Source organism: Carnobacterium divergens (genome assembly GCF_900258435.1).
Taxonomy (GTDB): Bacteria; Bacillota; Bacilli; order Lactobacillales; family Carnobacteriaceae; genus Carnobacterium; species Carnobacterium divergens_A.
In genome coordinates, this window is the sequence record NZ_LT992558.1 from 2,032,510 (window position 1) to 2,147,852 (window position 115,343).

The window sequence follows — 115,343 nt, forward strand, 5'->3', positions numbered from 1 at the left end:
TAATGGTTGTACCACCTAAATCAATTCCGATTAGTTTTTTAGACATTGTTTTATTCCTCCAAGTTGTTAGTTATCCAAACCAATGATTTTTTGTTTTTCTTCTTCCATACGATGCTCTTTTCGTAAAACCAAAGCCGCTGGTATATAGACGTCATCATCAATTAAACCTGAATCTTTTAAACTTTTTAGTTCAATTGACATCATCTCAATATCCCACAATCGCTCCCCTACATAAACATAGATGCCAAATCTTTTTAGTAGTAACTGTACATCATATAAGATTCGCATAACTTTACTTCACGTCCTTCACATTATAACCCGATTTGCATTTTTTTGAAACCGATTGCGATAAAGAAAGCAATCGCAATCAGATAAGCTACTCCTGCTAAAATCCGCTTCACTGTCAAGTCACTTGATGCTTTTGGTACAGAAATCGCTGTTGCAATTAAAAATCCCCCAATTAAGCCACCAATATGGCCTGAATTATCCACTGAGGTAGACATAAATCCTGTTACTAAGTTTAAACCGATAAAGATTCCAAAAGTTTTAGCCATTTCTTGCATTTGAACATTGTGTCTAAAAGTTTCTGCTAGCATCAATGCTGTTCCAAATAAACCGAACAACGCCGTACTAGCACCTGCTGAAATTGCATCATTAAAAGCAAAACTTGCTACATTTCCCGCAATTCCACTTAATAGATAAATCAAAGCAAATCGTAAATGACCAAAAACACCTTCCAATTGTATCCCTAAGTAATATAACGTTACAGAATTTACGATAATGTGAAGCGCTCCAATATGAACAAACATTGGTGTGACTAAACGCCACCATTGCCCCATCGCAATAAACGTATTTTCTTTTGCTCCATACTTGATAAGAGTCACACTATTTTCACTGCCTCCATCCATTGTCATTAATAGGAAAATAATCAGTTGAATGGCTAAAAAGCTATACGTTACAATCGGTTTTTTTAATAGTTCATTTAATGGGATCTTTTTTTGATTCGTCAATGCGCCACCTCGTTTTTCTTATGGTTCTGTTCTTTATTATAGCGAATCTAATTTGTTTTTTCCATCGTTTATTCAGTAAACAATTTTTTGACTGGAATGTCGTAACTATCTGGAGTCCAATCATTTCTTATTTGAGGTTGTAGTACAAGCGAAACAGTGTCGCCTTGGTAATCGGCAAGATAGCGATCATAGAAACCCGCTCCAAAACCAATACGATAACCTGCTATTGAAAATGCAACACCGGGAACAATCAATAAATCTATCTGATTTTTATCCACACTGGGTACTGTTGACGTTGGTTCAAGAATCCCAAAAGAAGTTGTTTCTAAACTAGTTTCTGCTTCGTACAAACAAAAATCCATTTTACCTTGTAATCCAGTTCGCGGAATCACGATTTTTTTTCCAAGAGTTTGGCATTTTTCAATAATTGGTTGCGTATCAATTTCAATCTTTTGTGACAATGTTATCCCTATCGTTTTTGCCTTTAAAAAGTAATCTGATTGAAATAATTGGCTTAGAAGACGCTCTTCATTTTGTTTTTTTGTCTCTGGGTCCAATGCCTTTAGTTCAGCTAAAATTATTTTTCGTAATTCGTTTTTATTCATAAAGACGCCTCCTCTTTATCTCATTTAATGACTTTTAAATACAAAAAAAACAACAGGATTCCTGTTGTTATTTTGTTTCACGATGTAATGTCGCACGACGTTCGCGCGGACAATATTTTTTGAATTCAACACGGTCTGGATTGTTACGTTTGTTTTTCTTTGTGTGGTAGTTACGTTCTCTACACTCAGTACATTCCAATGTGATGTTTACACGCATGACTTTCCCTCCAAGCATTAAACCATAATTTAGAAGATACTCAATTGGGTACCTTCGGACTTGAATATCATATCATTTTTTTTAACAACTTACTAGCTTTTTTTACACTTTGTTAAGGATTTTTACTTTACGCCCTTTTTTTTTAAGCCTTTTTAATTCTTTTTTGAATAAGTCAATTATCAAATTTTATATTAAATTTCTTTTACAACACACTATTAATCTGCTAAATATGGTACACTATGCACTGAGGTTTAATGAAAGAGGTGATTAAAAAATGGATGTATGGATGATCGTTATTATCCTGTTGATTATTTCCGTTGCTCTAATTGTATGGTCTTTCTACAAAAAGGACAATGGCGAAAAAGTAAAAGAAGAATTCGAAGAACTTTCTTTACAATTAATGCAAGATATCTATCATTTGAAAAATCGCGTTGCGATTCTTGAAAATGAGTTAAACATTACAACAGAAGAAACATTAACATCAATGAAAATTCACGATGTATTAAAAAATCATGTCGTTACCTTGTATACTCAAGGCGTTTCACTTGAAAACATCGCATCGCAAACTCAATTACCTGTTGCAACAGTGCAAGTTGTTGTTGATGAGTATGTTGAGCACAAATAAGTAAGGGAGAGTCACGAATGAATAGACCTGCATTACGCTATTTAGCACTAGGATTTTTGCTTTCAGCTCTAGTTCTTTCAGGTTATCGTCTCTTTTTTTATGAACCCGCAACGTCTACAAATAAGACGGAGCAAACTGCTAAAAGCAAAGACGAGAACCTAAGCAAGAGTGAAAAATCTTATAAAAAGAAATACGAAGAACTTTTAACTAAAATTGAACTTGAAAAAGTCACAGATAAAACAGACTCAAGCTCAACAACTGATAGTTCTGCTGCTGACAGCTCTGCTAAAAAAGAAGAGCCTGCAAAAGATACTGACAAAAAAGAGGAAGTTAAAAAATACACATTAGTCATTGGCCAAGGTGACCCAACTAGTACTGCAGTTGATCAACTAGCAGCAAATGGCATCATTAAAGACGCAAATGAATTCACGTCATTCTTAACGTCAAATGATTATGAAATGTATATTCGAGATGGATCTTACGAAGTAAACAGTGGCATGTCTTTAGAAGAAATTGCTAAAATCATCACCCACCGTGACTAGGATAGATCAAAAAACAGCTTCATTCTAATATCAATTAGAATGAAGCTGTTTTTTGTCGTTATCTAAACATCGTTTTGGCAGCTTTTGCCACTACTTTAGGATTTCGATTATGAGGTGTCACTGGGCAAATTTCTTTAGTGATATCAAAGAGTGTATAAACAGCCGTTTTAGCTGCTCGAACAGAATATTCTTCTGTAAAGACCATATCTTTTGGTATTTCTACGAATTGACTGATCATTGCGAAATTGGTGCTTCCTGTTGGAACTACTTTTGGACGGTCACTCATTTTTCTTGGTTGGAATTGAGCATCAATATATGGCATGTAACATGGAATAACGTTTACAATGTCTTCTTTGATTTTTTCCCAATCGTCTTGCCATTTGAACTGGCATATTAATTCATAAAGAATTTCTTCTCCGGTACATTCACGCATTGTTTTTTTGACATAATCCCCCACTCGATCTGGGTACAATCCATAGCCCCAGAAAATCGTTGTGGTTAAATCTTGCTTCTTAAAGTGCGGTTGTGCTGCAACCACAATGCTCATTAGCCAGTTTGAATCTTTAAACGTCATTAACGCTCCACTTCCTGGAATATTTCCTGAAAATTCCTCAAAACGTTTCAACAAAGTGTTGCCTTTACAAGTCACTGTAAAACTTTCCCAATTGGTTTCTTCTTCATGATCGAAAAAAGGTGCTGGGTTGCCTAAATTCGGTTTTTTTTGTGCAATTTTATACCACAGTTCACCAGATATCGGGCGTTTCTCAACTTTTGGAGCTGGCGTGTGATAGTCTCCTTCTGTCGTGCTATCCGTCATACAAGCATTTGTCATCATGACTTTATCTTCTGGTTTTAATTCAATCACTTCTCCATCTGTCAAATGAATAGCAGTTGCAGTGATGTCGCTGCCTTCTACAAAATCAATATCGGTGACTGTCTTATCAAGAATAAAATCTACTTCATGTTTTTCTAAGAAACTTTTTAACGGTAAAATTAGACTTTCGTATTGATTGTACGCCGTTCTAGTAACACCTTCTAATGTATCGATGCGACTAAATTCTAACATCATGCGATTCATATAACGGCGTAATTCAAATAGGCTGCTCCATTTTTGAAATGCGAAAGTAGTTTGCCACATATACCAGAAATTGGTTTCAAAGAAATGAGGTGCAAACCAATCTTGAATGGATAAATCATCTAATTCTTCTTCTGGTGTTGCTAATAATTTAGACATTGCTGCACGATCTTTGTTATTAAATCCCATTTTATGTGCATCTACAATTTCAGCATTTTTATCAATTAGTCTTGCTTGTGCATGGGTTGGATGTAAGTGATCAAAATTCAGTATTTCTTCTGTTACACTCATATGGGGCATTTCAAGGGAAGGGATGCTTCTAAATAAATCCCAAAAATTTTCATAGGTTTCTTCGTTTAACATTCTCCCACCACGACAAATGAACCCTTTTTCATTGTTTCCCGCACCATCGTTGCTTCCGCCTAAAATCTTCATCCCTTCAATAATGTGGATGTTTTTCCCTTCGAAGTTCGCATCTCGAATCAAAAAAGCTGCACTTGCTAAACTCCCGATTCCTCCACCTATCAAATATACTTGTTGGTCGCCATAATAACGTGCTTCAATTTCTTCATCAATCCCTTTGTTTTTTTCTAATTTTAGCTGATTTAACTTTTTTACTCCGTACATACTTCCAATAGCGGTTGCTCCTGCTGCTAACAATCCCAGTTGTTTCTTATTCATCACACATTCCTCCTATTGACTTTCATACGGTTAGTATAGTCCAATAGAAAACGCTTCACCTTAAACAAAAAAAACAATCTGTCGTATTTATGGACAAAATACACAGATTGTCTAAATCTTAATTTTCAATTTCACAATAAAGTTGGTAGGCTAATTTTTCAGTATCTTTTGCCAACCGGGCAAAACTGGCCGCTAGTTCTTTTGCATCTTCTTTAAATCCTGCGGCAATCCACGCAATTAACATCCCACCACATCCGTAGGAAAAGAACGTCGCATAGAAAAGTCGGTCTGTTTGACTCACACGTTGTTCATTGTCCAAACGATTAAATAATTCTAAAAAAAGATCACAGGTAATGGTTGAAAATTGATTCGCTAATAAAGCAGATTCATCTTGCACGGTATTGCGATAGAAGGCTGCATTGGTTTGCATTTCTTGAAGCATCTTTAGCACGTGATCATGCCAATTTTCTAAGGTCACATCGTCTTTCAAATAATGAATCGCTGTTTGTTGATATGTCCAATTCAATAAATCAAATTTATCTGAAAAATGATAATAAAAAGTTTGGCGATTTAAGCCACAAAGTTTTGTAATATCCGAAATAGTAATTTTTTCAAAACGCTTATAACGGCATAATTCTATTAGGGATTTAGATAAAACTTGTTTTGTCATAACCGATTCCGTCATGGTTGAACGCTCCCTTTGATGATTTAATTGTCTGTATCATAGCATGTTTAAAATGGATTAGGAAATAATGTAAATAAACAGCCAACTGATTTTGATCATAAAATCAGTTGGCTGTTAGTTGCTTACTTGTCTTTTCCTTCAAAATAAGCGTCGAATACTTCTCGAGCTGTATTTATATTGACTTTTGAATTTGTATTGTAAGGTAGGTAAGGTACGACAACAGCAATCGCAATTTCTGGATCATCTGATGGTGCGTAGCCAACTAATGTTAAGTTGAAGACTGAGGCTCCTTTTGAGGCTTCCAGTGGACCATCATAAAAGGCTTCTGCTGTTCCTGTTTTAGCAGAGATGCTATATGGTGCGCTAGCTAATAATTTACCTGTTCCGTTTAAATTACCACCGTGCACTACATTATACATTCCCGTTTGAACGCGTTTCATTTCTTCGGTTCCTACATTTACAGTGTTTAATATTTTGGGTTGAATTTCTGTTTGAATAGCACCGATATTGCCGTTCTCATCTGTCCCACGTATTTCTTTTACTACATGTGGTGCAATACGGCTTCCGCCATTTGCAATCGTTGAAATGTATTGGTTTAGTTGAAGAGGTGTATAGGTGTCAAATTGCCCAAAAGCGAAATCGAGTGCAAGCCCAGGATTGCTTGTTGGACCAGGATAACCAAGTGCCTCTCCTGGCAAATCAATTCCTGTGGGAACGCCTAAACCAAATTGTGCGTAATACCCTCTTAGTTTAGTAAAGACTTTGTCTTTGTCAATGTCTAATGTTCCTTCAGGAGTGTAATTATTTTGACCTCCCATTCGCATGGCTAGTTGCATCATGTATGAGTTTGATGATACTTCTAGAGCCGTCTCATCATTCATTGAAATAGCTCCGCCACGGTTAAACCATGAACTTTTAGCAGGTGTATTTTTAAATTTCAATGGGCGATCGACCATTACATTGTTATCAAGTGAAATCACTTTATCCATGTAACCAGCTAGTACAGTCGCACCTTTTACAGAAGACCCCATTGTATACTGTGTATTCATAGCACCTAAAGCATCGTCTTCGATTTCATTTGTTTCATAGTTATACTTTTGACCCGTCATGCCTAGCAATTCTCCAGTTTTTGGATTGGTTGCCACCACATACATCCGATCCACGAGTCCACTTCGAATAGACGCTAATTGATTTTTAGTAATCTCTTCCAATTTCTTTTGGAAATCAATGTCGATAGTTAAAACTAAATTATCCCCTTTGGCCCCTTCGTATTTCGTTGCTGTATCGATGATATCGCCACTATTGTTGGTTTTTGTTTCAGATTTCGATTTTGAACCACTTAATACTTCTTCGTATTGTTTTTCTAAATAACTATTCCCAACACGGTCATTTCGTGCATAGCCTTTTGCAAGCATCGCACTGGCTTGGTCGCTTGGCAACCCGATTTTTTCAGTTGTCACGCTTCCCAAAACACTTCGCAACATATCTCCTTGAGGATAAATGCGGTCCCAATCCGTTGACGTATCAACGCCTGGTAAGTTCATTAAGTTTTCACTGATTTCAGCGATTTCTTCATCGGTTACGTCTTTACTTTTGATGTAGGTCGTTGTCAATGCGTACGCACCATTCATTTTTTTGAAAATAGCCGCTACTTGACGTTCTGCTTCATCAAATTGAATTTCTTCTGGTGTGATTTTTGATAGTTGAACATCATACAACTCGCCACCCTTTAATTGCGCTTCTTTTTTGGATAAACGATCGTTTAATTTTTTCTCATTTGTTGCTGCAAAATAATCTTTTAAATCACGTTCTTTTAGTTCAGAGGTGTCCATGGTAATGTAATTGGCAAGATTTTTAGCAATTTTAGCCATATCTGCACCGCTCACTTGCGCGCCTCTTGTATAGGTGATTGCTTGTAGGGGTTTATTTCCTACTAATTGACGATTTTGACTGTCGTAAATCATTCCACGAGGAACCGTTCCTGTTGCTGTTGTTGTTTCAGTTCGTTTTACTTGCGTTTCAAACTCTTCTCCACGTACTATTTGTAAATAGCCTAGTCTTAATATTAATGAGGCAAATAATAAAAACACGACAAAAAATAACAAATTTAGTCGGAAAGGAATGTGGGATTTATTTTTTTTCTTTTTATTGATCTTTTTCTTTTGATTAATAATCACTTGTACACCTTCCTGTTGTAAGATTACACTTCTATTATTGTAACAAACTTGAACAAGTTTAACCAATTAATAAGTAAATTTTTAATTAATTTCCTACTATATATATGCTATTCTATTACAAGAACCCTTTTTTAGTAATAGAAACCATCGATTCTTTATAAAAAATTAGAAATTGTTACTGGAGTGATTTGCGAATGACTGTCTTTTTAAAAAAATTTTTACACACTAATTGGTCCCTTATTTTAGCAGGCGGCGTTCCTTGTTTAATTTTATTTTTAATTTATTTAGCGCAAGGCGTTTTCCCATTTGGAGATAGTTCTTTATTGACGGTTGATTTAGGTCAACAATATGTTGATTTTTATACCTATTATCGCAATACATTGTTAGGAGATCCAACAAGTTTCTTTTATTCTTTTTCAAAAGCGATTGGAGGCGATATGCTTGGTCTCTGGGCTTATTATTTAACAAGTCCGTTTAATTTAATCCTGTTGCTATTCCCCGCTCGTTTGATTACGTTAGGGATTACCGTCCTTACTTTAACTAAAATCAGTTTAGCTGGACTTAGTTTTGGGATTTTGTTAAAGAAAGCTTTTAATGGAAAGGGATTTTATCTTGCAACTTTTTCAACTTCTTATGCCTTGATGGGCTATACGATTGTCAACCAATTAAACATTATGTGGTTAGATGGATTAATTTTCTTGCCGCTGGTTATTTTAGGTATTGAAAAATTGGTTTTTGAAAAGCGCGGACTTTTTTATACAGTATTTTTAGCTCTCCTGTTAATTGCTAATTATTATATTGCTTATATGATTTGCTTGTTCAGTATTTTGTATTTTATCTTCCGTTTAACGGCTATCCAATTTCCATCAAAAACGACGGTGAAAGAGAAAGTGATTTTTTTAAGTAAACAATTGGCTCGATTTAGTTGGCATTCTTTATTAGGAGGCGGATTAGCTAGTATCCTACTTGTACCAACATTTCATGCTTTGTTAGATAGCAAGGCCAGTTATAGTGACTTTTCTTTTGAATGGAAATTTGCTTTTCCAATTCAAGAAATGATTTCAAAATTATACATTGGTGCCTTTAATTTTGACCAAATGCCTGATGGGTATCCCAATTTATTTATTGGTAGTTTGGCCTTGATTTGTTTTATTTCCTTTCTGTTTAGTCGTGCCTTTCCGATTCGAGAGCGTTTGATGGCTTTCTTAATTGTTCTTTTTTTAGTCGTTTCAATGGACTTAAAAGCTTTTAATATCGTTTGGCATGGTTTTCAATATCCAATTTGGTATCCCTATCGTTTTTCTTTTGTATTATGTTTTTTTATGATTTTAAATGGGTATCGCGCCTTTATCAAATTAGAACGTCTTTCAATTCCCGGTATGTTACTCGTTGTAGTCAGCACAACCGCGGCTGCTTTTTATATGCTTAAGCATCCTTTTGATTTTGTTTATCATGAACAGATTATTTTAACGTCTTTATTTATTGCCATCGTGACGTTCTTATTGATTGTAAAACCTAAGTATACTCTTTGGCTACCGTTTCTTTTATTTTTAGTAAGTGCAGTCGAAATGGGCATCAATGCGCAATTGGATTTATCTAGATTGAGTTATGTTTCCAATAGTGAATTTTTAGAATATCGAAGGGAGTTTGCTCCTGTTATCGATCATATTAAAGAAAAAGATGACGGATTCTACCGAGTTGAAAAAACGTTTTTACGTTCTAAAAATGATAGCTTTCAATTTGATTATCCAAGTGTCACTCACTTTAGTTCGACCTTTGAAAAGGAAGTACCTACATTATTTGGTCATTTAGGATTTCCAGTTGGAAATGGCTTTATTGCCTATTCTAATGCTACCTTAGCAACAGATGCTCTATTTGGAATCAAATACTATGTAGCAGAAAACAATGGGTTATATGAAAAAAGTCAGGATGATTTAGTTGATCCAGCCACGGGGCAAACACCCCTTGCTAAAAATAAATTAACTGAGTTAACACAAAAAAATAATCCGACAAACTTAACACAATTGCAATTGACTATCATGGCCACGAAACCCGATTTAAGAAGCTACACCAAATTAACGAATACAGACAGAATGACCACCTTTAAAAATCAAAATGCCCTATCTATCGCCTATGGTGTCGATAAAGATATTTTAAAAGTGAAAGAACTGACGAATCAGCCAGTTCAGTTACAAGAAACTATTTTAAAGGCACTCAGTCCAAATGAAAAAAAACGTTATTTCACACCCATTGCGTTTAATAGTACCGTTTATCAAAACATTACGCCTAACAATCAGTATCCAAATCCTACGTTCTTTAAACAAATTGCCAATAATAAAGCGTCGGTTGATTTCCAGTTCACCCCTCAAACCAATGATGCGTATTACCTAACTTTAGGGCCCAGTGTTAAAGAAGAAGATGCTGCTTTTTATCTAAATGGAAAAAAATTATCACAATATAAAACCTATCGCGATACATTGATATTAAATATTGCGAATCAACAAAAAGGGCAAACTATCACAATTACAGTTGAACTAAAAAAAGAAAGTCTCTGGTTAGAGCAGTTCCAATTGTATCATTTTGATACAAACGCCTTTGACAAGGTTGTAACGAATTTAAAGCAAAATGAATTAAACATTGAAAAATTTGGCAACACTTATTTTAAAGGGACAGCCACCATTACAGATGAAAATAAGATTTTAATGACGACTATCCCTTACAGCAAAGGCTGGCGTATTTCAATTGATGGAAAAAAAGTTCCGACAACAAAAGTTCTAAACAGTTTACTTGCAGCTCCTATTGCAAAAGGAACTCACAACATAGAAATTTCTTATCAAACACCTTATTTTAAAATTGGTTTGTTTATTTCTTTCATCTCACTTATTCTACTTGTGTTAACAAATTGGCTCTTTCATAGAGGAAAGCGCCATAAGCATTTTTAATTTTAAAGGAGCCTTTTATGAAAATACAAAAAATAGAATCACCCCGCTTTCCAATTGATCTAAAAGAAGAAACATTTGAATGGATTGAAGATGAGGCTTTTTATGAAAATTGCCTCTTTAAAAATTGTACTTTGACAGGCAGAGATCTTGAAAAGGTCTGTTTTCAATCTGTTCAGTTTGTGAATGTGACCTTTAGTGACTGCCATTTTCATCAACTTGAATTGCTAGATGTGACCTTTAGCAAGTGCAATTTAAGCAATACTGAAATGATTGGGGGCATTTTACATCGGTGTTCTTTTCTTGATTCTAAAATTGTCGGCGTTAATTTTGCTGAGTCTTCTATTTTAGATACCACTTTTAAAGAATGCCAGGCAAATTACAGTTCTTTTAGTTATGCCTCTTTAAAACGAGTCTCGTTTACTGAGATGCCTTTGATTGAAAGTGATTTTTTTAATATTAAATGGTTGCACTTAACGTTTAATGCTTGTGATTTAACAGGAGTGAATTTGATGCAGACGAATTTAAAAGGATTAAACTTAAGCACCTCTTCTTTTGAAAAAATCAACCTTTCTATTGAATTGCTTCGAGGTTGTAGGATTAATCCAGAGCAATCGATTGTTATCGCTGGCGCTTTAGGGTGTATAGTAGAATAACAAAAAAAGACCCTTTGCTTTTAAAAAAGCAAAGGGTCTTTTTTTGTTATTATTTAGCTGCTGCGTAACGTTTTGCAACTTCATCCCAGTTTACAATGTTCCAGAATGCTTTAATATATTCAGGACGAACATTTTTGTAGTTTAGGTAGTAAGCATGTTCCCATACATCTAATCCTAAAATGGGTGTTTTGCCTTCTGATAATGGTGAGTCTTGATTTGGAGTTGAGATGATTGATAATTTTCCGCCATCTAATACTAACCAAGCCCAGCCAGAACCAAAACGAGTTGTTGCTGCTGCTGCGAATTCTTCTTTGAATTTATCAAAGCTACCAAAAGTAGCATCAATTGCTTCTTTAACTTCGCCAGTTGGAACACCACCAGCGTTTGGAGCCAAGATTTCCCAGAAGAAAGTATGGTTTACATGTCCACCACCATTGTTTCTTACGGCTGTGCGAATATCTTCAGGAATTGCATCTAAATTGCTCACTAATTCTTCTACAGTTTTGCTTCCTAATTCAGGATGTTTTTCAATCGCTGCATTTAAATTTGTTACGTAGGTATTGTGATGCTTGTCATGATGTAAGTGCATTGTTTCTTCATCGATATAAGGCGTTAATGCATCGTATGCATATGGTAATTCAGGTAATTGATAAGTCATGTTGTAGGTCCCCCAATAAATTTATTTTTGTATGTAATCCTTTTGACGACTACATTTCTACTCTACCACCTCTCGATTCAAATTTCAAAGTATCTGCTTACAAAAAATTTCTTTTTTTAATTTATGAACACTTTATGAACGTTCACTGGCTATTGAGTTTCTTTAGTGAAACGTTTAAAATAGAGAGGATGATTTGTTTTAGTTTCGTTGATACTTTTCATACAAAATAAAAAAAGGAGTGATTCCAATTCAAGTTATAACATTATTTATTGCTTCTTTAACCAAACCTGAGAAATTAAGTGAGGCGGTATCGTTAAAAAAAAGCAAAGTCTTTTTGTATTTAGTATTTCTTGCTTTAATCACAGCTATCCCATCCATTATTCAAGGAGTTAACGTCTTGAATGATTTTCAAAAAGTTTCGACTAAAATTCCTGAGTTTAAAATTGAAGAAGGTGTTTTAAAAACTAAGGACACTGAAAAAAGCTTTATTTATCAAACCAATTCGTTAATTTTTACTTTTGATCCAAATGGTGAACAAAGTGAAAAAGATGTGGATCAACATGCGATTGGTTCGGTTTCTAGTTTTGCTTTGTTAAAAGACCGATTCTATTTTAAGAGTGCCGTCAATTCTTACACTTTTAAGTACAGCGAATTAGCAGGCTTAAAAAACAGTGATTATGGCGATTTAATGGGTGTTTTTTCAATGCTACACGGTTTTATTATTGGGTTTACAATCTTTATGCTCCTTGTAGCTGCGATTATAGAAACGTTGATTAATACTTTACTGTATACGATTTTTGCGAATCTGCTTTGTTTATTAGCTAGAAGAACGATGACTTTTGCTGCCAATTGGTCGATTGCTTTGTTTGCTTCGACTCTCCCAACTCTCTTTTTTGCTTTCTTAAATAGCTTTGGGTTGTATCCACCGTTTCAAACGCAAATCGGATTGATTGTAACCTTGTTCTTTTATTACTATGCAATTAAGTCCATTCCAAAAAACAGTTAAAAAAAACTCCTTATCTTAATTGATAGGGAGTTTTTTTAACTATTATTTTTTCTTGTTCGCTTTTTTAATTGCTCTAGCTTGACTACGACGTTCCACACGACGTTTTTTCTCATTGCTTTCTTTAATAACCCGGCCGATTTTCTTTTTGTAGCCTGGTTTTACTTTTTTCTTCGATTTTTTCACAATTCCTTTTAATGACGGATCCAACACATCTTTTGATGTTTTTTCACGAGTTGTCCGACGGTTACGATCGTAAGTATCGATAATTTCACCATTTTTAATCGTTTTAGGTGAAAATTCAACACCAATTTTTTCAATATCCGCTACAAGAGCTTCATCACTTGGAGCGTATAAAGTAATTGCAGTCCCATTCATCCCATTACGACCTGTTCTTCCAACGCGGTGAATAAAGAAATCTAAATCGCGGGGGATTTCAGCATTAATAACATGTGAAACGCCTTCGATATCAATACCACGAGCAGCTAAATCGGTTGCAACTACAAATTGGTAATCAAGATTTTGAACTTGTTTCATAACGCGTTTTCTTTCACGAGGTTGAATGTCTCCATGAATTTTAGCAACTTTTAACCCTCTTGATTTTAAACCATCTGCTAACTCATCTACTTTTTGCTTCGTATTTGCAAAAACAATGGCTAGATAAGGTGTTCCTGTTGTTAATAGTTGATAAACAACATCTACACGGTCTCTTCCCTTTGTTGAAATCAACCAGTTGTCAATAGTTGGTGAAATAATTGATTTCGGTTGAATATGTTCGTAATGAGGATTTTCCATGTATTTTTTTAAGAAAGGTTTTAAGTTTTGTGGGATTGTTGCTGAAAAAACAAGCATTTGTAGGTTGTTTGGCAAGCGTCCTGCAATTTGATCGACATCTTCTAAGAATCCCATATCTAATGTCATATCTGCTTCATCAATAACTAAAACTGGCGCTGTATGAATCAATAAAGCATTTTCGTTTACCATATCTAAGATACGGCCTGGTGTACCAATCACAATATGTGGTTGTGTACCATTTAGTTTTGTCATTTGACGTTTTTTGTCCGTTCCACCTACGAAACTTTGAACAATAATTTTTTCTGGTGCATGTTTTGCAAGTTGCAATGCTGCTTGATAAATTTGTTCAGCTAACTCACGACTTGGTGTGGTAATAACTACTTGGACTTCTGCTTTTAAAGGATCAATTTTATTGAATAATGGAAGTAAAAAAGTATGGGTTTTTCCTGTTCCAGTTTGAGATTGTCCGATAACACTTTCGCCTTTCATGATGGCAGGGATCAATTTTTCTTGAACTTCAGTTGCTTCCTTGAAGCCAATCTCGTTGATTGCGTCTATTAAAAATGGTTGTAAACCAAATTTTTCAAAAGTATGTTCCATTTTTTCGCCTCTTTTCTCTTGGTGCTGTTTTGCATCCTTAATATTATAACATAAAAAAAGCCATTACGCTGACAAAATATTTCATTAACATCTGTTTTCTATTGTTTTTAGGTTTCTTTGTGTTCTGACATTTCCAAGGAAACTTCAATTTTTTTTCAGAAAGGATTGCGTCCCTCAAGATAAAACAGTACAATAAAAACAATAATAAAGTTATAATGAGGATTAGCTTATATAATTAAGCGGCATTTGAAAGCGAGGTACTCTCTATGAATCAAGAAAAAACAGCCCTTTTCACCATTTTCGGCGGAACAGGTGACTTAGCAAAACGAAAACTTTATCCATCTCTTTACCGTTTATATAAAAAAGGTTTTTTAAAAGAACATTTTGCAGTTATTGGAACGGCTAGACGTGAATGGACAAATGAATACTACCGTGAGATTGTAATGGAGACGATTAAAGATTTAGCTGATTCATCAGAAGAGGCGACAAAATTTGCAAGTCATTTTTACTATCAAGCTCATAACGTGACCGATACAGAACATTATTCGGAATTAAAAGAACTATCCACAAAGCTGAATGAAAAATATCAGCTTGAAAATAATCGCATTTACTATCTAGCGATGTCACCAAACTTCTTTGGGACCATTACCGAACATTTAAAAGCTGAAAAATTAATTACAGACGATGGATTCAATCGTTTGATTATCGAAAAACCATTTGGCCATGACTATGAAAGTGCGGCCGTCTTAAATGACCAAATTCGTGCCTCTTTCCATGAAAATCAAATTTATCGTATTGATCATTATCTAGGAAAAGAAATGATTCAAAACATTTCAGCGGTTCGTTTTGCAAATACTATTTTTGAATCGATGTGGAATAATCGCTATATCGACAATATTCAAATTACTTTGAGTGAATCGATTGGCGTTGAAGAACGTGGCGGCTACTATGAAACAAGTGGTGCGCTTCGTGATATGGTTCAAAACCATATTTTACAAGTGGTCTCTCTGCTAGCAATGGAGCCCCCAATTGAATTAAAAGACGAAGAAATTCGTGAAGAAAAAATCAAAGCACTGCGTTCTGTTCGCATCTTCAAACCAGAAGAAGTTCGTCATTATTTTGTTCGTGGTCAATATGGTGCAAGCACTGTTCATGACGAAAAATCACTTGGTTACCGTGAAGAACAAAATGTAGATCCCGCTTCACAAACAGAAACTTTTGTAGCAGGTAAAGTCATGATTGATAACTTTAGATGGGCTGGCGTTCCCTTCTACATTCGTACAGGTAAAAAATTGCGTGAAAAAGGAACTCAAATCAACATTCAATTTAAAGGGATGCCATTAAATCTTTTCAGCGAAGACCATTCAACTCCACAAGAACCAAATGTGTTGACGATTTACATTCAACCAACGGAAGGTTTTTCACTGCAATTAAATTCAAAAAAAATCGGTCAAGGGTTAGAAACGGAATTATTGAATTTAAAACATAAAAATTCGGCTGAAACTTCAGCAAATAGTCCAGAAGCTTATGAAAAATTAATTCTTGATTGTTTAAATGGAGACTCTACCAACTTCACTCATTGGGATGAAGTCGCTCAATCATGGAAATTTGTGGACGTTATTCGTCAAGCATGGGACAAAGAAACTCCTGAATTTCCAAATTATCCAAGTGGTTCAATGGGACCTGTTTGTAGCGATCAATTACTTGAAAAAGATGGTTTCAAATGGTTTTGGAATCCTACTGGTGAGTAATCACGTAATCGACAAAAAAAGTTCTTTCAAATTTGAAAGAACTTTTTTTGTTGAATTTTATTGATGCCACTCAATGGCTAATGCTTCAAATTCAGTAAGAATTTCTGCAATTTCTCCACGATCTTTTGCATTTGCACCACTCGCTAATGGATGCCCGCCGCCATGATGGCGTTTTGCTACTTCATTGATTGCTGGGCCTTTCGAGCGCAAGCGACAACGGAAGTAACCTTCTTCTTGTTCAACAAAAATCCCCCACATCAAAATGCCTTCGACACTTCCTGGCAACGAGACAATGGCTGCTGTTTCAGAATCAGCCACGCCAAATTCTTTTAAAATCTCATTTGTTAAAAGAACATTTCCAACGCCATTTTCGTCAACTTTAATGTTCTGTAAGACATAACCGGATAAATGGGCCACTGCTTTACTCATTGTATTTAGCTGATTATTTAATGCTGTGGCTGAAAATGAATAGTCCATTAATTCAGCAGCAATTTTTAAGGTATGAGAGGTTGTCGCTGGATATAGGAAACGCCCTGTGTCTCCGACTATTCCTGCGTATAATAGACGAGCTGCTTCATCTGTCATTGTTAACTCTGATTGACAAGCATGATAAAAATCAACAATAATTTCACTGCAGCTACTCGCTTCTGTGTTCACGTAGACAAGATCACCGTAGGGCTCATCATTTGGGTGGTGGTCTATTTTAATCAGCATATCGCCTTTTGAATAGTTTTCACCACTAATACGTGGACTATTTGCTGTATCCGTTACGATAACTAGTGCGTCTTTATAATCAGCAGCTTCTACTTGATCCATTTCAGATAAGAAAGCTAAGCCTTCAACCGATCCACCTGCTTTTAAAAGACGTTTTTCAGGAAACGATGCTTTTAATAGTTCATATAGTCCACCTTGTGAACCTAACGCGTCTGGGTCTGGTCTTTGATGGCGATGGATAATAATGGTTTGATGTTCTTTGATAGCTGTTAGTATTTCAGTGAAAATGGCTTCATTCATTCAATTTGCTCCTTTTCATTCGTTTAGTTAGGTACGCTCCATCAATTGACAAATCACAATGGCTTTGGCAACAAGAGTGTTTTCAATAAATACTTCAATGTCTAGCTTAGACGAGCGTCGTCCAATTTCTAGGACTCGCGGCCGAATCTCTAATTCGCTTTCTAATTGAATCATTTTAAAATAATGTAAATTCATTTGCTCAATGACTGCATTGCGCTTTTGATACGCTAAAAGTGTTCGCTGAGAAGCGCTAGCAACCAATTCGCTTAGTACACCAAATGAGATGGTTCCAACACTGTTGGTCATTTGAGGCGTCACTTTAAACTTGAATGCTGGAATAGCTGAATGCCAATCATCTGGATTTTCACTTGTCAATTCCAGTTGTTCTGCAATTTGATCGGCAATCGTATCTCCCACTTGAGGTTGACGTTGTGCTAGTTGCATTGCTTTCATCACATCTTGCCTAGAAATAATTCCAATCAAGGTTAAATCATCTTTCACAACAGGCATAACCTCTAGCCCATCCCAAATCATTAAATGCCCCACACTTGCCACACTCATATGCGTTTTAACATAAGAGGGGTCCTTTGTCATCACTCGTTCAATACTTAGGTTATCTGGCTTTCCAACTACATCTTTAGCTGTTACAATCCCGATTAAGCGCATTTTTTTATTCACAATTGGAAAACGGGAATGTCGACTTTCATCATTTAACTTGCGGTAATCCGCTACTGTATCTTCACTATTTAAATAGATGGTTTTTTCTACATTTGTAAAAATATCGCCAACGAGCATAATGTCTTTTTTAATCAGCTGATCCGTCATTGCTCGGTTGATTAACGTTGCAACCGTAAAGGAGTCATAGGTGGTTCGAATAACAGGCAATTTGGCCTGATTCGCTAATTCCACAATCTCCTCAGTTGTGTCAAATCCACCGGTAATTAAAACTGCTGCACCGTTTTCTAAAGCGAGGCGTTGAGCCCCAATTCGATTTCCGACAATCATTAGTGAACCTGGCGTAATGTAACGTAGCATGGCGTCTTCCTTCATCGCTCCGATGACAAATTTATTTAAGACTTTATCGAGTCCATCAATTCCGCCTAAAATGTCTCCTTCGATAATCTTCACGATTTCACCATAGGTTAATTTTTCAAAATGTTCTTTCATTTTGCGTTCAATTCGAATAGTTCCCACGCGTTGAATGGTCGAAACTAATCCTATATTTTCTGCTTCTTTAATGGCACGATAAGCAGTTCCTTCACTTACTTGTAAATTTTTAGCAATCAAACGTACTGAGATTCGCTCTCCAACTGGTAACGTTTCAATATACGTTAAGATCTGGTCATGTTTTGTTGTCATCTGCTATCCTCCGACTTTTTCAACTTATAATTCGATTATTTCTCCGACCTTTAATGCCATCCCTACGTCTTTAGGTAAGGCCTCAACAAAAGCGATTGGATCTTGTTCAATCAAAGGAAATGTATTGTAATGAATTGGCACAACTTTATTAGCGTTTAGCCATTTACTAGCGATTACGGCTTCTTCTGGTCCCATAGTGTAATTGTCGCCAATTGGTAAGAAAGCTACATCAATTTTGTTGAATTCTCCGATTAATTTCATATCTGAAAATAAAGCCGTATCTCCTGCATGATAAACAGTGTGACCTCCGTCACTCAAAACAATGCCGGCTGCTAAGCCAAATGTAACAGGTTGGCCTTGCACTTCGTACATTGAACCATGTATTGCGGGAGTCATTTTGATTAAACCGAAATCAAATTGATGTTTCCCACCCATCTGCATGCCGTGGGTTTGAAGACCTTGACTCGCAAAAAAGCCAGCTAATTCAGCATTTGCAACAATTAATGCTCCTGTTCGTTTGGCGATCTCGGCAGTATCTCCGATATGATCTGCATGAGCGTGGGTGACAATAATCACATCAGCTTCAATCGTGGTTGCATCCAAATCACTTAAGGGATTTCCTGTAATATAGGGATCTATTAAAATTTGCTTATCTGTATCTGTTAAAATTTTAACACAAGACTGTCCATGCCATGATATCTTCATTTCAATCGCTCCTTCTATGTTATAATCAAACACAAAAACTGTATTAGTATTCTTCTATTGTACAACTTATTCATCTAATTTGCACCTAGCATCCAATAAAAAAGTTCAAAAACTCTGTTTAGCAGAATTCTTGAACTTATTTTTCTTTTTCCCATAGTGGCAATACAATATTTTCAAAGGTTAACGGATCAAGATTGGTTACAGTAATTCCTAATAATCGAATTTCTTTCCCTATCAACCCAACGTCTTCCCATAAATTTGAAGCATGAAAATAAATTTCTTCGCCATCTTTGACATAGCTAGGCAAACTAATACGTTTAGTCATTGTTTCATAATCAGATGTACGCACTTTTAATACAACGACTTTTCCATGCTTTTGAACCTTTAGCAAAGAAGTGTCAACTTTTCCCGCTAAAAAACGTAGTTCTGCTAATACTTCCTCGTCTGTCGTTAACGGTTGCCCATACGTATGCTCTCGACCTACTGACTTACGCACTCGAGTGCTTTCAACTGGATTGTTATCAATTCCTCTTACTTTTCGATACAAAGAATAGCCCATCTTACCAAAGCGTTGGATCAAATCCATCTCGCTTTTTTCAACTAAATCTTGTCCCGTAAAAACGCCCCAATCATGCATTTTTTCAGCGGTTTTCTTTCCTACGCCATAAAATTTTCCAATGGGTAATTCTTTTAAAAAGACCAATGCTTTTTCTGGCGGAATCACTGTGATGCCGGCAGGTTTTTTATAGTCAGATGCTAGTTTTGCAATAAATTTATTGTAAGATACACCAGCGGAACAAGTTAAATGCAATTCTTCCCAAATTTCTTTTTGAATCATTTTTGCAATAACCGTAGCACTCGTAATTCCTTTTTTATTTTCTGTTACATCTAAATAAGCTTCGTCTAAGGCTAAGGGTTCAATGATATCTGTATAGTGCTTAAAGACTTCTCGAATTTGAGCAGAAATTTCTTGATAAAGTTCGTGCCTACCTGGAATAAAAATGGCTTGTGGGCAAAGTTCATAAGCTTTTTGAGCGCTCATAGCTGAATGGATGCCGTATTTTCTTGCTTCGTAATTAGCTGTCGTAACGACGCCTCTTCCCCCATTATCTTTTGGATGCCTAGCAATCACTAATGGTTTTCCTTTTAATTCAGGATTTTCACGTTCTTCTACAGAGGCATAGAAAGCATCCATATCCACATGAATAATTTTTCTTGACGTGTCTCTCACCGGTTCTGCAAATTGTAAAACGCCATGTTCCATCTTTCTACACCTCCATCTTTCCTTTCTATTATACACGAACACAAGTTCTTTCGCTAGAACAAACAAAAAAAGTTTACTTTCTGTCAAGAAAGTAAACTTAAAAAAAATTATTTAATAGATTCCATTTTTAATCGATAGGCTAATTCTTTTTTTTGACGATTTCGTTGTCTAACGGCTTGAATCAAGCCTTTTTTAGGTGAGAAGATAAAGACTAATAAGAAAGTTATCCCAATAATAACCGCAATCATCCCTGCAATTGAAACATCCAAGAACATCGCTAATTGGAATCCAACGATACTGTCTATCACACCCACAATGCCACTAATCCATAACATTTTCTTTAATTCATTTGTCAACAGATACGCGGTAACAGGTGGTCCCACAATAAAAGCTACTACTAAAATTGATCCAACTGCCTCAAAGGCTCCAACTGCAGTGACTGAAACCAGTGTCATCAACGCATAGTGTAAAATGACTGGCGAAAATCCTAATGCAGCGGCTAAAACCGCATCAAAAGTGGCTAATTTTAATTCTTTATAAAATAACAAGATAAAAATTAAGTTGATGATTAAAATAATCCCCATTGAGTAGATTCCTTGTGCTCCTATATCCACTCCAAAAATAACCATTCGCTCAAATGGCGCAAATGCCAATTCACCAAGCAATACTGAATCTGTATCTAAATGAACAGAACCTGCATAACGGGAAATCAAGATAATCGCAATACTAAACAGTAAAGGAAATACCACGCCAATTGAAGCATCTTTTGCTAATAGCTTTGTTTGATGAAGCAATTCTGTTAACCAAACCGTAAAAACGCCCATCAAAGCAGCACCCACAATTAAAAATGGTGATGCCAAATTTTCAGTTGCAAAAAACGCCACCACGATTCCTAATAAAATAGTATGAGTAATCGCATCAGCCATCATTGTCATTCCTCTTAAAACTAAAAAGACACCCAGTAAGGAACAAGCAAGTGAAACAATAATCGCAATCAATTGAATTTCTAATTCTGGATGCAACCTAATCGCCTCCTTGATTTAAGCGGATAATCAATGCTTTTTTTTGACGCCTACGCTGTTTTAATTTCCACATCATCCCACGATTTGGTGCTATCACTAAACTAATCAGCACAATCACGCTAATCACAACAACAATTGTTGGTCCTGTTGGAATTTGCTTACCTAAGGAACTAATAACCGTTCCTAAAACACCAGAAACACTGCCAAAAACCGCTGCTAAACTCACCATCACTGCTAAGCGGTTCGTCCATTGTCTCGCGGCAACAGCAGGTCCGATTAATAACGAACTCATTAAAATAACTCCAACTGTTTGCAACCCAATAATAATCGTTACGACCGTCATCGCCGATAATAAAATACTAATACCATGAACGGGGACACCAATACTCTTAGCAAAGACTTCATCAAAAGCAATTAATTTAAATTCTTTCCAGAATAAGAACATTAATACTAACATAACCATTCCGATTCCTAACATCCATTTGACATCACCTACTAATAAGGTAGAAGACTGACCAAAAATAAAACTTTTTAATCCTGCTTGATTGGCATCTGGCGTTTTTTGAATATAGGTTAGAAAAACCATGCCTAAACCAAAAAATACAGAAGTAATCAACGCTAATGCGCTATCAAATTTTATTTTTGAATACTTAACAATGCTCATAATCAGCCATGTTGCAACTAATCCTGAGATTAAAGCCCCTATCAACAAAACTTCTGTCTGTTTAATATTCGTAATCATAAAGGCTAAACATATCCCTGGTAGCGCCGCATGACTGACAGCATCCCCCAACAAGCTCTGCTTTCGAAGCACAGCAAAACTACCAATAACGCCACTTAGCAATCCCAACAAGGCAGAGCCAAGTGCAACAACTTGAAACGTATAATCTGAAAAAAGAGTCCAAAATGTCATCTAATTCCTCACCTCTTTTGGCAACCTTTCAGCAGTTTGATAGGTTTTTGCGATATTTTCTGCTGTAAAGGTACTTTCTACTGATCCCGTTGCGACTAAAGCTTGATTGACCAGTACAACGTTATCAAAGTATTCTGGTACGGTTTGTAAATCATGATGCACCACAACAATCGTCTTGCCTTCATCTTTTAATTCTTTCAGTAACCCAATAATGATTTTCTCAGTTTGGGCATCTACTCCTTGAAACGGTTCATCCATCAAATAAATTTCCGCTTCTTGTACAAGCGCGCGTGCTAAGAAAACACGCTGACGTTGACCTCCAGATAGCTGACTAATTTGACGAGTTGAAAATTCAGACATTCCTACTTTTTCTAGCATTTTTTTAGCTAAGTCAAAATCCGCTTTTTTAGGACGTTTAAACCACCCGAGATGTCCATAACGCCCCATTACAACGACATCTATTACCGTTGCTGGAAAATCCCAATCGACACTTCCATTTTGTGGGACATAGGCAACCAAGTTTTTACTTGATTGATAACTTTGCTGCATTTGGTTTCTAAATTGAAAAGTTACTTCACCCGCAACCGGTTTAATTAAATTGATAACGGCTTTAATTAAGGTGGTTTTTCCAGCTCCGTTTGGACCGATAATCGCTGTTAATTGTCCTTTTGGTATTGCTAAACTGACATTCCACAGAACTGGTTTTTCATCATAAGCAACTGTTAATCGTTGAATCGAAATTGCTTGTTTAGTTTGTTCCATTAGTTTCACCCGCTTACTTTTTTATTTTAATGCATTCACAATTGTATCTGTATTTGCTTTTAATGTTTTGATATAAGTGGCTGTATCGTGTTTTTCATCTCCTAAAGAATCTGAATACAACTCGCCACCAATTTTTACGTCAAAGCCTTTTGCTTTTGTCGCCGCTTGTAACGCTTCAATTGTTTTAGTCGGAACCGATGATTCAACAAAGATTGCTTTGATTTGGTTTTTTACAATAAAATCAGCTAATTTGCGCATATCTCCAGTACCTGCTTCTGCTTGTGTACTAATTCCTTGTAAGCCTACTACTTCAAAATCATAACGTTGACCAAAATAACGAAAAGCATCATGGGCTGTCACTAAGATTCGTTTTTCTTTTGGCAACTCTTGCACCTTATCCATCATATACTGGTCCAATTCAACCAATTCTGCCAGGTAACGATCTAAATTTGTTTGATAAGTCGCTTGATGTTTTGAATCTGCTTTAATTAATCCTTTAGCAACTTCTTTGGCGCCTTGTTGCCACATGGAGACGTCAAACCAAATATGGGGATCTGGTTGACTAGAATTATCTTCTGATTTGAGTAATTTAGTTGTATCAAGACCGTTTTCAATTTTAATAACATTTTTACCACGTTTATCTAGCGCTTCAAAAACGTCTCCCATCTTTCCTTCTAAATGCAAACCATTGTACACCACAACATCTGCTGTCTGCATTTTAGTAACATCTTTTGCACTTGCTTGATAGAGATGCGGATCAATTCCTGGTCCCATCAATCCGTTCACTTGAACTTTATCTCCGCCGATATTTTCAACTAAATCGGTTAACATTGTGGTTGTTGCGACGACTTGTAGCTTATTTGGATCTTTTTGAGAAGCATTGCTTTGACAACCCGTCATCACTAAAACACTGAGTCCTATTAAGATAAGAAGATAGCTTCTTTTCATTTCATCTCTCCTCCTATTTGATTAGTTATAATGGTTGAATAAATAAATTACAGGCAGCTTTATAGCTTATTTGAATGGCCTGATCATCTTTAGTAAGCGTAATCGGTCCTTCATAAGCACCAATTTCAGTAATACGACATTGGTCGCCAATATTAATTCCTACTGTCACTAAATAGTCTAATAATTCTCGATCATCTAATACTCGTTGGATTTTCACATCGGTATTTACTGGCATTTCTACTAAAGTTTGTAGTGGGCTTTCGATAATTTTTCCCTGTTTATCAGGGATTACTCCGCCATGAGGACAATTAGCAGGAAAATTGAGGTATTCTTCTAAATGATTGGCTAAATTAGAAGACGTTACATGTTCCAAAACTTCTGCTTCATCATGAACTTCATTCCAAGAATAGCCCAAATGTTCTACTAAAAAGACTTCCCACAAACGATGCTTGCGTACTAAAATACTGGCTTCATGTAAACCAGCTTCTGTTAATTGAGCTCCTTGATAAGGCGTATGGTCAATGTATCCTTCTTTTAATAATTTCGACATCATTTCGCTAACAGATGCTGCCGAAACACTTAAACCTGTTACAATTTGTTTATTATTTATTTTTTGATTGGCTCCGCCTAATTCAAATATTATTTTTAAGTAGTCTTCTTTATTGGGTGTCATCTTATTTTTCACCTTTCTTTTAAGAAAATTTATTTTTAGGTTCCCCTAACTTTTAATACTATCATATCGAAAAACTCTTTAAATATCAAGATTTATTCTCTTTTTAAGTTTAAATTTACAAACTATATTAAAAAATGTAGGTTTATTTCAATTCTAAAACAATCAAATAAAAAAATAACGAACATAGAGTCGATTTTAATTGTTTTGGTTAATTATAAAGAAAAAAGCCCACTATCAGTTTCGATAGTGGACTCTTGTTTTATTTAATCTTATTCACCAATATATGAATCAATGATAATTTGACGTAATTCAACAATTAATGGTTCTTTTGGATTTGCTGTAGTACATTGATCTTCAAATGCTAATTCAGCCATGCGATCTACAGTTGTATCTAATGTCGTTTGAGTAACACCTTGGCCTTTTAGACTCATATCAATGTTTAAATCTTTACCTAATTTGATGATTTCTTGAACAAGTGATTCAACTAATTCAGCTGTTGAGTTGCCTTTAAAGCCCATAAAGCGAGCGATATCAGCATAGTCTTCATCTGCACGGAAATATTCGTATTTAGGGAATAAAGCGTGTTTTGAAGGATCTTTAGCGTTATAACGAATAACATGTGGCATTAGGATCGCATTTGTACGACCATGAGGAATATTATACTCTCCACCAATTTTGTGGGCAATTGAGTGGTTAATTCCTAAGAAAGCATTGGCAAAAGCCATACCCGCCATTGTTGACGCATTGTGCATTTTTTCTCTTGCTTCTTCATTTGCTGTGTTGTAAGAATCACGTAGGTTTTCAAAAACCAATTTGATTGCTTGTAAGCTTAGTCCACGAGTATAGTCACTTGCCATGACAGATACATACGACTCGATTGCATGAGTTAATACATCCATCCCTGTATCAGCAGTTACTGATTTAGGAACACTCATTACAAATTGTGAATCAATAATCGCTACGTCTGGTGTTAACGCGTAGTCGGCTAATGGGTATTTCACATGTGTTTCACTATCTGTAATTACTGCAAATGGTGTTACTTCTGAACCTGTTCCTGAAGTTGTTGGGATACATACAAATTGTGTTTTTGTTAATGATGGAATTTTGTACGTACGTTTTCTGATATCTAAGAATTTTTGTTTTGCTCCAAAGAATTCAGTTTCTGGTTTTTCATAGAATAACCACATGCCTTTAGCTGCGTCCATTGCAGATCCACCACCAAGTGCGATGATTGTATCTGGTTCAAAGGCGATCATTGCTTCTGTACCTGCTTTAACGGTGTTTGAAGATGGGTTAGGTTCCACTTGTGAGAAGACTTCGATTTTAACGTTATTTTGACGTTTGTATAGTTCTTTCATTACTAAGTCAGCGTAGCCAAATTGAACCATTCCTGGATCACATACTAAGAAGACGCGTTCAACGTTTTCCATTTTTTGTAAATATTGTACTGAATTTTTTTCGAAGTATACTCTTGAAGGAAGTCTAAACCATTGCATATTTTTTCTCCGTTTCGCGATTGTTTTAATGTTCAATAAGTTGATTGTTGAAACATTTTTTGAAATTGAGTTTTTACCATAAGATCCACAACCTAATGTTAGTGATGGAATCATGTTGTTGTATAAATCACCAATCCCACCTTGTGCAGTTGGAGAGTTAACCAAGATACGACAAGCTTTCATTTGAATACCAAATTCGCGTGCTAAGTTGTCATCTAATGTGTGAATTGCTGCTGAATGACCTAAACCACCAAGTTCTAACATTGTTTCACATAGTTCAAAGGCATGTTTAGTGCTTTCTGCTTTCATCATCGCCAATACTGGTGATAATTTTTCACGTGACAATGGATAGTCAGCGCCAGCACCATCTAATTCAGCAATTAAGATTTTAGTTCTTTCTGGTACTTTAATCCCTGCTAATTTAGCAATTTCATAAGCCGATTTCCCAACAATTGCTGCGTTTACAGCATATTTTCCTTCGTTCATTACAACGGCTTCTAATTTTGCTAATTCTTTAGCTTTCACTACATATACTTGATGTCTTTCAAATTCAGCTTTTACTTCGTCATAAATTTCAGCATCTACGATTACGGCTTGCTCTGATGCACAAATCATTCCATTATCAAATGATTTTGATGCAATTACGTCATTAACAGCACGTTTAATTTTTGCAGTTTTTTCAATATAACTTGGAACGTTTCCTGGGCCTACGCCAAGTGCTGGTTTGCCAGTTGAATAAGCTGATTTTACCATGCCTGATCCACCGGTTGCTAAAACGATTGCAATGTCTGGGTGATTCATTAATGTGCTTGTTGCTTCAAGTGATGGGTATTCAACCCATTGGATACATCCTTCAGGCGCTCCTGCTTTGATAGCTGCTTCGTAAAGAATACGAGCTGCTTCAGCTGAACATTTTTGAGCGGATGGATGGAAAGCAAAAATAATTGGGTTACGGGTTTTAATTGAAATCATCGCTTTAAACATAGTTGTTGAGGTTGGATTTGTCACAGGAGTAACACCACAAACGATTCCAACTGGAGCTGCAACTTCCATTAGTTGAGTTTGTTCGTCATCGCTAATAACACCAACTGTTTTATTGTGTTTGATTGAATTCCAAATGGATTCAGTCGCAAACATGTTTTTAATACATTTATCTTCATAAATACCACGACCTGTTTCTTCAACTGCCATTTTTGCTAATGGCATATGTTGTTCTAATCCAGCGAGTGCCATTTGATGAACAATGTAGTCAATTTTTTCTTGATCGAATGTTTCAAGGACTTTTAATGCTTCTAACCCTTTGCTTGCTAATCCATCAATCATTGATTGAACATTGTTTTCTTCTGCAACTTGTGTTTCTACTTTAGCTTTAACCATTTGTAGGTTCCTCCTATAGTGACTAACATTTTATTTTTAGTTTGTTAACTTCTTCACAAGAACATCATACAATGTTTTTTTAAGTTTGTAAATAGTTTTTTGTGATTATTTTCACTAATAATAAATTCCTTTACAGTACAAGGATAAAAGAGTATTTAAGCAACAAGGATGTAAGGGGATTCAAAAATAAAAATGTTTTTATTTGTTTTTTTAAATTTGAACCTTTTTCACAATCGAACCACAAAAAGAAGGAGACTGTTTTTTTGGACAGTCTCCTTCTTTTACAATAAATCATCAATTTCCATTAAGTCTAAAGAATCTACTTTATAAATCTGAGCCTCTAAAGATGCAAAATCTAAATAATCATTTGGAGATAATTTACAAATTTGCGAAATCTGTTGGTAATAATGTTCTGGTACTTGTCTTTTCCAACTAAAGCGAGTCAAATAGCGCCATAAATCTTCTTCATTGATTTGTGAGTAGCCTAATCGGTGAAACTCTTTAATTTTTAAAGATAACCATGGGGTGAATCGTTCGTACTCAACAAATGAATCCATCGTCAACTATGCGCCTCCTTTTTTTATAATCACTTTATTTTGTATCAATTTGACGTTTCTTTCCAACCAATGCAACTAATTGTAACATTGTAAAAAGAATGGAACTTTTTTTCCTAAAAGCAACATATTTAGGAATCCAAGTAGTCACGTATTTTTCTTTGTAGTGGCGTAACCCTTGAAAGCCATACAATTTCGTCCCAAAGCGATAAAGCAACCCTGCAATTCGTTCGCTAATAAAACTATAACGCGTTGCTCCAACATTTGAAAGAGGTGCCATGCCCATATTAAAGGCTTGGAACCCAAGCTCTTGGTTGTATTCAAATAATTTGATAAATAAATAATCCATTACACCATTAGGTGCTTCTTTTGTTTTATAACGCATTAAATCAATCGAAATCAATTCGTCTGACCCTGTTGGCATCATTGTAGCAAAAGCAATCAACTGCCCTTCTGGCGTCTTTACAACCGCAATTTCAGCTTGATTTAAATAGAACTCATCATAAAATCCTAGAGAAAAACCTTTTTCAGTTCGTTTTTCTAACCATTCGTCAGAAATTTGTTTTAATTCTTCAAACTGACTTGCAGAAAAAGGCGGTTGAAGCATTTCAAACAGATAGCCTTCCCGTTCAATTTTATTCACAAGAGCCCGTTCTGCTCGTCGTTTTTTCCCAGACAAGGTAAATTCAGGTAAAGAGACATGCCCTTCCTCTCCAACCTTCATAAAGTCATAGCCAAGTTCATGTAAAATCATCACCAATGAACCACTTACTTCATAAAATACTACTGAGTAACCAAATTGATCGGCTACATCCATAAAATCGACAATGGCTTTTTCAAATAAAGAGGAATCTCCAATAGGCTCTCCCATCACGACTAGTTTATCGGCTTCTTGACGAAATTGGAAAACTACTTGGTCTTCGCCATAGTAATAAAAATATTTATCTCGTAAAAAGGCCAAATGACTCACTTCATTTCCACCAAATTGATTAATGACCGCTTTTAAACGTTCCTCATCTAGTGAAACCCCAATTTTCAATTTTGACCGCATCAAGTAACTAATCACAATAGCTAAGCTGATTAAACCAATTACAACGCCAATTAAACCCGCCAGCCAAACATGCCCCGTTGGAAATAAGGAGGAATGAAATAGAACTGGTCGGCGATGATGGAATCTTGGGGAATTGAAGTAGCCGACTAAAATATACAATAACAAACTGCCAAATAAGACAGCGCCGTCTAATAAAGCTTTTCCCCAAGAATAAACAAGTTTATTTCGATAAAATTCATGCCTAGATAGATAGACACACACAATAACGATCCCTAAAAAAATCGTTAAGCCCCAAGAAAAGTCTTTGGTTAGTGTATTTAAAATGCCAAAACCTAAAATAATAATCGTAGGCCAATACGCTTTTTTTACTTTCCCTTCAATGCCCCGGGCTAATCCTAACAATAAGAAGCCAAAAATCACATTGCTCAATTGAGTAAGAAAAAAGAACGTAAACGGATAAAGCCTAGCAAACAAATAGCTGTTAAACGCTAAATTAGGAACCGTAGAAATTAAAATCATCATAATTCCCGATGAATAAACAAAAACGACTAAAAATCCATGGGCAATCTTTTGAACAAATTGCTTAGGCAAACCATCTAAGTATCGGTTGATTTTTTGTGCTCCATCGTGAGTAAAAAATGAAATGCCAATAAAAAACGGAATAATATAATAAAAAATCCGATAAAATAATAGCCAAACAACAGCGAGCTCTTTTGAGACGCCTAATTGACCTAACCCATAAATCATAAACACGTCAAAAGTTCCAACGCCGCCTGGAACCATTGAAACAATCCCAATAATTGATGCGATTACAAACAATGGAAACACTTGACCTAATCGAATGGGTTCTTGTAAAAGATAACCAATCAGCACAAAGCAGCCCATAGCGCCGCTCCATTCTAAAATAGAGCCGACAATTAATTTCAACTCACGTTTAAGGGGCAAATCCGTAAATAACGTTTTACTTTTAACTTTGGTAAATGTAAATAAAATGGGGAAATACAAGCCCCCACCCACAAGCCATGGCCAGTAATTACGGAAGGCTTCGCCGTATCCTGGTAAAGAAAAACTACCTAAAGTGACTAAAGATAAGATTGATAACCCTGATAATAAGAAAACAGCGATTTTTGAAATGGCAATAAGAATTTCTTTATGACTCGCACCTTCCCCATAGAAAGTGGCTCTTAACGAAGCTCCTAAAAACCCACCAAATCCACCAATATTCGTAAACGTATTGGTAATCCATCCAGAGGTAAAAATATGCTTTTTACTAAACTTTCCAGGCAACAATTCAACGATCGTAAAATCATAAATCATCATCGGCAAAATAGCAATTAACCCTGCAATTAACATCAAACCAATCGCTACTGGACTTTGCGTAAATAAATTTTCCTTTAAATCACGGTAATTCATATCTGCAGCAATTTTTATGACTTGTAAGACCACAAACAATGAAACAAACCCCACAAAAATAATTTTAATGAGTGTTAGATGTTGCAAAACACCTTCGATTATTTTTTTGAATTTTTCTTTCATGTTCTTTCCTCCTCCACGATAGAAAGTAAAAATACTTGAAAAAGAAACGATTCATTCTTCTTCAAGTATTCATTTTGTAGCTAATTATTTTGTTTCAGTTGGTGTTTCTTCAATAACTTCTACTTCTTCAACAACCGTTGGTTCTTCAACTAATACTTCTTCTTTTACTTCAACTGGTGTTGGAGCCGCAGTTTCTTTAATACGAGCAATTGCACCTCGTTCAAAAGTTAAGAAAACGCCATCGCAATCAATAACCACGGTACGATCTACTTCAACCACTTCATCAACGATTCCGTGTAAACCACCAATCGTTACAATTGCGTCACCTTTTTTCAAAGATTCCATCATTTTTTTCTTTTCATCTGCCGCTTTTTTCTGCGGTTTAATCATCATAAAGTACATTAATCCAAAAATTGCGATCAATGGTAAAAACGTTACAATACCTGACATTTGTTCCACTCCATTTCTCTTCGTTCCTAAAAAACTATTCTCACTACTCACTTTAACAAACTTTTCTGTTTTCAGCTAGTGATTACACATGTTTTTTAAAAGTTTTTTGCATTTGGCTTGTTAAACCCATATTCTTCAAAAAATGCTTCTCTAAATTCTAATAAATTGTCATCCATAATCGCTTGACGAACATTTTTCATTAGGTTTTGTAAGAAATATAAATTGTGATAGCTTGTTAATCGCAAACCAAACGTTTCATCCGCTTTAATTAAATGACGAATATACGCTCTCGAGTAATTTTTACATGTATGGCAATCGCATTTTTCATCAATTGGTCTAAAATCACGCTCGTATTGAGCATTTTTAACAACTAAGCGACCTGCACTTGTCATACAAGTACCGTTACGGGCAATTCGAGTTGGCAATACACAATCAAACATATCAACGCCTCGGATCACGCCATCAATTAAGGAATCCGCTGAACCAACACCCATCAAATATCTTGGTTTGTCTTCTGGAATCAGTGGTGTTGTGTATTCCAACACTTCATTCATTAAATGTTTGGGCTCTCCAACAGACAATCCGCCAATAGAATACCCAGGGAAATCCATTGAAATCAAATCTCTTGCGCTTTGCTGTCTTAATTCTTTGTAGCCCGCTCCTTGAATGATACCAAATAAACCTTGTGTCGATGGATTTGCATGTGCTTTTAACCCACGCTCTGCCCAACGGCTTGTACGCTCAATTGATTTTTTAACGTATTCAAAGCTTTCTTCAAAAGGTGGACATTCATCGAAACTCATCATAATATCTGGACCTAATTTATTTTGAATGTCAATCGCTTTTTCAGGAGATAAGAACATTTTTGACCCATTTAAATGATTTCTAAAATGAACCCCTTCTTCTTCAATGCGACGCATATCACTTAATGAAAAGACTTGGAAACCACCAGAATCTGTTAAGATTCCTTTGTCCCAGTTCATAAATTTGTGTAAGCCACCGGCTTCTTGCACAATGTCTTCACCTGGACGTAACCATAAATGGTAAGTATTGCTTAAAATAATTCCAGCACCCATTGCATCCAATTCTTCAGGTGCAATACTTTTTACAGTAGCTAAGGTACCGACTGGCATAAACATCGGAGTAGGGAACGTTCCGTGTGGCGTGATAATTTCCCCAAGTCGAGCGCCGGTGTGTTTTTCTTTTTTGATTAAGCGGTATTTAATTGCTGGCTCTGTCATTTTTTCTCCTACTTTCAATAGTGTATCTATGATTTTTTTAATCTTTAAAAGGCTGCAGCATCATCTGAATGATGCTATCTAATGTAACATGAGTTAACGTATCTTCCTTGTCATGACGGATATCACGAATCAATAACGCAAGAATCGAGTTATTAAAGATAAAACATAAGGTTTCATATTCTGACTTTGTGTAATTAGGATGATCGGATAAACGTTGCAACTGTTGGCATAAAGAATGGTTAATGTATTCTTGCTTATAAGTAAAAATAGTTTGTGCTTTTTCGTTGCCGACTTCTTTAATTGAACCAATCACCACGTCGCGATGCCTTGAATAGATGTCTTCAATAAAGTAACCTGTTTTTTCAAGCAACTCTCTTGTTGAGCTAAAGGGTTGTGAGAAAAACGCATCCACTTCTTCTTTGATTTGATTGGCATGTTGCTTAAACGCTGTGTCCATTAACGCTTCTTTTGATTTAAAGTTTTTAAAAATCGTTGTTTCGTTAACATGAGCCTCTTGGGCAATTAATTTTGTTGTCGTACTTTTATACCCAACATGAGAAATTAAATGCAACGCAGCATCAATAATTCTTTGTTGCGTTCCAGTCATCTTTTTCTCGTCGATTGGACTCACACCTCTCTAAAAATAAATTCAAAAAAACAAGCAGATGCTTGCACAACCAATAGTATAGCACAGGGATTTTTAGGTAGCAATCCTCTTAAAGAAATTCTTTTTTTAGATTAGAAGCACATTGTTTGCAAACGCTTTCTAATCGTGTTATTCTATAGTTAGAAAGAGAGATGCTTATACGAGTAAACAACAGAATTTCTCATTTGTTAAACGAAACAAGTTAAACGAAACATCGCGTTTTGATGTACCAGATTCAACTGTCCCATTTCATTTAGATTCATGATCACTATTTGTTTCATAAGTGTGTTTGATAGTCCCGAATAATGTAAGCATAAACCGAATTTTGTTTTGAAAGAAATTCCCCTAACACTTATGGCATTTCAGCTTCGCTTCAAAATTGTTTACTCGTATCCTCTCTGATTCAATAAAAAAGAGCTTCCAGTGATGAAAAACTGGCGGCTCTTTTTTTGATTGCTTACTTATTTTATTTGACAAACATCGCATCGCCAAAGCTAAAGAAGCGGTAGCGTTCTTCCACTGCATGATGGTAGGCTGCTAAAACATTTTCTCGTCCTGCAAAGGCACTCACCAACATAACCAATGTTGATTTTGGTAAATGAAAATTAGTTGAAAAAGCATCAACCACTTTAAATTGATAACCAGGTGAAATAAAAATACTTGTCCAACCGCTATCGGCTTTGATTTCGCCATCAAATTTTGTGCCAATTGTTTCGAGTGTTCGAATCGATGTTGTACCCACTGCCACAATTCGACCACCACTTGTCTTAACTTCGTTCAATTTCGTCGCCGCTTCCTCTGTCAAACGATAGAATTCAGAATGCATATCATGGTCCTCAATAGAATCCACACTAACAGGTCTAAAAGTACCTAAACCCACATGAAGTGTTAGAAAAACAAGTTCAACACCTTTTGCTTTGATTTTTGCTAACAGGTCTTCTGTAAAATGCAACCCTGCTGTTGGCGCTGCTGCTGATCCATTTTCCTTAGCGTAAACCGTTTGATAGCGTTCATTGTCTTCTAAACGTTCTTTAATATAAGGAGGCAATGGCATTTCGCCAAGAGATTCTAAGACTTCAAGAAAGATGCCCTCATATGAAAAATCAACAATTCTACCGCCATGTTCTAATTCTTCCACAACCGTTGCTTTTAAACGACCGTCACCAAAGCTAATTTCAGTTCCAACTTTTGCACGTTTTGCTGGTTTAACGAGTGTCTCCCACTGGTCATTGACTGTATTTTTTAATAGTAATACTTCTAAATGTCCGCCGGTTTCTGGCTTTGTTCCATAAAGTCTAGCTGGTAAGACACGTGTGTCATTCATCACTAACGCGTCGCCTGCATGTAATTCATCTAAAATATCTGTAAAGTGCTTATCTGATACCTCACCCGTCTTGCTATCCAAAACAAGTAAACGTGAACTTGAGCGGTCACTTAGCGGGGTTTGAGCAATTAGTTCTTCTGGTAAATCAAAATCAAAATCTTTCGTTGATAACATGTTCATTTCTCCTATTTATCTGGCTTTTAATTTTTTTCTATAGGATAAGAATACCCTAAATGCTCGTAGCCTAAAGGGGTCACAATCCGTCCTCTTGGTGTCCGTTGCAGAAAACCCATTTGCAATAAATACGGTTCGTACATATCTTCTACGGTTTCTGTTTCTTCTCCGATATTAGCTGCAATCGTTGACAAACCTACTGGCCCTCCACGATACAATTCAATCATCGTAGTCAGCATTTTTTGATCCACATAATCCAATCCTTCTTGATCGACTCGTAATAGGGCTAGCGCTTCATCTGCCATTCTTTGACTGACTTCACCTTCGCCTTCGACTTGAGCATAATCTCGCACGCGTTTTAATAAGCGATTCGCAATCCGCGGGGTTCCTCTTGAGCGTCTAGCAATTTCATGGGCTCCCGTATCGTTGATTTTCGTTTGAAAAACGTCTGCTGAGCGGATCACGATTTCTTTTAAATCTTTCACTGGATAATATTCCATATGGGAAACGATTCCAAATCGATCCCTTAAAGGCGCAGATAACAAACCTGCTCTTGTTGTCGCACCAATTAACGTAAAGGGCGGCAATGGAAAATGGACGGGGTGAGCGCTTGGACCTTGTCCAACAATAATATCAACAAAAAAGTCTTCCATTGCGGAATACAGCATTTCTTCTACCATTCGAGGCATGCGATGGATTTCATCAATAAACAGAACGTCTCCTGCTTCTAATTCGTTTAATAACGCCACCAAATCGCCAGCCTTTTCAATTGCTGGACCACTGGTGGTTCGAATTCCTACTTGCATTTCATTTGCAATTACCATTGCCATTGTTGTTTTCCCTAAACCTGGTGGTCCATATAAGAGAACGTGGTCTAATGCTTCTTCACGGTTTTTAGCAGCTTCAATGTAAATCGTTAACTCTTTTTTTACTTTGTCTTGGCCGATGTATTGAGCTAACGTTTGGGGGCGTAAAGATTTTTCAATTGTTACCTCTACTCCGTCCTCACTCTCACCAGAAACAATCCGTTCTTCAAATGTCATCTAATTTTCACCACTTTTCCTAAAATTCCAGTTTATTTTTTCATTAACAAACGTAAGGCCGCTCTTAAATAAGCATCTGTTGAATGTTCATTTAAAGCGATTAGTTTTGGTTCAATTCGTTTGATTTCTCTTGAGCTGTAGCCCAATGCGGTTAATGCTTCTACGGTTTCTGCAATGTGTCCGTTATTCGTTGTTAAGACTAACTTTTCTTGCAAGGCGCCTTTTCCTGCACTTGAAGAAACCGTTAAATCGTCTAGTTTGCCTTTTAAATCCAATACGATCTGAGAAGCTGTTTTCTTTCCAACACCAGGAAATTTTGTTAAGTACGCCACATCATCATTTTCAATTGCGGCAACTAACCCTTCATGGTCATCACTAGCTAAAATCGCTAAGCTACTTTTTGGTCCTATTCCAGAAACGCTGATTAATTTTAAATACAATTGCTTTTCGCTAAAATCTTTAAAGCCAAATAATGTTATCGCATCTTCTCGGACCGCTTGATAAACATAGACTTGAACTTCTTGGTTTAATTTACTTGAAAATCGAAAAGGGTTCGCAATCAATAATTGGTAACCGATCCCACCATTTTCAATCACGATATACGCTGGTCCTACAAACGTCAACGTGCCTTTGATGTATTCATACATGTGTTCGATCTCCATTCTATTCTATAGTACATTCGTTCCCCTAGCATTTTACCATATTTTCAAGATTAAATGGACTTTCTAATGGAAAAATCTTTATTTTCGTCATTTCCTTACTAAAAAAGGAAAAACACAAAGACAAAGGCAGCTCCCTTATCTTTGTGCTTTTTTAAGAAAATAGCGAACGATACTGACCGTAGCCTTCCGCTTCCAATTGATCAACTGGAATAAAACGTAGGGCTGCTGAATTAATGCAGTAACGCAACCCACCAAGTTCAGGCGGACCATCATTAAACACATGACCTAAATGAGAATCTGCTGCTTTGCTTCGAACTTCAGTACGTGTCATTCCAAATTTGTGGTCTACTTTTTCTACTACCTCATTTTTTTCAATCGGTTTCGAAAAGGCCGGCCAACCACAACCTGCATCGTACTTATCTTTTGACGTAAAAAGTGGCTCGCCACTGACAATATCAACATACAGTCCATTTTCATAAAAATCATCAAATTCCCCTGTAAAAGCATGCTCCGTTCCATTTTCTTGTGTGACTTCATATTGAATCGGGCTTAAGGTCTCTTTTAATTCTTCTTTCGATGGTTTTTCCATTTTCTTCACCTCTTTAGTTTAATTGTCTATAGTATAGCAAACAATGACTAAAAAGGAGCATTTCTTGCTTACTGTATTTCGTTTAACATTCTGGCTACTACAGAGACGGGAAATCCCGCGACGCTATAAAAATCGCCGTCAATTTTTTTGACAAGTAGCGCGCCTTTCCCTTGAATTCCATATGAGCCGGCTTTATCCATCGGTTCTTTAGTCGCAATATACGCATCAATTTCTGCTGGAGTTAACTCAAAGAGAGTCACTTTGGTTGTCACGACTTGCGTAGCTTTTTGTTGTCCTTTTGTCAGATGGACTGCTGTCAACACTTCATGTGTCGTTCCGCTTAGTTGCTCAAGCATTCTTTTAGCATCGGCTTCATCCTTTGGTTTCCCCATAATCTCACCATTTAGAACCACAATCGTGTCGCTTCCAATCACTAACTCATCTGGATACTCTTTGGCTACTTCATTGGCTTTACGAATCGCTAACACTTCCACAACTTCAGGACCTTTCATTGACGGTGGGGTCGTTTCGTCTACATCAGAAACAACTACGTCAAAATCTGTTGTGATTTTACTGAGCAACTCTTTTCTTCTAGGAGAACCTGAAGCTAAAATTAAGGTCATTTTTCATCTACCTGCTTTCTTAATGTGGGTCTTGGATACGTTTAAACATTTTTTCCATATCTTTATTAGTAAATTGAATCAAGACTGGACGGCCATGAGGACAATTATAAGGATTTTCTGTTTTTGCTAAATCTACTAACAAGGCACGAGCTTCTTGATCGTTTAGATAATGATTGGCTTTAATTGAACCTTTGCAACTCATCATAATAGCCGTTGCTTCTCTAAACTTCGCCACGTTAACCGTTCCTTGTTCTAAAAGCAAATCAATCATTTCTCTAACGATTTCTTCTTCTTCCCCTTTATTAAACCAAACTGGATGACTTCTTAGTAAGAAACTATTTTGTCCAAAAGGTTCTAAGAAAATTCCAATCTCTTCAAGTGCTGGTTGATTTTCTTTGATTTTAATGGCATCGCTATTTGGGTAATCTAGCATCATTGGAACTAGTAAGTCTTGCAGGTCACGACTGACTTCCCCAATTTTTTTACGGAAATACTCATACTTGATTCGCTCTTGCGCCGCATGTTGATCCAAAATATACAACCCATTTTCATTTTGTGCAAATAGATAGGTGCCATGCATTTGACCAATATACTCTAGCGTTGGCAAGTGTGAAGCAGCTTTTTCAGTTTGTTGGGCTTCTCTTTTTAGCAAATTAGTTGCCGTGTTTAAATAAGGTTCTTCATGAAGCTCTTCTAATTCACTGATGGGGCGATCCATAGTTGGGATTGATTCTGTTACTGTTGGTTCAACTAGGAAACTTTCTGCTACTTGATCATCCTGTGTATCCTCAAAAGGCGCCGCTTCTTCTTCTACCAACTCTTCATGTTTAAATGGAATTGGTTGGAACGGATCGGTTGGCTTTTCTTTCACGAGGGGCTCTTTCACTTGGTAAGCAGGCTGATTTTCAGGTTTAGTTGAGGACGCTACATTCAAGTCAATTTTTGTTTGTTCGGCTTTAAATTTTGTCGCGTCATATGGCTTTTTAAAGCTAAAGTTCTCCATCGCTTCTGGAATCAATTGTTCTTTACTAAGAGCTTGATGAATTGCATCTTCAATTAAGCCCATTAGTTCTTTTTCTTTACTGATCCGAACTTCTTGCTTTGTTGGATGCACATTCACATCAACTAATAGCGGGTCCATCGTAATATCTAAGGCAACAATTGGAAAACGACCTACCATTAATTTTGAACGATAGCCTGCAATAATTGCCTTATTAAGCAGGTAATTTTTGATGTAACGCCCATTGATCATAATGGACATATAATTACGGCTTGCTCTTGTGACTTCTGGTAATGAAATAAATCCTTTAACATTGAAGTCTAAATCTTCATTTTCAATCAAACGCATTTTTTTTGCAATTGCAACGCCATAAATCCCTGCTAAGGTTTGTTTTAAATCCCCCTTTCCCGAAGTGCGCAACATTTGATTGCCATCATGAACTAAACGAAATGCAATCATTGGGTGACTCATCGCCAAGCGATTGACGATATCTCCGATTGTTGCTAGTTCGGTTTGTAAGGTTTTAACGTATTTTAACCGAGCTGGAGTATTGAAAAATAAATTGCTTACGGTAATGCTTGTTCCTTTTCTTGATGGATTTGGACGCTCTTCCTCGATATCCCCACCTTTTAAAGAAATGTACGTACCCGCACCAGACCCTGTCGCCGTTTCTAAGATGACTTCGGATACAGAGGCAATACTTGGCAAGGCTTCTCCACGAAAACCTAGCGTGCGAATTCTAAAGAGGTCGTCTCGAGTATGAATCTTACTTGTGGCATGGCGTTTAAAGGCATTTTTCACATCTTCTGCTTCAATGCCATCACCATTGTCAATAATTTGAATTTTTTTCAAACCAGCTTCTTCAATTAAAATGTCGATTTGGGTGCTGCCTGCATCTATTGAATTTTCAACAAGTTCTTTAACAACCGAAGCGGGGCGCTCAATTACTTCACCAGCCGCAATTTGATTGGCGAGTTTTTCTGAAAGTTCTTCAATTTTTGCCATTTCTCCTCACCCTTTCTACTTAAATTGAATCTATTTTAGCTTTCCTTGTAGTTCACTTAAGGTATTGATTGCTTCAAGAGGCGTCATAGACAATAAGTTTATAGTTTGTAACGCTTTGATAACTTCACTTTCATTCGGGTTCAATGAATCAAACAATGATAATTGACCTTGTTCTTCTTCAAGAATATCTAACATTGGCTCTTGTTCACTATTTGTTTTAATTGCCATTTGAGGTGCTTGCTCAACATCAATAACAACTGGCTCTTGTTTTTCTAATTTTTCTAAAATAGCTGCTGCTCGAATCAATAAATCTTCTGGCAAACCAGCTAGTTTCGCTACATGGATTCCGTAACTTTTATCGGCTGGCCCAGCCATCATTTTGTGTAAGAAAACAACTTCACCATCTTCTTCAACTGCTCCTACATGGATATTTTCTAAGCCTTGTAAGGATTCTTCTAACACGGTTAATTCATGATAATGGGTTGAAAAGAGCGTTTTTGCATGAACATGCTGATGAATGTACTCAATAATAGCTTCAGCAAGTGCCATTCCATCATAGGTTGCAGTCCCTCGACCAATTTCATCAAATAAAATTAAACTACGATCGGTGGCATGTCGTAATGCTTGATTTGCTTCCATCATTTCCACCATAAAGGTACTTTGACCAGAAATTAAATCATCGGCTGCTCCAATACGAGTGAAAATTTGATCAAAAATCGGCAGCTCAGCTGTCTCAGCCGGTACAAAGCAACCCATTTGAGCCATAATAACGGTTAAGGCTAACTGACGCATATACGTACTTTTACCAGACATGTTGGGTCCAGTAATCAAAAGAATATCTGTTTGCTCATTCATCACGACACTGTTTGGCACGTAACGTTGTTGCCCTAATACTTTTTCAACAACTGGGTGACGCCCTTCTAGCAGATTGATTTCATGAGTTCCCTGTTTCATAACTGGTTTAATATAATGGTACTTTTCACTGATGGTCGAAAAGCTTTGTAAAACATCGATTGTGGCAACCGTTTTAGCTAGTTTTTGCAAGCGTTCAATGTATTGTTTTACGGTTTCACGAACAGCAGTAAACAACTCATATTCCAATGCTACTGATTTTTCTTCAGCTTCTAAAATCAAGGTTTCTTTTTCTTTTAAGTCGGGTGTAATAAAGCGTTCTGCATTTGCTAAGGTTTGTTTGCGCTCGTATGTTCCTTCTGGTAACGATGCTAAATTGGCTTTTGTTACTTCAATGTAATAACCAAATACGCGGTTATAACCAATTTTTAACGTTTTAATGCCCGTTTTTTCACGTTCTTGGGCTTCTAATTGAGCAATCCATTTTTTGCCGTTTCGCATGGCATCACGATATTGATCCAATTTTTCATGGTACCCGTCTTTGATGACCCCACCATCTTTAATGGCTAGAGGGGCTTCTTCGTCAATTGCGTGTTCAATTAGTTCTACTACCTCCGTTACAGGATCTAATGCAATTAGGAGGTCATCCCACTCTCCATCGTTAATAATGGCAATAATATCAATTAATTGAGGAATTTGAAGGAGAGAAGTTTTTAATTGAATCAAATCACGACCGTTCACATTTCCAAAGGCCACTCGTCCCGCTAAACGTTCTAAATCGTAAACGCGAGTCAGCGCTTCGTTTAAATCGGTTCGTTCAAAAAAGTGATTGATTAAATTTTCCACAATCAATTGACGGCTTTTAATTTTGGCTTCTTGAATCAAAGGACGATCAATCCATTGTTTTAATAAGCGTCCTCCCATTGCTGTTTTGGTTTCGTCTAGTAACCACAATAACGTTCCTTTTTTCTGACCATTTCGAATCGATGACGTTAACTCTAAATTATGTTTTGAATAGTGATCCATTTTTAAGAAGTGAGTGGGTATGTAGCTTTCTGCTTTTTGAATATGACTTAAGCTACGTTTTTGAGTGACACTTAAATAGGATAATAACAGCTTCAAAACAGCTACCGTTTTTTCTTCATCAATTTCGCTGGTTAAGTATGAAAATTCAGCATTTTCTACCATTGTTGTTTGGGTTGAAATCATTACACCCAATTTATTTTTTAATTCTTCTTGTAACAATTCTTCATCTAAATTTTCAAAAACAACTTCTTTTGTTTGAATACTGGATAATTCATTGATTAAATCTTCTTTTGACGTTAAGCAAGTCGCTTTTAATTCTCCCGTACTTAGATCTACATAGGATAAGTTAAACTCATGGTCGTTGACGACAATGAGAGCTGATAAGTAATTATTTGATTTTGCATCCATGTTTTTCATTTCAATCGCTGTTCCAGGAGTCACTAATTGAACAACTTCTCTTTTGACCATTCCTTTAGCCGTTTTTGGATCTTCTACTTGCTCACAGATGGCAACTTTGTACCCTTTTTCAATTAAAACATCAATGTATCCTCTAGCAGCGTGATATGGAACCCCGCACATCGGGATGGGATCATCTGCGTTACGGTTACGACTAGTTAAAGTTACTTCTAATAATTGCGATGCATTAATGGCATCCTCATAAAATAATTCGTAAAAATCACCTAAACGATAAAATAAAAAAGCATCTGGGTATTGAGATTTTATGGCTAAATACTGCTCCATCATTGGAGTGTGTTTGGTTTTTTGTGGCATGTGTATCCAACTCCTTTCGTCGACTATTTTTAACTTAATTCAGTTAATTTTTCTTCAATCTCTTTTACAAGTTCGTCTTGAATCGTTCCAACTAGTTGTTGCAATAAATCATCTGCTTCAATAAGTGAATCTTGATAACTTGTCACTACGATGTGTTCATTAAATTCTCTTGTTAGTTGTTCAGACTCTCTGATTGCTACTTTTTCAGCCTCAGGTTTGCCGTAGTGATTAAACGCTACGGCTTCTTTTTGTTTTATTTTAATTTGTTCAATCAAAGTATTTAAATGTGCATGATTTTGTGCTTTTTCTTCAATTTGTTGATAATTTTGAATGGTTTCATTTTCTTGCAACAATTGTGTTAATTTTTCTAATGTCTCTTTAGTGGCTTCATCTAATAAAGATTCAGGCTCTTTTCTAAACATTAAAAGTCGCCTCCAAATGGACGGTCTTCGTTAATCACAATATTTTGAATACTTTTAGCTTTCCCTGTTAGATCGTCTAATTCAATCAAACAAGCTGACAAAATTTTACGGCCTTCTTTTGGTACTTCAAAGCGTGTTGGCATCTGTGTTAAAAAGCGATTAAGAACCTGCTCTTTCGTCATTCCTAAAACACCATCATAAGGACCTGTCATCCCTACATCCGTCAAATAGGCTGTTCCTTCTGGTAAGATTCTTGCGTCATTGGTTTGCACATGGGTGTGGGTGCCGACAACTGCCGAAACACGACCATCTAAGAACCAGCCCATCGCTTGTTTTTCACTTGTCGTTTCAGCATGAAAATCCACAAAAATCAAGGGCGTACGTTTTCTTGCTTCTTCTACTAATTCTTCAATTTTTCTAAAAGGATCATCTAAATCCGCCATAAACACACGACCATGTAAATTAATAACAGCTAGTTCTAATTGATTAACTTTAATAAAGGCCATGCCTTTTCCAGGCGTTGTGTCTTCTGGGTAATTTGCTGGACGAATCATTTTTTTGGCATCGTCAATAAATTCAAAGATTTCGCGGTTATCCCAAGTATGATTTCCCATCGTTACGATATCCACGCCATCTTGTAAAAAGCCTTTGTATATTTTTTCAGTGATTCCGCGTCCTGCTGCTGCATTCTCACCATTTAAAATCGTCACTTGTGGACGGTACTCTCTTTTTAATTTAGGTAGGTATTCATGGACCATTTCGCGTCCCATTGATCCTACAACATCTCCGACAAATAATAATTTCATTTTATATGGCCTCTTCTCTTTTTATACATCACTTTATTTTACCAATATTTGAACTTAAATAAAAGGGGGGACTTCTTACTAAAAAAAGATGGGAAAGAGTAAATTTACTCTTTCCCATCTTTAGGATGCTTATTTTGCGTAATCAACCGCTCTTGTTTCACGAATAACGGTTACTTTTATGTGCCCTGGATAATCAAGTTCATCTTCAATTCGTTTTCGAATGTCACGAGCTAAACTGATTGCACCAAGATCATCAATTTGTTCAGGTTGAACCATAATACGAACTTCGCGCCCTGCTTGAATAGCGAAACTTCTTTCAACGCCTTCAAAACTATTCGAAATGCCTTCAAGTTTTTCTAAACGACGGATGTAGTTTTCAAGAGATTCACTTCTCGCTCCTGGTCTCGCCGCTGATAATGCATCCGCTGCTGCAACTAATACGGATATAACCGAAGTGGCTTCGGTATCTCCATGATGAGATGCGATGGCATTGATAACAGTTGCATTTTCTTTGTATTTCGTCGCAATCTCTTCACCGATTTCTACGTGAGAACCTTCAATTTCGTGATCTAACGCTTTACCAATATCATGAAGCAAACCAGCCCGTTTTGCTAAGGCAACGTCTTCTCCAAGTTCTGCTGCTAAAACACCTGCTAATTTAGCTACTTCAATCGAGTGATTTAAAACATTTTGACCGTAACTTGTTCTAAAGCGTAAACGACCTAGAATCTTAATTAAATCTGGATGCAATGAATGAACACCAACATCAAAGGTTGCTTGTTCCCCAATTTCTCGGATGCGCTCATCCATTTCTTTTCTTGATTTTTCAACCATCTCTTCAATTCGAGCTGGATGAATTCGACCATCTTGAATTAATTTTTCAAGTGTCATTCTTGCTATTTCGCGTCTGATTGGATCAAATCCACTTAAAATAACAGCTTCAGGAGTATCATCAATAATCAAATCAATTCCTGTTAGAGTTTCAAGGGTTCTGATATTACGGCCTTCACGACCAATAATCCGACCTTTCATTTCATCACTTGGTAATGTGACTACCGAAACTGTCGTCTCAGAAACTTGATCTGCTGCACAACGTTGAATTGCTAATGAAATCAGATTTTTTGCTTTTCGATCTGCTTCTTCTTTAGCACGTTGTTCAGAATCTTTAACCATTACAGCTAATTCATGGGATAAATCTTCTTCTGTTTCTTTGATAATCATGCTTTTAGCTTCTTCTCGTGATAAAGCCGCAACTCTTTCTAATTCAAGTTGTTGTTCCTCAACTAGTAATGTTGCTTTTTTCTCTTGATCGTCAATTAGCTGTTGTCTTGAACTTAGTTTTTCTTCTTTGGCTTCAAGGGAACGTTCTCGTTTTTCTAGTCCGTCATCTTTGCGGTCTAGGTTCTCTTCACGTTGTAGTAAACGATTTTCTTGTTTCAGAATGTCGCTTCTTCTCTCTTTTAGCTCCGTTTCAATTTCAGTTCGGTATCTGTGATTTTCATCCTTCGCCTCCAACAAAGCTTCTTTTTTCATGGTCTCTGCTTCTCTTCTTGCTTCCTCCAAAATTCCAGTTGCAGTGTTTCTAGCTCCTGCTAGTTCCTTTTCGTGAGTTGACTTGCGGACGATATATCCTGCGATTAGACCAACAACTAAAGCAACGATAGCGAAGGCTACACTAATAATTAACATTCTTCCACCTCCGTATCATGTATTTAATTGGTCATTTATCATTTCTTTTGGTAAAAATATTGTTTTTAACAAATTTTTATCCCTATCTTTTATAAGTGTAATACAACACACCTCTAATTTTAATTGTAGAGAGGGTACATGTCAACTTAAATAGTGTGATTTGTTGAACCTTTTTATAAATATCAGTTATCTATCAAATTAAATAATTATAGTTATCGTTATTAATTTATTGTTTATACTCTAGTTTTCTATTTTTTCTGTTAAATCTCCATTGATAGCGCTCTCTTTTTATTTAAAAAAAAGAAGTCAATTTATTTTTTAAATTGACTTCTTTCATCTATTTATTTTTCGATTTCTGGTAAATCTAAAACAAGTTCACTTTTTTCTGCAACTTGTTTTTTTGTTTCTTTTGCCGTTTTCTTTTCAGAAGTTTTTTCTGCAACTTCTTCACCAATTCCATAGGCTGCACGAACTTTTTTCTCAATTTCTTCTCTTAACTCAGGATTGTCTTTAAAGTATTTCTTCGCATTCTCACGACCTTGACCAATTCGTTCGCCTTCGTATGAATACCAAGCACCACTCTTATCAACGATGTCTTTTTCTGACCCCATATCTAATAGCTCACCAACTTGAGATATTCCTTCACCGTACATAATATCTACTTCAGCTACTTTAAAAGGAGGAGCAACTTTATTTTTTACTACTTTAATTTTCGTTCTATTCCCAACAACGTCGGTGCCATTTTTGATTTGTTCTGCACGACGCACTTCCAAACGAACTGTTGCGTAGAATTTTAATGCGCGACCACCTGGTGTAATTTCAGGATTCCCAAACATTACGCCAACTTTTTCACGAATTTGATTGATAAATAGTGCAATTGTTTTCGTTTTATTAATTGAACCTGATAGTTTCCGTAAGGCTTGAGACATTAAACGAGCTTGTAAACCAACATGACTCGCTCCCATCTCGCCTTCAATCTCTGCACGAGGAACTAATGCTGCTACTGAATCGATTACAACAATATCAACCGCACCACTTGATACTAAAGCATCAGCGATTTCTAATCCTTGTTCGCCTGTATCTGGTTGAGATAATAGCAACTCATCAATGTCTACACCTAGATTTTGTGCATATTGGGGATCTAATGCGTGTTCAGCATCAATAAAGGCAGCAATTCCGCCTTGTTTTTGAACTTCAGCAACTGCGTGTAACGCTACCGTTGTTTTACCTGAACTCTCAGGTCCATAAACTTCAACGATACGCCCTTTTGGAAATCCACCTACTCCTAAAGCCACATCTAGTGCTAATGAACCACTAGGGATGGTTGAAATTTGAGTATCAACTTTTTCGCCTAGTTTCATTACGGAACCCTTACCAAAACTCTTTTCAATTTTTTTCAATGCTGCGTCCAATGCTTGTTTACGATCATCTGCCATTAAAATTCCTCCTCAATCTATCTTCAAAAATATTATTTACTAGTTCATTATCAGTTATTTTACGGTTACAAGTTATATAATAATAGTTCTTACTAAAAAAAGCAAGAGAAAATCGAACAAACATTCGGTTAAAAGATATTTATTTTTCTTTAACCTTTAGAAACCTATCTGTATCAACGATTTCAACTTTCTGTTTCTATTGGCAAAGAGAGCAATACTCTTCGAATTAAATCAAATCCCGCTAAAATCGCTTGTTCTCGATTTCCGTTTCGATCTCTGGAAAAATGATGACAAACGGCTATTGTTGGTTGATTTTCTTGCGCCAGCGCGATCCAAACTGTTCCTACCGGTTGATTTTCAAGCATAGCTGGGCCTGCAACGCCAGTAAATGATAGGGCCATTTTGGTTTTCATTAATTGTCGAATCCCCTCTGCCATTTCAATTGCACATTCTTTACTGACTGCACCTTTTTCAGTTAATGTTTTTCCTGAAACACCAAGTAGCTGTTCTTTGATTTCATTTTGATAGGCAACAACACCCCCGCTAAAGATATCTGAAGCACCTGCCACACTTGCTAACAGACTTTGAAAGCCACCGCCTGTTAAACTTTCAGCGGCTGTAATTGTGAGTGCTTGTGTTTTTAGTAATTCAACAACTACTTCTGGTAATCGAGTCGTGTCTCCATAGCCATAAAAATACTCACCTACGCGCAGTTGGATCTTTTCTTCTAAGTTGTCCAATAACATTTGACAACAGGCCTGAGAGTCTCCGTTAGCAGTAATTCTAAGTGTCACTTCATAATCTCCTGCATAAGGGGCTAATGTTGGATTGGTTTGTTCTTCAATTAAGTCATCTAATACCGTAACCAGTCGTGATTCGCCGATGCCATAAAAGCGCAATACTCTAGAAACCATCAAGGATTCGGTTGGGTTTTCTTTTTGTAATAGTGGCTTAGCCTCATTTAAAAACATCGGTTTCAATTCATTGGGGGGGCCGGGTAACAATAAGTAGTTCACGCTATCTTTTTTTAAGAACATGCCTGCTGCTAACCCCGTTTTATTAGCTAGTACGGTTGATCCTTCAATGACCAGTGCTTGTAGTCGATTGTTTTCCGTCATCGGGCGTTTGCTTCTTTGATGGAATGCTTGAATTTTTTCAAGAGCATTTTGGTCACTTACCAATTTCCTTTTTAGATGAGCGGCTACTGTCTGTTTTGTCATATCATCTTTTGTGGGTCCCAAGCCACCTGTTAAGATAATCAAATCGTTTCTTTTTTCAGCTTGTTCTAAAACTGTCTCTAAGCGCTTGGCATTATCCCCAACCACTACATGATGGTAAACATTTATTCCTAAGGCTGCTAACTCTTGTGATAAGAAAGCTGCATTTGTGTTAACAATTTGACCCAATAGTAGTTCGGTACCTACTGCAATAATTTCAGCTTTCATCTTCATCTCTCCTCTTATTTTATATTATCTGCATTCGTTTCATTTTTCATTTTTTTGATAAATTCAATGAATTCTCTTATTTATTTTAGCACAATTCGATAAAAAAAGAGAAGCTTAGCAAATCGCCAGCTTCTCTTTCATTCTTACATAGATCCTTTAAAAACGTCTTTATTTTTTATGAAGTAGTCAACACCTGAATAGATTGTAAAGAACAAGCAGACATATAACATAATCGTTGCGAATGGAAAACCCATTCCTTCAAATGGAAAATTATTTAAGAATAATAAAATAATTGCCACCATCTGTGTAGCTGTTTTGATTTTCCCTGGCATAGCAGCAGCCATCACTTCACCGTCTCCAACTAGTAATAAACGTAAACCTGTTACTGCTAATTCACGACAAATGATAATTGCAACGACCCAAGAAGGAACAATGCCTTGACCAACTAGTACGATAAAAGCCGTTACTACAAGCATTTTATCTGCTAATGGATCCGCAAACTTCCCAAAATTTGTGACTAAACCTCTTGCGCGGGCAATTTTGCCATCTAACCAATCTGTTATACTTGCTAAAGCAAAAATAATGGCACCCACCAATTGAGTCACTTCAATTGATGAACCTAGTACTGATACTTCTCCCCAGTTTAACGGTGCTAAAACAATCACCATAAAAATAGGAATCATAAAAATACGAAGAACGGTTAACTTATTTGGTAAATTCAATAGTATTTCCTCCACTCTTAACTGATAATTCTGAACTGAATCTCTTTAATCATAATCAACTCACTACGATTCGTCAATGAAATTCTACTCTATCCTTAGTTGTATTTCACTCATCTCCAAGAGCCAATTCACTCAACTCATCGTATCCGATTTGTTCGCCTATTTGGTTGGCAACGGGGTAGTCAATTACTTTATCATCCATCATTTTTTGAACAATTTCTCGTTGCATTTGCAAGGCTAGTCGAGCATAGTAGTTTGATTGTTCCACTTCATCTATATCATCTTGGCTTTGTTTCATAAAGCGATTGTAACGTTGAATAACTCGCAGTGTTTCTTTTCTGTTAGTGGCATTCATTTGATTTTGCAGCGCTTGAATCGTTGCCTCTGCACTGATTTTTTGGGCCAACTTAAATTCTTCCATGATTTGCTGATTGTTCTTAAATCGTGAACTGAAGTGTTCTTTAATGTCTTTTTCTTCCATATGATTTAATCGATTTCTCAGCAAACTAAATTTCAATCGGAAAAAGATTTTCTTAATGAAGTTCTTTTCTTCAAACTGTTTAGAAGAAGCTCTAAATACTGAAAACAACTCATGGGCTTGTTTAGAAATCACATTATTGTTGTATAAATCATCAATTGTTTCAGATTGAATCGTACTAGCGTAATTCAGCAATTGTTTCACTTGTTTTTTATCCATTTCACGAATCGAAACCTCTTCTGTATCTGCTAATTTCCGCGTCAATTCTACAACTGTTTGATTGATGTAATATTGATTTGAAGGGGTCCTTTTAGCTTCTAATTGTTGACTTGTTTGTTTTAAAAGTAGTGCATATGCTGCTTTAAAATCTAAGAAATCCGTCCTTATTTCAGGTTCTTCTTCCTTAGGTAAAATCAACGGTAAGAAAATCGTCGCACTGACTAAACTAATTAAAATAATCATCGCCGTAATAAATAACAATTCATTACGTAAGGGAAAGGCTTGTCCATTTGTTAAAACCAACGGAATTGACAAAGCCGTTGCTAACGAAATGGTTCCATGAACGCCTGCTAAAGTTGTGATTAACGCATATTTCCCTCGGCTGATTTGATCTACTTGTTTCTTTTCAGCACCCAATACAAAAGATTTGAAATAATCTTCAAATTTCATCGCATTCGGTTCGACAAAATGTTCATGCAGTAAATAGACCCAACTAAAACGAACGGCCATTAGAAATAACGAAATGATTAACGCTAATCCTAATAACTCTCCAACTAAAAAATTTTCTTTCGTCCAAATCTTAGTAATAACTGAAGGCAATGTAGCTCCTAATAATAAAAATACTAGGCTATTTAGAAAATAGACTACCGTCCCCCAAACATTACTTGAAACCATCTGAAGTTTTGTCGTTGTTGCTTGCAGATGGTCATGCTCAACACCATGAACGATTCCTGCTGCTACCATTGCTAGTACGCCTGAAAATTCAAAATGCTCTGCAGCAATAAAGATGGTAAAGGGGGTAATCAATTGAATCAGTACCAATAACTCCGTTTGTTCCAACCTCATATTTCGTAATTGCAATCGTAACTTAACAAAAAGAAAACCGGCGATTCCTCCAAAAAGAATACCACCAAAAGCCGCAATTAAAAATTCAAAGCTGGCTTCTTTTACTGAAAAATAACCCGTCATTACGACCCCTAAAGCAACTTTAAAAGATACTAGACCCGCAGCATCATTAATCAAAGACTCGCCTTCTAAAACTGCCATAATGTTATCTGGTAACTTAATATTTTTTACAATTGATTTTAACGCTACTGTATCCGTTGGTGAAACAATTGCCGATAACGCAAATGAAACAGGTAGCGGCAAAGCAGGTATCAACCAATGAATCAAAAAGCCTCCTGCCACTACTAAAAGTAGAACTAACCCAAAGGCTAAAAGTAAAATCGGCCCTCTCAACTTCCATAATTCTTTGCGTGAAATGTTTTGTCCCTCATAAAAAACTAGTGGTGCGATAATGCCAATCATAAATAATTCCGGTTCAAAATGAATCGTAGTCTGTTCAACTGGTACAACTGCTATCAGCAACCCAATTAAAATTTGAATAAGTGCCAATGGGATTTTAGGAATGTATTTGCTAACAACTGCGGATAAGAGGACACCGGCAACCATTAAAATAAATAAAACTAAACTGTCCATCAAACTCCTCCTATTATTTTTATTCTCAAAAAAAATAGCGCCATCTATTAGATAGATGACACTATTATCGAACTACTCTATTATGAAGCTGGAGTTAGTTGTAATTGAATATTTTGTGTCACTGAATTTGCAGCTTCTGGAGCGTAAGGAATATCCGTTCCATTCAACGTAATTTTTGTTGCTTTTGCATTTCCTACTACGATTGTGACTGCAGTTGTACCTGCTGGAATTGGGACTTCTAAGTTTTCACCACTTTGCATGGTTTTTTGATCAACTTGAACGCCAGCAATTGTAACACCGACCCAACTTGCCCCACCTTGTGCTGTAAGAACTAATGAACCAGGTTCCGTTGCATTTTTAACAGTATAGGTTGTATTGCTTCCAGTTGAAGAAGCAATCGCTACTTCTTGTTTTGGCTTTTCTGGTTCTTTTGAAGATTCGGCTTCAGAACTACTTTCTTTTTTGCTACTGCTTGATTCTTCAGCTGAACTAGTAATTGAAACACTCTCTGAATCTTTTGAAATCATCGGTTCTTTTTCTTTGTTGCCACTCTTCGTTGCAGCAAACCAAATCGCACCCGTAATTGCTAACACAATTGCGACAATAATGATTGTTGGTAAAATCGATTGAATTTTTTCCAACCAGATATTTGCAACATGATTTTCAGAACGAGTCTGACTCGTTGAAACTTTCTCAACATATTCTTCATCATGTGTTTGCGGAACGTCTTCTGTATACTCTTCTAGCAATTGATCGCCATTTAAACCAACGGTATCAGCATATTGCTTAATAAATGCGCGAGCATAGAATTTTCCAGGCATCACATCAAAATTTCCCTCTTCAATCGCAATCAAATAACGTTTTTGAATTTTAGTCATTTGTTGTAAATCGTCAAGCGTATACCCTTTTGCTTTTCTAGCTTCTTGCAATTTCATGCCAATTTCATTCATTATATTTTCACCTACCAGATCTCTTTTTTAGAGAACTAAAATTCTCATATCTTACATATTATAACATAAATAATGGAGTCAGAATATTAATTTTTTCTTTACTTTAACCAACCTCCACTGATGGTTAAAGTTTGGCCTGTCATGTAACGGCTCTCTTTTTTTAGAAGCTGTTTTGCCCAAAAGCTAATTTCATTTGGCTGTCCTAAACGACCAACTGGAATTTCTTGAACCAATTCGGTCACTTCTGTTTCACTAAACTCGCTATTCATTTTCGTTTGAATCGCACCTGGAGCTATGGCGTTGACTGTGATGCCAAGACTTGCAACTTCCTTACTGTAGGCTTTTACAAATGCTAATTGAGCCCCTTTTAGTGTAGAATACAAAACTTCCATTGCACTTCCAACTTCGCCATAAACCGAACTGATAAAAACAATTCTACCTAATGTCGATTTCGCTAGTTTAGGTTGCAATTTTTGCAAGAGAAGGAGTGGCGTTTTAAGATGAACTTGCCACATTTTTTCCATCTCTACCGCCGATACTTCTGTCAGCAATTGATAGCTTGTAAAGCCACTTGAAAAAATAACTGCATCTACTTGAAAAAGAGCCTCTAAAAAAGTGGCAACGCCTTTTTCATCTGTCATATCTAAGGTTAATTTAAAAAAATCTTGTTTTGGAAATTGATTTTGATACCTCTCTAATTGCTCATCTAAGCTAAGATGATCTTTAAAGCCATGTAAATAAAGGGACCATCCGTCAGATGCTAAATCTGCTGCAATGGCTTTGCCGATATCTCCACTAGCCCCCATTACCAATGCAAATTTCATGACTCTTTTGCCTCTTTTGGCAAAATATGAAAGACACTCATTCTTTCGGGTACCATAAATTGCGTTGCCAACTCTTTGACTTGAGAAAGTGTGATGCTTTCAATGACTGGGACTAAATCAAATAAGCTCGCTTCTCCATATGATTCTTGACTGTATTGGTTCGCAATATATTCAATTGAATTTAAAGATTGTAAGCTTTTGCCTACCATTCTTTTTTTAATCATCGTCAAATTTTCTGCTGTTAACTCTGGACTATGAGGGGCTGTTTCTAGAATCTTTTTAACTGCATCGCTTAAAGCCGATGGATCTTTTGCATCGCCACCAATATCAATAAAATGGAACGTACGATCAAGGTTAAATTCATAGGAAAAGCTATCGTCAACGATGCCTTCATCATACAATCGCAAGTAATTGTTTGACGTTGGACCAAATAGTAAGGTCAATAGTAAATTCATTGTGGTTTTAAAAATTAATGCTTCTCTTCCTGTTGGAGCTGGCTCGATTCCTTTAACACCAACAATACTTTTTGCACGATTAACAGGCATTTCAATTGAATCGAATGCTTTGATATCACTCACTTTTTCAGTAGGGAAAAAGCGTTGGATTTCTTGTTTTGGTGCAAACTCTTTTTTAGCTTGATTTTGACGAATCCAGTCCATCATCTCGGCTGGATCCATTTTCCCAACTACTAATAAATTCATATTGCTAGGGTGATAAAAAGTATGGTAGCTCTCATACAAATCTTCTGCTGTAATGTCCATGATGCTTTCTACGGTTCCTGCAATGTCGATATGGATTGGATGATGCGGATACATATTTCCTACAATTCCAAAGAATAGGCGCCAATCTGGTTCATCATCATACATTTGAATTTCTTGTGCGATAATGCCTTTTTCCTTATCAACGGTCTCTTTTGTGAAATACGGTTCTTGAACAAAGTCGAGAAGCGTCGCCACATTTTCTAAAACATAATTGGTACTTGAAAACAGATAACTTGTTCTAGTAAAACTGGTAAATGCATTTGCAGAAGCTCCATATTTTCCGAAAACGTGAAATATATCTCCCTCTTCTTTTTCAAACATTTTATGTTCTAAGAAATGAGCAATCCCATCCGGTACTGTTACTTTTTCAGTCTTTCCTAGCGGAATAAAACTGTTGTCGATTGACCCGTAGTTAGTTGTGAACAAGCTATAGGTTTTGTGGAAATCATTTTTAGGTAATAGCGTTACTTTCAATCCATTATCTAAGGTTTCGGTGTAAAGTGTTTCATCTAATTGTGCATAATGTTTTTTTTCCATTACTTATTTTCCTCCCCTGTTAAGAAGAATGTTGCTTTTAAATAAACCTGATTGGCAATTTTAATGATCTCTTCTTTTGTGACTTCATTAATTTTTTGCTCAAATTCTGCGATTGTTAACGTCGATCCAACTAATTGATGGGTATACATTTTTTCCATCACCGCTCCAGGATTGTCTTCCGATTGTAAAACTTGGTTTTTTAGCATTTCTTTGGTTTGATCGATTGCTTCATCTGAGAAATTCCCATTTTGCATTTCAATTAATTGCAGTTGAATGATTTCTCTTACCTGTTCAACTTTTGTGCTGTCGATTCCCGTTTGAACGGTCATCATACCTCTGAAGGTATCAAGAGTACTAGACGCATAATAAGCCAAGCTTTCCTTTTCACGGACATTCATAAATAATTTAGAATGAGGAAATCCGCCAAATAACCCATTAAAAATCTGCGCTGCAAAATAGTTCTTATCCTGATAAAAGACATTCGTTTCATAGGCTAAATTAAACTTAGCTTGCGTTACTTCTTGTTGCTCAATTTCTTCAATTAATTTATTGTGCGTAGCAGCTGTGTAAAAAATGGACTCGCTTGGTACTTGACGTGCTTTAAATGGGAATGCTCGGAATGCTTCTGTCATTTCGCTTTCCTCAACATCTCCTAAGACATAAATATCAACGCAATCTTCCGCTAATAACTCTTGATAATATTCATATAAAGAAGCGGCTGTAATGTCGTTTAAATCTTCTAAAGTTCCAATACTTGGTGTTTTTTGGTTTTCATCTTCAAAATACAGACGTTGTAAAGATAAACTTGCATACGCTTGTTTGTCATCAAAAATTGATTCGTAATAATCGGCTATATTTTCTTTTTCACGATTAAAGGTTTCCTCATCAAATTTCCCATCTGTTGCATTCGGATGAAACAAAATTTCTTTTAGGAAATCAATGCCTTCTTGTAAGACATTTTCATTAGCTGAAAGGTATTTTTCATTTACAATGGTCATCCCTACCGTTAACATATGCATGGTGCCTTTTTTAGTTACAGATAAGCCAAAACTTGCACCATAAAGATTCGCCAATTCACTTCTTAACTTGGTTTGGGAATCGTATTTTTTACTATTGGTTTCAAGTAAACTTGATAATAGAGCTCGTTTAGTAATATTTTTTTTGTCTAAAGGCGTTCTAAATTTTAAAACGATGCGGATCGTTTTGTATTTTTTAGTAGGTAAGACATGAATATTCACGCCTTCTTGTAATTGAATCGACATTCTTTATTTCCTCCTCATTGGAACTGAACTTCATCTATCTATGATAAGTGAATTGCGGCAAGAATACAATCATAATGCCACCATTCAAAGAAAATCTTAACAAGAAAAAAACACTCTAAACAATGGCTTAGAGTGTTTTTGCTTTTATTTCGATTTAATGTATGTTTCGCCATCTGCTGCTGGAGCTTCTGATTTCCCAATCACACCTACTAAAACAATAATCGTTAGAATATAAGGTGCTGTTTGAAGTACCACAGGTGGAACATCTTTGATTAATGGAATGTAACTTCCAATTACGCTTAAGCTTTGCGCAAATCCAAAGAATATTGCTGCTCCCATAGCTCCAAGTGGATTCCATTTTCCGAAAATCATCGCTGCTAGCGCGATAAATCCTTGTCCTGCAATCGTTGAATGAGAGAAGTTTAGTGAAATAGATTGAGCAGCGATAGCTCCGCCAATTCCGCCTAACAATCCAGAAATCATCACGCCTGCATAGCGCATCACGTAAACATTAATTCCTAAAGTGTCTGCTGCTTGAGGATGCTCCCCAACAGAACGTAAACGTAAACCAAATCTTGTCTTGTAAAGTAAGATCCACGATAAAATCGCTACAATAATCGCTACAAATGCCATTGCCGAGGTATTTGTAAAGAAAATCTTCCCAATGACTGGAATGTCTTTCAATAGCGGGATACTGCTTTTCCCAAAGTTAAATTGAATAATATCCGTTTGACCACGTCCATCAAATAAGACACGTGTTAAAAAGACAGCCAACGCAGGGGCTAACATGTTGATAACCGTACCTGAAACAATATGATTCGCTCTTAAATTAACGGTTGCAACTGCATGAATTAGTGAAAAAAGAATCCCAATTCCGCCACCAACAAGTAACCCAAGCCACGGTGTTGCATCGCCAAATTGTTCTGCAAATGAAAGGTTAAACACGATTGATGAAAAAGCCCCCATCACCATGATTCCTTCTAGTCCAACGTTAACGATTCCGCCACGTTCTGAAAAAGTACCACCTAAGGCTGTAAATATAAGTGGAGCTGCATAAATTAATGCTGATGAAACAACGATTGATAATGTTGAAACGATATCCATCTTAATTCACCCCTCCTTTATTTACTTTAACCACTCGGTTCATAATGTAACGAATTAAATAATTTGCTCCAACGAAGAAAATAATTGAGGCAATCACAATGTCTACTACTTCTGATGGAACATCACTTGAAAGCGGCATACTTACGCCACCAATTTTAAGTCCCCCAAATAATAATCCTGAAACAAGAATTCCAAATGGATTTCCAGCGCCTAGTAAGGCAACTGCCATTCCATCAAAACCAATACTTGGCATACTTCCCATCACAAATAGATTTTCAAAGTTTCCAAGACCTTCCATCGTGCCACCTAAACCAGCTAGCGCGCCTGAAATGACCATTGCTAAAATAATATTGCGTTTGGTACTCATACCAGCGTATTCAGAAGCGTATGGATTTAATCCAACTGAACGTAATTCATAACCTAATGTTGTTTTGTGCATCATAATCCAAACAACCACACACATTAAGATTGCAATCAGTAAACCGTAATGTAACGTTGAGTTTTCTGTAATCGATGCTAAAAAATCTGAGCGTAAACTAGCATTTTCTGAAATTCTTGGTGTTGCATCATCGGCTTTTGTTAACACATTTCGAACCATATGATTTGAGATATACAAAGCTGTGTAGTTTAACATGATTGTAACAATAACTTCACTTGTATTAAAGTAAGCACGTAATACGCCGGCAATTCCTGCCCAAACCGCGCCACATAACGCTCCCACAATTAAACAGAATGGAATTAAAATCATTTTTGGTAAATCAGGAAACATCAATGCGATGGTAACAGATCCTACCCAACCAAATAGCGCTTGACCAGCAACCCCGATATTAAAGAAGCCAGCTGTATTTGCAACCGCAAAACCTAAAGCCGTTAAAATTAATGGTGTGGCTTGTCTTAATGTTTCCCCTACATAAAAGGGACTTCCAATCGCACCATCAATCAATGAACTATATCCTAATAGGGGATCATAGCCAAAAGCCAACATAATGATGGCTCCTAGAATCAACCCTAGCACTACTGAAAGCACTGGAACTAAAAAATTCTTAAGACGTTCGCTTCTATGATTCAAAATGATTCTCCTCTCCAACAGATCTTTCATTATTTTCAGCGGCTAAAGCAGCTTGAGCTTTTTCTAATGACGAACCCGCCATCAGTAATCCCAACTCTTCTCTAGTTGTTGTTTCAGGGTCAACAATAGCTACGATGTTCCCCTCATACATAACCGCAATGCGATCTGACACATTTAAAATTTCATCAAGTTCAAAACTCATTAATAAAACGGCTTTCTTTTTATCACGTTGTTCAATTAAACGTTTGTGGATGTATTCAATCGCTCCAACGTCAAGTCCACGCGTTGGTTGGGCAGCAATTAATAGTGAAGGATTACGCTCTAACTCACGAGCAATAATCGCTTTTTGTTGATTTCCACCTGATAACGCACTTGCTGGTACAAATTCATTTGGTGTTCTTACATCAAACTCTTCAATCAATTTTGTAGCATATTGATTGATTGCACGGTGATTTAAGAAACCATGATTGCTTAAAGGTTTTTGGTAATAGGTTTGTAAAGCAATATTTTCCTCTAGGCTCATTGGTAAAATCAAGCCATATTTATGGCGATCTTCTGGAATATGACCTAAACCCGTCTCTGTAATTTTTCGAGGAGGTAAATTTTGAACAGCTTTTCCTTCAAGGGTGATACTTCCTGATTCTACTTTAGTTAATCCTGTGATTGCTTGAATCAGTTCACTTTGACCATTGCCATCAATTCCGGCAATCCCAACGACTTCTCCTGCACGAACGTCTAAGCTTAAGCCTTTAACTGCCTCTAAGCCTCGAGATTCTTTCACAACTAAATCTTTTATTTCTAAAACCACTTCTTGTGGTGCCGCTTTTATTTTCTTTGTTTTAAATGAAACTGAGCGTCCAACCATCATATCCGCTAATTCTTGTTGACTTGTTTTTTTCACGTCAACGGTATCGATACTCTGACCACGGCGGATAACCGTACAACGATCTGCTACTTGTTTGATTTCATCTAATTTATGAGTAATTAAAATAATTGATTTTCCTTCTTTAACTAATTCACGCATAATCTCAATCAATTCGTCAATTTCTTGTGGCGTCAATACTGCTGTTGGTTCGTCAAAAATTAGAATGTCTGCTCCTCGGTAAAGCGTTTTAATAATTTCGACTCTTTGTTCCATTCCAACTGAAATATCTTCTACAACAGCTGTTGGATTAACAGATAGCCCATATTTTCCAGACAATTCATTGATCATTTTTTTTGCGGCTAACTTATCTAAAAATCCTAAGCGGTTTGGTTCACTGCCTAAAATAATATTTTCTGTTACTGTAAATTTTTTCACTAACATAAAGTGTTGGTGAACCATTCCAATTCCCAATTTATTTGCGACACTAGGGGAACTAATTTTAACAGCTTCACCATTGATTTTAATTTCACCAGATGTTGGTTCTAATAGTCCTGATAGAATGTTCATCAGGGTTGACTTTCCTGCACCGTTTTCACCAAGTAGCGCGTGAATCTCACCTTTTTTCAACTTAAGGTTGATATCGTCATTTGCTTTGAACTCTCCAAATTGCTTTGTAATACCAGACATCTCAATTACATAATCTGTCCCTGTCAAGGTTGGTTCACTCCTTTTTTTATGTTTGTTGTTTTTCTCGTATAGTATACTTTATTTAAAAAGAAACCGCTACCTAAAATTTATTTTTTTTAAATTATCTTTGTTTAATAAGTCCTATTATAAGTGCTCGTTTCTATTTTCACTCGATTACTTCTCACAAAAATAGCCGGACAAACATCATCCGGCCACTATATCTGTCAATTAAATTGATTAAGGTTTTTCTGGAACTTCAATTTTGCCATCAATGATTTGTTGTTTGTAATCATTTACTGCTTTTTGAACGTCATCTGTTAATTGTCCTTTAGATAAATCAACACCGTCTTCTTTCAAGCCGTAAGTCAATGTTTCTCCACCTGGGAATTTATCTTTCATTGCATCATTTGAAATATCTACTACAGCTGTTTTAACACCTTTAAGCGTTGAAGCAAGCGTTAAGTTTCCGCCTTCGTATTTACCTTCTTCAGTTTGGTCACGGTCAACACCGATTACCCATACTTTTTTCTTAGAGTCAGCTTTCATGATATCTTTAGCTTCTGAGAAGACACCATTACCTGTGTCACCGGCTGCTTGATAAATAATATCAATTCCACTGTTGTACATTGCTGCTGCTAATTGTTTTCCTTTAGCAGAGTCACCAAATGAACCAGCGTATTCAACTTTTACATCAATATCTGGATCAACTGCTTTAACACCTGCAATAAATCCTGCTTCAAAACGACCAATAACTTCGCCTTCTTGACCACCAACAAAACCTAATTTTTTAGTTTCAGTTGTTTTTGCTGCTGCAACACCTGCTAAAAAGGCTGCTTCGTGATCTTTAAAGATAACTGATACAACATTGTCACCTTTGACAACAGAATCAATAATCGCAAAGTTTGTTTTTGGATTTTGTTTTGCTACATCTTCTAAAGCTGGAGCAATTTTATATCCAATTCCGAATACAGTGTTAAATTGTGATTTAACGGCACTGTTTAAATTTGTTACGAAATCTGAGTCAGAGTTAGATTGTAGATAGTTAAAACCATCTTTCCCTTTTTTCAAGTCATGTTCTTTGCCCCAAGCTTGCAAACCTTCCCATGCTGACTGGTTAAACGATTTATCATCTACCCCTCCAACGTCTGTTACCATTGCAACTGTATGACCTTTAGCAGAACCGCTTTTACCTGAATCCTTTGCTCCGCCGCCACAAGCTGCTAATGTCAAACTAACGCCTAAACCGATTGCTAGTAGACCCACAAGATTACGTTTTTTCAATTTAAAACCCCTCCAAAAAAATTTAATTGAAAACGAAACGTTAAGTTAACGAATCATTACTCAAAACTATTCTACCACCTTTTAAACAAAATTGAAACGTTTTACCGATTAATGAAAGCGATTTACATAAAAAACATTAAGAATTTAATCTTATTTTCATTTAATTATAAAAATTATATCGCTTTTATTGATCGTTTTTTTATGAAAACCCTTCATAACCGAACGTTACTAAATAAAAAAAGAAGACATTTAGTCTTCTTTTAAATCTCATTATTATTTTCATGGTCTGATTGACTTGGCAAATGAGTAATATTCACTTTTCGAGGCTTACTGCCTTCCGATGGGCCAACAATTCCTCGCATTTCCATTTCATCTACCAATCTGGCTGCTCGATTGTACCCAATTCTAAAACGGCGTTGCAATAAGGAAATACTTGCTGTTTGCATTTCCAAGACCATTTGGACGGCCTCATCATACAAATCGTCTTGTACTTCGTTGCTAACGGTTTCTTGGATTTCAGTTGGCATCATTTCTTCTTGGTAGTTAGCACCTTGCTGATCAGTAATAAATTCGACAATCCGCTCAACTTCTTCATCTGATATAAACGCACCTTGTACGCGAACGGGCTTATTTTCACCCATTGGTAAAAAGAGCATATCCCCGCGACCAAGCAACTTTTCAGCTCCGCTACTATCAATAATGGTTCTTGAGTCGATGCCACTTGAAACTGCAAAGGCAATTCTTGAAGGAACATTGGCTTTAATAATCCCTGTAATAACGTCTACACTTGGTCTTTGAGTCGCAAGAATCATATGGATACCCGCAGCTCGTGCCATTTGTGCTAAGCGAATAATCGCGTCTTCCACTTCATTACTCGCCACCATCATTAAATCAGCTAATTCATCCACAATCACAACAATATAAGGTAGAAACGGATAATTTTCATCCTTTTCCGCATTTTTAGTGGCAACCATTTTATTGTAACCGGTAATGTTTCGCATGCCACTAGCTGCAAATAATTCATAGCGTCGTTCCATTTCCATCACCACTTTTTGCAATGCTTGTGCGGCTTTTTTAGGATTTGTTACAACCGGTGTTAACAAATGAGGAATCCCATTATAGACATTTAATTCAACCATTTTTGGATCAATCATCATCAATTTAACTTCATGAGGTTTTGCACGCATCAAAATACTCGTAATGATTCCATTGATACAAACCGATTTCCCACTTCCTGTGGAACCTGCCACCAATAAATGGGGCATTTTAGCTAAATCAGCAGTGGCGACAGATCCTGTAATATCTCGACCTAAAGGTACTTCCAATAAATTTTCAGGATGTAGGGGTTGCGCTTCGATAATATCTCTAAAAGCAACAATACTTACTTCACTGTTGGGCACTTCAATTCCAATAAAAGCTTTCCCTGGAATAGGAGCTTCAATGCGAATGTCTTTTGCAGCTAGTGCTAACGCAATATCATCACTTAAACTAACGATTTTACTAACTTTAACACCAATCGCTGGTTGCACCTCATATTTTGTAACTGCCGGTCCCAAATTCGCTTTTGTTACCTTAGCATCTACACCAAAACTTTTAAACGTCGCTTCTAATTTGGTTACATTTTCTTGAATCAAGGCGTATTCATTCGACTGATCCAACGCTTCAATTGCGTTTAACAAAGTTGTAGGCGGTAATTGATAATCTCGATTTTCTGGTTCTGCTTTGATTTCAAAATTTAAATCACCCGTCGGCTCTTCAGCTTCTTTTGGCGGCTCTGGCAGGTCCGTTGACGCAGGTTTTAACTTTTGTTGATAGCTATCAATTTTTAATTCCAACTGCTTAGCTTCCCCCACTGCGGCCTCTTTTTCTGCTGCTGCAAGTGCTTTTCCAGGGGATAGAGGTTGAACTCGATTCTTAGACTGTTGCTGTGAGTCATCCTTTGTTGCTTTTTTTGAATTTTTCTCCTGCTTTTCTGCAGTACGTTGCTCACGATAAGTCTGCCATTTTTGCTGTAAAATAGGTCCTTTTTGTCGCAGCACATCTCTTCCTTTTAACAGCACTGTTTTAAATGATAAATTAAAGAAAATAAAAAAACCAGCAATCATTAAGATACTTGCAATAAAATAGGTTCCTCCTTGTGAAAATAGAAAATGGCTTCCACTGTAAAGCAATGCGCCTATCATCCCCCCACCAAGAGACTCTTTAATTTGATTGTTTCCCATATCCGTCATAAAAAAACGCAATGTTGCAGGAATCACTTTGACATTCGTCCCCATAATTGGACTAAATAACCTCGCATGAAGAATCACAAGTAAACTAAGATACATGATACTAAAGCCAATCATTTTCTTGCTTTTATAGGCAGGTTCTTTGCCTTTTAAAACTAAATACAGACCATATAAACCAAAAGCAACCACACTAACCAAATAGGTATTGCCTACAAAAAAGCGGAATAAGTTCGCAATTAAGATACCAACAAAGCCTAATTTGCTTGCCGCGAAAATAGCGGAACAGATAAATAAAAGACCAATAATTTCAATGGAAAGATTCCGTTTTTGTTGTTTTTTTGAGGGTGTTTTTTTTTTCGTCTTCTTTTTTTGTGCCACTCTTCATACTCCTTTCAATCATATTCTTCTTTATTATACACAAAAAAGCGGACAAATGTTCTCTCTCCTCTTAAAAAAATCAATTTCTATTGCCTTTTTAACAAAAAAAACTCTTAGTAGATTTCCTACTAAGAGTTTTAATTATACGATTATTCCCCTAACTGTTGAACTGTCAAACGACGGTAATAAACTTGTTCTGAAGTTTTTAGGTAAGGAGTGATGTAAAAACTAATGGCAATAAAATATAGCGCTAAAACAAATGCCAAAATTATTGATGTAACAACTAATGGAGATGTTCCATTATCCATTCCACTGATACCTATGAAAAAGACAATGAACCAAATAATAATTGGTACGATATACCATAGTATGAATGATAACTGTAAAAAGAAGAAATTTGCTTTTTTGCCGTCCATCAATTTACGACTCGCTGTAATTGCATCTAAAATGCCAATCTCTGGATTATCTTTCATGATATTCAATGCTTGGCTATAACTATATGACTTAATAATACCAGGAACCACTAATAATAATGACCATAATGCAGTGAAAATACCCATCATAATAATTAAACCTAACACTTTGAAAAAGTTTTTATTAAATACTTGAAAAATTGATCCGATTGAATAATTTTTTCCATCTACTAAGTCTAAAAATGACCATTTATACCCAACGTCTAACACTGAGCTAATAATTTGAGTAATAATTCCTAAAACAACTGATACAGACATTGTGCCAATCATTACCGATGTCATCGCGATAAGATCTGCTTCACTAATATCTCCGCTACTTGCGCCTGCCAAACCACCTGCAATTGATCCAACACCAGAAATCATATTGGTTACCATTGACATCGCAAAGCCAATTAATCCTAACACAATAAACCCACCAATAGCCGTTCCCCAGTTGCCTTGCAAGCTATTTTTAGCTTCAATTTTAACTTCTTTAATATTCATAAAATCCTCCTTTTTTAAGTTGCTTAAAAGTCAACTCCTATATAAAGGATAAACTATTCTTATATTCTTGTCTACAAAATAACTTGAATTTTTTATTTATTTTTCTTCTATAAATTGATTAAATAAAAAAGCCTGCAAAAACGGCAGACTTTTTTAGGTTTACTTATTCTCCTTCATGGCAGCTTTTAATGCCAACGCTAAAGGACTCTCCACTTCCTCTTCACTTTGACTATACTTTTTAAGCATTTTCTTTTCTTCGTGTTTTGACATTTTTTTATTTTTCTTATCTCCTATTTTTTCAGAGATATTACAGAACTTACATTTGAAATAAGCCCCATTTTTGCCTTCATGAATTTCCATTTTTTTATGGCACTGCGAACAGCGATGCATCGATATTTTTGGATCTTTTCTACGGCGGTAAGAACACTCCGTATTGCTACAAACTAAAATTTTGCCATCACGAGCATTTTTTTCTTTTAACTTTTCACCGCAATCTGGACATGTTTTATTCGTTAATGAGTGATCGGTGTATACTTGATTGCTTGTCTTGATCTCTTTTACTAGGCGTGTTGTTTCAGCTTCGATTTGTTTAATAAAGACTTCTTTTTTTAATTTGCTCGCAGCAATCTCTTCGAGTGCTTTTTCCCATTTCGCAGTTAAATCCGGTGTGACAAGTGTTGGATTAACCAGAGTCAATAATTGTCTTCCTTTAGGCGACACACTTAATTTATTTTGTGCACGTTCCATCAACTCACTGCTGATTAATTTTTCAATAATTTCAGCTCTTGTTGCGGGGGTGCCTAAACCCGTTTTCTCCATTTTTTGCAAGAGGGTTGCTTCTGTCAAACGACTTGGTGCCTCTGTCAAATGTTTATTGATTGCAAATTGTGGATTTTTTAACGCTTCGCCTTTTTTATAAGAAGCATTTACTTTAGGTGCTTCCACTTGTTTCCAACCGGATTCAATCACTTCTTCTTGTTGACATTGGAATTGAATGCCTTCAACTAAAAATTGATACGTCGTTTTTTTAGCTTGATAGGCTGGTAAAAACAATCCTAAGAAGCGCTCTACAACCATTCGGTAAATTTTCAGCTCATCACTTTCCATTTTTTCAACTCTTGGTCGTTCTTCCGTCGGAATAATCCCATGGTGATCGGTTACCTTGCTATTATTGAAAACCCCTTTTTGAGTGACTTGTCCGCCATTTCTCAAAGCTTTCTTTACCACATCCGGTGAAAAACCTTGAACCGCATGTAAACGATCTTTCATAGTTGCGGCCATATCGGTTGTTAAATGCTTTGAATCGGTTCTTGGGTAAGACAATACTTTATGACGTTCATACAAAGTCTGCATCAAACCTAACGTTTTCTTAGCTGAAAATTGGTAACGTTTATTAGCATCTCGTTGTAATTCAGTTAAATCATAAGGAATAGGTGCATACTCTGTTTGAATTTTTTCTTTGATTTCATTTACTTTAACTGGTTTACTTTTTAATTTAGCCGCCAATTCTTCGGCTTCTTTACGATCCTTAAATTTGGTTTTAGCGCCTTCAATCAAAGTTGCTTTTTGACCATCCACCATTAAGCTGACGGTATAAAATGTTTCTGGCATAAACGTTTCTATTTTTTCTTCTTGTTTGCGTACCATTGCTAAAGTAGGTGTTTGAACACGTCCAGCTGACAAACTGTCTTGATATCTTACTGTTAAGGCTCTTGTTACATTTAAGCCAACCAACCAATCCGCTTGGGAACGTGCTATTGCTGAATCGTATAATGCATCGTATTGCTTACTTGGTTTTAGATTTTTAAATCCTTCTTTAATGGCTTTGTCCGTTTGAGAAGAAATCCATAGACGCTTAACAGGTTTATTAAAGTGAACATACTCTAAAATCCAACGCGCAACCAACTCCCCTTCTCTTCCGGCATCTGTTGCAATTACAGCACTGTCAATGTCTTTGCGGTTCGCTAATTGTTTAATCGCTTTTAATTGATGCCCTGTATTTTTTAATGGTTTAATCGCCATTTTTGGAGGAATTAACGGCAAACTTTCTAAATCCCAATTGGCCCATTCTTTTTTGTAATCTTCTGGCATTTTTAAACCTAATAAATGACCTAATGCCCAAGTTACAATAACGTCTTTTCCTTCTATATAGTTCTTATTTTTTTGAGTAGCGCCAAGAACACGAGCAATTTCTTTTCCGACACTAGGTTTTTCTGCAATAATTAATGTTTTCATTTCATTTCCTTTCTATTTTGAAGCTGTCGGTTGAAACACTTCAAAAGGTCGATCATCTTTTAAAAGCATGATGCTATGGAATAATTGTATGTCATCTTCGCAATCTTCGCAATATCGTATTTCTGTTTCATTCCAAAATGCAGTTAAATAAGACTTTTTTGTTTCTTTATAAGGATACTGCATTTCTAACTCTGAATAAATTTGTTGATACGCTTGGCTGGCTTCTTGAAAAGTCGCATAATCGTTTTGCGAAACAATATCGTCTTTCCAATCATCAAAAAACCACCAGGGTTCGTATTCACCATATAATGCAATCACTTGATACAAATAGATCCCCTCCTGTTTTTTATCTTAATTCAAGTATATCATGACTTGCTCTAATTGGCTTTTTTGTAGTTTGATTGACTAATCACAAATTCATCGTTAAAATACTTATATTGTTACGTATTAGAAAGGAGAGGATTTGATGAAAACCATTCGTATGAAGGTAAAAGGTCGCGTGCAAGGTGTTGGATTTCGTTATATGACAAAGATGGTTGCCGATCAAATTGGCGTATTTGGAATTGTACAAAATGAAACAGATGGATCCGTTTATATTGAAGCAAATGGTGACTCAGATAAAATCGATTTATTTATTGCTAAAATAAAACAGTCTCCCACCCCTAGTGGACGAGTCGACGATCTCCAACTTGAAGAAGATGCATCTATCAAAATTCGCAACAAATTTTCAGTAACTAATTGAAATCTGACCGCGATTCAAGTATAGTTAGAAATGTTACCTATTAAATTAATCAAAGGATTGTGAAACATGAATAAATTAAAAAAATTACTTTTAACAAGTAGCGTATTAAGTCTTGTCCTTTTCTTATCTGGTTGTATGAAAACTGATAAAAATGGGAATGGAACAGGTCTTATTTATGACTATCTTGTTGTGCCAACAGGAAATTCTATCATTTGGTTAGCGGACTTGTTTAATGGCAGTTATGGAATGGCGATTATTTTTATTACATTAATCGTTCGTATCATTATTTTGCCTTTAAATTTAAATCAAGCGAAAAAATCAATGATTCAGCAAGAAAAGATGGCTGTCATTAAGCCTGAAATGGATGTTATCCAAAAGAAACAAAAAGAAGCTGTCACACAAGAAGAAAAAGCTGCTGCTCAACAAGAATTGATGGCACTTTACAAAGCCAATAATATGAGTATGACTGGTGGAATCGGCTGTTTGCCCATTCTCATCCAAATGCCTATTTTCACTGCGATGTATCAAGCAATTCGCCTCTCTCCTCAAATTGCAGAAAGTAATTTCTTAGGACTTAACCTTGGCGATAAAAATGTCTATCTAGCAATTGCTGCTGGTTTAGTTTACGTCGTGCAAGCATACCTTTCAATGATTGGCATGCCTGAAGCTCAGAAAAAACAAATGCGTATGATGATGTTTATGAGTCCAGTAATGATCTTAATTTTCACACTCCAATCACCAGCTGGTCTTGGTCTTTATTGGTTAGTCGGTGGGGTCTTCGCTTGTTTCCAAACTTTAATTACAAATTTGTATCACAAACCTAAAATTAAAGCTGCAATCGCAGAGGAAATGAAAAATCGTCCGATTCAACCTGCTGTTGTTCAAAAAGCTAAACCAATTAAAGCTGAAGAAATCAGTGCTGCTTCAAAAAAGAATACACCTAATCCTAAAAAAGGACGTAACTCAGGTAAACAGAATCGCTAATTCAATAAATAAAAAAGAAAGGAGCTAGTGACCTGAGTCACTAGCTCCTTTCTTTTAATTTTCCTTTAATATCGGCAAACTAATTCTAAAAATCGTACCATGATTTAAAACACTTTCAACAGAAATTGTTCCTTGATACCCATCTAGCAACTCCTTGGCGATAGCTAAACCTAACCCATTTCCACCTTTGTCTCGACTTCTTGCCTTATCGATTCGATAGAAACGATTAAATATTTTTTGCAAATCCCCTTGACCAATTCCTTCACCAAAATCTTGAATGGCAATTTGAATAGCGTAATCATCTTGAGCTACTGAAATGTGAATCTCTTTGCGATCTGTTGAATATTTTACAGCGTTGTCCAATAAAATAATCAAAATCTGTTCAAAATGGTTTCGGTAAATTTGAACATTTACATCTTCATCCACGTCATCATCTAAATTAAAAACAAAATCAGGATGAATCATACTAAAATTATTAAAGGTTTGGTGAATCATATTTTTTACATTTGTTTTTTCATGTTTATAATGGATTTCCACTTGTTCTGCTCTAGAAAGATCTAGCATTTCTTGTACTAAGCTCTTCATCCGTTCGATTTCTTGTAAGGATGCAGACAAAGACTCGTCTAAAATAACAGGATCTTCTTTTCCCCAACGATTTAGTAGTTTTAAATGACCTTCCATAATAGCTACTGGCGTCCGTAATTCATGAGAAACATCCTCAACAAATTGTTTTTGTTGCTCAATGTATTTTTGCATTTTATCTAGCATGTCATTGAACAGTCTTGTCAAATCGGATAACTCGTCATTTGAATCAGGGACAACCATTCTTGAACGAGACTGTGTATCCTGTCTGACATCGTTCATTGTTCGCGTCATTAGCTTAATTGGTTTTAAGAAATTAATAGCTAATAAATAACCCAATACACCACTCACAATCAAGGCTAAACTTCCCATTGTCAGCATTACCAAAACAATTTTATTGCTCATTTCATGATAACGCAAGAGTTCATTGGTTACTTGCACATAGCCAATAATATTCTGGTTTTGACTTGACATAATCGGCATCGTTCCTGAAAATCCGTCTTTTCCATCAATTTTAATCGGCTCGATTACCGTGTACGCCGTTTTATTAAACTTTGCATGACTGGCTCTTGATTCATATAACAATCTTGAATTTGGATCAAAAACTCTAACTACAACACCTGCTTCATTTATTTTAGCGTACAGTGTATCAATCGAATCGTAAGAACTGTCATCAATCAAAAAGCGTGAATCTACTTCTGTCGAATCATTTGTAGTCGGAAAATTCGGTTGTAACGTTTGGGTTACTTTTTCATTAGTTAAAGAAGTCGGCTCTAATTTCAACTTATTCGACACTGCAAATAATGTATCTTTTACATTTGCATGCTCTTGTGAAATCATCATCTGTGTAAATCCCATAAAAATAGCGACAGAAAAAAGAGTGTACGTAAAAAAGATGGCCATACTTGCGCCAATCGTCCACTTCCATTTAAGAGAAACCCGCTTTTTCAATTTGGGTTTCTCCTCTTTTTCACTGTCAATAATTTTATTGCTCACGAGCGCATCACATAACCCGTTCCACGAACTGTTTGAATGTAGCTTTCTTCGTTAGGAACATCAATTTTATTACGTAAGTAACGGATATACACATCCACCACATTCGTTTCAACTTCAGTTTCATAGCCCCATACTTTATTTAAAAGAACATCTCTTGCTAAAACAACGTTCACGTTTTCCATCAACGCTAATAACAATTCATATTCACGTTTCGTTAATTCAATCACTTCATCCCCGCGTCTAACAACACGGTTCTCTTTTTCAACCGTAATATCACGATAAGTGACCGTTGTTTGTTTGGTAATATTTTGTTCGCCCTCAATATCAATTCGACGGAGTAAGGCACGTAAGCGTGCTAATAGTTCTTCAATCGCAAAAGGTTTCACAATGTAATCATCCGCTCCATGATCTAAACCAGAAACACGATCAATCACAGAATCTCTTGCAGTCATCATAATAATCGGTGTATTCTTCACTTGACGAATACGACGACAAACTTCAATTCCGTTTAATTCAGGTAACATCAAATCAAGTAAAATAGCATCCCAATCATCTGAAAGAGCTGCTTCAAGTCCTGCTCTACCATTATTTTGAACTTCAGTTTCATACCCCTCATGCTTTAATTCTAGTTCAACAAAGCGTGCTAAATTCTTCTCATCTTCAATAATTAATATTTTATGCATACCTATTCACCTTTTCCTTTATACTCAGTGGATTTATTCTTGCACTGCGACTTTAGTACAATAACATGTTTGACCTCTTACTACAATCTATTTCTAATTGAATTTTCACTTCATTTTACCATAAATAAATAAAAAATAAACGTTATACACCTAATTCATTCATATTTACTTTTTTTCAGACTAAATTCATCATTTTTTTTCAAAAAATAAAAAAACATTGAGAAAATAATAAGAATCCTTATTTTTATGCTATAGAAAATTATTGTAAAGCTATGCCAAAACTATTTATTATATTGTGACATAACCAACAAAGTGATATAATTGAACTACTGTTATAGTTGTTTAAACAAGCGCTTTTCAAGTAACAGACAACCTTTTAAAGGAGGAAACGATGGCTAGAAAAATGTTGTACCCAAAATCAAAAAAAAAGCATCCCATAAGAAAGGTTATTAGTCTTGTACTAATTATCTTACTATTGACAATCGGATTTTTCTGTTTATACAAAATTAAGGTAAAAAACGAAAAAATAATTTTTAGATCTCCCATTATTTTTATCAGTCAGAATAGTTTTATCAATGAAAAGACAATTTCTTCTTCTATAAAAAACGAAGTCACAATAGAAATTTTAGATAAAGAAATTTTACCTGCAACTCATAAAAAAGATTCTTCCGTAACCCTTGAACTTGAAATTCAAGTAAAAAATAATCGTAACCAAGCAATCACTATGAACTATTCCGATTTTTCACTTATCAAGGATGACGTTCGTTACAAGCCAGAATTAGAGTTTTCTACTGACTATTTAGTTCACGACACACTTAATCCTGGTATTTCTATTACCCGAAAACTTTCTTTTAGAGTTAGTGAGGAAACGGCTCTTAGTAAAAAAGTGCTTTTAGTCACAGATAATAAAGAATGGATTAGCAACTTAGATAGACCAACTTCAAACTAAAAAAGCGTGGAAAACATCTTGGGAAGAAAGTTCCCTATTGTTTTCCACGCCTTTTATTTTTAATTTAAAAATTTATTTATTTTCTTCCCCATACCAATCATAATGATAAACGCCTTCTTTATCCGTTCTTTCATACGTATGAGCACCAAAATAATCGCGTTGTGCTTGGATTAAGTTCGCTGGTAAGTTTTCTGAACGATAAGAATCGTAATAAGCAATAGCTGATGAGAAGGTTGGAATTGGAACACCTGCTTTAACGGCAATTCCCACAACATCACGAACAGCATCTTGATAGTTTTTCGTAATCTCAATGAAATACTCATCTAATAACAAGTTTTTCAATGCTGGCTCACGGTCATAAGCATCTGTAATTTTTTGTAAGAAACGAGCACGGATAATACATCCTGCACGGAAAATCTTAGCAATTTCACCATATTGTAAATCCCAGTTGTATTCTTCACTTGCAATACGCATTTGAGCAAATCCTTGTGCGTAGCTCATGATTTTACTAAAGTATAACGCTTGACGAATTTTTTCGATAAATTCTGCTTTCTCTTCTGTTAATTTAAATGCAGCTGGTTTTGGTAGAACTTTGCTTGCATTCACGCGTTCTTCTTTCATTGCTGAAATGTAACGTGCGAATACGGATTCTGTAATTAGCGGAAGTGGCACACCTAAATCCAACGCACTTTGTGACGTCCATTTACCTGTTCCTTTATTTCCAGCACGATCTAAAATCACGTCAACAATTGGTTTTCCTGTTTCTGGATCTTTTCTTGTTAAGATATCAGAAGTAATTTCCATTAGATAACTATCTAATTCTCCATTATTCCATTCTGTGAAGACTTCTGCTGCTTCTTCTACAGTTAAACCCGCAACGTCTTTTAAGAGTGCATAAGACTCTGCTATCAATTGCATATCGCCATATTCAATTCCATTATGAACCATCTTAACATAGTGACCAGCGCCATTTGGGCCAATATAAGTGACACATGGTTCGCCATCTTCTGTAGCCACAGCTGCAATTTTTTCAAAAATAGGTGCAACTAAATCGTAGGCCTCTTTTTGTCCACCAGGCATGATTGCAGGACCTTTCAAAGCTCCTTCTTCCCCACCTGAAACACCTGTACCAATAAAGTTAATACCTGATTGATCCAACTCTTCATTACGACGAATTGTATCTTTAAAGAAGGTATTTCCTCCATCAATTAAAATATCGCCTTTATCTAAATGAGGCAACAACGCTTGAATCGTCATATCGGTTGGTGCTCCTGCTTTAACCATAATCAAAATACGACGTGGTTTTTCAAGAGAAGCCACAAAATCTTCTATTGTATAAGTTGGCACCAATTTTTTATCTGGATGCTCTGCAACAACTTCTTCAGTTTTAGAACCTGTACGGTTAAAAATAGAAACGCTATATCCTCTGCTTTCAATATTTAAAGCTAAGTTTTTACCCATTACTGCCATTCCGATAACGCCAATTTCTTGTTTCGACATTTATGAAACGCTCCCTTCAAATGCTTGCATTTTAAAACTCTTCATTATCGTACCAAATATTTGCTGAAAATAAAAGAATTGATTTCTTTTATTCTTTTATTTACTACTTACAACCGTTACGATTTGATACGCTAATTCTGCAGCTTTTTTTAATTCCTTAGTTGGAATGTATTCATGAACCGTATGAATTTTCTCATATCCAATGGATAAGTTGGTGGTTGGTTTGCCTTTTCCATTAAAAATATTTGCATCACTTCCGCCACCGCTTGTTTGATAATTAGGATGAATGCCTAAATTCATAATTGCTTTAGCCGCAACTTGAACAACTGGACTTTCTTTAGTAAATCGGTAACCGTCGTAATTCTTTTTAGTTAAAACCGCTGCCGAACCGCCCATGTCAGATGCAATCGTTTCAAACGTTGATTTCATGTGGTTCACTTGATTTTCACACGCTTCTTTTGACAATGACCGCGCTTCTGCAATCACTTCTAAGCGATCCATTACAATATTAGTAGCTGTCCCACCACTGATTAAACCAATGTTTGCTGTTGTTTCTTCGTCAATTCTGCCTAGTTTCATATGATGAATGGCATTTGCTGCAATCTGAACTGCTGAAATTCCTTTTTCAGGAGCTACTCCCGCATGAGCCGTCACACCTTTAATCAAGGCTTCGATACGATATTGAGTCGGACTTCCAACTGTAATGCTTCCAACTGGACCACCTGTATCTAGAACGAATCCGTAATTCGCAGAAAGTTGCTTAACGTCAAACGCTTTAGCACCAACTAATCCGCTCTCTTCCCCAACTGTAATCACAAATTCAATTGGACAATGAACCATTTCTGATTCCTTTAGTGTTTGAATGAGTTCAAATAAAATCGCAATCCCAGCTTTATCATCTGCACCCAAGATAGTCGTTCCATCGGTTTGAATCACACCATCTTTGATAATAGGTTGAATATTTTTTCCTGGCATGACCGTGTCCATGTGACAAGAAAAGAAAATCGTCTCCAGACTGTCATCTCCAGCTAATACCGCAATCAGATTGTTCGCACCAAACCCTGTTTCTCCCTTGGTTTGATCTTCAGTTACTTCTAATCCTAGTTTTTCAAATTCTGATTTTAAATAAGGTTGAATCGCTTCTTCTTGTTTGGTTTCTGAATCGATTTTCACCAAATCAACAAACCGTTGAATAAGTCTTTCCTCGTTGATTAACATTGACTACCACTTCTTTCTTGATTGTATTCTTTATTTTAAGTGAAACGACTCATTTGTGCAACTCTTCCTACTTTATAGTTTATTGAAGTTATTTGGATTGTTCTAGTGTATAATGAAACCATGAGTTTATGAAAAATGGATAAGGAGATTTCACTTATGATTCAAGGTTTTCGTACAAATGGTGTTGGTGAATTAATTACTGACAATCAAGAAATAAGTGGTGGTTGGATTAATGTAAACGACCCTACTGATGAAGAAATTACTAAGTTAGTTAAAACATTCAATTTTCCAAGAGATTATATTACCAGTGTCTTAGATGAGAATGAAAATTCAAGACAAGAAATGCTAAAAGAAGAAGATGAAGATGCTGCTTCTCTTATTGTTATGCAATACCCTCACTTAATGATTGGTGAATTGGGTTACATCGAGTATGTGACACTTCCTATTTCAATCATTTTAACTAAAAACACCTTGATTACTGCTTCAAAACATACACCCTTATTCATTACAAAAATGATTCAAAACCAAGAAGGGTACAAAATTGACACAACTCATCAAGAGCAATTTGTCTTACGCCTTCTATGGCACATTTCAGCTTCTTATATTCATTTTTTAAATGATATTGATGATGAAACAAAAAAATTAGAGCTACAACTTACGAAGTCAACTAAAAACGAACAGCTTTTTGCTTTGATGGCTTTGCAAAAAAGCTTAACTTACTTCTTAACCGCCATATCTAGCAACCGTCCGATTCTAGATATTATGAAAGAAACCGATCGTTTTAGTAAGAATGCTGTCGCTCGTAGTTTCTTGCATGATGTAATTGTTGAAAATGAACAAGCTGAAACGATGATTCATCAATACCGAGAAATTTTAGATCAAGTTAGTAATGTGTTTTCAGCTGTTGTTTCAAATAATTTAAACAACATTATGAAGATTTTGACCTCTATTACAATTGTTTTAACTATTCCTACTATTATTGGCGGAATTTACGGAATGAACGTTGACTTGCCATTATCCCAAGCTCCAAATGCTTTTTGGATTGTTTTGTTATTGATGTTGATTATTAGCATTATTACAGCTTGGATTTTAAAAAAGAAAAACTATTTTTAAATCATCACTTGAAAAAGCTGTCTCATTAAGTGTAAAATGATAGAGACTATTTAAAAAGAAAGTGAGGAACTATTCTTGAAAAATAAAGATATCTATAAAACAAGCTATAAGAAAAAACAACCTACTAAAATGGAAAAAATAACAAAAATCGTTGTTTGGATTATGTTATTCGCAATGATAGGTTCAGGTGTACTATCCGTTGTCTATACTTTATTCTTTAACTAAAAAAGAGAACACTCTCCATAAGAGTGCTCTCTTTTTTTGTTTAGCGATAAATTGCTTTGATTGGGTCCATTTTTGCTGCATTAATTGCAGGAATAATTCCAAATAGAATCCCAGTAAAAATCGACACAACTGTTGAAATAATAAAGATTTGAGGCGTCATTACAGGAATTATTTGGACAAATGATCCTAGTAATTTAGATAGACCATAACCTAATGCGATTCCTATCAATCCTCCGATTAAAGTGATAAAAGCGGCTTCAAGTAAGAATTGTAGTAAAATCGTTCTTGGTTTAGCTCCAATTGCTCGTCTAATCCCAATTTCACGTTTTCTTTCAGTTACCGAAACATACATAATATTCATCACGCCAATCCCACCAACAAGAAGTGAAATTGCTGTAATTGCCATTAAAAATCCTGTCATTCCACCAACAGCATCTTCCATCATTTTTTGTTGTTGCTGTGCACTGTCGTTTTCTTTGAAAATTCCTTTTACCTCTGGATGGGCTTCGGTCATTCTATTAACGGCTTCATCTAAAACTTGTTGGCGATCCGCATCAGGTTTTAATTTCAAATTAATTCCTTGGATTTGTTTTGATTTTGCCAACTCATTATAAGAAGCTCTTGAAACAATGCTGCTTCCAACGGTATTCCAATCTAACTCCATGCTTTCGCTTTGAGAAAGGTTATTGTAATCGAACTTTTCTTTAATTCCAATTACCTTGTACATATAACCATTGATTGAAACAGCTTGATTCACCATTTCTTCTGGTTTATCCATTTTAATTTGATTATCAAAGACACTATAATCTAAAATAATCACATCACGATTGGCATCTCTGGATTCGATTTGACGACCAAAAGCTAAGGGAACTTCCCCAGTGTTAGGCGTTGCCATCAAGCCTGCTTTTGCCCCAAAATAGTCCATATTGACATCAATATTGTCGCCACCTGCGGCTCCTCCATAATCTGGATAGATTGCATCAATGCCTTTAATGTCTTTTATTTTTTTCAAATCAACTCTTGTAAAAGAAAAATCACTGTCCTTATAACTAATATAGTTCATTCCATCTGATTCTTCGTCTTCCATACTGTATTGAATTTTCATAATATTCGCATTGGTATCATTAGCTGACATTACCTGTTTTTTCATCCCGGCACCTAAAGTTGAGATACAGACCACCGATGTGATCCCAATAATAATTCCAACCATTGTTAAAAATACGCGAAGCTTGTGTGCTCTTAAACTTAAAAAGGTGCTGATTAAAATATTGATAATCATAAAGTCACCCCATTTTCTACAAAGACGCCATCTTTCATTCGAATAACTCGAGTTGCGTATTTTGTCATATCTTCATCATGCGTTACCATGACAATTGTTTTGCCTTCTTTATTTAATTCGCTTAGTGTGGTCATAATTTCTTTTCCTGTCTCACTATCTAAGGCTCCTGTAGGCTCATCTGCCATAATCAACAACGGATTGTTCACTAAAGATCTTGCAATCGCTACACGTTGCTGTTGTCCACCTGACAACTCCGTAGCACGAGACTTTAATTTTGTTCCCAAACCGACTAAGTCTAAATATTTTTTTGCTCGTTCGTGTTTTTCGCTACTTTTTTTGACCCCTTGATAAACCATTGGCAATTCAACATTTTGAATGACATTTAAAGAATCAATCAAAAAGAACTGTTGAAAAACAAACCCAAAGAACTGATTGCGATAATCCGACTTCTTATTTTCGGATAAAGAAGACACATCCGTTCCTTTAAATAAATACGTTCCATCTGAAATGCGATCTAAAAACCCAATAATATTCATCAAGGTCGTTTTACCACTCCCTGATTTCCCCATAATCATAATGAATTCACCCTCATAAATCGTTAGGTTTAATGATTTTAGGACATGAAGTTTTTCTTTTCCCATTGGAAAATACTTATTGATTTCCTTTAGCACAATCAAAGGGGTTTTTTCATTTTTTTCAATATCCATTGATTACGCCCCCTTAATTTTCAACTGTAACATTGCCATTAGCAGCATCTGTTTTATCTGAATGATCGCCTTCTAGTAAATCGCCTTCTTTAACTTTTTTCTTAGAAGATACAATCACTTTATCAGCAGACTCAAGTCCTGATGTTACTACTGTATTTTTTCCTTTTTCTTCGCCAGTTTGAATTTCACGACGAATCACTGATCCAAAATCATTGACTAATACGTAACGAATATCCCCTTCAGTTTGGATTGCTTTCGTTGGAATTTCAATTGGATCGTTGCTTAAATTAATGGTTGCTTGTACATGGTAGCCATTCTTTACACCTTCAAATGAATCTAAGGCTAATTTAACTAGGTAAGATGACATACCCGCTTCTGCACCTGCTGTAGCATCTGCAGCACCTTCAGCTCCAGCTGTTTCTGGCGGATTATTATCTATATAAGTGATTTTCCCACTTACGGTTTTACCTGTTGGAACAATTTGAATATTGGCTTTTTGATCAATCGTAATTTTCGCTAAATCTTTTTCATTTACTTTTCCAGATACGTAATAGCCTTCAGATGTTAATTTTAAAATTGGAGCATTTGCATCCTTGATTTCTGGAATGGCTACTTGTCCTCTAAATTTTGCTGTTGTATTCACATATTGTTTTTCTTTCAAATTAGCAATTGTACTTGTTGAAAATTGAATGTCTTCATCAATTGTTGCTAAGGCTTCCGTATATTCTGATTCTAATGCACTTTTTGAGGTTGTTCGTTCTTCTTCAGGTGTTGCATTAAAACTAGCAATTGCTTTATCTCGTCTGGCAATTGTATTGCTGCGTTTTGTTTGATTTCTACTTACTGTATTGTTTTGTTCTTCTATCAATTGGGTAACTTCTTTATCTTCATAAGTAAATAAAACCGTCCCTTGATCTACAATATCGCCATTGTTTACTTTAATTTCTGGCTGTGTTCCTAGTTTTTCATTTTTAGCAAATGATTCTGTTTGATCTGGTGTCACCACTCCATTGATGTATACTTGCTCAACATCTGGTACGTCAAAATAGTCAATTCCATCATCGACTTTAGCACTTTTCCCAGCCTCTTCTACTGTACTTGATTTCATCATACTTTTTACTACGAATCCACCAATAATTAATACAACCACTACCACAATACCAACGATCCACTTTTTCTTCATTGTAAGCCTCCTATTTTTTAATTAATAATTCCTAATAAGTATATCTATTTTAACCATTTATGAGAACCCTTTAATTGAAAGTTTAGATAAAAATCATCCTTAGGTTGTAGGTGAACATGGATTTTTTGTCACAAAATCGTCACATTTAGATAACGGTTATTATTTTATTTTTCAAAAAAAAAAGAAAATCAGCAAGTTGATTTTCTTTTTTTAACTCTATTTTTGTTTTTCGGTTTTTGCTAGTTCTAGTAATTCTTTTGCATGTTCTAAAGTTAATTTAGTAATTTCAGTTCCTGCTAGCATTCGGGCAATTTCTTGTACTTTAGCTGGTTTTTTTAACAACTCAACATGGGTTTCTGTTCGCTCTCCCACGACCGTTTTGGAAATGAAAAGATGATGATCTGCCATTGCTGCAACTTGTGGCAAATGAGTAATACATAAAACTTGTGAATGAACAGCTACTAAATAAATTTTATTTGCAATCGCCTGTGCTACTCGTCCACTTACGCCGGTATCCACTTCATCAAAAATGATGCTGGTAATCCCTAAGTTTTGTGAGAAAATCGTTTTCATTGCTAGCATCATACGGGAAAGTTCGCCACCAGAAGCTACTTTTGCTAATGGTTTTAAGGGTTCTCCTGGGTTGGTTGCAATATAAAATTCGACTTGGTCAATTCCATGTTCGTTAAAGCTTTTGCCAGTTGTTTCTTTTGAAAGGAAGCGAACTTCAAAAATAACTTTTTCCATATAAAGCTCTTTTAATTGCTCATGAATACTGATTTCTAGCTCTTTCGCAATTTCTTGTCTTTTTTCAGATAATGCTTGTCCTTTTTTGGTCAATTGTTCTGATAATTCTTTGAGTTCCGTCGTTAATGTGTAGATATGATCTTCTCGATTTTGAATTTGGCTTAATTCAATAGTTATTTTTTCATAATAATTCATGATTTCAGCTAAAGAATCACCATATTTTCGTTTCATCTGATGAATCAGTTCAAGTCTCTTCTCGATTTCATTTAAACGATTTTCATCATAGGCTAGCTGATCCATTTCTTTTAAAATATCACTAGCTGCTTCTTGTAGTTGAAAATAACTATTGGAAATACTTTCAGAAATTTGTTTGTACTTGCCATCGATTTCTTCAATTCCACTCATTTCAGTCATCGCACTGCCAATTAAATCGATGCCACTACCTTCCTCTCCTTGCAGAGCATCATAGCTAACTGAAAGGGCACCAACAATTCGTTGATAATTAACTAATAAGTTTTTTTCTTCTTCTAGTAAATCATCTTCTCCAACAACTAGTTCAGCTAATTCAATGTCGTTGGTTTGATAGGCTAGCATATCCATTCGTTGAGCTAATTCTTGTTCGCTATTTTGCCACTTCTCATAAGTTGTTTTAGCGGTTTGGTAGGCTAGATAAGTTTGATGATAATCTCCTTTTAAGCGACTTAATGTCTCATTACCAAATTGATCTAGCATTCCTAAGTGACGTTCTGGATTCATTAATTCTTGGTGCTCATTTTGACCATGAATGTCAATCATCGTTTCACCAATCAAGCGTAAGGTAGCGATATTGACTAAGCGTCCATTCACACGACAGACATTTTTCCCATTTCGGTGAATGTCTCGTTGAATCAAAACGGTATGGTCTTCAAAATCAATATCATATTCTTTTAACAAATCAAACGTAATTGCTTCTTTATTTAATGAGAATAAACCTTCTAGGACACATTTAGATTCGCCATGACGGATAAACTCACTTGAGCCTCTTCCCCCTGCTAGTAAACCGACTGCATCAATGATAATTGATTTACCGGCACCCGTCTCACCAGTTAAAACCGTCATTCCATTTTCAAAACTTAAGGACAAATCGTGAATAATCGCGAAATTTTTAATGGCTAGTTCTTGTAACATGTTTTCACCTCTCAAAACCGTTTTTGCTTTTAATTTTTATAGTAAATGTAAAAAATGATCTTTAATTCTTGTCGCAGCTTCTGCTGATTTACAAATAATCAAGACAGTATCGTCGCCACAAATCGTTCCAAAGACACCTTCAAAACTTGAAGAATCGATTAACGAGCCTAATGCATATGCATTTCCTGGAATCGTTTTTAACACGAGAAAGTAATCCTGCATGTCAATCGAAACAAAAGCATCTTTTACCAATCGTTCTAATTTTTTTGATGTATCGTATTGTGCATCTGGTGGCATGCTGTAGCGATAGCCGCCAGTTTGTGAGGGTACTTTTACGAGATGAAGTTCTTTGATGTCTCGTGAAATCGTTGCTTGTGTGACCACGATTCCTCTTTCTTCTAATATACGCACAAAGTCCTCTTGTTTTTCAATTACATTATCCTGAATCAACTCTTGTAATAACCGATGTCTTTCTTTTTTCTTCATGATTACACCTCGTTTTCTAAAAACAGTATATTTATGCAATGATTTAACTCTATCATAACGTATTTTACTTTCGGAATAAAGAATTAAGTAAAAAATATAGCTGTTTTTAACACTAAATGTATATTCATACTCAAAAAACAGCACTAAAATAAGATTTCATTCTCATTCAGCACTGTTTTTTAGTTTATTTTTTTAAACGCTCGTAAGCACTAGCTAAAGTAGACTCTGCATTAACGCTATAATTTACAGTTCCAGTAACTTTGTCGTTCCATTTTAAATGCATTAAAAATTCAATATTGCCTTCACCACCAGTAATTGGTGAATAATCAAGAGCCATTACATCATACCCAATCCCAACTACAAATTGAATCATATCGTCTAATACTTGTTTATGAACAGCAGGGTCACGAACGATTCCTTTTTTGCCAACACCTTCACGACCTGCTTCAAATTGTGGTTTAATTAGCGCTAGCACATCGCCACCTGGTTTTAAAATCTCTTTTAGCACTGGCAAAATCAGACGCAAAGAAATAAAAGAAACATCAATTGTCGCAAATTCTGGTTGACCTTTGGTAAAGTCTTCTAATTTGCTGTGTCTAAAATTAACGCGCTCCATAACTTCTACACGCTCATCTTGTCTTAACTTCCAAGCCAATTGATTGTAACCAACATCTAACGCATAGCTCATTGTTGCACCATTTTGTAAAGCCGCATCGGTAAATCCACCCGTTGAAGAACCGATATCTAACATAACTTTATCCGTTACATCTACGTCAAATACTTCTAAAGCTTTTTCAAGTTTCAATCCGCCACGACTTACATAACGCAATGTTTCGCCTTTGATTTTCAGAACAGACTCTTGTGAGATTTTTTCACCTGGTTTGTCTAAACGTTCTTCTTTTTCATTGTAGATTTGACCCGCCATAATTGCTCGTTTTGCTTTCTCTCTTGTTTCAAATAGTCCTTGTTCGACTAATAAAATATCCACTCGTTCTTTCTTCATTCCATCGCCTATCTTTCTTCTATCAAAAGCATATCGGCAATCTCATTTAAAAGACTTGCGTCAAATACTTCATTATTTTTTTCGTAATTAAGAGCTTTTTTCGCCTGTCTTAATTCTTCATTTAATGCCTCAATGGCTCCATCTAATGTCAATAAATTAGGATAAGTACTTTTTTCATGAATCGCGTCCATGCCCGTTTCTTTCCCTAACTCCGTCACATCTCCAATAATGTCCATCACATCATCTCGAATTTGAAAAGCCAGTCCCAAATGAAGCGCGTATTGTTCAAGTGCATTTAAAGCTGATGGCGAAACTTCTCCTACAATCCCGCCAGCTATAGCTGCAAAACGTAATAATTCCCCCGTTTTTCTAGCATGAATTGCTTTTAGTTCCTTTAAAGGAACTTGTTTTTTTTCAGCTTCCATATCTGCTACTTGCCCTGCTACCATCCCAGTTGGTCCTGCCGACTTAGCTAATGCTGCAATCAGCTTCACTTTTTTATCATTTGATAAAGAACTTGTTGCAATCACTTCAAAAGCATAGGTCAATAAACCGTCACCTGCTAAAATTGCCATATCTTCACCATAGACAATATGATTGGTTGGCTTTCCTCGTCTTAGTGCGTCGTTATCCATTGCTGGTAAATCATCGTGAATCAAGGAATAGGTATGAATGTATTCTAGCCCTGTCGCAACTTCAAACCCTGTTCTTGGATCTTTGCCAAATGACTTTAGTACTGCCAATACAAGCAACGGTCGAATTCGTTTGCCGCCTGCTGAAACAGAATAGTCCATCGCATGATACAACGTTGAATTGGGTGAAAGCTCTTTTTTCAATGTATTGATTAAAAAGTCTTCAAACAAGGGCATTTGTTGCGTTTGAAAATCAATTAAGTTCATTTAGGTTACTCCTTATTCTGAATCTGTTTCAAAAAGGGTTTCTTCGCCGTTTTCATCTACCATTTTTGTTAATGTTTTTTCAGCATTTTGTAACGTTTCTTTACAAATTTTGCTCAGACCTACCCCTTTTTGGAATTGCTCTAAAGCCTCTTCTAAAGGAACGTCGCCTTGCTCTAAGTTGGTTACGATTTCTTCTAGTTGTTGCATTGCTTCTTCAAATTTAATTTGTTTTTTTACAGTCATTAGATTTCCTCAACTTTCTTAGTCACTTTTGCTTCAATTTTTCCTTTATGCAAATGAATTTCAATCACTTCATCTTTTTCAACTTGTTCGGACTCTTTAATCACTTCGCCATTTTTAGTGACATAACTATACCCGCGATCCATGATTTTTAAAGGGCTTAAATAATCAAGAGACTGCATTAAAACATGAATCGTTTGTGTTTTTTCATCCATATAGCGTCTCATTTGAAGAGACAATTGCTGGGTTAAAACTGTTATTTCTTGTTGTTTTTGCTCGACTAATTGTGTTGGATTATGGGCTTTTAACCTCAAATCCAATAAACTCAAACGATGATTATTTTGATTAATTTTCTCTTCTATATTGCGAAACAAACCCTCCGTGGCTAAATCTAAATTTTGTGCGTATCCTTCGTATAGACGCTCAGGTTGTTTAAAAATGTACGAACTTAAACTGCGATTTAGACGATGATCTAATACGTCAATTTTCCCTTTAAAGGCTTGCATTAAGCGAAGTTTTAATTGTTCTATCTTCATAAGTTCATCTGCTAATAAGGGTACGGACAACTCTGCTGCTGCAGTTGGTGTAGCAGCTCTCACATCTGCTACTAAATCAGCAATTGTTGTATCTGTTTCATGTCCTACTGAGGAGATACTTGGAGTCGTGGCTTCAAAAATAGCTCTTGCAACCATTTCTTCATTAAATGGCCACAAATCTTCAATCGAGCCGCCACCACGGGCGATAATCATCGTATCAAAATCGCCGATTTCTTCTACTAGTTTAATATTTTTAACAATATCTTTTGCGGCTTGATTCCCTTGAACTAGTGTGGGAAAAATGACTAACTGTACAATTGGATAACGTCTTTTAACTGTCGTCATAATATCTCTTACAACAGCTCCAGTTGGACTCGTTATGACAGCTATTTTTTTAGGAAAAGTTGAGATTAATTGCTTTGGTGCATCAAATAATCCTTCTAGTCGTAATTTTTTTTTAGTTTCTTCTAAAGCTTGATACAACGCACCTACGCCATCAGGTTCCATATGTTCTACGTAGATTTGATAATTGCCACTGGCTTCATATAAAGAGATGCGACCAACAATTAGGACTTTCATTCCCTCTTCAGGTGTAAACTTCAATTTTTGAAAAGCAGGCTTAAACATAATTGCGGAAATCTTAGCCTGATTGTCTTTTAAGCTAAAATATTGATGTGCATTTGGACGCATTCTGAAATTTGAAATTTCTCCTGTTAAATAGATTCGCTCTAAATAAGGATCTTGATCAAATTTACGTTTAATGTATTTCGTTAGTGCTGTAACAGTTAAATATTCTGTCGTCAAAAGGATTCCTCCTTATTTGCTTCTATTGATTTCCTTTTTTACGTGCATTTTTGATTGTTTGATAAAGCAACATTGTAATCGTCATCGGGCCTACGCCTTTTGGAACTGGTGTTAAAAATCCAGCTACTTCGCTAACTTCACTCGTTGCCACGTCTCCAATCAATTTGCCGTTTTCGTCACGATTCATTCCGACATCGATCACAACTGCACCAGGTTTGATAAATTCTTTTGTTACAAAATGACCTCGCCCTATTGCAACAACTAAAATATCTGCCTGTTTTGCAACCTCTGCTAAATTTTTTGTTTTAGAGTGAGCGATGGTAACAGTGGCATCCTCCATTAATAAAAGCTGAGCCATTGGTTTGCCAACAATATTGCTACGACCAATAATCACGGCATTTTTTCCGGCAATGTCAATATTATACCGAGCTAATAGTTTCATAATACCATAAGGAGTACATGGAATCATATCTGGCTTTCCAATTAATAATTTCCCCATATTTACAGGATGAAAGCCATCCACGTCTTTTGTTGAATCAATTGCATTTAGTACTTTATCTGCATCAATATGCTCAGGTAAAGGCAACTGCACTAGTATACCATGAAAGTCATCATCTTGATTGAATTTTTCAATTTCTTCTAATAATTCAGCTTCTGAAATCGTCGCTGGATAACGTTCTACAACAGAATGAAAACCTAGTGCAATCGCTCTTTTTTCCTTATTTTTAACGTAGGTTTGACTGGCCGGATTTTCGCCTACTAGCAGCACAACTAAACCAGGTGTAATTCCCTTATTTTTTAATTCTGTAACCATTTCTTGCATTTCAACTTGCATTTCATCTGCCAAGCCTTTACCATCCATTATCGTTGCACTCACTACTGACCCACTCCTTAAAATTCATTTTGCATTTCTATTTTACCACAATAAAAAGCTTCAAAATAGTAATAAAGGCTTTTAACAACGAAAATAACGACAATTAAAGTAAGATTTATTAAATTCATTCGTTTTTAGGATATTTTAAATGATTCCATAAAAAAAGAGACCCACAAGCAGTCTCTTTTTTTATAATTATTCAGCTAATTCATCGGCTACTTTTGCTAGAACTCCGTTAACAAATTTACGAGATTTTTCATCACTGTAAAGTTTTGTAATTTCAAGAGCTTCATTCAATGCCACTTTAGCAGGAACGTCCGTCACATAAAGCATTTCAAAAATGGCAATACGTAAAATCATTAAATCGGTTTTTGCTAGGCGTTTCATTGACCAATTGGCTAAATTTTCTTCAATTTTTGCGTCAATGACGGCTTGATGTTCTGTTACTCCTGAAGTTAATAATTCCAAATATTTAGGTACTGCAACTCTGTCTACTTCGTCAGCAAGCTCTTCGTGACTTGTTAAAGCCTGTTGCATCGCTTGATCCGCAGAAAGATCTTCGTTAGCAGCAAGTTGGAATAATGTTTGTAAAGCTTTTTCTCTAATCTCGCGTCTTGTTAAACTCACGCATCTTCACCATCTTCATCTTCTAAATCGATTAATTTTTGAATCTCAGCTTTTTCTGGGACAATTGCTACAACATGGATATTGACTTCAGTTAGTTCAATATCTGTCATAAATAATAATTGTTGACGAATTTTTTCTTGCATTTCTAACGCTACTTTTGGAACCGCAACGCCATAGTTCAAGTAACAATAAACATCTACTTTCAAGCCCTCTTCATCGACTGTTAAACGGACACCTTTTTTATGATTTACGCGTCCAAATAATTCAGTCACTCCTGAAGTTAAGCTGCCATGCATTGCATAAACGCCTTCTACTTTACTTGCTGCGATTCCTGAAATCACTTCTATTACTTCTGGTGCGATTTCAATTTCTCCCAAGCTTGCTTTATTGTCTTGTAAGGTTAATTTTGATTCTTCAGCCATAGGGCAACCCTCCACTTTTTATATAGATTGATCTAATTTTTTCGTATTAAGCTCTTGATACATATGAATTGTCTTGTGTGTTAACGATTAAAACATCGTCTACGTTGACAAAGAACGGAACGTTGATCATGACACCTGTTTCCATTTTAGCAGGTTTTGTTCCCCCTGAAGATGTATCACCGCGGATACCAGGATCTGTTTCTGCTACACGAAGCTCTACAGTATTTGGCAACTCAACTCCTAATGTTTCAGCTCCATACATGATGATTTGAACCTCCATATTTTCTTTCAAATATTTCAATTCTTCTTCAATTTGCGCTTCTTGTAATTCTAATTGATCGTAAGTTTCGCTGTCCATAAAGACATGAGCGCCACCACTTTCATATAAATATTGCATTTTACGGTTATCGATTTGTGCTTTTGCTACTTTTTCTCCTGCACGGAAAGTTTTTTCTTGAGCAGCACCTGTTCTAAGGTTTTTAAGTTTTGAACGGACAAAAGCCGCTCCTTTACCTGGTTTAACATGTTGGAATTCTACAACACGCCAAATTCCACCATCAAATTCAATTGTCAAGCCTGTTTTAAAATCATTTACTGAAATCATTTAATTTCCTCCTAGAGCTTCTCTATTCTATTTATTTAGTGTAGCATTTTTTTCTCATTCTTACTATTGAATTGTTATTTCAATCTGATTATAAAATGATTAGTTCTTTTGGTGAATGAACAATTACTTCGTTTCCTGTTGACGTAATCACTAAATCATCTTCAATTCGAACGCCACCGATTCCTGGTAAATAAATACCGGGTTCATTCGTAATCACATTACCTGGTACAAATGCTTTTTCTGCTAGTTTCGAAACATTCGGCCCTTCGTGAATCTCTAATCCAATACCATGCCCTGTTGAATGACCGAAAGCTTCACCATATCCAAAGCTCTTAATATGATCTCTTGCTACAGCATCTAGTTCTTTGCCTGTCATACCTGGTTTTGCTACTTCAAGCACTTTTAACTGAGCTTCAAGTGTAATTTGATAGATTTCTTTTAATTTTTCAGTTGGTTCACCAACAGCAATCGTTCTTGTCATGTCAGAAACATAACCTTCATAATAACAACCAAAATCTAAGGTTACAAAATCCCCTTTTTCAATCAGTTTTGAACTCGCAACCCCGTGAGGCATTGCTGAACGTAGGCCACTGGCAACAATCGTTTCAAAAGAAACGCCACTGGCGCCTAAACTGCGCATGTGAAAATCAAGTGAGTTGGCAACTTCGATTTCACTCATTCCTGGCTTGATAACGCCTAAGATATAATTAAAAGCCGCATCTGAAATGGAACATGCTTTTTTTATGGTTTCAATCTCAACGGTTTCTTTTACTTCTCTAAGACTTTCAATCAATCCTGAAACGGGTACTAAGTCTGTTTCAACTGGAATGATTTCTTCGAATAATTCGAAAGTTGTAAACGTAATAAAATCTTGCTCAAATCCCAGTGCTTCAATTTTATTTTCTTCAACTAATTTAACAACTTCATCAAAAATTGGACCTTGATTTTGAATTATTTTAAATCCTATTGCTTGTTTGGCAACTTGCTCTGTATAACGAAAATCCGTTACAAAGTAGGCTTCATCTAATGTAATCACACTTAAACCAGTTGTTCCTGTAAAATTAGAGACATAACGTAAATTATAAGGACTTGTTACTAATAGCGCATCTAAGCCTCTTTGTTTCATACCCTTACGTAATTTTTCAATTCGATTCATTGACGTTCCCTCCCAAATCTTTTTTATTTAAATGGCACTCTTTCGTTCCATACAAATTTATACAATTCATTTTATTATATCGTGAAACCCGTCTGATTACAACGAATATTCTACTTATTCTAGTCTTTTACAGCAATAAAAAAGAGCAACCATTTAATTGGGTTACTCTTTTTCTGAAAATTGAATATTTTCTTTTTCTTGATAGCTATTTTTCAATGTAATTTGTACAGCAAATTGATAGGCATCTTGTTTTACGATTTCTACTTTTCCAGACTGAAATTCAAATTTTCCCTTTGTCCAATTTTCATTACTTCCTTCTTTTAATTTTTTTTTAGTTAAAGACATCATCGTTCTAGCTTGATAGTGATCTTTCATCACCTGCAATTGTTCGTATTGATTTTGATAGATTTTCAAAGTTCCTAGTAATAATAAAGTAAGAAGGATTAGAAAAACCAATGCAGTTGGGAGTAAGGCACCTTTTTGATTCATTGTTTCAGCTCCTCTTTAAAACAAGCTGAAAGTTGATTTCGATACCTTTCTTGATTTTCAAATTGAACATCAAGAACAATTGAATGGGCTTTTTTTTGAAATGTCAGCCTTTCAACTTTTACTAAAAGTGGTTGATGCCCGCCTTTACTTGTTCTTTTGCGCACCATCTTCTGATAATTTTCATAGTAGCTAATCCTCCCTTTGGCATTTTCAGTTTGAATGTTCTCTGGCGTTACTTTAATTACGATTTGATTTTGCCACTCTTTTTCTAATTGATTTAAAAACAAATGCCACTCCAATTGGCGATCTTGAAAAGTTTGCCTTCGAATCAATTGAAATTGGCTCACACTGATTGAAAGAAGAGAGATACTTAAAACTAAGATAAAAAGGGCGCAAAGCGTTTCAATTAACGTAAAGCCCTTTTGATTAGTCAAAGTTTGTGTGAAGTAGCACTTCTTCTTTAGAAAAGTGAGTTGCTTGATCAACAACTTTAATCCCTCCTAATCCTTTATTTTCCAATAGCTTAATCTCCCATTCATGGCTGCCGGATTTCCAAACACCTGTTTCTGACATCTGTTGAGTTTGCTCGTATAAAATTCTACTAGCTTCTACTTCTAGTTTTTGTTCTTGAATATGGTGTAAGAAGCCAATTACAATTGGCAAATAAATCAAAATGCCAATCGTAATCAATAAAAATGTGATTAATCCTTCAACTAACAAATAGCCCTCATTCATTCTCCAATACTTCAAAAAAATAACGCCCACTTCCAATTTGAAATTTAAATTGATATTGCTTTTTGCTACTATTAAAATAAATTGTACTAAAACTAGACACATTCCCAGTTCCTGAATTAAAGTAAAAAACCTTATCTGTTGGTGTCGTCAGCTTTTCAGGTAAAAAACGTGCTTTATTGAAACGATGTGCTGGTTGCCCCTCTATTTCATACTTAATCTCCCCAGCTTTTAAAACAGTAATTTTCGCTCGCTCATTAGAAAGTAACGCTACGGTTTGCATACTTGTCAATTTACTTTGAAATTCTTCAAAAAATAGATTGCGTTTTACTTCTTCTACAACTGACTTAGCGATAAGTGTCGGCATCCCTAACACTATACTTGAGACAATTAAAACAAGTACGGTTTCTAATAAAGTGAACCCCTGATTGCTTTTTTTAAGATGGTCCACTAACAGCTGTCCCATTAATTTTAATCCCTTTATCTTTGGCATTTTTCACCTGCTTATGTTTCAAATAGCCTGCTTTTTCTAACATTTCAAAAGTAACGGATTCCACATTTCCTTTTTCTAATTGATACAGTTCAATTTGCGTTTCAACAACGGTCACGAGTGCATCTGTTCCTTGATGATCAATTTTTTCTTTTTGTTTTGTCACATTAGGTATTACGAGAATGAGCAACACCGAAATCACAAATAAAACCAAAATCATTTCCACTAAAGTAAATCCGTTATTGTTTAATAGTTTTTTCTTCATCCAATTCCCTCCATCATTGTAAACATTGGTAAAAGTAGTGCGAGGTAAACACATAAAATGAAAAAAGCGACAATCATAAAAATCAGTGGTTGAATCCAATTTAAGCCTTTTTCTAATTTTTCAAGAAGTTCTTTTTGACAATCTTGTCCATAAATAGCCAGTTCCGCTCCCAATTTACTCGTTGTTTCGCCATGAAAGACGATAAAGTTTATTTCTTGGTTAAAAAAAGCAAACTGGTTGAAAATTTCATTAAATTTTTTCCCTTGTGATAATTCCTCTTCCATTATCATCGCTAATTCTTGCATTAAAGGCAGTGTTTCTTTCTGCTTCATTAACTGAATGATTTCTTGCATTGAACAGCCACTTTTAAATAAATGGCTCCATTCAATACTAAAATAGGCAGTATAGTACTGTTTAACCAGCTTCCTTAAAAAAGGTACATAAGTGAAAAAGGTCGTTTTTTTTATTGCAGATAATTGAGCGAGTCGTCTATTGAATACAAACAAAATCAAGCTACCTCCTAAAACAAAATAAATAAAAATCGAAGGGAAATGCAGAATCAAACCTATTGAAAACCGACTAATAAAAGAAACTTCTTGCGTATTTTGCTGTTGAAATAATTGTTCAAAATGGGGCAGTAATAAAATTCTCATGGCTAAAACAATTCCTATCATCAACCCCATTAATAACAAAGGGTAACTAAGAATTTTCTTTAATTTTTGTTGTTGTGTTATTTTTTCTTCGATAGTCTTTCCTGTTGTCAATAAGGTTCGACCAAACGCACCATGAACTTGTGCTAAATAAAGTTGAGTTGTAATTTGCTGATTAAATTTTTTTTCTTTTAAAAGTTGATGAAATTCATGTCCTTCTCCTAGTCCTGTTATGATACTCTGAATCAACGCTTTTTCTTTTGGCATAATCATTTTTAAAAATACTAAAGCTTCTTTAAGAGTAAATCCCTCTTCTACCAATAATCCCGTTTTTATTAAGAAATAGGCTTTTCTTTTTTCAGTAAATTTTTTATCTAATTTGAAATTGCTGATAGCTTTCTTTTGTAATATATCCATACACATAGGCCTTTCTTAAGACTTCATTAAATCCATTAGTTCGTTTTTGATTAAAAATTTCTTTTTTTAGCTCTTGTAGTCTTTTTTCTAATAGTTGATAAGATAAAATTTCGTATAATGTTGCTTTTTTATGATCATGAGGAAAATGAGTACAAAAAAAGTGACAATTTCCCTCACACAATGAACACTTTTTCGCAATCAATCGTTGGCTGACAACTGCCAATAACACTTGTTGCAACTGTAGCAAACTAACACCTAATTCTAACATTCTTAAAAGAACACCTTCTGTATCTTTTGCATGAATACTAGCTAAAATTAAATGCCCTGTTAACGCGCCACGCAGAACATTTTTAGCGGTTTGGCTATCTCTAATTTCTCCCACAATCAAAATATCTGGATGATGCCTTAAGCTTGCTTTTAAAATTACTTCATAGGTAATACCTGCTTCTTCGTTAAGCTGGGTTTGAAGAAATTCTGGTTGTTCTATTTCCACAGGGTCTTCTATCGTAATAACTTGACTTTGCTTTTTATCGACTTGTTCTTTGACTAATTGATACATGGTCGTCGTTTTTCCTGAACTTACCGGACCTGAAAATAAAATTAAACCACTTTTAGCTGATACTAATTGCTGTAGCTCTCCAATTGCTTTTGGGAAAAAGGTTGTTTCTTCTAATTTGCAGTCTTGTTTACTCAGTAATAGACGAATCACCATTGACTCTTGGTAATTAAAATTTGTGATTGTTGAAAAACGTAATGATTTTTGTAGTTCTCCTATTTCAAATTCAGCTGCGCCACTTTGTGGTTTACGTTTTTCACTGACCTCCATATTGGCTAAAAATTTAAAATACGCTATCAAACGGGAGCCTAACTCTATAGTTACTTTTTGCCATTCAATTAGTTCGTTACTTGTTCTAAAGTAAATACGATAATGGTTCCTTGTCGGCAAGATATGGATATCACTTGCGCCTCTTTTTGCTAAATTTTTAATCAAATGTTTTGCAAATTCTTCAATCGATTTACTCATTATTTCCTCCTTTCCTACTCATTAATAGTATTCGCAAATTTGTCATGCTTCCTTTTTTTTAATAAAAATAGAGACAACGATATGTATTTGACAGATTCGGGAACGAATGAAACAAAATTGATTACGTATGCCACCTATTCAGAAAATAGGTGGTCTTTTTAATACAAAAAAAACCTCTACAACAGCGTAGAGGGGAAGACATTAGATTGGTATAAACTAGCACACATTTTCCTACCTTATTTACGTACCACTAGCACATCACATAACGCATGGGTTACTACATAACTTGATACGGAGCCCACTAGAACAAGCTCAACTGCATTTTTACCTGTAGCACCTACAATAATTAAGTCGCTATTTTCTTTTTCAGGGATATGGGTGGCAATTAATTTTTTAGGACTTCCAATTTTGAATATACTCCGAACATGGTTCAGCTCTTTTTTTGCTTTACTTGATAAATCAGATAAATTCTCTTCAATTTTTTGTTCTTCAATATTTAATACATAAGCAAATTCTTTGAGATTCTGAGTGATATTGTTTAACCCCTTATTGTCATCTAAGACTTGCACAATAACTAACTCTGCATTGTTTCGTTTAGCAACTTCTACCGCTTTATAAAACGCATGCTTCGATTGCTCCGATCCGTCCACCGCTACTAAGATACGTCGATATTCATTTTCCATTTTCTTCGCCTCCCCTTTTCTTTATTATAGCGGTTACAGTTTTAAATGTACAAAAATACCCTCTAGTTGGTAGGGAGGCTGCTGAAAAAGTAGAATAATTTAAGCTATCTAAAAACAAAGTTTTTTTAGATAGCCTTTTTATAGATGGTCTTTTTTTGGGATTTTCTAAATCCATGATTACTCTGGTTTTTTCTTTCTTCATTCAACATCCTTTTCTGCTTTTATAGTTTAAAATAGCTTTAAAATATTTTTCTGTTCTTTTCGAATTTGATAACCTGATTTTTCATAAAAACAATGAGCTTTGTGACGTTCAACACCAGAATGCAGAATCACTCCATCCATTCCATGATCTTTGCTCCAGTCCTCCACACGTTGTAACAACTGACTGCCAATTCCTTTTGAACGACTATTTTCATCTACTACTAAAGCGATTAAATACGTTAGTGGTTCAAATAACAAAGAATCTAATACTAGCCACTGAGCAAAACCTAAAATTTCTCCATTACTCGCTTCGGCTACTATAATGGTTGTACTGTTGGCTTTCTCTTTTTTGATTTTAGTTAGTCGCCTTGCTGTTTCTTCCACACTCATTGGGTAGCCTAACTGATTTAACAATCGATTGATTGATTGCTCATCTTGTTGTTGCATTTCACGTATTTCCATTGATTCCCCTCCTAAATATTTATTTATTTAATGCGTTAAAAAATGCCTCTACTACTTGTTGAAGGACTTTATTTTGTTGTTTGGGTTTGATTAAATACAGTTCCCTTTCTAACGGTTCTTTGAGGGATTCAAAGGGAATAGTTCCTACTGCTTGTTTAGATATGAGTGTTTTCCCAATGCCTTTTTCTAATAATTTTATGATCATTTCGTTGCTTTCAATAATCATTTTTTGTTGTGGTTGAATATTGTAGGTGTCGAAATAATCCATCGTAAAATGATGAATGCCAGATCCTTTTTCTCGGATGAGCCACAAGGTCTCCTCTTTTTTACCGGCTACTACTAATTCATCTTTTAGAAAAGGAACTCGCTCTAATTCCGTTGTGGTAAGAGCGGCTTCAATAAAACCAAAATCCCACATTCGTGTTTCAACTTTTTTTAAAACATCCTCTGAATTGCTTAGATAGACTTCAAAATCAACTAATGGAAATTGTTCTTGAATATCCTTTAAAATCGCTGGCAAATAATGAACAGCAATCGTATGAGAAGCGCCAATTTTACACGTCGTTCGTAAAATACCTTTTAAAGACTGGACTTCGTGAATCGAATCTTCCCACAGTTCCAGCATTTCCTTACATTGAATATAAAACAATTTGCCACTTTCAGTTGGGCTCATTTCTGTTCGACCATTGCGAACAAAGAGCGGCGCTCCAACTATCTCTTCTAGTTTGTGAATTTGAGTGGAAACAGTCGGTTGAGAAATAAACAGCTTCTCAGCTGCAACGGTAAAATTTAGTTCTTCATAAACAACTTTATAGGTCTCTAAAAATTTGAACATGTTTTTTAACCCTTTCCATAAAAAAAAGTAATTGAAATCATTTAAAATAACTATTTCCATAATAATACCATATCCCGTATACTTTAGTCATTAGATTAAAGGAGCTGTACAATAAATGAATACAATCAAATCTTATTTTCCTGGGCTATTGCTAGCCAGTTGCGTCGCTTTAATCAGTAAAGGGATTGCTCTTATTTTCCCTAGCTTAGGGGCTGCAACATTTGCGATTTTAATTGGTATTTTTTTAGGGAATACTTTTTTTAAAAGTTCAATTTATGCAAATGGTACAAAATTTTCAGAAAGTAATTTGTTAGCTTATTCCATCGTGCTACTTGGCGGCACGATTACCTTTCAAACAATTTCATTATTAGGTGGACATGGTCTTTTATTTATTATGCTGCAAATGACTGGAACGATTTTTGCAGCGATCTATTTAGGGAGGAAACTCGCTTTTTCACAAAATATTCGACTATTAATGGCTAGTGGAAATGCAGTATGTGGCTCATCCGCAATCGCTTCTACTGCTCCTGTCATTGATGCTAACGAAGAAGATCGAGGCTTAACGATTACTATTGTGAATTTAATGGGAACGGTTTTAATGTTAATTTTGCCACTAATCAGTCTCTTCTTGTATCAGCAAGATACCTTAAAAAGCTCGGCTTTAATTGGTGGCGTGTTGCAATCTGTTGGCCAAGTAGTTGCTAGTGGCAGCATGGTTAATCCTGAAATTTTAGCAATGGCAACGATTTTTAAAATTGTTCGAATTTTATTTTTAGTTGTCGTTGTTTACGCTTTTGGACGCTACAAACAAAAATCAACTACATCGATTCAAAAGCAGTCCCCAAAAAAAATGGTGAAGATTCCTTGGTATGTAATTGGCTTTTTTATAGTTTGCTTCTTTCGCAGTATTGGGTTTATCCCTGAGTTTGCAAGTTCTTTGATGCATAGCATCAGTAGTTGGTTTGAAATTATTGCCCTTGCAGGAATTGGCTTACGCTTAAATTTTAGTCATTTATTAAAACAAGGCAACCGCTTGATTGTCTATGGTTTGACTCTTGGAACGGTACAAGTTTTGCTTGCTATGGCGCTGATTTCACTTCTGTTTTAATCAATTGTCCTCTTGCCTATTAAACGGTTTTATGCTATATTTTCACTAATTGATGTTACGTAAAACAACACTTAAGAGTGAGAAATATTCGTGTTTCACTATAAGGCTCCAGTGATTTGAACGCAATCACTTGGTGTCTTCTTTTTTGGGAATCACGTCAATTGGGAGAGGAGAAAAAATGACAAAAAAACAGATTTTAAATTTAGTAAAGATTATAGTAGGAGCTTTTATTTTTTCTCTTGCTGTAAATGTTTTTGCTTTGCCAAATAAACTTGGTGAAGGTGGAGTAACAGGTTTAACGATGGTTCTTTATTATTTATTTGCTTGGGCGCCAGCCTTAACAAACCTGTTATTTAATAGTGTTTTACTAGTAATTGGTTATAAATATTTGGATAAAAGTACTGTTTATTTAACCATTTTAGCAGTCGCTATTTTTTCATTCTTTTTACGAGTGACCGAAAGCTGGCATTTTTTGACCGATCAAACGATTATTGCAGCCATCACCGCAGGAACTTTGATGGGGACAGGAATGGGCTTGATTATGTTAGGTGGTGGCACTACTGCTGGAAGTGCTATTTTAGCGAAGCTAGCGAATAAGTACTTAGGTTGGAATACAAGCTATGCCTTGTTATTTTTCGACTTGATTGTTGTGGTTCCATCGGCTTTTGTTATTGGGCTTCAAAATATGTTATTTACAATCGTTTCGCTCTACGTATCTACAAAAGTCCTAGACTTCTTATTGGAAGGATTTAATCCTAAAAAATCTATTACCATTATCTCAGATCAACATGATTTAATTGCTCGAGATATTGAAAAAGAATTAGAACGCGGCATAACTGTTTTTCATGGTCATGGCTATTATTTCAAACAAAATAAAGATATTTTATATACAGTTGTTAGCCGTCAACAATTATTACAAGTCACTAAAATTGTCAATAAGTATGACCCAAAAGCCTTTTTCATCATTAATGATGTTCAAAGTGTCGAAGGGGAAGGTTTTACGAAACAAATTACGAGTGAATAAAAAAAGATCCTCTTAAGAGGATCTTTTTTTACATTTCAGCATTATGAAAGACTTCTGAAACATCATCGTCATCTTCCAATTTATCTAACATGGTTTGAAACAACTCCGCTTTGTCTGCAGGTAATGCTGCGGTTGTTTGAGGAACCATCGTGATTTCAGCTTGAGCAAGTTTGTATCCCTCTGCTTCAAGTGCATCCCGTACGGTTGTAAAATCAGTTGGATCTGTATAAATTTCGAAAACCTCTTCACTTGTCTCCAACTCTTCGCCACCTGCTTCTAAAACGCTCAGCAACATGGTATCTTCGTCCACGTCTAAGCCTGCTCGTTCAATCGCTAGATAACCTTTACGATCAAACAGATACCCCACAGAGCCGGTTTCACCAATTGAACCACCATTTTTATTAAAGGCTACTCGAACATTGGTTGCAGTCCGATTGCGATTATCGGTTAAAGTATGAACTAAAACCGCAATTCCATTTGGGCCATATCCTTCATAAGTGATTTCATCATAGTGCTCGCCTTCACCTGTTTGGCTTCCCTTTGTGATCGCTCTTTTTACATTGTCATTTGGCATATTCGCAGCTTTAGCTTTATCAATCATCATACGCAATTGCGGGTTGATACCAGGGTCAGGTCCACCACTTTTAACGGCCATATAAATTTCTCTTGATATTTTCTGGAAAATTTTACCACGTTTAGCATCTTGTGCATTTTTACGTCCTTGGATGTTGCTCCATTTTGAATGTCCTGACATTCCTGTTCCCTCATTTCATCGTGTAATGTGCTTCTCTTCTATTTTATCAACTAAATCTTTTTTTACAACTCTCATGTTATTCCGCTACATAATGCATTTGGACAAGATCTTTGTATTGTCTTAGCTCACTTAATTTAAACCGTTTTTCTAAATAATTGCCAGAAAATAAGGGAACGCCTTCTCCGATTAAAACCGGTGCAATGGAAAGAATCAGTTCATCAACTAAATCTTTTTCTAAAAATTGAGCGATTAAATTTCCACCACCAATTAAAAAGATATCTTTCCCTTCTTTTTCTTTTAAGCTCTCAACTAAATGGACAATATCACCATCAACAAAAGTAACTTCTGGATGCCCTTCTTTTGGTGCGTGACTGGTTACAACGTAATTGTCATAGTCCTCATATGGAAAGGGTACATCAAAACCTAAGACTTCGTCATAAGTAGTTCGCCCCATAATGGTTGTATCTACTTGCTTCATAAAAGCATAGTACCCATTATCACCATCATTTTCAGTTTGATACAACCAGTTCAAATCGCCATTCTTTTTAGCAATTTTCCCATCAAGAGAAGCTGCAATATATAAAATTACCGAACGTTTCATTCCTTTTCCTCCTTATTTGCGTTTTCTATTTTTTCTCAAGCGAACAAAAAGATAGACCATTAAAATACCGGTTAAAGCCCCCACACTATCTAAAATAACATCTTGAAATAGAGGCGTTCGTTCTGCTGTAAAGCTCTGGTGAAATTCATCAAATGAAGCATACCCTGCTGCTAACAGCCAAGAAATTAAAAATGCCAACTCAGTTGAACGCATCTTGCCTTTTAAACCTAAAAACCAAAAGAGGCCAAGTAAAAAATACGTGCCAAAATGGGCACCTTTTCGAATGAAAAATTCGACAAAATGTGAATAACCTTTCGTAGCAATACTAACTTCACTTCCTGCGTAATTAAAATGAACCGTACTCAAAAGATCTTTTAATGGCTCATTTTTCAATAACGTTTCTAGCATTGGTGCTACTGTTTGCTTACTATAAGGCTGTGATGAACTATAAAAGAGAATCCCCATAATTAAAATAGCCAAAAGAATAAAAAGATTTTCTTTTGAGGATGTTTTTTTCTTCATTTGATTTCCTCCAATTTCAATATCTGCTCTATCAGTTTACTATTTTTCACAAAAAAAAGCACCCTTCTCCCTTAAGAAAAGAGTGATTCTAATTAAATTCTACGATTCGCTTGTTGACGTAACTCGTCTAATCCAAATACAAGCAGCCAGATTAATGCAACAATTAACATGAGTGCAAATGCTCCTGAAATAAAGGCTCCATAAACTAACGCACCTACGCCTGTATACCAAGCAATTTTCCCCAACTGACTATTTTGAATTCTCTTTGCTAACGTCATTACAATAAAACTTCCGATAATAACTAGTAATAATAGCGGTCTTGTTACAATACTTGAAAGCATTGATAATGCTAACACACCTTCAATTAATAAAAATAGTTTAAAATTACGACTCATGTTTCTTCCTCTTTTCCATTTAAGTGATACTCTTAGTTTAGCTGTTCTTTATCAGCTATACGACCGACAAAAGCCGGAACTTCTTCTGCAACTTAAGGCTGATTTTAGATGATAAAGTTTATTTTCATATTTTGAAAAAGTGAGTTATAATAGATTTATTAGAATTCAGAAAGGATGTCATGAATGACTTATCATATTAATTGGGATTTAGATTCAATTTTCCCCGGAGGTAGCACCTCTGTAGCATTGCAAGAAAAGATTACACGATTACACACTCAGCTAGAGGATTTAACAAGCCAGGTACAAGCTTGGGATTTTAACCAAGATCAGCCAAATGTTTCTCAATTTTCAGCTATTTTAACTTTAGAAGAAAATATTTCAATGGGACTAACTCAAGCTTTTAGTTTTATTGAAGCCGTTCAATCCGCCGATGTCTCTGATAAAAATGCAGGCACTGTTACAGGTCAATTATTAGAGTTAAATAGCCAATTTCAAACAATCCATACGATTTTAGTTAAAAAATTAGTTCTTATTTCTGAAGATAAATGGCAAGAATTGCTTCAAATCCCTTCATTTAAAGCTATCGCTTTTAGTCTAAATGAAACAAGAGAAGACGGCAAAGAATTATTAAGCGAAGCCGAAGAAGCTTTAATCAACGCTTTAAGTATCGATGGTTTCCAAGGTTGGAGCGACCATTACGACAGTTTAGTTGCAACGATTGAAATTCCTTTTGAAGAAAAAGATGGTTCGGTTTCTCTTCTTTCTGCTGGACAGGCATTCAATAAAATGAGTGATGATCCTGATAGCGCTGTTCGGAAACAATTATTTGAAAAATGGGAAGCTGTCTGGACAAAAAAAGCACCCTTGTTTGCAGATACTTTAAATCATTTAGCTGGTTTTCGATTAGCCAACTACAAAGCTCACCATACAACAGACTTTTTAAAGAAACCTTTGCGTTATAATCGAATGAAAAAAGAAACTTTAGATGCGATGTGGCAAGCCGTAAGGGATCACAAAAAACCATTTATTGACTATCTGAATCAAAAAGCAACACTTTTTGGAAAAACACAATTATCATGGGAAGACATTGATGCGCCAGTCATTATTGGCTCAAACAAACCACAAGTTTATCCTTTTGATGAGGGTGCTGATTTTATCGTTGCCAACTTTAGAAAATTCAGTACAAAAATGGCTGATTTTGCACAATACGCCTTCGACCATTCTTGGATTGAGGCAGAAGATCGTAGTGGAAAACGCCCTGGCGGTTACTGTACAGGTTTCCCTGAAAGTAAAGAATCACGAATTTTTATGACGTATTCAGAATCTCCAAGTGATGTCTCAACGTTGGCTCATGAGCTAGGTCATGCTTTCCATTCTGACGTGATGAAAGACTTGCCAATCCTCAACCAAGATTATGCGATGAACGTTGCTGAAACAGCCAGTACATTTGCTGAAATGATCGTTGCAGACGCTACTGTCAAAGAAGCTACAACAACGGAAGAAAAAATCATGCTCTTAGATACAAAAATTTCAAGTAGCATCGCGATGTTTTTAAATATTCATGCTCGCTTTATTTTTGAATCTAATTTTTACAAGGAGCGCCAAACTGGAATCGTCTCTGAAGAGCGCATTTCTGAATTGATGGAAGAAGCCCAAAAAGAAGCTTTCCAAGATTCCTTAAGTCAGTACCATCCGCATTTTTGGGCTAGCAAGTTGCACTTCTTTATTTCAGATGTGCCCTTCTACAACTTCCCTTATACCTTTGGCTATTTATTCAGTTTAGGAATCTACGCTCGTTCGTTAGAAGAAGGAGCCGATTTTGAAGATAAGTATATTGCCTTATTAAAAGACACTGCTTCAATGACAACAGAAGAGCTAGCGATGAAACACCTTGACGTAGACTTAACAAAACCTGATTTTTGGGTTGCAGGAATCAAACTGATGGAAGCGGATGTACAAGAATTTATTGAGTTAACCAATAATCTTTAATCCCTTTCTTTATAGAAAATACCTCTATTTTTTCAATAGGGGTATTTTCTGTAACGTAAGGTGATTGACATTCAATTGAAGGGAGGTTTTCCTATGAAAAATCAACAAGATTTAATGAACTGTATTTCAAATAATCCTGAGTTAATGACGATTCTATCAATTGTCGAAGAATTGCATTTGCCACAAGCTTGCCTTTATGCTGGAACGATTCGAAGTACCATCTGGAATCATTTATCAACTAAAAAAAATCACTTATCCAATGATCTTGACATTATTTTCTTTGCTCCTGATGTTTCCTATGAATCCACTCTTCTGATTCAAGATCAACTTCAAAAAATGTATCCTTTTTATCAATGGGAACTAAGAAATCAATGTGACATGCATCGACACAATCCCAATACGTTACCTTATCGTTCTGTCGAAGACGCGATTAGTAAATTCCCAGAAACTTGTACAGCAATCGGAATTCGAATGAAAAATGAAACACTTGAACTGATTGCGCCTTATGGTATTTCTGATTTAATTCATTTTAAGGTAGTACCTACACCTTATTATCAAGCAGATCCTAAAAGAATGGCCATTTATAAACAACGAGTGTATCAAAAAGCCTGGCAGGAAATCTGGCCCAATGTAACACTTTACTGGGATTAAGGATCGAGCTCTTTCTTAACTTTGTGATTTTACTCTTGCTTTTAGTGTGTAAACGAATAAGACGGTCTTTTCAAAGAGGTTTTTGGGCTGGAATCTCCTTATTTTTTTACTTATTTTCGTTAGTTGAGTTGTCTTAATTTCATCTGCTAATACGTCAAAATCAACACCTACTCCCATTACGAATGGAACCTTCAACTGATTTATATATTCGTCAATCCAATATTCTTTTTGAGGGCTTGGAAAGGCTACAAATAAAATATCTGCTTGTGACTTTTGAATTTCTTTCACTACTTCTAGTGGATCTTCTCTTTTTAAATAACCAATAGAACAACCTGCAATGTCAATTGTTGGATGCATTTTTTTTATATAATTTACTGCGCCTTCAAGTGCTGTATCCTTTGATCCAAAAAAATATGGACGGTAACCATGTTCCTCACATTTTTTTAGGAGCTCAATAAATAAGAGCTTGGTCGAAACGATTTGATGAAGTGGTCTCTTCAACACTTTACTAGCATATAAAATTGCAGGGCTAGCTGTATTAATTAGCGGGGATTTATTTACGATTAATCTAAGGGAGAGATCTTTTTGCATTGCATTAATCTTACTTGGATCGATTGTAATGTGTTGACTGGGTTGTTTTTTTTTGATGATTTCCTCAATTTTCACGACAGATTCTGCTAATGTGACATCATCTACATTGCAATTTAAAAACGTTACTCTCATGAATAGGTTTCCTCCTTATTAGCTAGTCTTTACAGACTGAATAATAGTTCTCAATTTTTTTACGATTTAAAATATAGGGCTTATTTGTAGATAATAAACATTCCATTGCAACAAATTCTTTAAAAATTTTGGTGATTGTATTCACGTTGCAATTGCAGTAATTTGCTACAATGCGAGTGGTCATTTCTTTGGGTAAATAGTAATATTCCTGATCTTCACTTCCAAAATTAATTGCTAGTTTTTCCATTACTTTTAATAGTCTCTTTTTTAAAGGAAGTCCTAACAAATTTCGATGCGAAATCAAACTATTTAAAGCGCTATGCATATAATTAATATGGAAAATAGCCCCTTCTTGGATTGAAAATATTTTAGCAAGCAACTCTTCTTTCCCTATCTTTACTAATACGGCAGGCGTTAAACTAATCACGCTCAAAGAAGCTTTTTCCCCGACAAATAAATCATAGAGACCAATTACTGATGTGGGTCCTATTAAATCAACAATTTGATTGCCTTTCTTTAAAATAAATATTCCTTCTTTAATAAAATAAAAAAATTCATGTACTGTATTTTCTTCAATGACTATTTTTTTTCTTGGAACATTCATCACTTGCGGTTTAATCTTGACATTATGATGATCTAATATTAAATCGGCTAGTTTTTCATTGCCAAATAAATTTTTTATCGTATTTTTCCCATATAGACTATCCATTGCTACCTCCATCCATAAATGCCAAATGAACACTATTTACTATTACATTTATTATATAGTTAGAAACTGATTAAAAGTTAAAGTGAAAATCTAATAATTAGACTTTTGGCCGAATAAATAATGAATTTTCCGTTGTATTTATATTTTTATGGACAAAAAAAAAAGCTATCAATTAAAAATTGATAGCTTTTTGAAATTTCTTTTTAATAGCGGCCATAGCCTACAATAAATTTATCCCAATAATAAGCGTAGTTCGCATAAGCAACTCCTGATGAAGATTGTGAGCCGATAAAGGTTGAACCACCTGCATAAATTCCTACGTGATCAATCTCGCCACCTGATTGTGAGAAGAAGACTAAATCACCTGGTTGTGGGTTAGAAACTTTTGTTGAAGCAGCGTATTGTGCGGAAGCAACTCGTGGAATTGAAATTCCTGCTCTTGCAAATACATATTGTGTAAATCCTGAACAGTCAAAGCCATTGGTTGTTGTTCCACCCCAAAGGTACGGAATTCCTTGTAAAGGATTGGCAATTGCTTGTAAGTTGCTCCATGAAGCACCGCCACCAGCTGGTGGTGTTGGTTTTACTGGCTCTGGATCTGGTTTTACAGGTGCTGGATCTGGCTTAACGGGTGTTGGATCTGGTTTCACAGGTGTTGGTGTTGGTGCTGGTGCTGGTGTTGAATTACCTGATGTTCCATTGTTATTTGCAACGAGTGTTGGTGCTGATTGTTCTGAATCTTTAGTAGAACTTGAATCAGCTGTTTCTTTAGTCGTTGCAGAGGCTAATTGAACAGCTTTTGCTGATTCCTCTTTCGCTGAAGTAAAGGCAGCGACTTGTTTTTCAGCTTCTGCTTTTTGAGCTAAGAATTTAGCTTTATCGCCTTCAGCTGTTGCTGTATCTGCTGCTAATTGAGCAACTACTACTTCTTTTTCCATTTTTTGTTTTTCTAGCTTGCTTTGTGTTGATTCAAGTTGTCCAGCCAATGTATTTTGTTGGTTGACTTTCTTTTGTGTTTCATCTTTCTTTGTTTTCACTGCTTCTTTGTCCGCTACTTGTTGTTGAACTAAACCGCGGTTAGCAGAAACCATTTTACCAACAACGTCGATTCGGCCAATTACATCAGAAAGAGATTCTGCACTAATGATAAATTCTAAGTAATTTTGACTGTCGCCAGTTACTTGAACAGAACGAGCTTGTTCTTTTAATTGATCATTTCGTTGGTCAATTTTAGCTGTTAATGTTGTAATGTCTTCATCTAATTGTTTCATTTCAGAATTCGCTGCTTGGATTTCTTTTAATAATCCTTTTGCTTTTGCTTCGTTGTTAGAAATTGAAGATTCAACTGTTTCTAAATCCGATTGAACACTTGTTGATTTAGACTTTAATGAGTTGATTTTGCTATCTTGTTCTTGAATTTGAGTTTCGACCGAATCTGCATGGGAAACAATAGGTAAAATCATTGAGCTAAATGTGATTGTTCCTAAGATGGCAATATTCATTAATTTCTTATTCACGATTTCATTCCTCCAAAGTATCATTCTTTTTTATTTTCATCATTTATTGTTTAAATTTTAAAGTTTTCCTTAACGTCTACTTAGTATAGCATACTTCACTTTCAAATTAGATATCTATTAGATTACAATAAAATTTCATTCACCTTGTTATTTATCACATTCTTAAGAATTCTATTACTTATTTGTCATAATTGACTGCCATTCTAAAGGAACAGTTCATTGTGTGGTCATTTATCAACCCGGCTGCTTGCATAAATGCGTAACACGTAACAGGTCCGATAAAAGAAAACCCTCTCTTTTTTAGGTCTTTAGCCAGTTGATTCGACAATTCAGTTTGTGCTGGAACTTCTGCAATCGTTTCAAATTGGTTATCAATCGTTTGGTAATCAACAAAAGACCATAAATAACGATCAAAACTTCCCCACTCTTTTTGAACCTTAATAAAAGCCTGCGCATTTTTAATAATTGAGTTTATTTTTAACCGATTGCGGATAATTCCAGCATTATTCATTAATTCTTCCACTTTTTCATCTGAATAACCAGCTATTTTATGATAATCAAACTGATCTAACGCTTCACGATAATTTTCACGTTTTACTAAAATCGTTGACCAACTCAAACCTGCCTGCATCGTTTCTAAAATTAAGAGCTCAAATAAACTGTCTTCCGAATGATGGGGGTTTCCCCACTCTTCATCATGATACCTACTATCTAACTCTTTTTTTGCCCAAGCGCATCTTTCCATTTTTTTAGCCTCCCAAATTTCGTTACTGCTTTTATTATAGATGACAATCATTAACTTGCAAGTATCTGCCTATGTGAGGTTAAACACAAGCATAATTGCTAGCTAATCATTTTAATTCATGTTAAAGTATAGTGTCAATCTATCTTATTTAATTGATGGGAGAAAATTTAGGAGGATTTACTATGTCAAAAGATTATCGTGTTTTACTTTATTATCAATATGTTACGATTGAAGATGGTGCAGAATTTGCAAAAGAACACCTTCAGTTTTGTAAAGATTTAGGTCTTAAAGGCCGTATTTTAGTGGCCGATGAAGGAATCAACGGAACCGTTTCTGGTACAGTAGAAGAAACACAGCGTTACATAGATGCGATGCACGCTGATTCACGTTTTGCTGAAACTGTTTTTAAAATTGATACTGAAAATCATGATGCTTTCAAAAAAATGTTTGTTCGCTACCGTCCTGAGTTGGTTTCTTTAAACTTGGAAGATGATATTGATCCACTTAAATTAACCGGTGCCTACTTAAGTCCTAAAGAATTTAGAGATGCTATTTTAGATGAAGACGTTGTGGTCATTGATGCCCGTAATGATTATGAATATGATTTGGGTCATTTTAGAGGAGCTGTTCGCCCTGAAATCCGCAGTTTCCGCGAATTGCCTCAATGGATTCGTGAGAACAAAGATCAATTTATGGAAAAACGCGTTGTTACCTATTGTACTGGTGGCATTCGCTGTGAGAAATTTTCTGGCTGGTTAGTCCGTGAAGGGTTTAAAGATGTTGGTCAATTACATGGCGGTATTGCGACTTATGGAAAAGATCCAGAAGTACAAGGCGATTTATGGGATGGTCAAATGTATGTCTTTGATGAACGAATTAGTGTTCCTATCAACCGCAAGGAGCATGTTATCGTTGGGAAAGATTGGTTTGATGGAACCCCATGTGAGCGTTACGTAAACTGCGCAGACCCTAAATGCAACCGTCAAATCTTGACTTCACCAGAAAATGAAGCGAAATATTTACGTGGCTGTAGCCATGAATGTCGTGTTTCGCCTGAGAATCGTTATGTGAAAGAACAACACTTAAGCATTGAGGAAGTCGAAGCTCGTTTAGCTGAAATTGGCGAAAAACTCCCTTCAAATGTTTAATAAAAAAAGGCTTTGTTGACGTAAACGTCAACGAAGCCTTTTTTCTTATCCTAAAACCAAAGAATCTTCACTCATTACTTGACCACTATTTTTTTGGAATAAGGTCAATAAATCAGGAACGGTTAATTCTTGCTTTTGCGCCCCTTTAATATCTACTACAATTTGCCCATTATATAACATAATTAAACGATTGCCATACCGAATCGCATCTTCCATATTATGAGTAATCATTAGAGCCGTTAGTTTTTTTTCTTCAATTACTTTTTCTGTTAATTCTAAGACAGATTGGCTAGTTTTTGGATCAAGAGCCGCTGTATGCTCATCTAATAAAAGTAATTTGGGTGTTACTAACGTTGCCATTAATAATGTAACGGCTTGACGTTGGCCACCTGAAAGCAATCCCACTTCCATTTTCAATCGATTTTCTAGTCCTAAATTAAGTTGTTGCAACTGTTCTTTAAAAAAAGCGCGTTGTGCTCCCTTTACGCCTTTTGATAGACCTCTCTTTTTCCCTCTTTTATAAGCAACTGCTAAATTTTCTTCAATCGACAAACGCGTTGCCGTTCCCATACGAGGGTCTTGAAATACTCGTCCAATATAAGTGGCTCGTTTGGCTGTTTTTTGGTTAGTAACATCAACACCGTCCACTAAGATTTCTCCTTCATCAACAGAGAAGCTACCAGCGATGCTGTTTAACAAAGTTGATTTACCAGCACCGTTGCCGCCAATAATCGTAACAAATTCGCCAGCTTCTAAGGTTAAATCAATGCCTTTTAACACATGATGTTCATTGATAGTTCCTACTTCAAAGCTTTTATGAACGCCCTTTAATTCTAAAATAGTGCTCATGCTAATTTGCCTCCTTTTTTCTTGCTTTTTTTCATTCCTTTTAATTTACCACGCAACAATGGTGTTGAAAGTGCGATGGCCAAAATAAGTGCTGAAAATAATTTTAAATCAGTTGGTGCTACGCCTAATTGTAAAACGATATCAATAATCAAACGATAAACGATGGCTCCAATGACGATTGTCATCAGACGTTTTACAAAAGTTAAATGGCTGAAAATAACTTCTCCAATAATAAGCGAAGCTAGTCCAATCACAATTGTGCCAATTCCCATGCTAATATCCGCATACCCATTATTTTGTGCTAATAATGCTCCTGACAAGGCAATCAAACCATTACATAACATATACCCTATAATTTTCATTAAATCAGTATTAATCCCATTGGCTTCACTCATTTCCTCGTTGTCTCCTGTTGAATGAATGGCTAACCCTATTTCCGTACTAAAAAAGAAATACAATACCACTATCACAATAGCAACTGCGATGCCTCCGACAATTAAAACAGCTGTTTGATTGGTCATTCCTAGTAAAGCCAAACTTCTCATAATTGTTTTTTGACCTAGCAATGAAATATTCGCTTGTCCCATGATTCTTAGGTTAATCGAATACAACGCCGTCATTGTTAAAATACCCGTTAATAATGCTGGGATTTTCAATTTAGTATGCAACAAGCCTGAAACTAAGCCTGCCCCCATGCCACCTAATAGCGCCATTAAAGTGGCAATAATAGGGCTAGTCCCAGCCACAATTTGACTTGCACAAATAGCCGCGCCTAGCGGAAAACTTCCCTCCGCTGTTAAATCGGCGATATCTAAAATACGATACGTTAGGTAAACCCCAATTGCCATAATTGACCATAAAAGACCTTGCGAAACACTTGACATGATAATATCCATTTAAGTTATCTTCCTTCCTATATAACAACACTTTGTGAGTCGTTATTTTTTGATTTTAATGCTTGCAGGATCAATTTCTAGTGCTTTTGCCATTTTTTGATTGACAACAAGTTCCAGGTTTTTAGAGGTTTCAATGGACAACTCTTCTGGTTTGGCTTCACCTTTTAAAATTTTAACAGCTAATTTTCCTGTTTGACGTCCTAGTTTTTCATAATTGATTCCGTAAGTTGCTAAACCACCCTCTTCAACCATATCTGTTGAACCAGCAATCACGGGAATTTTAGCTGCTTCCGCGATTTCACCCACTGTCGACATTGTTTTTGCTAAGGTATTATCTGTTGGAATGTAGATTCCATCAACTTGTTTTGCTAATGACGTCATCACTTGTTGAACATCATTAGTTGAAGAAACTGTTACTTCTTTTACTTTAACCCCTGATTTTTCAAGCGCTTTTTTCGCTAATTTTGATTGAATTTCCGAATTTTTTTCACTTGCATTGTAAATAATTCCTACTGTTTTAGCTTCCGGTACGATGGATAACAACAAGTCTGTTTGTTCGTCAATTGGCACCATATCGCTTGTTCCAGTAACATTTCCGCCTGGTTTTTCATTGCTTGTTACTAACCCTGCTGAAACGGCATCTGTCACGGCTGTGAATAAAACAGGAAGGGTTGTGGTTTCATTGACAACAGATTGTGCTGCAGGTGTTGCGATGGCTAGAATGACATCATTTTTATTTTTTACTAAGCGTTCACTCATACTTTTCAAATTCGATTGATCCCCTTGAGCATTTTGGTAATCTAAGGTCATATTTTTTCCCTCTTCATATCCAGCATCTTTCAATTCTGCAACAAAACCTTTGCGTGCTTGATCCAATGAATTGTGTTCCATATATTGTAAAACGCCAACTTTAACTTCCTTTTTGTTCTCACTTTTTGAATTTCCGCCAGTACATCCCGCTAATAACCCTAACGCTACTAATCCTGTTAAACTTGCAATTGCTATTTTTTTCATCTTTTTTTCCTCCAATTTTTTATTATTTAATAATTAAGAATTTTCAAACTATTATAGTTCCTTTAACGCTACTCCTATCTGTTTAATTTGTTTTGAAGACACAAAAACACCTCTTTAGATTTTGATCAGTAAAATCTAAAGAGGTGTCCCTGATTCCCTATTGAGGAAAAATAAACGATAAAGCCACTCTAGATCATTACTCATCTATGTGGCGAATTTTGTGTAAGTCAAAATGCTCTAGCCATATAGATACAAACATTACGGTTTGTACCCATGAAGGTTCATGTTTACAAACACTATCTAAAATAGCTAAAGAAGAAATTATTCAGTTGTGTTGGGTATACTTGTTCGTTTTTCATAACCATCACTCACAATCTAAATTTGTTAGTCAAAGTATAACTATAATCAAAATAAATGTCAAATATTTTTTTATTTTAATTAATTTAAAATAGTGCTCTAATTTTCTTGAATTATTTGGTATACTTGTAGGAACAGTATTTTAAGGAGTGAACCTATCTTGGAAAACCTTTATCAACGTTTTAAAACTGTTGTTCAAAAATTTGGATTGTCAAAACAATATTTAGCTGGTGATTTTTATCGTATTTGCCAGATAAGCCCAGACTGTTACAGTATCGCTTGTTTAAAAGTTGGACCTTGTGGGGAATCTCTTTACCATCCCCAACTAAAAGTGTCTACTCAACATCATCAACTGGTCATTTTATCCTATTTTGACAATGTTGAAACGCCCACTCAATCTGTTCTATTAAGTGAGGAATCAACTGAATTTTTAGAAACTAAACTTGAAATCTTACTTGCTAGATTTGAACACCTTCTTTCAATAGAACCTTCGGGTGATTCAGTTTAAATGATTTCATTTATTTTTAAAGCGCAAACATCTAGACGATTACTAATTTATATTTATTGAGGTGAAAAAAATGAATGATCCGCAGAACAATAATAATGGACCATCCATCAAAGAAAAAATTATCATGTCCTACAAACACTTAAAAGACGCTGTTAAAACGAAATGGCTTCACTTTAAAAATAACAGACTGATAAAAAAAGATTCAACCCTTTCTACTGAGGAAGTCACGCATGATGAAGCTAGTCCAAACAAAAGCCCCCTTAATGCTCTTAAAATGACATTCGTTAATGCGTGGACGAAATGGCGTGTTTATTTTACGGAATTAAGAGCTAAGCAACAGCTGAAAAATGAACATATCTCTCCACAAGATCGAAGAAAAAAATTATTTTTCCGATTTAATGTTGGGTATGGTGTTCTCAAAAATCTATTCTTAAGTTTTATCCTTTTTTTACTAATCAGCGGCGCTCTTTTTGCTGGTGTTGGTCTAGGATATTTTGCCTATCTCGTTTCAAATGAACAACCGCCAACTTACGAAGAGATGCAAAATGATATTGGCAATCTAGAACAAGTTTCAAACATGTATTTTGCTGACAGCACGCCAATTGGACAATTGAAAACAGATTTAAATCGAAAAGTTGTGCCTTTACATGAAATTTCAAAAGACTTGCAACATGCGATTGTTGCAACCGAAGATGAATATTTTTACAAACATCACGGTGTGGTTCCAAAAGCTGTAGCTAGAGCCTTAATCCAAGAGTTTACTGGTTCAAGCATGCAAACGGGTGGATCAACATTAACTCAACAATTAGTCAAACAGCAATTATTAACAAGTGAAGTTTCCTTTAAACGAAAAGCCAATGAAATTTTACTCGCTTACCGATTGGAAAATTATTTTACTAAAGATGAAATTTTAGAAGCTTATCTAAATGTATCTAGTTTTGGACGTAACAGTAGTGGTCAAAACATAGCGGGTGTTGAAGCTGCTGCTATGGGTATTTTTGGTATTCATGCAAGTGAGTTAAACCTTGCACAATCTGCTTTTATCGCTGGCTTGCCGCAGAGTCCCTCTATGTATACTCCTTATAACCAATTTGGCGAACTACGTCAAAATTTAACAGCCGGTACCGAACGTAAAAATACCGTTCTCTTTAGAATGTATCGTGAAAACTTTATTACTAAAAAAGAATATGACGAAGCCTTAGCCTATGATTTAGTAAAAGATTTCATTTCCCCTACCGAAGACATTGAAGATCACCATTATTCTTATGTTTACAATGCCGTTGAAAAAGAGGCACGTCGCATTATTATGAAGCAAATGTATACTGCTGATAAACTAACAGATGCAGACATTGAAGCAAACGACAATTTATATAACGTGTATTACAAACGTGCTGATTTTGAAATTCGTCAAAAAGGCTATGAAATTCATTCTACAATTAATAAGAATGTGTACGATGCAATGGCTGAAACGGTACAAGAATATGGCGATTCGCTAGGTCAAACGTATCATGCGACTGTATACAATGAAGTGACTGGTGAAAACGAAGAGATTCAAGAGCCTGTTCAAACAGGTAGCGTTTTAATGGATAACCAAACTGGCAAAGTGATTAGTTTTGTTGGGGGACGTGATTTTGACATTACACAAGTCGATCATGCATTTGATACACAACGTCAACCAGGTTCTACTATCAAACCATTATTAGTGTACGCACCTGCTTTAGAATCTGGCTTAATTACACCTGCTACCATGATTGCAGATACGAGCTTTACTTTTACACAACCAAACGGAGAAATTTGGGCACCTAAAAACTATGGCGGAACTATTAGTGGAAAATTTGTCAGTGCTAGAGATGCCTTAAAACGTTCTGCCAATGTCCCAACCGTTCAAATTTATAACGAACTCTTAAAAAATTCTAATCCTGGGGATTATTTGAAAAAAATGGGCATTCAATCCATCAATTCTTCTGAATACGGAAATCTTTCCCTTTCACTTGGCGGAACAGATACTGGCCCCACTGTCTTAGAACAAACCAACGCATTTGCAACACTTGCAAATGGAGGCACCTATACAAAAGCCTATTTAATTGATTCCATCACCGATAAAAAAGGAAACAGTATTTACCAACATGAAACGACTACAACTCCTGTCTTTTCACCACAAACTGCGTATCTTACTACTGATATGATGCGTTCGGTCGTTAATGAAGGAACAGGGAGTTCCATTCATAATTACTTGAATTTCACCGCTGATTGGGCTGGAAAAACAGGAACGTCACAAAACTTCCGTGACATTTGGTTTATTGCCAGCACACCTCAAGTAACCTTAAGTTCTTGGATTGGTTATGACAATCAGTATAGTAGTCACGAGCTTTCTCAAACCGATGGTTATGGCGATACAAGTCTGCGAAATTTAAGGTATTGGTCAAAATTAGCCAATGCGATCAACCGCGTTGATTCAACAATTTTAGGGACTGAAAAAAGTTTCAATCGTCCGGCTGGTGTGACTTATAGTTCAGTTTTAGACACTACTGGGATGAAACCATCTACCTTTACAGCTCCAAATGGATCAAGCATTACAGCTAGTGGCGCGATGATATCTGAACTATTTAATTCAAAATATCTACCCACTGCAACAAATTATCATTTTGCTTTGGGAGCAAATTCTTCAGAACTTTATAAGTATTGGTTCGAAACATATGTAAAAATTCAAGAAGAAGATCAAAAAAAGAAAAAAGCTGAAGAAGAAAAAGCCGAGAAAGAAAAAGCTGAAAAAGAGAAAACGGACAAAGAAAAAGCTGAGAAAGAAAAGAAAGAAAAAGAGAAAGAAACAAAAGAAAAAGAAGCTGAAGAGACAGAAACCAAACAAAATGAGGATGTACTTGAAATTAAAACCGTTCCTTAATATCTTCTATTCCTTACAAAAGTTTTCTTTTTACTTGTAACTAAAAAAACCATCTATTTGGAAATATCCAAATAGATGGTTTTTTAATTATTTTTTAGTTGTTCCACGATCCGCAATATTGTGAGGTAAGATAATTGTTTTTTCTTCAACTTCCTCTTTATTCATCAATTTTGTCAATAAACGCATTGAAACAGCACCAATATCATATAAAGGTTGCGTAATCGTACTTAAACGAGGGCGAACCATTTCAGTTAATTTTGAATTATTACTTGTAACGACTTCAAATTTTTCTGGAATTTTAATCCCATGATCTAACGCTCCATTTAAAATACCAATTGCTAATTCATCATCGCCAACAAAAACTGCTGTTGCCCCTACTTTAGCTAATTTGTTATACATTTCTTCACCAGCTTGGTAAGAGTATTCCGTTTCAAATACTAATTTTTCATCAAAGTTAATCCCTGCTTTTTTCAATGCTTTTTTATAACCATTCATACGGTAAATTCCATTGATTGGTTCAGTTAAAGCGCCTGAAACAAAGGCTATTTTTTTATTGCCTTTTGCAATTAATTGCGTGATTACTTGTTCTGTTGCTTCAGTGTAATCAATGTTCACACTGCCAACTTGCGCATCTGGATCAACGGTTCCAGCTAAAACTACAGGCGTTTTTGAACGTGAAAACTCAGCACGCATTTCATCTGTAATTTTGTGTCCCATATAAATAATTCCATCTACTTGTTTAGCAAGTAATGTATTTAATACTTGAATTTCTTTTTGATCGTTTTGATCAGAATTTGCTAAAATAATGTTGTATTTGTACATTGTTGCGATATCATCAATTCCTCTTGCTAATGAAGAGAAATATAAATTCGTAACATCTGGTACGATAACACCAACCGTAGTTGTTTTTTTACTTGCTAGACCTCTGGCTACTGCATTTGGACGGTAATCTAAACGATCAATAACCTCCAAAACTTTTTTTCTAGTTGTTGGTTTTACATTTGGATTTCCATTGACCACACGCGAAACTGTTGCCATTGAAACATTCGCTTCTCTTGCAACATCATAAATTGTAATTGTTTGCTTTTCCATGTTTAGTTCTCCTTCTATTATTTAATTTCGTTCCTGACAATCCTATACTCATACAATTTAACAAATAAAATTTAAAAATGCAAACGTTTTACTTTCGTTTTCATGAAATTTTCATAAACTTTTTCAACAACTCTCGTTTCACTATCTTTTTAAGAAAAGAATAAAAAAATTGACTTTCATCCTTTTACCACTTCCATCATTAGTGCTACAATAAACTAGAACAACTAAATGAAAAGAGGTATCTTGATGAAAAAACAGTTAAAAGAATTACAACAATGGTTAAAAGACCATCAAGTAGATGTCGCCTTTGTCAATGCTCCAGAAACAATTGGCTACTTTACTGGCTATGAAAGTGATCCACATGAGCGGGTTTTAGCATTGCTTGTCTTTCCAGAAACCAATCCATTTTTATTCACTCCTGCTCTTGAAATAGATGACGCAAAAAATAGCGAATGGAATTTTGATGTCTTTGGTTATTTAGATAATGAGGATCCTTGGAAAATCATTGCTGAAAAAGTGAATGAGGTTACGTCAGCAGTAACTAATTGGGCTGTTGAAAAAGACAGTCTAACCTTAAACCGATTTGAAGCTCTTCAAAATTACTTTCCTACAAGTCAATTTAAAACAGACTTAACCCCAATGATTCAACGGTTAAAATTAATCAAAACGCCTGATGAAATTGCCACAATGATTGAAGCAGGTAAATGGGCCGATTTCGCATTTGAAGTTGGTTTTAATGCCATCAAGGAAGGCATTATGGAACAAGAAGTCGTTGCTGAAATTGAATACCAACTCAAGAAAAAAGGCATTATGCAAATGAGCTTTGATACTATTGTCTTAGCAGGTGATAATGCCGCAAGTCCCCATGGCAATCCAGGCGAACGTAAAATTAAAAAGAATGAACTTGTACTCTTTGATTTAGGTGTTGTCTACAATGGCTATACTAGTGATGCGACAAGAACAGTTGCCTTTGGAGAGCCTTCAAAAGAAGCTAAAGAAATTTACGACATTGTTTTAACTGCCCATAATGCTGCTTTAGCAGCCGTTAAACCAGGTATTACAGCTGGCGAATTGGACAAAATTGCCCGTGATATTATTACGGATGCTGGATTTGGACCTTATTTCAATCACCGATTAGGTCATGGCTTAGGCAGCTCGGTTCATGAATACCCTTCACTGATGGAAGGAAATCCACTTGTGATTGAAGAAGGCATGTGCTTTTCAATCGAACCTGGCATTTACGTTCCCGGCGTGGCCGGCGTTCGAATTGAAGATTGTTTATACGTTACTAAAGAAGGTTGTGAAGTCTTCACTCATACACCTAAAACCTATACAACGATTTAAAAATAGAAAATGGAGTCGATTGTGTTTCCCAATCGACTCCATTTTTTTTAATTTACTTTTTTAATTACTCGAATCATACCTGTGTCAGACTTTAATTTAACTTTATATGGTGCTTTCTTTTTTGAATTAAATTCATTCGTCACATCACCTGTTTTAGAGACTGCAACAATGCGAATATCCGCATCACCATCTTGAATCCATTTTATAAAGCCAGACTTGCTTTTAATATCCGCATTTAAATTATCATGTTGAATGGATATAACCGTTCCCTCATCATTTGAAACTTTTAATGGGCCATTATTAGAACGAAGAATCATTTTTCCTGTTGTTGTTTTCAAATCAACTGATCCTTTTGTTCTTTTGACAATGCTTTGACCGTCATTTGAGACAGCAATTAATTTTTGAATTGTAGAATCTTCCAAAATAAATTTTCCAGAGTTGCTTTTAACATTCACTTTTTTTGCTGTTAAATCTTTAAAGATAGAAAGTCCATCTTCAATGTTTGCCTCAACATCTCCGGTAATCATCGTTAAAATAGTTTTGCCTTTTTGGCTGTCTACTTTTAAATTTGTTTTAGAATCCTCAATAA

At 35.7% G+C, this 115,343-nt stretch carries 112 protein-coding genes (2 of these 112 only partly in view); 19 read left to right on the top strand and 93 right to left on the bottom strand.

The window, feature by feature from the left end; translation table 11 throughout:
* The 5 genes from CDIMF43_RS10230 to rpmG all read right to left on the bottom strand — a co-directional run.
* Window positions 1–46, bottom strand: partial view of an ROK family glucokinase gene (locus tag CDIMF43_RS10230; RefSeq protein WP_074403191.1) — the start only. It extends 923 nt beyond the left edge of the window; only the first 46 of its 969 coding nucleotides appear in the window; its start codon is at window positions 44–46; its stop codon lies beyond the left edge, outside the window.
* A gap of 20 nt (window positions 47–66) precedes the next feature.
* Entirely contained in the window at window positions 67–288 is a 222-nt protein-coding gene (locus CDIMF43_RS10235) for a YqgQ family protein (RefSeq protein ID WP_074403193.1), read from the bottom strand.
* 23 nt (window positions 289–311) lie between these two features.
* Window positions 312–1,010 carry a rhomboid family intramembrane serine protease gene (locus CDIMF43_RS10240; protein ID WP_074403195.1) on the bottom strand — a complete coding sequence of 233 codons (699 nt, stop codon included), beginning with the start codon at window positions 1,008–1,010 and terminating at the stop codon, window positions 312–314.
* A gap of 68 nt (window positions 1,011–1,078) precedes the next feature.
* Entirely contained in the window at window positions 1,079–1,615 is a 537-nt protein-coding gene (locus tag CDIMF43_RS10245; RefSeq protein WP_109841915.1) for a 5-formyltetrahydrofolate cyclo-ligase, read from the bottom strand.
* 67 nt (window positions 1,616–1,682) lie between these two features.
* Complete coding sequence (rpmG, locus tag CDIMF43_RS10250; protein ID WP_109841916.1) at window positions 1,683–1,832, bottom strand: 50S ribosomal protein L33; 150 nt, start codon at window positions 1,830–1,832, stop codon at window positions 1,683–1,685.
* A gap of 274 nt (window positions 1,833–2,106) precedes the next feature.
* On the opposite strand from rpmG, the gene CDIMF43_RS10255 reads away from it, so the two are divergent.
* Complete coding sequence (locus CDIMF43_RS10255) at window positions 2,107–2,457, top strand: hypothetical protein (RefSeq protein WP_034568996.1); 351 nt, start codon at window positions 2,107–2,109, stop codon at window positions 2,455–2,457.
* Window positions 2,458–2,474: 17 nt separating this feature from the next.
* A complete protein-coding gene (locus CDIMF43_RS10260) occupies window positions 2,475–2,999 on the top strand; it encodes an MltG/YceG/YrrL family protein (protein ID WP_074403198.1) in 525 nt (174 codons plus the stop codon).
* 58 nt (window positions 3,000–3,057) lie between these two features.
* On the opposite strand, the gene CDIMF43_RS10265 is transcribed toward CDIMF43_RS10260, so the two are convergent.
* The 3 genes from CDIMF43_RS10265 to CDIMF43_RS10275 form a co-directional block, all read right to left on the bottom strand.
* Window positions 3,058–4,755 (bottom strand): oleate hydratase, encoded by a 1,698-nt coding sequence (locus tag CDIMF43_RS10265; protein WP_109841917.1) that lies wholly within the window; start codon window positions 4,753–4,755, stop codon window positions 3,058–3,060.
* Between the two features lie 118 nt (window positions 4,756–4,873).
* Window positions 4,874–5,440: a TetR/AcrR family transcriptional regulator gene (locus CDIMF43_RS10270; protein WP_109841918.1), complete on the bottom strand. Its 567-nt coding sequence runs from the start codon at window positions 5,438–5,440 to the stop codon at window positions 4,874–4,876.
* A 122-nt stretch (window positions 5,441–5,562) separates the two neighbouring features.
* On the bottom strand, window positions 5,563–7,617 hold the full coding sequence (locus CDIMF43_RS10275) for a penicillin-binding transpeptidase domain-containing protein (RefSeq protein ID WP_082985796.1): 2,055 nt from the start codon (window positions 7,615–7,617) through the stop codon (window positions 5,563–5,565).
* Between the two features lie 194 nt (window positions 7,618–7,811).
* Between CDIMF43_RS10275 and CDIMF43_RS10280 the strand changes: the two genes are divergently transcribed.
* Window positions 7,812–10,559, top strand: a complete 2,748-nt coding sequence (locus tag CDIMF43_RS10280; protein WP_109841919.1) for a YfhO family protein — start codon at window positions 7,812–7,814, stop codon at window positions 10,557–10,559.
* 17 nt (window positions 10,560–10,576) lie between these two features.
* Complete coding sequence (locus tag CDIMF43_RS10285; protein WP_109841920.1) at window positions 10,577–11,212, top strand: pentapeptide repeat-containing protein; 636 nt, start codon at window positions 10,577–10,579, stop codon at window positions 11,210–11,212.
* A 49-nt stretch (window positions 11,213–11,261) separates the two neighbouring features.
* On the opposite strand, the gene CDIMF43_RS10290 is transcribed toward CDIMF43_RS10285, so the two are convergent.
* Entirely contained in the window at window positions 11,262–11,870 is a 609-nt protein-coding gene (locus tag CDIMF43_RS10290; protein WP_074403208.1) for a superoxide dismutase, read from the bottom strand.
* Between the two features lie 238 nt (window positions 11,871–12,108).
* On the opposite strand from CDIMF43_RS10290, the gene CDIMF43_RS10295 reads away from it, so the two are divergent.
* Complete coding sequence (locus tag CDIMF43_RS10295; RefSeq protein ID WP_162532932.1) at window positions 12,109–12,876, top strand: DUF1189 domain-containing protein; 768 nt, start codon at window positions 12,109–12,111, stop codon at window positions 12,874–12,876.
* Between the two features lie 42 nt (window positions 12,877–12,918).
* Here CDIMF43_RS10295 and CDIMF43_RS10300 read toward each other — a convergent pair whose 3' ends face one another.
* The gene (locus CDIMF43_RS10300; protein WP_034568979.1) at window positions 12,919–14,268 is read right to left on the bottom strand and encodes a DEAD/DEAH box helicase; all 1,350 of its coding nucleotides are present in this window, start codon (window positions 14,266–14,268) and stop codon (window positions 12,919–12,921) included.
* A 266-nt stretch (window positions 14,269–14,534) separates the two neighbouring features.
* Between CDIMF43_RS10300 and zwf the strand changes: the two genes are divergently transcribed.
* Window positions 14,535–16,019 (top strand): glucose-6-phosphate dehydrogenase, encoded by a 1,485-nt coding sequence (gene zwf / locus CDIMF43_RS10305; RefSeq protein WP_109841922.1) that lies wholly within the window; start codon window positions 14,535–14,537, stop codon window positions 16,017–16,019.
* Between the two features lie 57 nt (window positions 16,020–16,076).
* On the opposite strand, the gene CDIMF43_RS10310 is transcribed toward zwf, so the two are convergent.
* The 41 genes from CDIMF43_RS10310 to CDIMF43_RS10510 form a co-directional block, all read right to left on the bottom strand.
* The gene (locus tag CDIMF43_RS10310) at window positions 16,077–17,033 is read right to left on the bottom strand and encodes a DHH family phosphoesterase (RefSeq protein ID WP_109841923.1); all 957 of its coding nucleotides are present in this window, start codon (window positions 17,031–17,033) and stop codon (window positions 16,077–16,079) included.
* A gap of 27 nt (window positions 17,034–17,060) precedes the next feature.
* Complete coding sequence (locus CDIMF43_RS10315; RefSeq protein ID WP_034568974.1) at window positions 17,061–18,392, bottom strand: DRTGG domain-containing protein; 1,332 nt, start codon at window positions 18,390–18,392, stop codon at window positions 17,061–17,063.
* Between the two features lie 24 nt (window positions 18,393–18,416).
* Window positions 18,417–19,097, bottom strand: a complete 681-nt coding sequence (locus tag CDIMF43_RS10320; protein WP_109841924.1) for a metal-dependent hydrolase — start codon at window positions 19,095–19,097, stop codon at window positions 18,417–18,419.
* Window positions 19,098–19,233: 136 nt separating this feature from the next.
* Complete coding sequence (dinB, locus tag CDIMF43_RS10325) at window positions 19,234–20,361, bottom strand: DNA polymerase IV (protein ID WP_074403218.1); 1,128 nt, start codon at window positions 20,359–20,361, stop codon at window positions 19,234–19,236.
* Between the two features lie 107 nt (window positions 20,362–20,468).
* Window positions 20,469–21,383, bottom strand: a complete 915-nt coding sequence (locus tag CDIMF43_RS10330) for a metal ABC transporter permease (RefSeq protein ID WP_074403220.1) — start codon at window positions 21,381–21,383, stop codon at window positions 20,469–20,471.
* A 1-nt stretch (window position 21,384) separates the two neighbouring features.
* Window positions 21,385–22,296 (bottom strand): metal ABC transporter permease, encoded by a 912-nt coding sequence (locus tag CDIMF43_RS10335; RefSeq protein WP_074403222.1) that lies wholly within the window; start codon window positions 22,294–22,296, stop codon window positions 21,385–21,387.
* Window positions 22,297–23,058, bottom strand: a complete 762-nt coding sequence (locus tag CDIMF43_RS10340; RefSeq protein WP_109841925.1) for a metal ABC transporter ATP-binding protein — start codon at window positions 23,056–23,058, stop codon at window positions 22,297–22,299. It abuts the gene before it with no gap.
* Window positions 23,059–23,079: 21 nt separating this feature from the next.
* Window positions 23,080–24,006, bottom strand: coding sequence for a metal ABC transporter solute-binding protein, Zn/Mn family (locus CDIMF43_RS10345; protein WP_109841926.1), 927 nt, complete (start codon window positions 24,004–24,006; stop codon window positions 23,080–23,082).
* Window positions 24,007–24,031: 25 nt separating this feature from the next.
* Complete coding sequence (locus CDIMF43_RS10350; RefSeq protein WP_074403227.1) at window positions 24,032–24,679, bottom strand: metal-dependent transcriptional regulator; 648 nt, start codon at window positions 24,677–24,679, stop codon at window positions 24,032–24,034.
* Window positions 24,680–24,948: 269 nt separating this feature from the next.
* The gene (adhE, locus tag CDIMF43_RS10355; protein ID WP_074403229.1) at window positions 24,949–27,552 is read right to left on the bottom strand and encodes a bifunctional acetaldehyde-CoA/alcohol dehydrogenase; all 2,604 of its coding nucleotides are present in this window, start codon (window positions 27,550–27,552) and stop codon (window positions 24,949–24,951) included.
* A gap of 281 nt (window positions 27,553–27,833) precedes the next feature.
* Window positions 27,834–28,109: a post-transcriptional regulator gene (locus CDIMF43_RS10360; RefSeq protein WP_074403407.1), complete on the bottom strand. Its 276-nt coding sequence runs from the start codon at window positions 28,107–28,109 to the stop codon at window positions 27,834–27,836.
* A 34-nt stretch (window positions 28,110–28,143) separates the two neighbouring features.
* Window positions 28,144–30,693 carry a bifunctional lysylphosphatidylglycerol flippase/synthetase MprF gene (gene mprF / locus CDIMF43_RS10365; protein WP_109841927.1) on the bottom strand — a complete coding sequence of 850 codons (2,550 nt, stop codon included), beginning with the start codon at window positions 30,691–30,693 and terminating at the stop codon, window positions 28,144–28,146.
* A gap of 84 nt (window positions 30,694–30,777) precedes the next feature.
* Window positions 30,778–31,143 (bottom strand): preprotein translocase subunit YajC, encoded by a 366-nt coding sequence (yajC, locus tag CDIMF43_RS10370; RefSeq protein ID WP_074403232.1) that lies wholly within the window; start codon window positions 31,141–31,143, stop codon window positions 30,778–30,780.
* 95 nt (window positions 31,144–31,238) lie between these two features.
* The gene (gene tgt, locus CDIMF43_RS10375; protein ID WP_034568950.1) at window positions 31,239–32,384 is read right to left on the bottom strand and encodes a tRNA guanosine(34) transglycosylase Tgt; all 1,146 of its coding nucleotides are present in this window, start codon (window positions 32,382–32,384) and stop codon (window positions 31,239–31,241) included.
* Between the two features lie 37 nt (window positions 32,385–32,421).
* Entirely contained in the window at window positions 32,422–33,015 is a 594-nt protein-coding gene (locus CDIMF43_RS10380; RefSeq protein ID WP_233218314.1) for a TetR/AcrR family transcriptional regulator, read from the bottom strand.
* A 481-nt stretch (window positions 33,016–33,496) separates the two neighbouring features.
* The gene (queA, locus tag CDIMF43_RS10385; protein WP_074403233.1) at window positions 33,497–34,528 is read right to left on the bottom strand and encodes a tRNA preQ1(34) S-adenosylmethionine ribosyltransferase-isomerase QueA; all 1,032 of its coding nucleotides are present in this window, start codon (window positions 34,526–34,528) and stop codon (window positions 33,497–33,499) included.
* A gap of 26 nt (window positions 34,529–34,554) precedes the next feature.
* Complete coding sequence (ruvB, locus tag CDIMF43_RS10390; protein WP_074403235.1) at window positions 34,555–35,571, bottom strand: Holliday junction branch migration DNA helicase RuvB; 1,017 nt, start codon at window positions 35,569–35,571, stop codon at window positions 34,555–34,557.
* A 32-nt stretch (window positions 35,572–35,603) separates the two neighbouring features.
* A complete protein-coding gene (gene ruvA / locus CDIMF43_RS10395) occupies window positions 35,604–36,218 on the bottom strand; it encodes a Holliday junction branch migration protein RuvA (RefSeq protein WP_034568941.1) in 615 nt (204 codons plus the stop codon).
* Window positions 36,219–36,384: 166 nt separating this feature from the next.
* Window positions 36,385–36,822 (bottom strand): peptide-methionine (R)-S-oxide reductase MsrB, encoded by a 438-nt coding sequence (msrB, locus tag CDIMF43_RS10400; protein WP_034568939.1) that lies wholly within the window; start codon window positions 36,820–36,822, stop codon window positions 36,385–36,387.
* A gap of 68 nt (window positions 36,823–36,890) precedes the next feature.
* Window positions 36,891–37,445 carry a Maf family protein gene (locus CDIMF43_RS10405; protein WP_109841928.1) on the bottom strand — a complete coding sequence of 185 codons (555 nt, stop codon included), beginning with the start codon at window positions 37,443–37,445 and terminating at the stop codon, window positions 36,891–36,893.
* A gap of 19 nt (window positions 37,446–37,464) precedes the next feature.
* On the bottom strand, window positions 37,465–39,450 hold the full coding sequence (mutL, locus tag CDIMF43_RS10410; protein WP_109841929.1) for a DNA mismatch repair endonuclease MutL: 1,986 nt from the start codon (window positions 39,448–39,450) through the stop codon (window positions 37,465–37,467).
* A 30-nt stretch (window positions 39,451–39,480) separates the two neighbouring features.
* Window positions 39,481–42,099, bottom strand: coding sequence for a DNA mismatch repair protein MutS (mutS, locus tag CDIMF43_RS10415; RefSeq protein ID WP_109841930.1), 2,619 nt, complete (start codon window positions 42,097–42,099; stop codon window positions 39,481–39,483).
* Between the two features lie 29 nt (window positions 42,100–42,128).
* On the bottom strand, window positions 42,129–42,521 hold the full coding sequence (locus CDIMF43_RS10420; RefSeq protein WP_074403242.1) for a YlbF family regulator: 393 nt from the start codon (window positions 42,519–42,521) through the stop codon (window positions 42,129–42,131).
* Entirely contained in the window at window positions 42,521–43,327 is an 807-nt protein-coding gene (locus CDIMF43_RS10425; RefSeq protein WP_074403244.1) for a TIGR00282 family metallophosphoesterase, read from the bottom strand. Before CDIMF43_RS10425 ends, CDIMF43_RS10420 begins: the two co-directional genes overlap by 1 nt.
* A 129-nt stretch (window positions 43,328–43,456) precedes the next feature.
* Window positions 43,457–45,016, bottom strand: a complete 1,560-nt coding sequence (gene rny / locus CDIMF43_RS10430) for a ribonuclease Y (RefSeq protein ID WP_074403246.1) — start codon at window positions 45,014–45,016, stop codon at window positions 43,457–43,459.
* 341 nt (window positions 45,017–45,357) lie between these two features.
* Window positions 45,358–46,452: a recombinase RecA gene (recA, locus tag CDIMF43_RS10435; protein WP_074403248.1), complete on the bottom strand. Its 1,095-nt coding sequence runs from the start codon at window positions 46,450–46,452 to the stop codon at window positions 45,358–45,360.
* A gap of 182 nt (window positions 46,453–46,634) precedes the next feature.
* The gene (locus CDIMF43_RS10440; protein WP_109841931.1) at window positions 46,635–47,897 is read right to left on the bottom strand and encodes a competence/damage-inducible protein A; all 1,263 of its coding nucleotides are present in this window, start codon (window positions 47,895–47,897) and stop codon (window positions 46,635–46,637) included.
* 143 nt (window positions 47,898–48,040) lie between these two features.
* Entirely contained in the window at window positions 48,041–48,619 is a 579-nt protein-coding gene (pgsA, locus tag CDIMF43_RS10445) for a CDP-diacylglycerol--glycerol-3-phosphate 3-phosphatidyltransferase (protein ID WP_074403252.1), read from the bottom strand.
* Window positions 48,620–48,725: 106 nt separating this feature from the next.
* Window positions 48,726–50,795, bottom strand: coding sequence for a Na+/H+ antiporter (locus tag CDIMF43_RS10450; RefSeq protein ID WP_074403254.1), 2,070 nt, complete (start codon window positions 50,793–50,795; stop codon window positions 48,726–48,728).
* 80 nt (window positions 50,796–50,875) lie between these two features.
* Window positions 50,876–51,745, bottom strand: a complete 870-nt coding sequence (locus CDIMF43_RS10455; RefSeq protein ID WP_109841932.1) for a helix-turn-helix domain-containing protein — start codon at window positions 51,743–51,745, stop codon at window positions 50,876–50,878.
* Window positions 51,746–51,843: 98 nt separating this feature from the next.
* Window positions 51,844–52,569, bottom strand: a complete 726-nt coding sequence (gene ymfI / locus CDIMF43_RS10460; RefSeq protein WP_109841933.1) for an elongation factor P 5-aminopentanone reductase — start codon at window positions 52,567–52,569, stop codon at window positions 51,844–51,846.
* Window positions 52,566–53,867 (bottom strand): EF-P 5-aminopentanol modification-associated protein YfmH, encoded by a 1,302-nt coding sequence (gene yfmH / locus CDIMF43_RS10465; protein ID WP_109841934.1) that lies wholly within the window; start codon window positions 53,865–53,867, stop codon window positions 52,566–52,568. The genes ymfI and yfmH overlap by 4 nt, the downstream gene beginning before the upstream one ends.
* Window positions 53,867–55,129 carry an EF-P 5-aminopentanol modification-associated protein YfmF gene (yfmF, locus tag CDIMF43_RS10470; RefSeq protein WP_109841935.1) on the bottom strand — a complete coding sequence of 421 codons (1,263 nt, stop codon included), beginning with the start codon at window positions 55,127–55,129 and terminating at the stop codon, window positions 53,867–53,869. Before yfmF ends, yfmH begins: the two co-directional genes overlap by 1 nt.
* A gap of 144 nt (window positions 55,130–55,273) precedes the next feature.
* Complete coding sequence (locus tag CDIMF43_RS10475; RefSeq protein ID WP_034568908.1) at window positions 55,274–56,233, bottom strand: ABC transporter permease; 960 nt, start codon at window positions 56,231–56,233, stop codon at window positions 55,274–55,276.
* A gap of 1 nt (window position 56,234) precedes the next feature.
* Window positions 56,235–57,302 (bottom strand): ABC transporter permease, encoded by a 1,068-nt coding sequence (locus CDIMF43_RS10480; RefSeq protein WP_109841936.1) that lies wholly within the window; start codon window positions 57,300–57,302, stop codon window positions 56,235–56,237.
* Complete coding sequence (locus tag CDIMF43_RS10485) at window positions 57,292–58,854, bottom strand: ABC transporter ATP-binding protein (protein ID WP_074403408.1); 1,563 nt, start codon at window positions 58,852–58,854, stop codon at window positions 57,292–57,294. Before CDIMF43_RS10485 ends, CDIMF43_RS10480 begins: the two co-directional genes overlap by 11 nt.
* A gap of 237 nt (window positions 58,855–59,091) precedes the next feature.
* Window positions 59,092–60,135, bottom strand: a complete 1,044-nt coding sequence (locus CDIMF43_RS10490) for a BMP family lipoprotein (RefSeq protein WP_074403265.1) — start codon at window positions 60,133–60,135, stop codon at window positions 59,092–59,094.
* Between the two features lie 260 nt (window positions 60,136–60,395).
* Window positions 60,396–62,741: an FtsK/SpoIIIE family DNA translocase gene (locus CDIMF43_RS10495; RefSeq protein WP_109841938.1), complete on the bottom strand. Its 2,346-nt coding sequence runs from the start codon at window positions 62,739–62,741 to the stop codon at window positions 60,396–60,398.
* Window positions 62,742–62,890: 149 nt separating this feature from the next.
* Window positions 62,891–63,697: a DUF975 family protein gene (locus CDIMF43_RS10500; RefSeq protein ID WP_074403269.1), complete on the bottom strand. Its 807-nt coding sequence runs from the start codon at window positions 63,695–63,697 to the stop codon at window positions 62,891–62,893.
* A 159-nt stretch (window positions 63,698–63,856) separates the two neighbouring features.
* Window positions 63,857–65,932: a DNA topoisomerase 3 gene (locus CDIMF43_RS10505; RefSeq protein ID WP_109841939.1), complete on the bottom strand. Its 2,076-nt coding sequence runs from the start codon at window positions 65,930–65,932 to the stop codon at window positions 63,857–63,859.
* Between the two features lie 12 nt (window positions 65,933–65,944).
* Window positions 65,945–66,250 carry a DUF1033 family protein gene (locus CDIMF43_RS10510; protein ID WP_233218350.1) on the bottom strand — a complete coding sequence of 102 codons (306 nt, stop codon included), beginning with the start codon at window positions 66,248–66,250 and terminating at the stop codon, window positions 65,945–65,947.
* Window positions 66,251–66,398: 148 nt separating this feature from the next.
* Between CDIMF43_RS10510 and CDIMF43_RS10515 the strand changes: the two genes are divergently transcribed.
* Together CDIMF43_RS10515 and yidC are read left to right on the top strand one after the other, a co-directional pair.
* Window positions 66,399–66,674, top strand: a complete 276-nt coding sequence (locus CDIMF43_RS10515) for an acylphosphatase (protein WP_074403275.1) — start codon at window positions 66,399–66,401, stop codon at window positions 66,672–66,674.
* A 66-nt stretch (window positions 66,675–66,740) separates the two neighbouring features.
* Window positions 66,741–67,658: a membrane protein insertase YidC gene (yidC, locus tag CDIMF43_RS10520; protein ID WP_109841940.1), complete on the top strand. Its 918-nt coding sequence runs from the start codon at window positions 66,741–66,743 to the stop codon at window positions 67,656–67,658.
* 54 nt (window positions 67,659–67,712) lie between these two features.
* Here the strand turns inward: yidC and CDIMF43_RS10525 are convergent, their stop codons facing one another.
* Together CDIMF43_RS10525 and CDIMF43_RS10530 are read right to left on the bottom strand one after the other, a co-directional pair.
* Window positions 67,713–69,191, bottom strand: a complete 1,479-nt coding sequence (locus CDIMF43_RS10525; RefSeq protein ID WP_233218315.1) for a HAMP domain-containing sensor histidine kinase — start codon at window positions 69,189–69,191, stop codon at window positions 67,713–67,715.
* 41 nt (window positions 69,192–69,232) lie between these two features.
* The gene (locus tag CDIMF43_RS10530) at window positions 69,233–69,919 is read right to left on the bottom strand and encodes a response regulator transcription factor (protein WP_034568891.1); all 687 of its coding nucleotides are present in this window, start codon (window positions 69,917–69,919) and stop codon (window positions 69,233–69,235) included.
* Between the two features lie 391 nt (window positions 69,920–70,310).
* Here CDIMF43_RS10530 and CDIMF43_RS10535 point away from each other — a divergent pair, with 391 nt between their 5' ends.
* Window positions 70,311–70,868, top strand: a complete 558-nt coding sequence (locus tag CDIMF43_RS10535; protein WP_109841941.1) for a DUF4352 domain-containing protein — start codon at window positions 70,311–70,313, stop codon at window positions 70,866–70,868.
* 72 nt (window positions 70,869–70,940) lie between these two features.
* Here the strand turns inward: CDIMF43_RS10535 and gndA are convergent, their stop codons facing one another.
* Together gndA and CDIMF43_RS10545 are read right to left on the bottom strand one after the other, a co-directional pair.
* On the bottom strand, window positions 70,941–72,368 hold the full coding sequence (gene gndA / locus CDIMF43_RS10540) for an NADP-dependent phosphogluconate dehydrogenase (protein ID WP_109841942.1): 1,428 nt from the start codon (window positions 72,366–72,368) through the stop codon (window positions 70,941–70,943).
* 96 nt (window positions 72,369–72,464) lie between these two features.
* A complete protein-coding gene (locus CDIMF43_RS10545; RefSeq protein WP_074403283.1) occupies window positions 72,465–73,586 on the bottom strand; it encodes a M20/M25/M40 family metallo-hydrolase in 1,122 nt (373 codons plus the stop codon).
* A 156-nt stretch (window positions 73,587–73,742) separates the two neighbouring features.
* Between CDIMF43_RS10545 and CDIMF43_RS10550 the strand changes: the two genes are divergently transcribed.
* Together CDIMF43_RS10550 and CDIMF43_RS10555 are read left to right on the top strand one after the other, a co-directional pair.
* Window positions 73,743–74,699 (top strand): magnesium transporter CorA family protein, encoded by a 957-nt coding sequence (locus CDIMF43_RS10550; protein WP_034568881.1) that lies wholly within the window; start codon window positions 73,743–73,745, stop codon window positions 74,697–74,699.
* 75 nt (window positions 74,700–74,774) lie between these two features.
* Complete coding sequence (locus CDIMF43_RS10555) at window positions 74,775–74,924, top strand: DUF4044 domain-containing protein (RefSeq protein ID WP_074403285.1); 150 nt, start codon at window positions 74,775–74,777, stop codon at window positions 74,922–74,924.
* A gap of 40 nt (window positions 74,925–74,964) precedes the next feature.
* Here CDIMF43_RS10555 and CDIMF43_RS10560 read toward each other — a convergent pair whose 3' ends face one another.
* The 25 genes from CDIMF43_RS10560 to CDIMF43_RS10680 all read right to left on the bottom strand — a co-directional run bounded on the left by CDIMF43_RS10560 (window position 74,965) and on the right by CDIMF43_RS10680 (window position 93,906).
* Window positions 74,965–76,203, bottom strand: coding sequence for an ABC transporter permease (locus CDIMF43_RS10560; protein WP_109841943.1), 1,239 nt, complete (start codon window positions 76,201–76,203; stop codon window positions 74,965–74,967).
* Window positions 76,200–76,910, bottom strand: a complete 711-nt coding sequence (locus CDIMF43_RS10565; protein WP_074403287.1) for an ABC transporter ATP-binding protein — start codon at window positions 76,908–76,910, stop codon at window positions 76,200–76,202. Before CDIMF43_RS10565 ends, CDIMF43_RS10560 begins: the two co-directional genes overlap by 4 nt.
* Window positions 76,911–76,923: 13 nt before the next feature.
* Window positions 76,924–78,093, bottom strand: a complete 1,170-nt coding sequence (locus tag CDIMF43_RS10570; RefSeq protein ID WP_074403288.1) for an efflux RND transporter periplasmic adaptor subunit — start codon at window positions 78,091–78,093, stop codon at window positions 76,924–76,926.
* Window positions 78,094–78,309: 216 nt separating this feature from the next.
* On the bottom strand, window positions 78,310–80,007 hold the full coding sequence (recN, locus tag CDIMF43_RS10575) for a DNA repair protein RecN (RefSeq protein ID WP_109841944.1): 1,698 nt from the start codon (window positions 80,005–80,007) through the stop codon (window positions 78,310–78,312).
* A 36-nt stretch (window positions 80,008–80,043) separates the two neighbouring features.
* Window positions 80,044–80,493, bottom strand: a complete 450-nt coding sequence (gene ahrC, locus CDIMF43_RS10580) for a transcriptional regulator AhrC/ArgR (RefSeq protein ID WP_034568869.1) — start codon at window positions 80,491–80,493, stop codon at window positions 80,044–80,046.
* A 184-nt stretch (window positions 80,494–80,677) separates the two neighbouring features.
* Entirely contained in the window at window positions 80,678–81,496 is an 819-nt protein-coding gene (locus CDIMF43_RS10585) for a TlyA family RNA methyltransferase (RefSeq protein ID WP_109841945.1), read from the bottom strand.
* 8 nt (window positions 81,497–81,504) lie between these two features.
* A complete protein-coding gene (locus tag CDIMF43_RS10590; protein WP_109841946.1) occupies window positions 81,505–82,395 on the bottom strand; it encodes a polyprenyl synthetase family protein in 891 nt (296 codons plus the stop codon).
* A 12-nt stretch (window positions 82,396–82,407) separates the two neighbouring features.
* Window positions 82,408–82,638, bottom strand: a complete 231-nt coding sequence (locus CDIMF43_RS10595; RefSeq protein WP_074403292.1) for an exodeoxyribonuclease VII small subunit — start codon at window positions 82,636–82,638, stop codon at window positions 82,408–82,410.
* Complete coding sequence (xseA, locus tag CDIMF43_RS10600) at window positions 82,638–83,975, bottom strand: exodeoxyribonuclease VII large subunit (RefSeq protein WP_109841947.1); 1,338 nt, start codon at window positions 83,973–83,975, stop codon at window positions 82,638–82,640. The genes CDIMF43_RS10595 and xseA overlap by 1 nt, the downstream gene beginning before the upstream one ends.
* Window positions 83,976–83,997: 22 nt before the next feature.
* On the bottom strand, window positions 83,998–84,837 hold the full coding sequence (locus CDIMF43_RS10605; RefSeq protein WP_167554678.1) for a bifunctional methylenetetrahydrofolate dehydrogenase/methenyltetrahydrofolate cyclohydrolase: 840 nt from the start codon (window positions 84,835–84,837) through the stop codon (window positions 83,998–84,000).
* A gap of 207 nt (window positions 84,838–85,044) precedes the next feature.
* Window positions 85,045–85,476, bottom strand: coding sequence for a transcription antitermination factor NusB (nusB, locus tag CDIMF43_RS10610; RefSeq protein WP_034568858.1), 432 nt, complete (start codon window positions 85,474–85,476; stop codon window positions 85,045–85,047).
* Window positions 85,473–85,898 carry an Asp23/Gls24 family envelope stress response protein gene (locus CDIMF43_RS10615; RefSeq protein ID WP_074403294.1) on the bottom strand — a complete coding sequence of 142 codons (426 nt, stop codon included), beginning with the start codon at window positions 85,896–85,898 and terminating at the stop codon, window positions 85,473–85,475. The genes nusB and CDIMF43_RS10615 overlap by 4 nt, the downstream gene beginning before the upstream one ends.
* A 46-nt stretch (window positions 85,899–85,944) precedes the next feature.
* On the bottom strand, window positions 85,945–86,502 hold the full coding sequence (gene efp, locus CDIMF43_RS10620) for an elongation factor P (RefSeq protein ID WP_034568854.1): 558 nt from the start codon (window positions 86,500–86,502) through the stop codon (window positions 85,945–85,947).
* A gap of 88 nt (window positions 86,503–86,590) precedes the next feature.
* Entirely contained in the window at window positions 86,591–87,658 is a 1,068-nt protein-coding gene (locus tag CDIMF43_RS10625; RefSeq protein ID WP_109841949.1) for a M24 family metallopeptidase, read from the bottom strand.
* 162 nt (window positions 87,659–87,820) lie between these two features.
* Window positions 87,821–88,147, bottom strand: a complete 327-nt coding sequence (gene comGG, locus CDIMF43_RS10630; protein WP_109841950.1) for a competence type IV pilus minor pilin ComGG — start codon at window positions 88,145–88,147, stop codon at window positions 87,821–87,823.
* Window positions 88,144–88,635, bottom strand: a complete 492-nt coding sequence (gene comGF / locus CDIMF43_RS10635; protein WP_082985799.1) for a competence type IV pilus minor pilin ComGF — start codon at window positions 88,633–88,635, stop codon at window positions 88,144–88,146. The genes comGG and comGF overlap by 4 nt, the downstream gene beginning before the upstream one ends.
* On the bottom strand, window positions 88,574–88,882 hold the full coding sequence (locus tag CDIMF43_RS10640; RefSeq protein ID WP_109841951.1) for a hypothetical protein: 309 nt from the start codon (window positions 88,880–88,882) through the stop codon (window positions 88,574–88,576). The genes comGF and CDIMF43_RS10640 overlap by 62 nt, the downstream gene beginning before the upstream one ends.
* Window positions 88,875–89,372 carry a competence type IV pilus minor pilin ComGD gene (comGD, locus tag CDIMF43_RS10645; RefSeq protein WP_109841952.1) on the bottom strand — a complete coding sequence of 166 codons (498 nt, stop codon included), beginning with the start codon at window positions 89,370–89,372 and terminating at the stop codon, window positions 88,875–88,877. The genes CDIMF43_RS10640 and comGD overlap by 8 nt, the downstream gene beginning before the upstream one ends.
* Entirely contained in the window at window positions 89,317–89,634 is a 318-nt protein-coding gene (comGC, locus tag CDIMF43_RS10650) for a competence type IV pilus major pilin ComGC (RefSeq protein WP_074403300.1), read from the bottom strand. Before comGC ends, comGD begins: the two co-directional genes overlap by 56 nt.
* A complete protein-coding gene (gene comGB, locus CDIMF43_RS10655) occupies window positions 89,631–90,701 on the bottom strand; it encodes a competence type IV pilus assembly protein ComGB (RefSeq protein WP_162532933.1) in 1,071 nt (356 codons plus the stop codon). Before comGB ends, comGC begins: the two co-directional genes overlap by 4 nt.
* On the bottom strand, window positions 90,655–91,725 hold the full coding sequence (comGA, locus tag CDIMF43_RS10660) for a competence type IV pilus ATPase ComGA (protein WP_109841954.1): 1,071 nt from the start codon (window positions 91,723–91,725) through the stop codon (window positions 90,655–90,657). Before comGA ends, comGB begins: the two co-directional genes overlap by 47 nt.
* A 236-nt stretch (window positions 91,726–91,961) precedes the next feature.
* On the bottom strand, window positions 91,962–92,408 hold the full coding sequence (locus CDIMF43_RS10665; RefSeq protein WP_074403303.1) for a universal stress protein: 447 nt from the start codon (window positions 92,406–92,408) through the stop codon (window positions 91,962–91,964).
* Entirely contained in the window at window positions 92,398–92,610 is a 213-nt protein-coding gene (locus CDIMF43_RS10670) for a hypothetical protein (protein ID WP_074403304.1), read from the bottom strand. The genes CDIMF43_RS10665 and CDIMF43_RS10670 overlap by 11 nt, the downstream gene beginning before the upstream one ends.
* Window positions 92,611–92,636: 26 nt before the next feature.
* A complete protein-coding gene (locus CDIMF43_RS10675; protein ID WP_074403305.1) occupies window positions 92,637–93,071 on the bottom strand; it encodes a GNAT family N-acetyltransferase in 435 nt (144 codons plus the stop codon).
* Window positions 93,072–93,090: 19 nt separating this feature from the next.
* Window positions 93,091–93,906, bottom strand: a complete 816-nt coding sequence (locus CDIMF43_RS10680) for a LysR family transcriptional regulator (RefSeq protein WP_074403411.1) — start codon at window positions 93,904–93,906, stop codon at window positions 93,091–93,093.
* A 115-nt stretch (window positions 93,907–94,021) separates the two neighbouring features.
* On the opposite strand from CDIMF43_RS10680, the gene CDIMF43_RS10685 reads away from it, so the two are divergent.
* Together CDIMF43_RS10685 and CDIMF43_RS10690 are read left to right on the top strand one after the other, a co-directional pair.
* A complete protein-coding gene (locus CDIMF43_RS10685; RefSeq protein ID WP_109841955.1) occupies window positions 94,022–95,014 on the top strand; it encodes a YeiH family protein in 993 nt (330 codons plus the stop codon).
* 178 nt (window positions 95,015–95,192) lie between these two features.
* Window positions 95,193–96,038 (top strand): YitT family protein, encoded by an 846-nt coding sequence (locus CDIMF43_RS10690; RefSeq protein ID WP_034568835.1) that lies wholly within the window; start codon window positions 95,193–95,195, stop codon window positions 96,036–96,038.
* Between the two features lie 28 nt (window positions 96,039–96,066).
* On the opposite strand, the gene CDIMF43_RS10695 is transcribed toward CDIMF43_RS10690, so the two are convergent.
* The 4 genes from CDIMF43_RS10695 to CDIMF43_RS10710 form a co-directional block, all read right to left on the bottom strand.
* A complete protein-coding gene (locus CDIMF43_RS10695; protein ID WP_109841956.1) occupies window positions 96,067–96,792 on the bottom strand; it encodes a YebC/PmpR family DNA-binding transcriptional regulator in 726 nt (241 codons plus the stop codon).
* A 76-nt stretch (window positions 96,793–96,868) separates the two neighbouring features.
* Window positions 96,869–97,393, bottom strand: coding sequence for a dihydrofolate reductase family protein (locus CDIMF43_RS10700; RefSeq protein WP_074403308.1), 525 nt, complete (start codon window positions 97,391–97,393; stop codon window positions 96,869–96,871).
* A gap of 12 nt (window positions 97,394–97,405) precedes the next feature.
* Complete coding sequence (locus CDIMF43_RS10705) at window positions 97,406–97,915, bottom strand: VanZ family protein (protein ID WP_074403309.1); 510 nt, start codon at window positions 97,913–97,915, stop codon at window positions 97,406–97,408.
* A gap of 92 nt (window positions 97,916–98,007) precedes the next feature.
* Entirely contained in the window at window positions 98,008–98,310 is a 303-nt protein-coding gene (locus tag CDIMF43_RS10710) for a DUF7649 domain-containing protein (RefSeq protein WP_109841957.1), read from the bottom strand.
* A 183-nt stretch (window positions 98,311–98,493) separates the two neighbouring features.
* Here CDIMF43_RS10710 and CDIMF43_RS10715 point away from each other — a divergent pair, with 183 nt between their 5' ends.
* Window positions 98,494–100,299, top strand: a complete 1,806-nt coding sequence (locus CDIMF43_RS10715; RefSeq protein WP_109841958.1) for a M3 family oligoendopeptidase — start codon at window positions 98,494–98,496, stop codon at window positions 100,297–100,299.
* 93 nt (window positions 100,300–100,392) lie between these two features.
* The gene (locus CDIMF43_RS10720; protein ID WP_233218316.1) at window positions 100,393–100,950 is read left to right on the top strand and encodes a nucleotidyltransferase family protein; all 558 of its coding nucleotides are present in this window, start codon (window positions 100,393–100,395) and stop codon (window positions 100,948–100,950) included.
* Window positions 100,951–100,965: 15 nt separating this feature from the next.
* On the opposite strand, the gene CDIMF43_RS10725 is transcribed toward CDIMF43_RS10720, so the two are convergent.
* The 4 genes from CDIMF43_RS10725 to CDIMF43_RS10740 form a co-directional block, all read right to left on the bottom strand.
* Window positions 100,966–101,673, bottom strand: coding sequence for a WecB/TagA/CpsF family glycosyltransferase (locus CDIMF43_RS10725; RefSeq protein WP_109841959.1), 708 nt, complete (start codon window positions 101,671–101,673; stop codon window positions 100,966–100,968).
* 22 nt (window positions 101,674–101,695) lie between these two features.
* Complete coding sequence (locus CDIMF43_RS10730) at window positions 101,696–102,382, bottom strand: Crp/Fnr family transcriptional regulator (RefSeq protein WP_162532934.1); 687 nt, start codon at window positions 102,380–102,382, stop codon at window positions 101,696–101,698.
* Between the two features lie 203 nt (window positions 102,383–102,585).
* Window positions 102,586–103,899 (bottom strand): C40 family peptidase, encoded by a 1,314-nt coding sequence (locus CDIMF43_RS10735; protein WP_109841961.1) that lies wholly within the window; start codon window positions 103,897–103,899, stop codon window positions 102,586–102,588.
* A 178-nt stretch (window positions 103,900–104,077) separates the two neighbouring features.
* Window positions 104,078–104,644: a DNA-3-methyladenine glycosylase I gene (locus CDIMF43_RS10740; RefSeq protein ID WP_109841962.1), complete on the bottom strand. Its 567-nt coding sequence runs from the start codon at window positions 104,642–104,644 to the stop codon at window positions 104,078–104,080.
* Between the two features lie 182 nt (window positions 104,645–104,826).
* Between CDIMF43_RS10740 and trhO the strand changes: the two genes are divergently transcribed.
* Window positions 104,827–105,792 carry an oxygen-dependent tRNA uridine(34) hydroxylase TrhO gene (gene trhO, locus CDIMF43_RS10745; RefSeq protein ID WP_074403317.1) on the top strand — a complete coding sequence of 322 codons (966 nt, stop codon included), beginning with the start codon at window positions 104,827–104,829 and terminating at the stop codon, window positions 105,790–105,792.
* Window positions 105,793–105,837: 45 nt separating this feature from the next.
* Here trhO and CDIMF43_RS10750 read toward each other — a convergent pair whose 3' ends face one another.
* From CDIMF43_RS10750 to CDIMF43_RS10760, 3 genes are read right to left on the bottom strand one after another with little or no spacing between them, the layout of a single operon-like run.
* Window positions 105,838–106,641 (bottom strand): ABC transporter ATP-binding protein, encoded by an 804-nt coding sequence (locus CDIMF43_RS10750; RefSeq protein ID WP_074403318.1) that lies wholly within the window; start codon window positions 106,639–106,641, stop codon window positions 105,838–105,840.
* A complete protein-coding gene (locus CDIMF43_RS10755; RefSeq protein ID WP_074403319.1) occupies window positions 106,638–107,537 on the bottom strand; it encodes an ABC transporter permease in 900 nt (299 codons plus the stop codon). Before CDIMF43_RS10755 ends, CDIMF43_RS10750 begins: the two co-directional genes overlap by 4 nt.
* 42 nt (window positions 107,538–107,579) lie before the next feature.
* Window positions 107,580–108,551, bottom strand: coding sequence for an ABC transporter substrate-binding protein (locus CDIMF43_RS10760; RefSeq protein ID WP_074403320.1), 972 nt, complete (start codon window positions 108,549–108,551; stop codon window positions 107,580–107,582).
* A gap of 517 nt (window positions 108,552–109,068) precedes the next feature.
* On the opposite strand from CDIMF43_RS10760, the gene CDIMF43_RS10765 reads away from it, so the two are divergent.
* On the top strand, window positions 109,069–109,416 hold the full coding sequence (locus CDIMF43_RS10765; RefSeq protein ID WP_109841963.1) for a hypothetical protein: 348 nt from the start codon (window positions 109,069–109,071) through the stop codon (window positions 109,414–109,416).
* A gap of 70 nt (window positions 109,417–109,486) precedes the next feature.
* Window positions 109,487–112,318, top strand: a complete 2,832-nt coding sequence (locus CDIMF43_RS10770) for a transglycosylase domain-containing protein (RefSeq protein WP_109841964.1) — start codon at window positions 109,487–109,489, stop codon at window positions 112,316–112,318.
* 87 nt (window positions 112,319–112,405) lie between these two features.
* Here CDIMF43_RS10770 and ccpA read toward each other — a convergent pair whose 3' ends face one another.
* A complete protein-coding gene (ccpA, locus tag CDIMF43_RS10775; protein WP_109841965.1) occupies window positions 112,406–113,410 on the bottom strand; it encodes a catabolite control protein A in 1,005 nt (334 codons plus the stop codon).
* 246 nt (window positions 113,411–113,656) lie between these two features.
* Between ccpA and CDIMF43_RS10780 the strand changes: the two genes are divergently transcribed.
* Window positions 113,657–114,754, top strand: a complete 1,098-nt coding sequence (locus CDIMF43_RS10780) for a M24 family metallopeptidase (protein WP_109841966.1) — start codon at window positions 113,657–113,659, stop codon at window positions 114,752–114,754.
* 47 nt (window positions 114,755–114,801) lie between these two features.
* Here the strand turns inward: CDIMF43_RS10780 and CDIMF43_RS10785 are convergent, their stop codons facing one another.
* Window positions 114,802–115,343, bottom strand: partial view of a DUF4097 family beta strand repeat-containing protein gene (locus CDIMF43_RS10785; protein ID WP_162532935.1) — the 3' portion only. Its footprint extends 1,015 nt past the window's final position; only the last 542 of its 1,557 coding nucleotides appear in the window; the start codon falls outside the window, past its right edge; the stop codon is at window positions 114,802–114,804.

Bases quoted from the DNA above. Each gene is read 5' to 3' on its own strand.
- CDIMF43_RS10700 (WP_074403308.1), bottom strand. From the start codon at position 97,393: ATGAAACGTTCGGTAATTTTATATATTGCAGCTTCTCTTGATGGGAAA.
- CDIMF43_RS10320 (WP_109841924.1), bottom strand. From the start codon at position 19,097: ATGAAGATATCATGGCATGGACAGTCTTGTGTTAAAATTTTAACAGAT.
- CDIMF43_RS10640 (WP_109841951.1), bottom strand. From the start codon at position 88,882: ATGAATGAGGGCTATTTGTTAGTTGAAGGATTAATCACATTTTTATTG.
- CDIMF43_RS10685 (WP_109841955.1), top strand. From the start codon at position 94,022: ATGAATACAATCAAATCTTATTTTCCTGGGCTATTGCTAGCCAGTTGC.
- CDIMF43_RS10335 (WP_074403222.1), bottom strand. From the start codon at position 22,296: ATGACATTTTGGACTCTTTTTTCAGATTATACGTTTCAAGTTGTTGCA.
- gndA (WP_109841942.1), bottom strand. From the start codon at position 72,368: ATGTCGAAACAAGAAATTGGCGTTATCGGAATGGCAGTAATGGGTAAA.
- mutL (WP_109841929.1), bottom strand. From the start codon at position 39,450: ATGGCAAAAATTGAAGAACTTTCAGAAAAACTCGCCAATCAAATTGCG.
- CDIMF43_RS10695 (WP_109841956.1), bottom strand. From the start codon at position 96,792: ATGTCAGGACATTCAAAATGGAGCAACATCCAAGGACGTAAAAATGCA.
- CDIMF43_RS10545 (WP_074403283.1), bottom strand. From the start codon at position 73,586: ATGTTAATCAACGAGGAAAGACTTATTCAACGGTTTGTTGATTTGGTG.
- CDIMF43_RS10570 (WP_074403288.1), bottom strand. From the start codon at position 78,093: ATGAAGAAAAAGTGGATCGTTGGTATTGTGGTAGTGGTTGTATTAATT.
- comGA (WP_109841954.1), bottom strand. From the start codon at position 91,725: ATGAGTAAATCGATTGAAGAATTTGCAAAACATTTGATTAAAAATTTA.
- CDIMF43_RS10360 (WP_074403407.1), bottom strand. From the start codon at position 28,109: ATGGATTCATTTGTTGAGTACGAACGATTCACCCCATGGTTATCTTTA.
- CDIMF43_RS10235 (WP_074403193.1), bottom strand. From the start codon at position 288: ATGCGAATCTTATATGATGTACAGTTACTACTAAAAAGATTTGGCATC.
- CDIMF43_RS10500 (WP_074403269.1), bottom strand. From the start codon at position 63,697: ATGAATATTAAAGAAGTTAAAATTGAAGCTAAAAATAGCTTGCAAGGC.
- CDIMF43_RS10665 (WP_074403303.1), bottom strand. From the start codon at position 92,408: ATGGAAAATGAATATCGACGTATCTTAGTAGCGGTGGACGGATCGGAG.
- CDIMF43_RS10770 (WP_109841964.1), top strand. From the start codon at position 109,487: ATGAATGATCCGCAGAACAATAATAATGGACCATCCATCAAAGAAAAA.
- comGB (WP_162532933.1), bottom strand. From the start codon at position 90,701: ATGGATATATTACAAAAGAAAGCTATCAGCAATTTCAAATTAGATAAA.
- CDIMF43_RS10475 (WP_034568908.1), bottom strand. From the start codon at position 56,233: ATGGATATCGTTTCAACATTATCAATCGTTGTTTCATCAGCATTAATT.
- mutS (WP_109841930.1), bottom strand. From the start codon at position 42,099: ATGCCACAAAAAACCAAACACACTCCAATGATGGAGCAGTATTTAGCC.
- CDIMF43_RS10595 (WP_074403292.1), bottom strand. From the start codon at position 82,638: ATGACTGTAAAAAAACAAATTAAATTTGAAGAAGCAATGCAACAACTA.
- CDIMF43_RS10260 (WP_074403198.1), top strand. From the start codon at position 2,475: ATGAATAGACCTGCATTACGCTATTTAGCACTAGGATTTTTGCTTTCA.
- queA (WP_074403233.1), bottom strand. From the start codon at position 34,528: ATGTTATCAACGAAAGATTTTGATTTTGATTTACCAGAAGAACTAATT.
- CDIMF43_RS10280 (WP_109841919.1), top strand. From the start codon at position 7,812: ATGACTGTCTTTTTAAAAAAATTTTTACACACTAATTGGTCCCTTATT.
- CDIMF43_RS10265 (WP_109841917.1), bottom strand. From the start codon at position 4,755: ATGAATAAGAAACAACTGGGATTGTTAGCAGCAGGAGCAACCGCTATT.
- CDIMF43_RS10315 (WP_034568974.1), bottom strand. From the start codon at position 18,392: ATGACAACAAAACATGACCAGATCTTAACGTATATTGAAACGTTACCA.
- ruvA (WP_034568941.1), bottom strand. From the start codon at position 36,218: ATGTATGAATACATCAAAGGCACGTTGACGTTTGTAGGACCAGCGTAT.
- CDIMF43_RS10715 (WP_109841958.1), top strand. From the start codon at position 98,494: ATGACTTATCATATTAATTGGGATTTAGATTCAATTTTCCCCGGAGGT.
- CDIMF43_RS10535 (WP_109841941.1), top strand. From the start codon at position 70,311: ATGGCTAGAAAAATGTTGTACCCAAAATCAAAAAAAAAGCATCCCATA.
- CDIMF43_RS10505 (WP_109841939.1), bottom strand. From the start codon at position 65,932: ATGAAAACATTAATTATTGCAGAAAAACCTAGTGTCGGAAAAGAAATT.
- ymfI (WP_109841933.1), bottom strand. From the start codon at position 52,569: ATGAAATTTGCATTGGTAATGGGGGCTAGTGGAGATATCGGCAAAGCC.
- CDIMF43_RS10590 (WP_109841946.1), bottom strand. From the start codon at position 82,395: ATGAACTTAATTGATTTTCAAACGCAACAAATGCCCTTGTTTGAAGAC.
- CDIMF43_RS10440 (WP_109841931.1), bottom strand. From the start codon at position 47,897: ATGAAAGCTGAAATTATTGCAGTAGGTACCGAACTACTATTGGGTCAA.
- CDIMF43_RS10680 (WP_074403411.1), bottom strand. From the start codon at position 93,906: ATGTTCAAATTTTTAGAGACCTATAAAGTTGTTTATGAAGAACTAAAT.
- CDIMF43_RS10760 (WP_074403320.1), bottom strand. From the start codon at position 108,551: ATGAAAAAAATAGCAATTGCAAGTTTAACAGGATTAGTAGCGTTAGGG.
- ruvB (WP_074403235.1), bottom strand. From the start codon at position 35,571: ATGACATTTGAAGAACGGATTGTTTCTGGTGAGAGTGAGGACGGAGTA.
- rpmG (WP_109841916.1), bottom strand. From the start codon at position 1,832: ATGCGTGTAAACATCACATTGGAATGTACTGAGTGTAGAGAACGTAAC.
- trhO (WP_074403317.1), top strand. From the start codon at position 104,827: ATGTCAAAAGATTATCGTGTTTTACTTTATTATCAATATGTTACGATT.
- CDIMF43_RS10675 (WP_074403305.1), bottom strand. From the start codon at position 93,071: ATGGAAATACGTGAAATGCAACAACAAGATGAGCAATCAATCAATCGA.
- CDIMF43_RS10310 (WP_109841923.1), bottom strand. From the start codon at position 17,033: ATGAATGAAGCCATTTTCACTGAAATACTAACAGCTATCAAAGAACAT.
- CDIMF43_RS10740 (WP_109841962.1), bottom strand. From the start codon at position 104,644: ATGGAAAGATGCGCTTGGGCAAAAAAAGAGTTAGATAGTAGGTATCAT.
- comGG (WP_109841950.1), bottom strand. From the start codon at position 88,147: ATGAATCAAAAAGGTGCCTTACTCCCAACTGCATTGGTTTTTCTAATC.
- CDIMF43_RS10420 (WP_074403242.1), bottom strand. From the start codon at position 42,521: ATGTTTAGAAAAGAGCCTGAATCTTTATTAGATGAAGCCACTAAAGAG.
- CDIMF43_RS10670 (WP_074403304.1), bottom strand. From the start codon at position 92,610: ATGAAGAAAGAAAAAACCAGAGTAATCATGGATTTAGAAAATCCCAAA.
- CDIMF43_RS10450 (WP_074403254.1), bottom strand. From the start codon at position 50,795: ATGGACAGTTTAGTTTTATTTATTTTAATGGTTGCCGGTGTCCTCTTA.
- mprF (WP_109841927.1), bottom strand. From the start codon at position 30,693: ATGAAAGAAAAATTCAAAAAAATAATCGAAGGTGTTTTGCAACATCTA.
- recA (WP_074403248.1), bottom strand. From the start codon at position 46,452: ATGGCAGATGATCGTAAACAAGCATTGGACGCAGCATTGAAAAAAATT.
- yidC (WP_109841940.1), top strand. From the start codon at position 66,741: ATGAATAAATTAAAAAAATTACTTTTAACAAGTAGCGTATTAAGTCTT.
- CDIMF43_RS10730 (WP_162532934.1), bottom strand. From the start codon at position 102,382: ATGGATAGTCTATATGGGAAAAATACGATAAAAAATTTATTTGGCAAT.
- CDIMF43_RS10725 (WP_109841959.1), bottom strand. From the start codon at position 101,673: ATGAGAGTAACGTTTTTAAATTGCAATGTAGATGATGTCACATTAGCA.
- CDIMF43_RS10270 (WP_109841918.1), bottom strand. From the start codon at position 5,440: ATGACGGAATCGGTTATGACAAAACAAGTTTTATCTAAATCCCTAATA.
- CDIMF43_RS10345 (WP_109841926.1), bottom strand. From the start codon at position 24,006: ATGAAAAGAAGCTATCTTCTTATCTTAATAGGACTCAGTGTTTTAGTG.
- CDIMF43_RS10720 (WP_233218316.1), top strand. From the start codon at position 100,393: ATGAAAAATCAACAAGATTTAATGAACTGTATTTCAAATAATCCTGAG.
- CDIMF43_RS10615 (WP_074403294.1), bottom strand. From the start codon at position 85,898: ATGGCTGAAGAATCAAAATTAACCTTACAAGACAATAAAGCAAGCTTG.
- ahrC (WP_034568869.1), bottom strand. From the start codon at position 80,493: ATGAAGAAAAAAGAAAGACATCGGTTATTACAAGAGTTGATTCAGGAT.
- CDIMF43_RS10290 (WP_074403208.1), bottom strand. From the start codon at position 11,870: ATGACTTATCAATTACCTGAATTACCATATGCATACGATGCATTAACG.
- CDIMF43_RS10515 (WP_074403275.1), top strand. From the start codon at position 66,399: ATGAAAACCATTCGTATGAAGGTAAAAGGTCGCGTGCAAGGTGTTGGA.
- msrB (WP_034568939.1), bottom strand. From the start codon at position 36,822: ATGGAAAAACCATCGAAAGAAGAATTAAAAGAGACCTTAAGCCCGATT.
- comGD (WP_109841952.1), bottom strand. From the start codon at position 89,372: ATGCCAAAGATAAAGGGATTAAAATTAATGGGACAGCTGTTAGTGGAC.
- CDIMF43_RS10530 (WP_034568891.1), bottom strand. From the start codon at position 69,919: ATGCATAAAATATTAATTATTGAAGATGAGAAGAATTTAGCACGCTTT.
- CDIMF43_RS10300 (WP_034568979.1), bottom strand. From the start codon at position 14,268: ATGGAACATACTTTTGAAAAATTTGGTTTACAACCATTTTTAATAGAC.
- CDIMF43_RS10565 (WP_074403287.1), bottom strand. From the start codon at position 76,910: ATGGATATTGAAAAAAATGAAAAAACCCCTTTGATTGTGCTAAAGGAA.
- yajC (WP_074403232.1), bottom strand. From the start codon at position 31,143: ATGTCAGGTATTGTAACGTTTTTACCATTGATCGCAATTTTTGGATTA.
- CDIMF43_RS10405 (WP_109841928.1), bottom strand. From the start codon at position 37,445: ATGACCTTAATTTTAGCTTCAGGTTCTCCTAGAAGAAAAGAGTTGCTC.
- CDIMF43_RS10425 (WP_074403244.1), bottom strand. From the start codon at position 43,327: ATGAAATTATTATTTGTCGGAGATGTTGTAGGATCAATGGGACGCGAA.
- CDIMF43_RS10560 (WP_109841943.1), bottom strand. From the start codon at position 76,203: ATGATTATCAATATTTTAATCAGCACCTTTTTAAGTTTAAGAGCACAC.
- CDIMF43_RS10710 (WP_109841957.1), bottom strand. From the start codon at position 98,310: ATGAGTCGTAATTTTAAACTATTTTTATTAATTGAAGGTGTGTTAGCA.
- rny (WP_074403246.1), bottom strand. From the start codon at position 45,016: ATGTTAATTATTAGTGTAGCCTTCGCTATCGTTGCTTTAGTTGTTGGT.
- CDIMF43_RS10690 (WP_034568835.1), top strand. From the start codon at position 95,193: ATGACAAAAAAACAGATTTTAAATTTAGTAAAGATTATAGTAGGAGCT.
- yfmH (WP_109841934.1), bottom strand. From the start codon at position 53,867: ATGGAAAAAAAACATTATGCACAATTAGATGAAACACTTTACACCGAA.
- CDIMF43_RS10255 (WP_034568996.1), top strand. From the start codon at position 2,107: ATGGATGTATGGATGATCGTTATTATCCTGTTGATTATTTCCGTTGCT.
- zwf (WP_109841922.1), top strand. From the start codon at position 14,535: ATGAATCAAGAAAAAACAGCCCTTTTCACCATTTTCGGCGGAACAGGT.
- recN (WP_109841944.1), bottom strand. From the start codon at position 80,007: ATGTTACAAGAACTAGCCATTAAAAATTTCGCGATTATTCACGATTTG.
- efp (WP_034568854.1), bottom strand. From the start codon at position 86,502: ATGATTTCAGTAAATGATTTTAAAACAGGCTTGACAATTGAATTTGAT.
- comGC (WP_074403300.1), bottom strand. From the start codon at position 89,634: ATGAAGAAAAAACTATTAAACAATAACGGATTTACTTTAGTGGAAATG.
- CDIMF43_RS10455 (WP_109841932.1), bottom strand. From the start codon at position 51,745: ATGAATGAAATTGGCATGAAATTGCAAGAAGCTAGAAAAGCAAAAGGG.
- adhE (WP_074403229.1), bottom strand. From the start codon at position 27,552: ATGGTTAAAGCTAAAGTAGAAACACAAGTTGCAGAAGAAAACAATGTT.
- CDIMF43_RS10340 (WP_109841925.1), bottom strand. From the start codon at position 23,058: ATGGAACAAACTAAACAAGCAATTTCGATTCAACGATTAACAGTTGCT.
- CDIMF43_RS10485 (WP_074403408.1), bottom strand. From the start codon at position 58,854: ATGTCTGGTATTACAAAGCAATTTGGAGAGTTCAAAGCAAATGACGAT.
- CDIMF43_RS10750 (WP_074403318.1), bottom strand. From the start codon at position 106,641: ATGAGCACTATTTTAGAATTAAAGGGCGTTCATAAAAGCTTTGAAGTA.
- ccpA (WP_109841965.1), bottom strand. From the start codon at position 113,410: ATGGAAAAGCAAACAATTACAATTTATGATGTTGCAAGAGAAGCGAAT.
- CDIMF43_RS10350 (WP_074403227.1), bottom strand. From the start codon at position 24,679: ATGACACCCAATAAAGAAGACTACTTAAAAATAATATTTGAATTAGGC.
- tgt (WP_034568950.1), bottom strand. From the start codon at position 32,384: ATGACAGAGCCAGCAATTAAATACCGCTTAATCAAAAAAGAAAAACAC.
- CDIMF43_RS10780 (WP_109841966.1), top strand. From the start codon at position 113,657: ATGAAAAAACAGTTAAAAGAATTACAACAATGGTTAAAAGACCATCAA.
- CDIMF43_RS10285 (WP_109841920.1), top strand. From the start codon at position 10,577: ATGAAAATACAAAAAATAGAATCACCCCGCTTTCCAATTGATCTAAAA.
- CDIMF43_RS10605 (WP_167554678.1), bottom strand. From the start codon at position 84,837: ATGGATGGTAAAGGCTTGGCAGATGAAATGCAAGTTGAAATGCAAGAA.
- dinB (WP_074403218.1), bottom strand. From the start codon at position 20,361: ATGGAACATGGCGTTTTACAATTTGCAGAACCGGTGAGAGACACGTCA.
- CDIMF43_RS10755 (WP_074403319.1), bottom strand. From the start codon at position 107,537: ATGGATATTATCATGTCAAGTGTTTCGCAAGGTCTTTTATGGTCAATT.
- CDIMF43_RS10705 (WP_074403309.1), bottom strand. From the start codon at position 97,915: ATGAAGAAAAAAACATCCTCAAAAGAAAATCTTTTTATTCTTTTGGCT.
- CDIMF43_RS10625 (WP_109841949.1), bottom strand. From the start codon at position 87,658: ATGAATCGAATTGAAAAATTACGTAAGGGTATGAAACAAAGAGGCTTA.
- CDIMF43_RS10245 (WP_109841915.1), bottom strand. From the start codon at position 1,615: ATGAATAAAAACGAATTACGAAAAATAATTTTAGCTGAACTAAAGGCA.
- CDIMF43_RS10585 (WP_109841945.1), bottom strand. From the start codon at position 81,496: ATGAAGAAAGAACGAGTGGATATTTTATTAGTCGAACAAGGACTATTT.
- CDIMF43_RS10550 (WP_034568881.1), top strand. From the start codon at position 73,743: ATGATTCAAGGTTTTCGTACAAATGGTGTTGGTGAATTAATTACTGAC.
- yfmF (WP_109841935.1), bottom strand. From the start codon at position 55,129: ATGTCGATTCAATTACAAGAAGGCGTGAATATTCATGTCTTACCTACT.